121 protein-coding genes, 1 pseudogene, 3 riboswitches and 1 other annotated feature (2 of these 126 only partly in view) are annotated in these 114,546 nt (G+C 48.2%); of the genes and pseudogenes, 26 read left to right on the top strand and 96 right to left on the bottom strand.

Translation table 11 applies throughout. From position 1 onward, the window contains the following. On the bottom strand, positions 1-94 hold the start of the coding sequence (locus tag KNQ14_RS02760; RefSeq protein WP_035396501.1) for a YtxH domain-containing protein. It extends 443 nt beyond the left edge of the window; the window shows 94 of its 537 coding nt (coding positions 1-94); it begins with the start codon at positions 92-94; its stop codon lies off the left edge, out of view. Beyond that, on the bottom strand, positions 91-660 hold the full coding sequence (locus KNQ14_RS02755) for a DUF948 domain-containing protein (protein WP_055968785.1): 570 nt from the start codon (positions 658-660) through the stop codon (positions 91-93). Before KNQ14_RS02755 ends, KNQ14_RS02760 begins: the two co-directional genes overlap by 4 nt. Positions 661-799: 139 nt before the next feature. Here KNQ14_RS02755 and KNQ14_RS02750 point away from each other — a divergent pair, with 139 nt between their 5' ends. Next, positions 800-1,912, top strand: coding sequence for an aminopeptidase (locus tag KNQ14_RS02750; protein WP_029342360.1), 1,113 nt, complete (start codon positions 800-802; stop codon positions 1,910-1,912). A 53-nt stretch (positions 1,913-1,965) separates the two neighbouring features. Here KNQ14_RS02750 and KNQ14_RS02745 read toward each other — a convergent pair whose 3' ends face one another. From KNQ14_RS02745 to KNQ14_RS02715, 7 genes are all read right to left on the bottom strand, one after another. Continuing rightward, positions 1,966-2,406 (bottom strand): Dps family protein, encoded by a 441-nt coding sequence (locus tag KNQ14_RS02745; RefSeq protein WP_023469073.1) that lies wholly within the window; start codon positions 2,404-2,406, stop codon positions 1,966-1,968. Positions 2,407-2,498: 92 nt separating this feature from the next. After that, a complete protein-coding gene (locus tag KNQ14_RS02740) occupies positions 2,499-3,014 on the bottom strand; it encodes a DUF2179 domain-containing protein (RefSeq protein WP_023469074.1) in 516 nt (171 codons plus the stop codon). Between the two features lie 172 nt (positions 3,015-3,186). Further along, positions 3,187-4,482 (bottom strand): UDP-N-acetylmuramate--L-alanine ligase, encoded by a 1,296-nt coding sequence (murC, locus tag KNQ14_RS02735; protein ID WP_023469075.1) that lies wholly within the window; start codon positions 4,480-4,482, stop codon positions 3,187-3,189. A gap of 78 nt (positions 4,483-4,560) precedes the next feature. Then, on the bottom strand, positions 4,561-5,298 hold the full coding sequence (locus KNQ14_RS02730; protein ID WP_214859569.1) for a hypothetical protein: 738 nt from the start codon (positions 5,296-5,298) through the stop codon (positions 4,561-4,563). Positions 5,299-5,335: 37 nt separating this feature from the next. Continuing rightward, positions 5,336-5,944 carry a YtpR family tRNA-binding protein gene (ytpR, locus tag KNQ14_RS02725; RefSeq protein WP_058264712.1) on the bottom strand — a complete coding sequence of 203 codons (609 nt, stop codon included), beginning with the start codon at positions 5,942-5,944 and terminating at the stop codon, positions 5,336-5,338. Positions 5,945-5,997: 53 nt separating this feature from the next. Continuing rightward, a complete protein-coding gene (locus KNQ14_RS02720) occupies positions 5,998-6,795 on the bottom strand; it encodes a DUF1444 domain-containing protein (RefSeq protein WP_214859568.1) in 798 nt (265 codons plus the stop codon). Positions 6,796-6,848: 53 nt separating this feature from the next. Further along, positions 6,849-7,157 (bottom strand): thioredoxin family protein, encoded by a 309-nt coding sequence (locus KNQ14_RS02715; RefSeq protein ID WP_023469079.1) that lies wholly within the window; start codon positions 7,155-7,157, stop codon positions 6,849-6,851. Between the two features lie 126 nt (positions 7,158-7,283). On the opposite strand from KNQ14_RS02715, the gene KNQ14_RS02710 reads away from it, so the two are divergent. Continuing rightward, complete coding sequence (locus KNQ14_RS02710; protein ID WP_023469080.1) at positions 7,284-7,574, top strand: hypothetical protein; 291 nt, start codon at positions 7,284-7,286, stop codon at positions 7,572-7,574. A gap of 83 nt (positions 7,575-7,657) precedes the next feature. On the opposite strand, the gene KNQ14_RS02705 is transcribed toward KNQ14_RS02710, so the two are convergent. Together KNQ14_RS02705 and KNQ14_RS02700 are read right to left on the bottom strand one after the other, a co-directional pair. After that, entirely contained in the window at positions 7,658-8,671 is a 1,014-nt protein-coding gene (locus KNQ14_RS02705; protein WP_023469081.1) for a PTS sugar transporter subunit IIC, read from the bottom strand. A gap of 157 nt (positions 8,672-8,828) precedes the next feature. Next, on the bottom strand, positions 8,829-9,899 hold the full coding sequence (locus KNQ14_RS02700; protein WP_035396484.1) for a M42 family metallopeptidase: 1,071 nt from the start codon (positions 9,897-9,899) through the stop codon (positions 8,829-8,831). Positions 9,900-10,018: 119 nt separating this feature from the next. On the opposite strand from KNQ14_RS02700, the gene KNQ14_RS02695 reads away from it, so the two are divergent. Beyond that, a complete protein-coding gene (locus tag KNQ14_RS02695) occupies positions 10,019-10,321 on the top strand; it encodes a PepSY domain-containing protein (protein WP_012371126.1) in 303 nt (100 codons plus the stop codon). Between the two features lie 68 nt (positions 10,322-10,389). Further along, the gene (locus KNQ14_RS02690) at positions 10,390-10,746 is read left to right on the top strand and encodes a DUF1304 domain-containing protein (RefSeq protein ID WP_214859567.1); all 357 of its coding nucleotides are present in this window, start codon (positions 10,390-10,392) and stop codon (positions 10,744-10,746) included. Positions 10,747-10,787: 41 nt separating this feature from the next. On the opposite strand, the gene KNQ14_RS02685 is transcribed toward KNQ14_RS02690, so the two are convergent. Both KNQ14_RS02685 and trmB read right to left on the bottom strand, forming a co-directional pair. Beyond that, complete coding sequence (locus KNQ14_RS02685; protein WP_058703918.1) at positions 10,788-11,303, bottom strand: hypothetical protein; 516 nt, start codon at positions 11,301-11,303, stop codon at positions 10,788-10,790. A 116-nt stretch (positions 11,304-11,419) separates the two neighbouring features. Continuing rightward, a complete protein-coding gene (gene trmB / locus KNQ14_RS02680; protein ID WP_023469086.1) occupies positions 11,420-12,061 on the bottom strand; it encodes a tRNA (guanosine(46)-N7)-methyltransferase TrmB in 642 nt (213 codons plus the stop codon). A 176-nt stretch (positions 12,062-12,237) separates the two neighbouring features. Here trmB and cydS point away from each other — a divergent pair, with 176 nt between their 5' ends. From cydS to budA, 3 genes are all read left to right on the top strand, one after another. Next, on the top strand, positions 12,238-12,339 hold the full coding sequence (gene cydS / locus KNQ14_RS16950; RefSeq protein ID WP_023469087.1) for a cytochrome bd oxidase small subunit CydS family protein: 102 nt from the start codon (positions 12,238-12,240) through the stop codon (positions 12,337-12,339). Positions 12,340-12,502: 163 nt separating this feature from the next. After that, on the top strand, positions 12,503-14,194 hold the full coding sequence (gene alsS, locus KNQ14_RS02675; RefSeq protein WP_214859566.1) for an acetolactate synthase AlsS: 1,692 nt from the start codon (positions 12,503-12,505) through the stop codon (positions 14,192-14,194). Positions 14,195-14,205: 11 nt separating this feature from the next. Beyond that, positions 14,206-14,919, top strand: coding sequence for an acetolactate decarboxylase (gene budA / locus KNQ14_RS02670; protein WP_023469089.1), 714 nt, complete (start codon positions 14,206-14,208; stop codon positions 14,917-14,919). A 40-nt stretch (positions 14,920-14,959) separates the two neighbouring features. On the opposite strand, the gene KNQ14_RS02665 is transcribed toward budA, so the two are convergent. The 6 genes from KNQ14_RS02665 to pepV form a co-directional block, all read right to left on the bottom strand. Then, on the bottom strand, positions 14,960-15,760 hold the full coding sequence (locus tag KNQ14_RS02665) for a phosphotransferase family protein (protein WP_023469090.1): 801 nt from the start codon (positions 15,758-15,760) through the stop codon (positions 14,960-14,962). 51 nt (positions 15,761-15,811) lie between these two features. After that, positions 15,812-17,953, bottom strand: a complete 2,142-nt coding sequence (gene pulA, locus KNQ14_RS02660; protein WP_214859565.1) for a type I pullulanase — start codon at positions 17,951-17,953, stop codon at positions 15,812-15,814. A 34-nt stretch (positions 17,954-17,987) separates the two neighbouring features. After that, positions 17,988-18,794 (bottom strand): hypothetical protein, encoded by an 807-nt coding sequence (locus KNQ14_RS02655; protein WP_251138262.1) that lies wholly within the window; start codon positions 18,792-18,794, stop codon positions 17,988-17,990. A 70-nt stretch (positions 18,795-18,864) separates the two neighbouring features. Then, positions 18,865-19,383, bottom strand: a complete 519-nt coding sequence (gene thpR / locus KNQ14_RS02650; RefSeq protein ID WP_035396473.1) for an RNA 2',3'-cyclic phosphodiesterase — start codon at positions 19,381-19,383, stop codon at positions 18,865-18,867. Positions 19,384-19,391: 8 nt separating this feature from the next. Then, a complete protein-coding gene (locus tag KNQ14_RS02645) occupies positions 19,392-20,540 on the bottom strand; it encodes an MFS transporter (protein WP_023469093.1) in 1,149 nt (382 codons plus the stop codon). A gap of 59 nt (positions 20,541-20,599) precedes the next feature. Further along, on the bottom strand, positions 20,600-21,997 hold the full coding sequence (pepV, locus tag KNQ14_RS02640) for a dipeptidase PepV (protein ID WP_214859564.1): 1,398 nt from the start codon (positions 21,995-21,997) through the stop codon (positions 20,600-20,602). A gap of 321 nt (positions 21,998-22,318) precedes the next feature. Here pepV and KNQ14_RS02635 point away from each other — a divergent pair, with 321 nt between their 5' ends. Together KNQ14_RS02635 and KNQ14_RS02630 are read left to right on the top strand one after the other, a co-directional pair. Continuing rightward, the gene (locus KNQ14_RS02635) at positions 22,319-22,537 is read left to right on the top strand and encodes a DeoR family transcriptional regulator (protein ID WP_023469095.1); all 219 of its coding nucleotides are present in this window, start codon (positions 22,319-22,321) and stop codon (positions 22,535-22,537) included. A 108-nt stretch (positions 22,538-22,645) separates the two neighbouring features. Next, positions 22,646-23,278, top strand: a complete 633-nt coding sequence (locus tag KNQ14_RS02630) for an SDR family oxidoreductase (RefSeq protein WP_023469096.1) — start codon at positions 22,646-22,648, stop codon at positions 23,276-23,278. Between the two features lie 60 nt (positions 23,279-23,338). Here KNQ14_RS02630 and KNQ14_RS02625 read toward each other — a convergent pair whose 3' ends face one another. Together KNQ14_RS02625 and KNQ14_RS02620 are read right to left on the bottom strand one after the other, a co-directional pair. Beyond that, entirely contained in the window at positions 23,339-24,058 is a 720-nt protein-coding gene (locus KNQ14_RS02625; RefSeq protein WP_023469097.1) for a pseudouridine synthase, read from the bottom strand. Beyond that, complete coding sequence (locus tag KNQ14_RS02620; protein WP_058264703.1) at positions 24,045-25,709, bottom strand: putative polysaccharide biosynthesis protein; 1,665 nt, start codon at positions 25,707-25,709, stop codon at positions 24,045-24,047. Before KNQ14_RS02620 ends, KNQ14_RS02625 begins: the two co-directional genes overlap by 14 nt. A gap of 192 nt (positions 25,710-25,901) precedes the next feature. Here KNQ14_RS02620 and KNQ14_RS02615 point away from each other — a divergent pair, with 192 nt between their 5' ends. After that, a complete protein-coding gene (locus tag KNQ14_RS02615; protein ID WP_214859563.1) occupies positions 25,902-27,173 on the top strand; it encodes a BaiN/RdsA family NAD(P)/FAD-dependent oxidoreductase in 1,272 nt (423 codons plus the stop codon). Between the two features lie 61 nt (positions 27,174-27,234). On the opposite strand, the gene KNQ14_RS02610 is transcribed toward KNQ14_RS02615, so the two are convergent. The 5 genes from KNQ14_RS02610 to KNQ14_RS02590 form a co-directional block, all read right to left on the bottom strand. Next, positions 27,235-28,212 carry a hypothetical protein gene (locus tag KNQ14_RS02610; protein WP_023469100.1) on the bottom strand — a complete coding sequence of 326 codons (978 nt, stop codon included), beginning with the start codon at positions 28,210-28,212 and terminating at the stop codon, positions 27,235-27,237. Between the two features lie 131 nt (positions 28,213-28,343). Further along, a complete protein-coding gene (gene leuS / locus KNQ14_RS02605; RefSeq protein ID WP_029342384.1) occupies positions 28,344-30,749 on the bottom strand; it encodes a leucine--tRNA ligase in 2,406 nt (801 codons plus the stop codon). A gap of 47 nt (positions 30,750-30,796) precedes the next feature. Then, positions 30,797-31,019: a binding site (T-box leader), on the bottom strand. Positions 31,020-31,057: 38 nt separating this feature from the next. Beyond that, the gene (locus tag KNQ14_RS02600) at positions 31,058-31,702 is read right to left on the bottom strand and encodes an HAD family hydrolase (RefSeq protein ID WP_035396464.1); all 645 of its coding nucleotides are present in this window, start codon (positions 31,700-31,702) and stop codon (positions 31,058-31,060) included. Between the two features lie 94 nt (positions 31,703-31,796). Continuing rightward, the gene (locus tag KNQ14_RS02595) at positions 31,797-32,831 is read right to left on the bottom strand and encodes a GNAT family N-acetyltransferase (RefSeq protein WP_214859561.1); all 1,035 of its coding nucleotides are present in this window, start codon (positions 32,829-32,831) and stop codon (positions 31,797-31,799) included. Positions 32,832-33,013: 182 nt separating this feature from the next. Further along, complete coding sequence (locus KNQ14_RS02590) at positions 33,014-34,192, bottom strand: MDR family MFS transporter (RefSeq protein ID WP_023469104.1); 1,179 nt, start codon at positions 34,190-34,192, stop codon at positions 33,014-33,016. A 153-nt stretch (positions 34,193-34,345) separates the two neighbouring features. Between KNQ14_RS02590 and mnmM the strand changes: the two genes are divergently transcribed. After that, positions 34,346-34,945 carry a tRNA 5-(aminomethyl)-2-thiouridylate-methyltransferase MnmM gene (gene mnmM / locus KNQ14_RS02585; RefSeq protein ID WP_371743335.1) on the top strand — a complete coding sequence of 200 codons (600 nt, stop codon included), beginning with the start codon at positions 34,346-34,348 and terminating at the stop codon, positions 34,943-34,945. A 50-nt stretch (positions 34,946-34,995) separates the two neighbouring features. On the opposite strand, the gene KNQ14_RS02580 is transcribed toward mnmM, so the two are convergent. The 3 genes from KNQ14_RS02580 to metK all read right to left on the bottom strand — a co-directional run bounded on the left by KNQ14_RS02580 (position 34,996) and on the right by metK (position 37,613). Continuing rightward, positions 34,996-35,700, bottom strand: coding sequence for a serine aminopeptidase domain-containing protein (locus tag KNQ14_RS02580; protein ID WP_035396459.1), 705 nt, complete (start codon positions 35,698-35,700; stop codon positions 34,996-34,998). A 78-nt stretch (positions 35,701-35,778) separates the two neighbouring features. Continuing rightward, positions 35,779-36,267, bottom strand: a complete 489-nt coding sequence (locus KNQ14_RS02575; RefSeq protein ID WP_214859553.1) for a GNAT family N-acetyltransferase — start codon at positions 36,265-36,267, stop codon at positions 35,779-35,781. 137 nt (positions 36,268-36,404) lie between these two features. Next, positions 36,405-37,613: a methionine adenosyltransferase gene (gene metK / locus KNQ14_RS02570; protein ID WP_023469108.1), complete on the bottom strand. Its 1,209-nt coding sequence runs from the start codon at positions 37,611-37,613 to the stop codon at positions 36,405-36,407. Between the two features lie 128 nt (positions 37,614-37,741). Further along, positions 37,742-37,868: riboswitch (SAM riboswitch) on the bottom strand. A gap of 234 nt (positions 37,869-38,102) precedes the next feature. On the opposite strand from metK, the gene pckA reads away from it, so the two are divergent. Then, entirely contained in the window at positions 38,103-39,671 is a 1,569-nt protein-coding gene (pckA, locus tag KNQ14_RS02565) for a phosphoenolpyruvate carboxykinase (ATP) (RefSeq protein ID WP_023469109.1), read from the top strand. 231 nt (positions 39,672-39,902) lie between these two features. Here pckA and KNQ14_RS02560 read toward each other — a convergent pair whose 3' ends face one another. The 9 genes from KNQ14_RS02560 to KNQ14_RS02520 form a co-directional block, all read right to left on the bottom strand. Then, the gene (locus tag KNQ14_RS02560; RefSeq protein WP_214859551.1) at positions 39,903-41,156 is read right to left on the bottom strand and encodes an EAL and HDOD domain-containing protein; all 1,254 of its coding nucleotides are present in this window, start codon (positions 41,154-41,156) and stop codon (positions 39,903-39,905) included. 167 nt (positions 41,157-41,323) lie between these two features. Continuing rightward, entirely contained in the window at positions 41,324-42,088 is a 765-nt protein-coding gene (locus tag KNQ14_RS02555; RefSeq protein ID WP_214859550.1) for an alpha/beta hydrolase family protein, read from the bottom strand. After that, entirely contained in the window at positions 42,060-42,533 is a 474-nt protein-coding gene (ytkD, locus tag KNQ14_RS02550) for an RNA deprotection pyrophosphohydrolase (RefSeq protein WP_023469112.1), read from the bottom strand. The genes KNQ14_RS02555 and ytkD overlap by 29 nt, the downstream gene beginning before the upstream one ends. Before the next feature lie 171 nt (positions 42,534-42,704). Continuing rightward, positions 42,705-44,054: a glucose-6-phosphate isomerase gene (locus tag KNQ14_RS02545; RefSeq protein WP_214859549.1), complete on the bottom strand. Its 1,350-nt coding sequence runs from the start codon at positions 44,052-44,054 to the stop codon at positions 42,705-42,707. 113 nt (positions 44,055-44,167) lie between these two features. After that, a complete protein-coding gene (locus tag KNQ14_RS02540; protein WP_214859548.1) occupies positions 44,168-45,334 on the bottom strand; it encodes an iron-containing alcohol dehydrogenase in 1,167 nt (388 codons plus the stop codon). 136 nt (positions 45,335-45,470) lie between these two features. After that, on the bottom strand, positions 45,471-45,863 hold the full coding sequence (yugI, locus tag KNQ14_RS02535) for a S1 domain-containing post-transcriptional regulator GSP13 (RefSeq protein WP_012371159.1): 393 nt from the start codon (positions 45,861-45,863) through the stop codon (positions 45,471-45,473). A 434-nt stretch (positions 45,864-46,297) separates the two neighbouring features. After that, a complete protein-coding gene (locus tag KNQ14_RS02530) occupies positions 46,298-47,341 on the bottom strand; it encodes a ribonucleotide-diphosphate reductase subunit beta (RefSeq protein WP_023469115.1) in 1,044 nt (347 codons plus the stop codon). Beyond that, positions 47,310-47,798, bottom strand: a complete 489-nt coding sequence (locus KNQ14_RS02525; RefSeq protein ID WP_214859547.1) for a flavodoxin domain-containing protein — start codon at positions 47,796-47,798, stop codon at positions 47,310-47,312. Before KNQ14_RS02525 ends, KNQ14_RS02530 begins: the two co-directional genes overlap by 32 nt. Before the next feature lie 18 nt (positions 47,799-47,816). Further along, entirely contained in the window at positions 47,817-50,084 is a 2,268-nt protein-coding gene (locus KNQ14_RS02520; protein WP_214859545.1) for a ribonucleoside-diphosphate reductase subunit alpha, read from the bottom strand. Between the two features lie 456 nt (positions 50,085-50,540). Here KNQ14_RS02520 and KNQ14_RS02515 point away from each other — a divergent pair, with 456 nt between their 5' ends. Genes KNQ14_RS02515 through KNQ14_RS02500 form a run of 4 tightly spaced genes read left to right on the top strand, consistent with a single transcriptional unit; the run spans position 50,541 to position 53,321 of the window. Continuing rightward, positions 50,541-50,780, top strand: a complete 240-nt coding sequence (locus KNQ14_RS02515) for a NifU N-terminal domain-containing protein (protein WP_023469118.1) — start codon at positions 50,541-50,543, stop codon at positions 50,778-50,780. 57 nt (positions 50,781-50,837) lie between these two features. Then, positions 50,838-51,632, top strand: coding sequence for a glycosyltransferase family 2 protein (locus tag KNQ14_RS02510; protein ID WP_214859543.1), 795 nt, complete (start codon positions 50,838-50,840; stop codon positions 51,630-51,632). A 4-nt stretch (positions 51,633-51,636) separates the two neighbouring features. Next, the gene (locus tag KNQ14_RS02505) at positions 51,637-52,134 is read left to right on the top strand and encodes an Lrp/AsnC family transcriptional regulator (protein WP_035406085.1); all 498 of its coding nucleotides are present in this window, start codon (positions 51,637-51,639) and stop codon (positions 52,132-52,134) included. Beyond that, positions 52,131-53,321, top strand: coding sequence for an aminotransferase (locus KNQ14_RS02500; protein ID WP_214859541.1), 1,191 nt, complete (start codon positions 52,131-52,133; stop codon positions 53,319-53,321). The genes KNQ14_RS02505 and KNQ14_RS02500 overlap by 4 nt, the downstream gene beginning before the upstream one ends. Positions 53,322-53,363: 42 nt before the next feature. On the opposite strand, the gene KNQ14_RS02495 is transcribed toward KNQ14_RS02500, so the two are convergent. Further along, the gene (locus tag KNQ14_RS02495; protein ID WP_251138261.1) at positions 53,364-54,251 is read right to left on the bottom strand and encodes a MazG nucleotide pyrophosphohydrolase domain-containing protein; all 888 of its coding nucleotides are present in this window, start codon (positions 54,249-54,251) and stop codon (positions 53,364-53,366) included. Next, positions 54,217-54,402 carry a hypothetical protein gene (locus KNQ14_RS02490; RefSeq protein ID WP_064299469.1) on the bottom strand — a complete coding sequence of 62 codons (186 nt, stop codon included), beginning with the start codon at positions 54,400-54,402 and terminating at the stop codon, positions 54,217-54,219. The genes KNQ14_RS02495 and KNQ14_RS02490 overlap by 35 nt, the downstream gene beginning before the upstream one ends. A gap of 93 nt (positions 54,403-54,495) precedes the next feature. Between KNQ14_RS02490 and ytvI the strand changes: the two genes are divergently transcribed. Further along, the gene (gene ytvI / locus KNQ14_RS02485; RefSeq protein WP_087681281.1) at positions 54,496-55,620 is read left to right on the top strand and encodes a sporulation integral membrane protein YtvI; all 1,125 of its coding nucleotides are present in this window, start codon (positions 54,496-54,498) and stop codon (positions 55,618-55,620) included. On the opposite strand, the gene KNQ14_RS02480 is transcribed toward ytvI, so the two are convergent. Genes KNQ14_RS02480 through KNQ14_RS02470 form a run of 3 tightly spaced genes read right to left on the bottom strand, consistent with a single transcriptional unit; the run spans position 55,600 to position 57,828 of the window. Next, on the bottom strand, positions 55,600-56,268 hold the full coding sequence (locus KNQ14_RS02480) for a DUF429 domain-containing protein (RefSeq protein ID WP_214859532.1): 669 nt from the start codon (positions 56,266-56,268) through the stop codon (positions 55,600-55,602). The genes ytvI and KNQ14_RS02480 overlap by 21 nt on opposite strands. Next, positions 56,249-56,419, bottom strand: a complete 171-nt coding sequence (locus tag KNQ14_RS02475; protein ID WP_214859530.1) for a hypothetical protein — start codon at positions 56,417-56,419, stop codon at positions 56,249-56,251. Before KNQ14_RS02475 ends, KNQ14_RS02480 begins: the two co-directional genes overlap by 20 nt. Continuing rightward, positions 56,416-57,828, bottom strand: coding sequence for a leucyl aminopeptidase (locus KNQ14_RS02470; protein WP_214859528.1), 1,413 nt, complete (start codon positions 57,826-57,828; stop codon positions 56,416-56,418). The genes KNQ14_RS02475 and KNQ14_RS02470 overlap by 4 nt, the downstream gene beginning before the upstream one ends. 353 nt (positions 57,829-58,181) lie before the next feature. On the opposite strand from KNQ14_RS02470, the gene ptsP reads away from it, so the two are divergent. Next, entirely contained in the window at positions 58,182-59,906 is a 1,725-nt protein-coding gene (gene ptsP, locus KNQ14_RS02465; protein ID WP_214859526.1) for a phosphoenolpyruvate--protein phosphotransferase, read from the top strand. 109 nt (positions 59,907-60,015) lie between these two features. Here the strand turns inward: ptsP and KNQ14_RS02460 are convergent, their stop codons facing one another. From KNQ14_RS02460 to KNQ14_RS02435, 6 genes are all read right to left on the bottom strand, one after another. Then, entirely contained in the window at positions 60,016-61,533 is a 1,518-nt protein-coding gene (locus KNQ14_RS02460; protein ID WP_214859525.1) for an MDR family MFS transporter, read from the bottom strand. Positions 61,534-61,686: 153 nt separating this feature from the next. Then, a complete protein-coding gene (ptsG, locus tag KNQ14_RS02455; protein WP_214859522.1) occupies positions 61,687-63,795 on the bottom strand; it encodes a glucose-specific PTS transporter subunit IIBC in 2,109 nt (702 codons plus the stop codon). Between the two features lie 129 nt (positions 63,796-63,924). Next, positions 63,925-65,448 (bottom strand): glucose-specific PTS transporter subunit IIBC, encoded by a 1,524-nt coding sequence (gene ptsG / locus KNQ14_RS02450; protein ID WP_087681287.1) that lies wholly within the window; start codon positions 65,446-65,448, stop codon positions 63,925-63,927. Between the two features lie 217 nt (positions 65,449-65,665). Further along, positions 65,666-66,523, bottom strand: coding sequence for a glucose PTS transporter transcription antiterminator GlcT (gene glcT / locus KNQ14_RS02445; RefSeq protein WP_087681288.1), 858 nt, complete (start codon positions 66,521-66,523; stop codon positions 65,666-65,668). 101 nt (positions 66,524-66,624) lie between these two features. Further along, positions 66,625-66,942 carry a YuiB family protein gene (locus tag KNQ14_RS02440; RefSeq protein ID WP_023469133.1) on the bottom strand — a complete coding sequence of 106 codons (318 nt, stop codon included), beginning with the start codon at positions 66,940-66,942 and terminating at the stop codon, positions 66,625-66,627. Positions 66,943-67,023: 81 nt separating this feature from the next. Further along, a complete protein-coding gene (locus tag KNQ14_RS02435) occupies positions 67,024-68,235 on the bottom strand; it encodes an NAD(P)/FAD-dependent oxidoreductase (RefSeq protein ID WP_023469134.1) in 1,212 nt (403 codons plus the stop codon). 243 nt (positions 68,236-68,478) lie between these two features. Between KNQ14_RS02435 and KNQ14_RS02430 the strand changes: the two genes are divergently transcribed. Continuing rightward, the gene (locus KNQ14_RS02430; RefSeq protein ID WP_023469135.1) at positions 68,479-69,477 is read left to right on the top strand and encodes an NAD(P)/FAD-dependent oxidoreductase; all 999 of its coding nucleotides are present in this window, start codon (positions 68,479-68,481) and stop codon (positions 69,475-69,477) included. A gap of 242 nt (positions 69,478-69,719) precedes the next feature. Here the strand turns inward: KNQ14_RS02430 and KNQ14_RS02425 are convergent, their stop codons facing one another. The 4 genes from KNQ14_RS02425 to KNQ14_RS02410 form a co-directional block, all read right to left on the bottom strand. Further along, positions 69,720-70,211 carry a GNAT family N-acetyltransferase gene (locus tag KNQ14_RS02425; RefSeq protein ID WP_214859520.1) on the bottom strand — a complete coding sequence of 164 codons (492 nt, stop codon included), beginning with the start codon at positions 70,209-70,211 and terminating at the stop codon, positions 69,720-69,722. Then, on the bottom strand, positions 70,208-70,711 hold the full coding sequence (locus KNQ14_RS02420) for a GNAT family N-acetyltransferase (RefSeq protein ID WP_075643068.1): 504 nt from the start codon (positions 70,709-70,711) through the stop codon (positions 70,208-70,210). Before KNQ14_RS02420 ends, KNQ14_RS02425 begins: the two co-directional genes overlap by 4 nt. Further along, positions 70,708-71,574, bottom strand: a complete 867-nt coding sequence (locus KNQ14_RS02415) for an NAD-dependent epimerase/dehydratase family protein (RefSeq protein ID WP_214859518.1) — start codon at positions 71,572-71,574, stop codon at positions 70,708-70,710. The genes KNQ14_RS02420 and KNQ14_RS02415 overlap by 4 nt, the downstream gene beginning before the upstream one ends. 117 nt (positions 71,575-71,691) lie before the next feature. Next, positions 71,692-72,042 (bottom strand): HesB/IscA family protein, encoded by a 351-nt coding sequence (locus KNQ14_RS02410; RefSeq protein WP_029342414.1) that lies wholly within the window; start codon positions 72,040-72,042, stop codon positions 71,692-71,694. Positions 72,043-72,153: 111 nt separating this feature from the next. Next, positions 72,154-72,295: riboswitch (FMN riboswitch) on the top strand. Between the two features lie 155 nt (positions 72,296-72,450). Here KNQ14_RS02410 and KNQ14_RS02405 point away from each other — a divergent pair. Continuing rightward, positions 72,451-73,017, top strand: coding sequence for an ECF transporter S component (locus KNQ14_RS02405; protein ID WP_029342415.1), 567 nt, complete (start codon positions 72,451-72,453; stop codon positions 73,015-73,017). Between the two features lie 76 nt (positions 73,018-73,093). Here the strand turns inward: KNQ14_RS02405 and KNQ14_RS02400 are convergent, their stop codons facing one another. Further along, entirely contained in the window at positions 73,094-73,327 is a 234-nt protein-coding gene (locus KNQ14_RS02400; protein WP_023469141.1) for a YuzB family protein, read from the bottom strand. 92 nt (positions 73,328-73,419) lie between these two features. On the opposite strand from KNQ14_RS02400, the gene KNQ14_RS02395 reads away from it, so the two are divergent. Further along, complete coding sequence (locus tag KNQ14_RS02395; protein ID WP_023469142.1) at positions 73,420-74,472, top strand: NAD(P)/FAD-dependent oxidoreductase; 1,053 nt, start codon at positions 73,420-73,422, stop codon at positions 74,470-74,472. Between the two features lie 41 nt (positions 74,473-74,513). Here KNQ14_RS02395 and KNQ14_RS02390 read toward each other — a convergent pair whose 3' ends face one another. After that, complete coding sequence (locus KNQ14_RS02390) at positions 74,514-74,810, bottom strand: DUF1462 family protein (protein WP_056062835.1); 297 nt, start codon at positions 74,808-74,810, stop codon at positions 74,514-74,516. Positions 74,811-74,919: 109 nt separating this feature from the next. Here KNQ14_RS02390 and KNQ14_RS02385 point away from each other — a divergent pair, with 109 nt between their 5' ends. Beyond that, positions 74,920-75,147, top strand: coding sequence for a NifU family protein (locus KNQ14_RS02385; protein ID WP_012371190.1), 228 nt, complete (start codon positions 74,920-74,922; stop codon positions 75,145-75,147). Positions 75,148-75,189: 42 nt separating this feature from the next. Here the strand turns inward: KNQ14_RS02385 and KNQ14_RS02380 are convergent, their stop codons facing one another. Both KNQ14_RS02380 and KNQ14_RS02375 read right to left on the bottom strand, forming a co-directional pair. After that, positions 75,190-75,954, bottom strand: a complete 765-nt coding sequence (locus tag KNQ14_RS02380; RefSeq protein WP_023469144.1) for a TIGR01457 family HAD-type hydrolase — start codon at positions 75,952-75,954, stop codon at positions 75,190-75,192. A gap of 6 nt (positions 75,955-75,960) precedes the next feature. Beyond that, a complete protein-coding gene (locus KNQ14_RS02375) occupies positions 75,961-76,404 on the bottom strand; it encodes a DUF86 domain-containing protein (protein ID WP_023469145.1) in 444 nt (147 codons plus the stop codon). Between the two features lie 151 nt (positions 76,405-76,555). Here KNQ14_RS02375 and glpX point away from each other — a divergent pair, with 151 nt between their 5' ends. Together glpX and KNQ14_RS02365 are read left to right on the top strand one after the other, a co-directional pair. Further along, positions 76,556-77,536 (top strand): class II fructose-bisphosphatase, encoded by a 981-nt coding sequence (gene glpX / locus KNQ14_RS02370; protein WP_029342420.1) that lies wholly within the window; start codon positions 76,556-76,558, stop codon positions 77,534-77,536. 35 nt (positions 77,537-77,571) lie between these two features. Then, a complete protein-coding gene (locus tag KNQ14_RS02365; RefSeq protein ID WP_034786088.1) occupies positions 77,572-77,847 on the top strand; it encodes a DUF3055 domain-containing protein in 276 nt (91 codons plus the stop codon). Positions 77,848-77,880: 33 nt separating this feature from the next. On the opposite strand, the gene KNQ14_RS02360 is transcribed toward KNQ14_RS02365, so the two are convergent. The 26 genes from KNQ14_RS02360 to KNQ14_RS02235 all read right to left on the bottom strand — a co-directional run bounded on the left by KNQ14_RS02360 (position 77,881) and on the right by KNQ14_RS02235 (position 103,031). Beyond that, on the bottom strand, positions 77,881-78,327 hold the full coding sequence (locus KNQ14_RS02360) for a general stress protein (RefSeq protein ID WP_029342422.1): 447 nt from the start codon (positions 78,325-78,327) through the stop codon (positions 77,881-77,883). 85 nt (positions 78,328-78,412) lie between these two features. Then, entirely contained in the window at positions 78,413-78,790 is a 378-nt protein-coding gene (locus KNQ14_RS02355; protein ID WP_023469149.1) for a YutD family protein, read from the bottom strand. Positions 78,791-78,884: 94 nt separating this feature from the next. Further along, on the bottom strand, positions 78,885-79,784 hold the full coding sequence (lipA, locus tag KNQ14_RS02350) for a lipoyl synthase (RefSeq protein ID WP_023469150.1): 900 nt from the start codon (positions 79,782-79,784) through the stop codon (positions 78,885-78,887). 62 nt (positions 79,785-79,846) lie between these two features. Beyond that, entirely contained in the window at positions 79,847-81,148 is a 1,302-nt protein-coding gene (locus KNQ14_RS02345) for a bifunctional metallophosphatase/5'-nucleotidase (protein WP_214859516.1), read from the bottom strand. Positions 81,149-81,169: 21 nt separating this feature from the next. Continuing rightward, entirely contained in the window at positions 81,170-82,012 is an 843-nt protein-coding gene (locus tag KNQ14_RS02340) for a DUF72 domain-containing protein (protein WP_214859514.1), read from the bottom strand. A 77-nt stretch (positions 82,013-82,089) separates the two neighbouring features. After that, positions 82,090-82,644 (bottom strand): dihydrofolate reductase family protein, encoded by a 555-nt coding sequence (locus tag KNQ14_RS02335; RefSeq protein ID WP_214859512.1) that lies wholly within the window; start codon positions 82,642-82,644, stop codon positions 82,090-82,092. Between the two features lie 84 nt (positions 82,645-82,728). Continuing rightward, positions 82,729-84,126, bottom strand: coding sequence for a Fe-S cluster assembly protein SufB (gene sufB / locus KNQ14_RS02330; RefSeq protein WP_023469154.1), 1,398 nt, complete (start codon positions 84,124-84,126; stop codon positions 82,729-82,731). Positions 84,127-84,162: 36 nt separating this feature from the next. After that, positions 84,163-84,597 (bottom strand): Fe-S cluster assembly sulfur transfer protein SufU, encoded by a 435-nt coding sequence (sufU, locus tag KNQ14_RS02325; protein WP_023469155.1) that lies wholly within the window; start codon positions 84,595-84,597, stop codon positions 84,163-84,165. Continuing rightward, the gene (locus KNQ14_RS02320) at positions 84,587-85,810 is read right to left on the bottom strand and encodes a cysteine desulfurase (protein ID WP_214859510.1); all 1,224 of its coding nucleotides are present in this window, start codon (positions 85,808-85,810) and stop codon (positions 84,587-84,589) included. The genes sufU and KNQ14_RS02320 overlap by 11 nt, the downstream gene beginning before the upstream one ends. Position 85,811: 1 nt before the next feature. After that, positions 85,812-87,089 carry a Fe-S cluster assembly protein SufD gene (gene sufD / locus KNQ14_RS02315; RefSeq protein ID WP_214859508.1) on the bottom strand — a complete coding sequence of 426 codons (1,278 nt, stop codon included), beginning with the start codon at positions 87,087-87,089 and terminating at the stop codon, positions 85,812-85,814. A gap of 18 nt (positions 87,090-87,107) precedes the next feature. Then, the gene (sufC, locus tag KNQ14_RS02310; RefSeq protein WP_023469158.1) at positions 87,108-87,893 is read right to left on the bottom strand and encodes a Fe-S cluster assembly ATPase SufC; all 786 of its coding nucleotides are present in this window, start codon (positions 87,891-87,893) and stop codon (positions 87,108-87,110) included. Positions 87,894-88,026: 133 nt separating this feature from the next. Then, positions 88,027-89,277: an MDR family MFS transporter gene (locus KNQ14_RS02305; RefSeq protein ID WP_214859505.1), complete on the bottom strand. Its 1,251-nt coding sequence runs from the start codon at positions 89,275-89,277 to the stop codon at positions 88,027-88,029. Positions 89,278-89,356: 79 nt separating this feature from the next. Beyond that, on the bottom strand, positions 89,357-90,190 hold the full coding sequence (locus tag KNQ14_RS02300; protein WP_214859501.1) for a MetQ/NlpA family ABC transporter substrate-binding protein: 834 nt from the start codon (positions 90,188-90,190) through the stop codon (positions 89,357-89,359). A gap of 32 nt (positions 90,191-90,222) precedes the next feature. Next, entirely contained in the window at positions 90,223-90,888 is a 666-nt protein-coding gene (locus tag KNQ14_RS02295; RefSeq protein WP_064299452.1) for a methionine ABC transporter permease, read from the bottom strand. Further along, positions 90,885-91,907: a methionine ABC transporter ATP-binding protein gene (locus KNQ14_RS02290; RefSeq protein ID WP_214859500.1), complete on the bottom strand. Its 1,023-nt coding sequence runs from the start codon at positions 91,905-91,907 to the stop codon at positions 90,885-90,887. The genes KNQ14_RS02295 and KNQ14_RS02290 overlap by 4 nt, the downstream gene beginning before the upstream one ends. Positions 91,908-91,985: 78 nt before the next feature. Then, positions 91,986-92,090, bottom strand: a riboswitch (SAM riboswitch). Between the two features lie 57 nt (positions 92,091-92,147). Further along, complete coding sequence (locus KNQ14_RS02285) at positions 92,148-93,314, bottom strand: bifunctional cystathionine gamma-lyase/homocysteine desulfhydrase (RefSeq protein ID WP_214859498.1); 1,167 nt, start codon at positions 93,312-93,314, stop codon at positions 92,148-92,150. Continuing rightward, positions 93,307-94,230, bottom strand: coding sequence for a PLP-dependent cysteine synthase family protein (locus KNQ14_RS02280; RefSeq protein ID WP_023469164.1), 924 nt, complete (start codon positions 94,228-94,230; stop codon positions 93,307-93,309). The genes KNQ14_RS02285 and KNQ14_RS02280 overlap by 8 nt, the downstream gene beginning before the upstream one ends. Beyond that, positions 94,227-94,691, bottom strand: a complete 465-nt coding sequence (locus tag KNQ14_RS02275) for an S-ribosylhomocysteine lyase (protein ID WP_023469165.1) — start codon at positions 94,689-94,691, stop codon at positions 94,227-94,229. The genes KNQ14_RS02280 and KNQ14_RS02275 overlap by 4 nt, the downstream gene beginning before the upstream one ends. Positions 94,692-94,694: 3 nt before the next feature. Next, the gene (locus tag KNQ14_RS02270; protein WP_023469166.1) at positions 94,695-95,333 is read right to left on the bottom strand and encodes a class I SAM-dependent methyltransferase; all 639 of its coding nucleotides are present in this window, start codon (positions 95,331-95,333) and stop codon (positions 94,695-94,697) included. A gap of 538 nt (positions 95,334-95,871) precedes the next feature. Further along, a complete protein-coding gene (locus tag KNQ14_RS02265; RefSeq protein ID WP_023469167.1) occupies positions 95,872-96,153 on the bottom strand; it encodes a thioredoxin family protein in 282 nt (93 codons plus the stop codon). 98 nt (positions 96,154-96,251) lie between these two features. Next, positions 96,252-96,635, bottom strand: coding sequence for a glycine cleavage system protein GcvH (gene gcvH / locus KNQ14_RS02260; RefSeq protein ID WP_029342437.1), 384 nt, complete (start codon positions 96,633-96,635; stop codon positions 96,252-96,254). Between the two features lie 64 nt (positions 96,636-96,699). Beyond that, a complete protein-coding gene (locus KNQ14_RS02255; protein WP_023469169.1) occupies positions 96,700-97,062 on the bottom strand; it encodes an arsenate reductase family protein in 363 nt (120 codons plus the stop codon). 34 nt (positions 97,063-97,096) lie between these two features. Continuing rightward, positions 97,097-97,549: a DinB family protein gene (locus KNQ14_RS02250; protein WP_149427758.1), complete on the bottom strand. Its 453-nt coding sequence runs from the start codon at positions 97,547-97,549 to the stop codon at positions 97,097-97,099. 75 nt (positions 97,550-97,624) lie between these two features. Next, positions 97,625-99,409: an acyl-CoA dehydrogenase family protein gene (locus KNQ14_RS02245; protein ID WP_035396370.1), complete on the bottom strand. Its 1,785-nt coding sequence runs from the start codon at positions 99,407-99,409 to the stop codon at positions 97,625-97,627. Further along, positions 99,406-100,596 (bottom strand): acetyl-CoA C-acetyltransferase, encoded by a 1,191-nt coding sequence (locus KNQ14_RS02240; protein ID WP_214859497.1) that lies wholly within the window; start codon positions 100,594-100,596, stop codon positions 99,406-99,408. The genes KNQ14_RS02245 and KNQ14_RS02240 overlap by 4 nt, the downstream gene beginning before the upstream one ends. 17 nt (positions 100,597-100,613) lie before the next feature. Further along, positions 100,614-103,031 carry a 3-hydroxyacyl-CoA dehydrogenase/enoyl-CoA hydratase family protein gene (locus KNQ14_RS02235; RefSeq protein ID WP_214859496.1) on the bottom strand — a complete coding sequence of 806 codons (2,418 nt, stop codon included), beginning with the start codon at positions 103,029-103,031 and terminating at the stop codon, positions 100,614-100,616. Between the two features lie 183 nt (positions 103,032-103,214). On the opposite strand from KNQ14_RS02235, the gene KNQ14_RS02230 reads away from it, so the two are divergent. Together KNQ14_RS02230 and KNQ14_RS02225 are read left to right on the top strand one after the other, a co-directional pair. Further along, positions 103,215-103,862, top strand: coding sequence for a class I SAM-dependent methyltransferase (locus KNQ14_RS02230; protein WP_214859495.1), 648 nt, complete (start codon positions 103,215-103,217; stop codon positions 103,860-103,862). A 1-nt stretch (position 103,863) separates the two neighbouring features. Continuing rightward, positions 103,864-104,121: a hypothetical protein gene (locus tag KNQ14_RS02225; RefSeq protein ID WP_214859494.1), complete on the top strand. Its 258-nt coding sequence runs from the start codon at positions 103,864-103,866 to the stop codon at positions 104,119-104,121. A 425-nt stretch (positions 104,122-104,546) separates the two neighbouring features. Here the strand turns inward: KNQ14_RS02225 and KNQ14_RS02220 are convergent, their stop codons facing one another. From KNQ14_RS02220 to KNQ14_RS02155, 13 genes and pseudogenes are all read right to left on the bottom strand, one after another. Next, positions 104,547-105,365, bottom strand: coding sequence for a DUF2785 domain-containing protein (locus KNQ14_RS02220; RefSeq protein WP_214859492.1), 819 nt, complete (start codon positions 105,363-105,365; stop codon positions 104,547-104,549). A 59-nt stretch (positions 105,366-105,424) separates the two neighbouring features. Next, positions 105,425-106,342 (bottom strand): proline dehydrogenase family protein, encoded by a 918-nt coding sequence (locus tag KNQ14_RS02215; protein ID WP_023469178.1) that lies wholly within the window; start codon positions 106,340-106,342, stop codon positions 105,425-105,427. Between the two features lie 84 nt (positions 106,343-106,426). Next, complete coding sequence (locus KNQ14_RS02210; protein ID WP_214859490.1) at positions 106,427-107,101, bottom strand: TVP38/TMEM64 family protein; 675 nt, start codon at positions 107,099-107,101, stop codon at positions 106,427-106,429. Next, complete coding sequence (gene trhA / locus KNQ14_RS02205) at positions 107,098-107,757, bottom strand: PAQR family membrane homeostasis protein TrhA (RefSeq protein ID WP_035396436.1); 660 nt, start codon at positions 107,755-107,757, stop codon at positions 107,098-107,100. Before trhA ends, KNQ14_RS02210 begins: the two co-directional genes overlap by 4 nt. A gap of 218 nt (positions 107,758-107,975) precedes the next feature. Beyond that, a pseudogene (gene hisIE / locus KNQ14_RS16690) lies at positions 107,976-108,591 on the bottom strand (bifunctional phosphoribosyl-AMP cyclohydrolase/phosphoribosyl-ATP diphosphatase HisIE). Beyond that, on the bottom strand, positions 108,588-109,337 hold the full coding sequence (gene hisF / locus KNQ14_RS02190; RefSeq protein ID WP_023469183.1) for an imidazole glycerol phosphate synthase subunit HisF: 750 nt from the start codon (positions 109,335-109,337) through the stop codon (positions 108,588-108,590). Before hisF ends, hisIE begins: the two are co-directional and overlap by 4 nt. Then, the gene (gene hisA / locus KNQ14_RS02185; RefSeq protein ID WP_035396350.1) at positions 109,331-110,035 is read right to left on the bottom strand and encodes a 1-(5-phosphoribosyl)-5-[(5-phosphoribosylamino)methylideneamino]imidazole-4-carboxamide isomerase; all 705 of its coding nucleotides are present in this window, start codon (positions 110,033-110,035) and stop codon (positions 109,331-109,333) included. Before hisA ends, hisF begins: the two co-directional genes overlap by 7 nt. Then, positions 110,008-110,595 carry an imidazole glycerol phosphate synthase subunit HisH gene (gene hisH, locus KNQ14_RS02180; protein WP_214859488.1) on the bottom strand — a complete coding sequence of 196 codons (588 nt, stop codon included), beginning with the start codon at positions 110,593-110,595 and terminating at the stop codon, positions 110,008-110,010. The genes hisA and hisH overlap by 28 nt, the downstream gene beginning before the upstream one ends. Continuing rightward, positions 110,592-111,173 (bottom strand): imidazoleglycerol-phosphate dehydratase HisB, encoded by a 582-nt coding sequence (gene hisB, locus KNQ14_RS02175; RefSeq protein ID WP_035396348.1) that lies wholly within the window; start codon positions 111,171-111,173, stop codon positions 110,592-110,594. The genes hisH and hisB overlap by 4 nt, the downstream gene beginning before the upstream one ends. Then, a complete protein-coding gene (locus tag KNQ14_RS02170) occupies positions 111,146-112,117 on the bottom strand; it encodes a pyridoxal phosphate-dependent aminotransferase (protein WP_214859487.1) in 972 nt (323 codons plus the stop codon). The genes hisB and KNQ14_RS02170 overlap by 28 nt, the downstream gene beginning before the upstream one ends. Beyond that, positions 112,117-113,334, bottom strand: a complete 1,218-nt coding sequence (gene hisD / locus KNQ14_RS02165) for a histidinol dehydrogenase (protein WP_214859486.1) — start codon at positions 113,332-113,334, stop codon at positions 112,117-112,119. Before hisD ends, KNQ14_RS02170 begins: the two co-directional genes overlap by 1 nt. Next, positions 113,331-113,942, bottom strand: a complete 612-nt coding sequence (gene hisG, locus KNQ14_RS02160) for an ATP phosphoribosyltransferase (protein WP_023469189.1) — start codon at positions 113,940-113,942, stop codon at positions 113,331-113,333. The genes hisD and hisG overlap by 4 nt, the downstream gene beginning before the upstream one ends. Then, positions 113,943-114,546: the 3' portion of an ATP phosphoribosyltransferase regulatory subunit gene (locus tag KNQ14_RS02155; RefSeq protein ID WP_214859485.1), read on the bottom strand. The gene runs 218 nt beyond the window's last position; 604 of the gene's 822 nt are visible here — the last part of the coding sequence; its start codon lies beyond the right edge, outside the window — the gene reads right to left on this strand; its stop codon occupies positions 113,943-113,945. It lies immediately after the preceding gene.

Below are 114,546 nucleotides of genomic sequence, written 5' to 3'. Positions count from 1 at the left end.
CCGCAGCACCAATCAATCCACCAACGATGATTCCGGCAAGGAAGCCTCCTCCTTTAGAAGAATCTTGTGCTTGATATGGATGTTGTTTCGTCATGATTTACGATCTCCCTTCAACTCATCTGGAATGCTTTCAACGTCCGGTACTGACACGACTTCCGGTGTGACCGGCGCCTCTGCCTTTTTCCGGAATCGACGACGTGGCTTTTTCTCGACCGTCGTCGTTGCCGTCGAATGATTTTGAACCGTAGTCTCTGCCGGTTTATTTTTCTTAAATAACTCTACAGCGACCGAACCCCAACGGACTGCTTGCGCAATCTGTTCTTTATTCGTATCCGCCGCACCAGCGACCGTATCGGATACTGTCCGGACAGAATCTGTCACTTTGTTTAAAGACGTACCGAGTTCTTCGATCGAGTTTGCGACAGGTGCAAGCAATTCTGTTTTTTCTTCAATCGTATCGACCAGACGATTCGTCTTATGTAACAACGCTGTCGTCTCCATCATGATACCGTCTAATTGACGTTCAAGTCCTGCTGTCGTGTTGGCTACATTGTTGAGCGTCTTACTCGCAGCACCTAATACACGGGCAAGGAAAATGACGAGCACTACGAATGCGATCGCAGCGACTAATCCGGCGACTCCGCCTAATGTGATTTCCATGGTTCTTGCCTCCAATTTTTTTGCATAGTCTTTTGTTGATAGTTCGACATGTAGCAAGTCGTTCCTGCTACTCCAAATGGTTTATTTCCGTTACAATGATAAATGAAACCTACATAATCCATTTCGAGGGGGAAATTTCATGCGTGACCCACGTCTTACTCAACTGGCAACGAATCTCATTAACTATTCGGTTGCCCTTGAACCTGGTGAAAAAGTATTGATTGAAAACTTCGGCATCGAACGCGAACTGGTCGAGGCACTTGTTGAAGCTGCCTACGCGGCTGGCGGTCATCCGTTCGTCTTACTTAAGGATAATCGTATCCTACGAAAATTATACCGAAATGCTTCAGAAGAGCAACTCCAATTGATGGCAGACATCGAACGCAAGCAAATGCAAGCGATGGACGCATACATCGGACTACGTGCTGGTGATAACATCAATGAATTGTCAGATGTGCCGGCTGAACAGATGAAACTTTACGGTCAAACGATTGGTAAGATGCACACACAAGATCGTGTCAAAGGAACGAAATGGGTCGTCCTTCGTTTCCCAACCGCATCGATGGCGCAACTTGCCAATCAATCAACAGAAGCATTCGAAGACTTCTACTTCGATGTTTGTACACTTGATTATGAAAAAATGGGTCAAGCGATGGAACCACTCGTTGACTTGATGAACCGGACGGATCGTGTTCGTCTCGTCGGACCAGGAACGGATCTAACGTTTTCGATCAAAGATATCCCAGCCATCAAATGCGCTGGAAATGCCAACATTCCAGACGGTGAAGTCTTTACGGCACCGGTCAAGGATTCGGTCAACGGTGTGATCTCGTACAATACACCGTCTCCATATCAAGGGTTCACGTTTGAAAACGTCAAACTGACGTTCAAAGACGGTAAAATCGTCGAAGCGACGGCGAACGATACGGATCGGATCAACCAAGTCTTCGATACAGATGCTGGTTCTCGTTTCGTCGGCGAATTCGCGATCGGCGTCAATCCTTTCATTCAGCATCCAATGAAGGATATTCTATTCGATGAAAAAATCGATGGCAGCTTCCACTTCACACCAGGTCAAGCTTACGAAGAAGCCTACAACGGTAATGACTCATCCGTTCACTGGGATCTCGTCAACATCCAACGTCCCGATTACGGTGGTGGAGAAATCTGGTTCGACGACGTATTGATCCGTAAAGACGGTCGTTTCGTTCTTCCAGAACTCGAAGTCCTCAATCCTGAAAACCTGAAATAAGAAAAAGCGGATGGCTCGTCCTACATAGGACGGGGTCATCCGTTTTCTATATCTTATTTTTTCAATGTCGCACGGAGCATCCAAATTTGTTTTTCGATTTCCTTCGCTTGACCAAGTAAATCATCTTCAACCGTCACGTCTTGTGCCTCAAGATGTTCAATCGCATCGAGCATCTCTTTTCGGACTTGTTGGAAGTCTTTGATGACGGAATCAATCATCTCATCTGCCGATAACCCTGATTTCGCTTCTTCAAGCGTCGTTTGCTCTAAATACTCTTTCAGTGTCGCAGAAGGTGTTCCGTTATTCATCAGGAGACGTTCTGCAACAACATCATATTGTTCAGACACCCATGTATAAAGTTCTTCAAGCTTCTCGTGAAGCGTTAAGAAGTCTGGTCCTTTAATGTACCAATGATAATTGTGGAGTTTGACGAACAGTACCCCATAGTTTGCTACCTGTTGATTCAAAGCTGATTTTGCATGATTACTAATCATCTGATATTCCCCTTTCCTGATTTCAAATGACGTTCTATTTCATCTTTATCCTTAAATAACAAAGAATAAACATCATTCTCAGGAAAAGTGCTCTATCGAGGACGCTTTAATCCTTTCAACATATACCCACCTTTGAAGTCGACGGAATCGAATGCGACGAGGAATGCTTTCGGTTCGTATTCTTCGACGAGATTACGAAGCACTTTCATACGTGTTCGAGCCGCGAGCACATCTAACCGGTAACGAACACCGTCTCGTCCTTGACCTTGATAATGTGTCACACCGAAACCATTATCGCGAATGACTTGAATCAGTTCCGCTGGAAATTCTTGCGTATGCACTTGAATCATATTGTAACCGATGGCGAGTTTTCGCTCGACATATCCACCGACGAGTATTCCTAGACCAAATCCAAGCGCATAAACGACCATGCCGAGTGTCGTTAAGTCTTGGAATACGATTCCTAGTGCAAAAATGTAAATCAATGTTTCGACTGTGCCAAATAATCCGGCAATGACAGTCCGCCCTTTGACGAGCATGATCGTCCGTAATGTCAAAACAGGAACGTAAATCAACTGGAGCAATAAGATGAGTAAAATCTGTCCCATGGTGTCTTTCCTTTCTGTTAATAACTTCAACACATACACACTATTTCAAACTTTATTTCAAGATGCAATCCTATTTTAGATTTTCCTCATCGGTTTTTTGAAATTACTATCATAATTCAAAAATACGACAAAAAAAGCGCCACTCGGGTCGAGTGACACTTTTGATTCTCGTTTATTTCACACTTTGATACTGATGCTGATACGTTTGGATGTCGCCCGCTCCCATGAACAGAAGCACAGCATTTTCATGCTGACGTAGAACAGAAACGTTGTCGCGCGTCAGAATAGAAGCTTGCGGGATTTTCTCCTGCAGATCTTCGACGCGAACTTGCCCTTCCTGCTCACGTGCCGATCCAAAGATTTCGCATAGATATGTCGCATCTGCTTCACGTAAAGAAGTCGCGAAATCATCCATGAATGATTTCAAGCGTGTGTACGTATGCGGTTGGAAAATCGCAATGACTTCACGGTCCGGATATTTTTTCCGTGCCGACTCAATCGTCGCGCTGATTTCCTTTGGATGGTGCGCGTAGTCATCTACTAGGATTTGTGTGCCGAATTCCGACTCACTGAAGCGACGTTTTACACCACCAAATGTGGCTAAACGTTCAGCAACGTCGTCTTTGCTCAATCCTTCGTACTGACAGATCGCAATGACAGAGAGTGCATTCAAGACATGATGACGACCGAATCCTGGAATGAGGAACGTGCCGTAGAAATCATCACGTAAATAGACATCAAATGATGTACCATCTGGCGTTGACGTCGCGTTTTCCGCGCGGAAATCATTGTTTTCTCCAAATCCATAATAGAGAACAGGTACATTCGCTTGAATGTTTTGAAGATGCTCGTCATCTCCACAAGCAACGATCGCTTGCTTAACCTGCATCGCCATTTCTTGGAATGCCGAAACGACGTCATCGATTCCTGTGAAATAATCCGAATGATCGAAGTCGATATTCGTCATGATAGCGTAGTCCGGCTTGTAATATAAGAAGTGACGTTTGTATTCACATGCCTCGAAGACGAATGCTTTCGCATCCTCTACTCCTGCCCCTGTCCCGTCTCCGATCAAGAAAGCTGTCGGCGTGATACCGCTCAAGACGTGTGAAAGCAAACCTGTCGTCGACGTTTTTCCGTGTGAGCCTGTAATGGCGACCGAACGATATTCATTTGCTAGATGTCCTAAGAAATCGTAATAATGATGGATGGTTAAACCAAGTTCATTTGCCCGTGCGATTTCTGGGTGATCATCTCCAAAAGCATTCCCTTGGATGATGACATAATCTTCTTTGATGTTATCCGCATTGAACGGGAAAAATGGAATTCCCTTAGCCCGTAACGCGTCTTCAGTAAAAATGTGCTTTTCGATGTCTGAACCTTGCACCTCATGATTCATCTCATGTAGTACTTGGGCGAGCGCACTCATCCCTGTTCCTTTGATTCCAACAAAATGATACTTTGTCATATAAAAGCCCTCCAATTCACGTTCCGGTCCGTACCATCGGGCTCGGGTACAAAACCTGTACCATTATAGCAAACCGATTTATTTTTTACCATGTAAATTATTTTGTTCTCGACGTGCGCGATACATCGCCATCAAGTCTTTCGTCGTCATGACGACGTTAACAGGCGGTCCGACCGGTTTTTTCACTTCCGACTGAACAGGTTTATCGACCTCAGTAACAGATGGATCTTGATCTACTTCAATAGCAGATGTATCAAAAGTCGGTGCGAAGCTCTCCACTTGTTGCTCAGCTTCTTTTTCATCAGCAGACTCTTCACTTGATGTCTCTGTCGGAACAACTGATTGTTCCACCGTCTCACTGTTGGAAGATGTTTCAGTTTCGTCCGTTTCTTCTACTTCGGTTACGGTCGGCTCTTCTTCTCTCACGAACTCTTCACTTGTGTGAGGTTCCGGTACGAGTAATTCGACGTCCGTCACTGGTACAAGACCAGCATCTGCTTCCGCTTCGTCTAATACGACTTCTGGCGCGATTAGTTCTTGATCCGTCAAAGCAACCTCATCAGTATTTCCCTCTTCGACTGTTTCCGAAACCTGCTCACTCGTTTCCGTTTCTTCCGCAGCTTTTACGGTTTCCGATGCAGATTGCTTCGGACGTTGGAATCCATAAATCGGTGAAGGCACATCCGTTAAAACGAAGCGATCTTCACGCTCCTCTTTTTTCGGACGTTCCACAGGCTTTGTCTCACGTTCCCCTGCAAGCTCTCGACGAATCCGGGCAGCCTGCTCTTTTAGTGACTGTTCATAACGATTACTCATACGTTCACCCCTCCATCTTGTTAAAAAATCGGTCGAATCATCGACCGATTGAGAATGCTTCCCCTACTGCTTTTGTATCATCGAGTACAAGAATCCCTTTTTCTTGTGGTGCATCGACAAGTCCGAGCTCACGCGCTGAGCAGAGCATACCGCTTGATGGTACGCCGCGTAACGCCGAAGGACGGATGATTAACCCAGACGGCATGACCGCTCCCGGTTTAGCAACGACTACTTTTTGACCCGCCGCTACATTCGGTGCTCCACAAACGATTTGTAAAGTTCCGTTATCTACTTCTACCTGACAGACCGATAATTTATCAGCATCCGGATGCTTCTCGCAAGAAGCAACGAACCCAACAACGAATTTCGGAGAATAATCCACTTGTTCGAGTGACAATTCGATATCTCGACTCGCCAGTTCCTTTTGGATGCGTGTTGCCAATTCTTCCGTCAATTCAACCGGTCCTTGTGTCTCGATCGTAAACGTAGTCGAAGCATCAAACAGGTTGTAACCGACGACACGATCACCATGCTTGATAGTTGCTACGTCTCCTTCACGAGTCGCTGTCACTTCCGCACGTGGTGCGTCTTCCAAAATGATCATTAAGACGTCACCGACGCCCTCTTTATTATAAAACACATTCATTCAATCCATGACTCCCTTCCGTCTTTCTCACAATGCCTATTGTATCAGATTCTTCACTCTTTCGGCTGCTTGTTTTTCGCAAGGACGAAGACCGGTTCCAGATTGCCATCTTCATATAAGAATGGTAATGCTGTGACCGGTACCCGACCGTTCGAGAAGAAGTCAAACATCAGTTGCTGTAAGACATCATATCCGGCGTCATTACGAATATCCGCGAAAATCAGCACATCCTGATGCGGAATCCCGACAGCGAATTCTCCTTCGATTTGCGCCGCATAATCTGCTAATAACGTCTTGTTCAAAACACGACTCGCCTCATATCCGTCGCCGAGACTCAAGAAATAAAAGATATTCCCCGCGACTTCATCTTGTTTAAATGGCGCTTCAAGCGATTTCACATTAAAACGCGCTGCTTCTGATAACTGTTCAGCTGTCCATTCAGCAGACGCCAGTAACTCCTCATCAATCAAACGATACGTCGCTCCTAGATCAAGCGCGTACATGATTTTCGTCTCACCTGTATGTGGTGTACTGACGAGCTTCTTTCCTTCTTTTGTCGTATCGGCAAACGATTTAGCGCGAATGACAGGAAAGATTTTTTGCTCTTGTCCAACGAGTGAGATTTGATCCGTTTGTCCGAGTACAGCACGGATATATTCGATCGTCTCTTCGACTGCGATGACACCTCTTCGTTTTGCTTTTGCGACAAGCGGATTCAATCCGACATCAACGCCTGATTTATCGTTCTTTCGCTCAATTCGTAATACAGACTTTTCACGATCGAAATATGTCGTGTACCCTTCTTCTTCAAATGTTTGTGTCATCATTCTTCGGATTTGTTGTAGTTCCATTCGAATTCATCCTTTCTATCATTAAAAAAAGCGAGTCAGCGCTCGCTTTTTTCTTAAACCGTCTCTAAAAATGCTGTCACCTGTTCTGGTGTCTTCCGCTCTTTCCCGACATAACGCCCTGTCTCTTCACCATCGCGGAATGCAACAAAACTCGGAATTCCGAAGATGTCCATTTCCTGGGCAATTTCAATATGATCATCTCGATCGACATAGTAAAACTCGAAGCCGTTAAATGTTTGCTCGATTTCCGGCATGAACGGATCTAAGAAGCGGCAATCCGGACACCAGTTTGCTGAGAATAAAAAGACGGCATTTCCTTGTTTTGCTGTATCGAATTCTTGTTTGGATTGTAATGTTTTCATGATGATTTCCTCCTTTGATTTCCCTAGAAGTCATTGCCCTCATCATAGCATATTCAATTGTGACTGTGCGTTTTCGTGCTTGGTTTGCTATACTGCAACTAGAAAACACCTGGAAAGGACTTCACTATGGCAGATCAACCAATCAAACATCCGTTCGAACGCTTCGTCGGCTTCGTTGGCATGACGAGTTGTTTACGTTACGGCTATTCCTTCATTGATTCCGAACGAAGCTTACCCGAAATCTTTTTGTATTTGGTCGTCGGTTTTGCGATCATCATTTTACTCGAAGCACTCGGAAAACGACTCGCTCGAAAATTGCCCGTCGTACGCATGCGGTATTTGACTCCACTTTACCTCATTTACCTCTATGTTTTCTTTACGAGTTTTTATTCAAGTTCATTCGGATTCTCTTTATGAAAAAAGCTGATTCAAAAAGTCATATGCTTGTTCGTCCACCATCCGGTCAAACAGGCGTATCCTTTAGAATCAGCTTTTTGTATTTAATATTCGATTTTTAAATCGCCATCTTGAATCCGACCGAGACGTCGTAATAGGCGATAAATGAAATAACTGATGATGCCAGGCGCAAGGAAACAGAGGACAGCGACTGCTAGATAATACTCCATTTCGAACCCCATCGTTTTTAATAACATCAACGGACCAACGAATCCGCTCGTGCCCATACCAGAACCTTCCGGATTGCTCTCAAGCATCAACAGAACAGTCGCAAATGGCGCTAGGATTGCGCCGGCTACAGTCGGCGGTAGAAGAATCCAAGGATTTCGAATGATATTCCCTACTTGTAACATCGACGTACCAATCCCTTGGGCAACCACGCCACCGATTCCGTTATCACGGTAACTGATGACGCCAAACCCAATCATCTGTGCCGCACAACCGATCGTCGCCGCCCCTGCAGCAAGTCCATCCAAACCAAGCATGATTCCAAGCGCGGCACTCGAAATCGGCGCCGTCAATGCAAGACCCATGACGGTAGCAACAAAAATTCCCATGAATAATGGTTCGCGTTCCGTTCCCCAACGAATCAACTCACCCAGATCCGTCATCCCTTTCCCAATCCACTTTCCCGCGTAACGTCCGGCAACGAATCCGGCTAGTAACGTAACGAACGGCGTCAATAAAATATCGAGTCGTGTCGTCTTTGAAACGAGTTTTCCGACCTCTGTCGCAAGAAGCGTTGCAATGTAACTCCCTGCTGGTCCTCCTGCTTCATATCCGAACGCACCAACGGCAACTGCTGCGAACAAAATCAGCGGTGGTGCCTCAAGTGCAAACGCTACAGCCACACCGATTGCTGGTCCAGTCAGTGCGATCGCCTGCTCTCCTAACTGAATGAGGAACTTCGCCTCTACACCACGCCCCACCAGTCCTTCACCAATCGTCCGGATGATGAGACCCATGATCAACGAACTAAACAAGCCAAGTGCCATATAACTTAATACGGTGATGAAATATACTTTAGGGCTAAGTGAAATCCCTTTTTGTTTGAACATCTTGTCACGTCCTTTTCTTAACATCGCGTATCATTATATCAAATCTCCTTTCTATCCGACTACATTGTTTTTTCAACTGACAAGACAGTCCGTACTTACATCGTTCTTATTAAACAAAAACAGACAGCGGATTCACATCCACTGTCTGTCATGTCATTCACTTAACTTGCAGCGTCGCGAGCGTCGTCGTATCGAGATTCGTGACGAGTTTCCGAAGCAATTCCTTCGCCGCATCATAATCATCTGTATGCATGATCGATGCATGCGTATGGATGTAGCGTGCTGGTAAACCAACGACTGTCGTTGGAATCCCATTATTCGAACGATGGATGACACCACCATCGGTTCCACCTGCACCGACATAATATTGGTACGGAATCTTGTTCGATTCTGCCGTATCAAGGACGTAATCTGTCATCTCTTTTGAGAGAATCATGACACTGTCTTTAATTCGAAGCAATGGGCCTTGTCCGAGTTGACCGAATTCCGTTTTGTCTCCTGATGCATCATTGGCAGGAGAAGCGTCGACGACGAACGCGACGTCGGGATCGATGAGTGCTGTCGCTGTTTGCGCTCCGCGCAATCCAACTTCTTCTTGAACCGTTGCACCCGAGAACAAAATGTTCGGATGATCCGCCGCTGTCGTCTCTTCCAGTAATTCAATCGCCATTCCGACACCATAGCGATTATCCCATGCTTTCGCCATGATCTTCTTTGGATTCGCCATCGGTGTGAACGGGAAGAATGGTACGGCAGGAATACCCGGACGTACTCCAAACGATTCTGCCTCTTCTTTTGAGTCTGCACCGATATCGATGAACATGTCTTTGATCGCCATCGGCTTATTGCGTACTTCTTCTGTCAACAAGTGTGGTGGAATCGATGCGATGACACCAGGGATGACACCGTTATCCGTACAGATCGAGAAGCGTTGCGCAAGCAACACTTGGCTCCACCAGCCACCTAGCGGTTGAATCCGCAACATTCCGTTCTTCGTGATTTGCGTCACCATGAATGCCACTTCGTCCATGTGCCCGGCAACCATGACTTTCGGTCCTGTCGCATCGCCTGTTCGTTTTCCAAAAATCGAACCAAGTCCATCCGTAACGATCTCATCCGTGACAGGTGTGATGCGCTCACGAACGAACTGACGAACGTCGTGCTCAAACCCCGGTGCCCCATTCAATTCCGTCAGTGTTCGAAATAACTCTCTCGTTTTTTCATTCATATGTATCGCCTCCTGCTTCTCATTATACAAAAAATTGCTTCTATCACTTAACCTTTTGTTTCTCTCTGAACGAATTATTTGGTACAGTAGGAATAGAACCTGTAAGGAGGGGAATTTTAATGAAAAAACGCTATTGGATTATCGGATTGGCAGCAGCTGTCGTCGCCGCTTTCGCAGTGAAGAAAGCCGTTGATAACAAACAACTTTCTGCCGAGGAAGCGCTCGAAATCACGAAACGCACATTTTCAGCAAAAGGACGTGTCCAAGGTGCATGGATCTCTGCAACACCAGAGGCTTACGCATATGAGTCACGTGACTACCAAAGCTACAAAGGTGGCATCTCGGTCCTTGAAGGTGATGACGAAAAAACGTATCAATTCACAGTTGATGCCGAAACTGGCGCTTTACTCGAATACGCTTAATCAAAGACCGTGCTTCGATCGACGAAGTACGGTCTTTTTTCCACGTTCATCTGAAGGAGGTATGATTCATGTCGATTCTTGCTACGCTGTTCGTTATCCTCGTTGCTTTGGAACACTTTTATATTTTAGCACTTGAAATGTTCTTTCTTTCTTCCAAAGCGGCTCGTCGAACGTTCGGTTTAACGGACGAAGCTGTTGCATCACAACAAATTCGGACACTTTTTGCGAATCAAGGCTTATATAATGGATTTTTAGCAGCAGGACTCGTATTTGGTCTGATTCGTGAGGATGTGGCTGTCCAATTGTTCTTTTTAGCATGTGTCATCATCGCTGCGCTTTATGGCGCCGTGACCGCCAATCGCTCCATTTTACTCAAACAAGGCTTGCCTGCCATACTTGCTTTCATCTTCGTGTTGCTTGCATGAAGAAAGCCCCTATCCGATTGGATAGAGGCTTTTTTTCTTAATTAACGCGGGTTGTCGTTGCGTTCGTAGATTGGGTTCATGTATTCCGTCGTCGAGTATAGACGTGGAACAACGATGTATAAGATGACCGCTGGTACAGCGATGATCAACAACATCAAGAGCATCGGTAACCAGTAGACGACTTTTTGTTGAAGATTATCCGAGTTGCCGTCGATGTATTCTTTCACACCATCAACTTTTGCAGCATCGGCACTCGTCAACAATTTACCGCTATCGGCATTGAAGAAGTGGATTTCACGTTTGATTGTGATGAAGATGCCGTCACGGACTGTCTCGATGACAGCGATCCCGCCGATGACTTCTTCTCCTTTTTCATTCGTGAACGTCTTCGGATCCTCGATTTCGACCGAACCTTTTTTATAATCGTAATGCGTCGTTGGTAATTCCTCATTCAATGCTTTCGTCATTTCTGAGGTATCAACCGCAGCAAGTACCGATTGACCGATACTTAATGCGAGAAAGAGCGCCGTTACGAAGGCTAAGCTTTTCTGCCACATCCCCAAATTCCCCCTTTACCTATAAGTACAAGTTCTTCAGTCAACAACATTGTACCAATTAATAAGAAAAAAGTGTGAAAGAAATACCAGGAAAATAAGAAAACTTTTTGTCTAAATTAATTTTGGTACGTTGCTTCCATCCGATAAATCGGTTGACCCATTGATGAAAAACGCTCTTCGTACTCTGTCCGGACGTTATCTTCCGGTTCATTCGCATGTAAATCAAGCGACATCCAGTCGAAGCGCATGCCGTATGCTGACATCGTCATCAAACTCGATTCGAACAACTTCCGGTTATCTGTCTTAAAGTGGATTTGACCTTTCGCCGGTAAAATATCTTCATATGTCGAGAGGAATGTTTTATACGTCAAACGGCGTTTCGCATGACGTGTCTTTGGCCATGGATCAGAGAAGTTCAAATACACGCGGGACACTTCGCCTTTTTCAAAGTAATCACGTAGGTCTTTTGCATCGACCGTCAAGACGCGAACATTCGATTGTGGTGTTTCGACCAATTTTTGAACGATCGTCACGGCAACGCTTTCGAATAGTTCGATTGCGATGAAGTTAATATCCGGGTGTTGGTGCGCCATTCCAGTAATGAAAGCTCCCTTCCCTGATCCCACTTCGATGTAGATCGGGTTATCATTCTTGAACTCGCTAGCCCATGCCCCTTTAAGAGATGCTGGTTCTGCTATATAGATCGAGGATTGTTCCTTCATATAATCCTGCGCCCATGGTTTATGTCGTAAACGCACTATCGTTCATCCTTTCCAAACTTAAATTATCCGCAGATAAGTTTATCATGATTCGGGTAATTATATAAGAACTTCTTCGTTTCCTATCGAAGAATGTTCAGCAGTTCGTCACTTGAGAAATAGTGAGCATTCTAATACACTTAAGGTACGTAAGAACCGAAAAGGAGGGCTATACTGTGGATGATTTCTTGATTAGTTGGGCATCTCCCATCGTTCTCGTCTTGGGAATCACTGCTTTGTTCGTCTGGGCGACTTTCGGAAAAGTCGACGTCGAATAAGGGCAATCTCTGTACCTTGTGTAATCATACACAAGGTACTTTTTTTATTTTCTAAATGATTTTAGGTTGGTTTTACCATGAAACAGATGTATACTTTTTTTGAAACAGATAATTTATTACAGCTATCGAACACCAAAAAACGTTGGTAAAAAGGAGAATTGTAATGAACAAAAATAAAAACAGTGATTCAAAAGAACTAGTACAGAAGAAAACAGGTGCGGATCTCGTCGTCGATTCACTCATCGAGCAGGGTGTCGATTACATCTTCGGTATTCCCGGCGCCAAAATCGATTCCGTCTTCAATGTGTTACAGGACCGGGGACCTGAACTCATCGTTGCACGGCACGAACAAAACGCTGCCTTCATGGCTCAAGCCATCGGACGCTTGACGGACAAACCGGGTGTCGTCCTTGTAACATCTGGTCCTGGGGCATCGAATTTAGCGACTGGTCTCGTGACGGCGAACTCTGAAGGTGACCCTGTTGTCGCAATTGCCGGAGCTGTCACACGGGCCGATCGTTTAAAACGAACACATCAGTCCATGGACAATCAGGCACTCTTTACACCGATTACGAACTTTAGTGCTGAAGTGCAAGATGCCGATAACATTCCAGAAGTATTATCGAATGCTTTCCGAACAGCTGAAACGACAGCTGGAGCTGCTTTCGTCAGCATCCCGCAAGACGTCGGGTTAAGCGAAGCGAACGTCACGGCGTTCCGTGCGGTTGAAGCACCAAAGCTCGGCGTTGCACCAGAAGCATGGGTCGATGAAACGGCCCGTCTGATTCAAGAGGCAAAACTCCCTGTCTTGTTACTCGGTATGCGCGCGAGTCAACCAGACGTCGTACACGCGATTCGTTCGTTACTCAAAAACGTCTCGATTCCTGTCGTTCAGACATTCCAAGCAGCCGGCACATTATCACGTGAACTTGAATCGAATTTCTACGGACGTGTCGGATTGTTCCGTAATCAGCCAGGAGATGCGTTACTTGCAGAAGCGGATCTCGTCCTCTCGATCGGATATGACCCAATCGGTTATGACCCGAAATTCTGGAACCAACCAACGCACGACCGGACGCTTGTTCACATCGATCAAATGCGTGCTGAAATCGATCATTTCTATCGTCCAGACCGTGAACTTGTCGGTGATATGGCGAAAACGGTCGATGCGATCGCTAAACGCCTGCAACCACTCACTTTACCTGAAAGCTCTGTTCAGTTCCTTGAAGGATTACATCAACGTCTTGTTGATCGCGATGTTCCTCCAGTCGCGGATTCTCCATTGACGCACCCGCTTTATTTCATGAAGACGTTACGCGAAAAAATTGCGGATGATGTCACGGTCACAGTCGATGTCGGCTCTCACTATATCTGGATGGCACGTCATTTTCGTTCATATGAACCACGCCACCTTCTCTTTAGTAACGGGATGCAAACACTCGGCGTCGCACTTCCTTGGGCAATCGCGGCAACACTCGTACGTCCAGGAAAAAAAGCGGTCTCGATTTCAGGTGACGGCGGATTCCTCTTCTCTGCAATGGAACTTGAGACAGCTGTCCGCTTGAACTCACCACTCGTCCACTTCGTCTGGCGCGACAGCGGATTCGATATGGTCGCGTTCCAACAAGAGATGAAATACAAACGGAAATCCGGTACGTCATTTGGTGACGTTGATCTCGTCAAATATGCTGAGAGCTTTGGAGCAAAAGGACTTCGCGTCAATCATCCTTCGGAACTCGCAGCAATCATGGATGAAGCACTCGCGACAGACGGTCCCGTCATCGTCGACGTCCCGATCGATTACCGTGACAACATCGCGCTCGGAGAACAAGTTCATCTCGATCAATTGAACTAAGGAGGATTCACATGGCACATGATAAAACACTCGTCCAGATTTCAACGATGATGGCACTGCTCGACGGCGTATTCGAGAGTGAAGTCACGTATGCTTCCGTCCTTGATCAACGTGATTTCGGTATCGGAACGTTTGATCACTTAGACGGTGAGATGATTGGATTCGATGGTCAATTCTATCAACTCCGCTCAGATGGTAGTGCTCGACCGCTCCAACCTGAGACGACGACACCTTTCGCGACATTAACCCGTTTCGAGCCGGAACAAACCCTGACCGTGACGGAAGAGATGTCAAAAGCGACGTTTGAGCACTGGCTGAACGAACAACTCCCAACGATCAATAGCTTTTATGCTATCCGGATTGACGGAACATTCACGGAGGTTCAGACACGCACCGTCGCACGCCAGGAAAAACCGTTCGTTCCAATCACGGAAGCTGTCGCTTCTCAAAGCGCTCGTACGTTCGAGCACACGGAAGGAACGCTTGCCGGATACTATACACCACGATTTGGTCACGGTATCGCCGTCGCCGGATATCACCTTCATTTCATCGATGCTGCTCGCGCAGGTGGTGGTCACGTCTTTGACTACACAGTTAAGAACGTCACCGTCACATTCGAAGAAAAGCCGCAACTTGATTTACGTCTACCGACGACAGCGGCTTATCGATCGGCAGATCTCGAAAGTCATGATATTGAAAAAGAAATTAAAATCGCTGAAGGTTAAGCAAAAAAGCGTGTCGTTCCCTTTCGGAATGACACGCTTTTTAGTCGTTTGAGTATTCAAGTAGCTGTTCAAGAAAATGATAACTGTCGTCGACATCCGGATGACGCGTATCTTCATACCAGTAGAGTGATAATACTGCTTGCGCTACGACATACCAGTGCATCCGTTGTTTCAGATCACTCGTCAAAGGATGTCCATAATGTTCGAACCATTCTGGCCAAGCCGCTTCGTCGACATAACTATATAACATCATTCCAAGATCGTACGCACGGTCAGCAATAATCGCATCATCCCAATCGTTCAGATAGAGTTGACCGTCTGCTCCCGTCAACCAGTTATTGTGGTTCAAATCTGAATGACAAACGACCTGCTCATCCGTTCTTACCTGCTCCAGATTTTGTTCGAGGTAAACCATCGCATGTTCCACGAGCTCCGGATCCTCTAAATCATCCGGTTGAAAGTACAAACGACATTGTCGCAATAACTCATCAGGTTCGATCGGGCGCTGGTCAAGCTGTTGTAGCATGAACAGTAATTCCTTCGAATCATGGATTTTCCCAAGCAAACGTGCTACTTCAGGACGTTCCATCATTTCGGGCTCTAACTCGTCGCCTTCAATGAACTGTTGGGCGCTGATGACGTCCCCACTATAAATCCGTTTCGTCCATAATAACTTCGGAACGATTCCGTCTGCGGATAAAATCGCCAAAAACGGCGATGAATTTCGTTTTAAAAACAACTTCGATTGTCCGGTTGAAGCGATGTACGCTTCTCCTGTGATTCCACCTGCTGGCGTAAGGGTCCAGCCTTCACCAAGCGCATCTAAAATATCTAATTCCATTATAATCCGCTCAACTTTTTTAGTAGATTTGCCTAAGGCACAATGCTTATCTTAACACGTTGCGATCGTCGTTGACAACGGAAGGACCTGAATCCTGTCGACACCTTTCAGAAGCGGGTCGACCGAGGCCTCATCCCCTTGTACATACACATTCCAGCGCGAATGATCAAGTGAGACTTCAACGATTTCGCGCGTCGTATTGTAAACGATGAGCGTGCGTTGCCATGCATCATACGAGTGGACCGCTCCAAGTTCATAAGCAATGACACCCGGACGTAAGTCGATGAAATGAAGCAACTCGCGAATCTGATTCGCTCGGTGCAGCCGGAATCCGCCATGCATTCTACGAATCTGCAAAATCGTCCTGATGTATGTGACAAGGGACAGATGATCATCCCGCCGTTCCCAGTCCATTCGATTGATCTCGTCTGGTGCGTTATAGCTGTTTTCAACACCTTGTTTCGTGCGTAAGAATTCTTGACCTGCGTGAAGAAACGGAATCCCTTGCGCAAACAAGGCAATCGTCTGAGCTAGGCGACTCATCCGCAATAATTGCTGTTCATCTGCCTCTGGACAAGATAACTTTAATTTATCGTATAACGTATGATTGTCGTGCGCCTCGACGTAATTGATGGAATAGGTAGGTTCCGGAAAACGTCCGTACGTTTGATTGTCGATATGGACACTTCCCGCAATCCCGTTTCGGACCTCTCCTTCCTTCCAGCCATCTCCCGCAACGAAACCTCGGTCGAATTCACTGAACGTCGATCCTTTTAACGCGTCACGGAACACATCATTAAAATGGGCGATCCGCGGCATTTGCGCAGCGGAGGCACTCATCGCCTTTAATCGTTCCGGTAACGCTGTCGCGAGATCCCACCCTTCTCCATACACCAGAATCGTTGGATCAATCGCATCGAGCGCCGCACGAACATCATTCATCGTCTCAATATCATGAATCCCCATCAAATCAAATCGAAAGGCATCAATCCGGTAGACTCGAGCAAAGTACGTCAAACAGTCAACGATCAGACGGCGCATCATGAATCGCTCAGATGCGGTATCATTTCCGACACCTGTTCCGTTCGATAGTGTTCCGTCTACTTCGTAGCGGAAATAATAACCAGGGACAAGCTGTTCGAGAGAGGAGCGTTCTCGAATGAAGACGTGATTCATGACGACATCGAATGTGACACGAATGCCTGCTTCATGGAGTCGCTCTACCATTTCCGCGTATTCTCTGACGCGAACGAGCGGTTCAACCGAACTCGCATAACTCCCAGCTAGCCCGAACCAAAGCATTGGGTCGTATCCCCAGTTATATGGAGACCGCGTCCGTTCATCGGTCGTCTCAAAAAAGTGGACTGGTAGCAATTGCAGATGGGTGATCCCGAGATCAAGGAGATAATCAAGTCCCGTCGCATGACCTCGAGGAGAGCGCGTTCCTCGTTCCGTCATCCCTGTGTATTGACCCGGATAACTTGAACCAGCTGAGTGATCGATCGTGAAATCACGGATATTCGCTTCGTAGATGACAGCGTCTGACGGTTTGACGAACAGAGGACGCGCGACACGCTTCGGGAACCACTTGATCATCGTCCGTTCGACGTCAACGATGACACCGTATCGACCATTCTCCGATATCGCACTAGCGTACGGATCAACGACCTCTTGTGTGCCAAGGTATGTCGTCACTTCATACCGATACCAGCACTCTGCGATATCTTGTTCCAGTTGAAGATGATAAGCACCTTGCTCGTGTCGCTCCATTTCGTACTTTCCGAGCAACCGTTCATCTTGATCGTACACGACACACATGATCCGTTCTGCGACCGGTGACCAAACAGCAAAGTGAAATGTACCCTTTTCTTCCCAGACACCGAGCTTCCCTTCGTAACGGTACTTGCGCTCGAACGCTTCCGTCCGGACTAACCGGTCAGGAACGACGCGAATCGACCTCCCTGCTCCGAACACCTCATATCGGCATTCGAGCTCGACCGGTTCCAGAACCGTCAATTCATAAATCACCAGTTGTTCCTCACGGTGTGTTTCGACTTGCTGGATCGCAAGTGATTGTCCATCACATTCAAGCGACCAGTGGATTGACGGATTGCCTTCGACCTCGACTCGGATGCTTTGGAACGATGAGAACTCCGCCCGGATCACTGGTATCGCTACTTCTTGGTTTGTCATCTCTTTCGCAACGACAATGCCGTCGCTCCCTCCCTTACTCTTGAATGCGTGACTGTTCCTCACTTTGGATCGCCATTTGAAACGGAATCGATACGGTTTCCTTTAGGATTTTTTCACACACACGCATTTGAGCAGCTTTTGTATGAGTCGCATTCCCATTCATACGATTCAACCATTTAGGAAAATCCACTTTATTGACATACGTCGTCGTCGTTTCTTTTGGAATCTTATCAAAATAACCACTTGGAGCTAAGATGACCCGTTCGATCGGTAAATCGTAATCTCGTCCAAGAATCGTATGCAAAATGTCTTCCGTTCGTTTTAAACTGATATTCGGGTTCAAAATCTGTTTCACAGATGCTTTGAACGGTTGTTCCCGCCACAACTTATCTCGTCGAATATGATAAATACTCTCTTCACCATCGAGCCATTCCATGATATAGATCGCGGACGGACCGACGACAAATGGACTCAACTCGACTTCTCCGACTTGATAGTGAATGACCGCCCGATAAAACATCGCATATTGTTCATTTAGTAGATGCAACATCTGATAGAAGTCTAAATGACGTTTTAATGGAATCCGCCAAATGTCCTCCTCCCCTGCTCCGCCAGCGACGTTCAAGAGTTTTTGTAACTCGAGACGTTTTTTGTACCATTTATCAAACGCTCTTCGAGATAATTGTTTACCCGGAAGTTGAATGACTTCACTTTTTTTCATCACTTGCCACCACTTCTTCGGACGGGTAAGCGTCTCCCCTGGAAACAATTCTCCTGTCTCCCATTTGCGATAAACGTTCGTATAATCAAGTGCCTGGTGTTCAACAAATCGTTTCGTCATCTCTAGCGGATTTTTTTCAAATCGACTATCTAAGTCATATAGTTTCATCAAAATTGCGATGGGGATCACCTCATTCCTCTTCACCTAGATGAATCCGATAAACCGGCTCATATCGCGGTGAAACCTCTGGTCGTACTTCAAATAGAACGAGTTCACGAACAGTCCACTCTATTGATCGGATCGGACTCGTTTTCCATTCGGCCGCCTCAGCGCGCCACTTTTTCGCGATCGTGACATGCGGAACGAATGGTCTGGTCGAATTCGGATCAATCTGTTCCACTAATTGAAACAATTCTTCCGATTCCGTTCCAAATCCTACGACGCGTGGTCGTTCATCCCGACCGAACGTGATCAAACGATCGAATCGTAGCACGAACGGTTCCATCGTACGCGCGATCTGCTGTAACTGCTGTTTCCACGACTGCTGTTCTTTTTCCTCCAATGGACCGAAAAAACGAAGTGTTAGATGATACTCTTCTAACGTATAGACGTTACGAAAGTACTCAGGTAGCGATAACCGTTCAGCAAGATTCGCCAAATCTTTAGAAGGGATCGGCAAAGCAATGAAAAAGTGTCGTTCTTGTCTCATCGTCGCGCTCACTCCTTCATACGACCACTGATACCATACAGAATCGCGCCTAGGATACTACTACTTGTATATACCCAAAAGACGGTATAGATTGTACTCTCCTCGAGTACAAAACCACTCATCAGATTAAACAACGCTGTCGCGAGTCCCGTCGTCGTCGCCATATATGTACTGACGGCTGTTGCGACCATCGTCTCTGGAACGAGAGATCGCACATAATCTAAGGCGACAGGGATCAACAGACCAACGATCATTCCTTGCATCGCAGATAATACCCACAGCATGACGATTGGAAGTTCTAAAGCAATCATCGCCGTCCGCGCAGCCGACAACAAGGAAACGAATACAAGAACCGGAATCGCTCCGAATCGTAATAACAGACGCGAGGCGATGCGCATGAACGGAATTTCGCACAGAACGGCGACAAAGAATAATGTTCCGACGAGTGCCGTCGTCTCACCACGAATCGTGACGTAGCTGCCAAAGTAATAATTGTTGGCGAAGATGGGTCCGAAGATCAAACTCCCCCCTGCTAGGAACAACAGGAAGCGTCGATTCGAAAAGAGCTGTTTTAACGGTACGGGTTGCTGATGTGAAACATGGACGCTGCCCGTCTCTTCAATACCGATCAGCACAAGGAAACCGAGAACCCATGCTGCACCGGTTGCATAAAAAATCAGATTTAGTCCGCCACCCTCAGTGATTTGCCCAAGAATGAAAACAGCTAAAGCGAACCCTGCTGAGCCGAAAAGACGTAAAGCGCCGTAATCCACTTTACGCTTTCGCGTGTACTCGATCGCTAATGTATCCACGAGCGGAATATGTGCGCACTGGAACAACGCCCAAACGCAAGAAATCAATAATAAAAGTAGATAAGCAGACGTCAGTAAGTAACTGAGTGTAAAAATACCGGCAGCAAGCATCGCGACGAGCAAGAGTCGTTTCGGTTTTCCGAGTCGGTCCGCCGCGATTCCCCAAACAGGTTGTAGGAAAATGGAGAGAATCGGTCCAATCGCAACGATTGTTCCAATCTCTGAAGCCGACAGTCCGAACGCGTCGTTTGAGAAATAAAGCGCGAGATACGGAATGAGTGCTCCTTGTCCAAAGAAAATAAAGAAATATAAGGCTTGGAAATGATAGGTTTGACGATTTTTCACACGGAACTTCCTTTCAAGAAGCAATCCCCCCATCTTTACGATGCGGGGATCATCAATCATTATTTTGCGAGCTCATAAATCGCTTCTGCATAGATTGCGACAGCAAGCAATAGTTCATCAAAATCAACATATTCATCGACTTGGTGAGCAACTTCAGGACCACCCGGGAAGACTGGACCAAAAGCAACTCCCGCCGTCAATGAACGCGCATATGTGCCGCCACCAATTGCTATCAGATCAGCTGATTGGTTCGTATGGCGCTCATAGACGGCACTTAGCGTCTTGATCAATTCATGGTTTGAATCAACATGGTGCGGTGTCATGTGCGTCCGCGTCTGCAATTCAAAACCATATCCTGCCGCGGCTTCCTTGATGATTTGCAAACGTTCCGTGAAGTCTGCTGTATACGGGTAACGGATATTGATTGATGCCGTTCCTTGCTCTTCGGCGTAACGGAATACACCGCCATTGATCGTTAAGTCACCTGTCTCGTCCGAAGCAGCGACACCCATCGCTACACCGCGAGAATCCCGGAACATATGCGTCACGAGTTGAATGTAACGACGACCGTTATAATCCAAGTGAAGCGTATTGAGGAAACGTGCCAAATGTAAAGCAGCATTTTTACCATTGTCCGGCTCCATCGCATGGGCTGCGACACCATTGACATCAAGTATGAGACCTTCCGTTTCTTGCTTGACTGTTCCCGTCAAACCTTGTTCTTCAAGATAAGCATGGAAATCCGTCTCAAGCGTTCCTACTTCGACGACACGAAGAAGCGCTTGGGCATGACCTGGAACCATGTTCGGACGTTCGCCACCTTCAAAACGAACGAGATGGTAGCCTGTATCAGATGCTTGCGCTGGTTTCCCTTGAATCAATAACCCATCATAGAGTCCTTTTTCCGCATTGATGATCGGGAAGTCGGCATCTGGTGCAAAACCAAGTGTGGGCATCTCTTCATGTTTGAAGTAATGATTGACACAACGCCATTCACTCTCCTCATCCCCTCCTGCAATCAGACGGATGCGCTTCGAGAGTGGTAAGCCAAGTTCTTTGACGATTTTCAAAGCGTAATAAGCTGCCATCGTCGGTCCTTTATCATCGATTGCTCCACGTGCATACAGTTTTCCATCTACAAGCGTCGGGTTGAATGGACCGTATGTCCAGTGATCGCCACCAGCTGGTACGACGTCTAAGTGACAAAGAATACCGAGTAACTCTTCCCCTTGACCATATTCCAAATGTCCTGCATACCCATCGACATTTTTTGTCGTGAACCCATCGCGTTCCCCTGTCGCGAGCATCCAATCGAGGGCACGTTTGACTTCATGACCAAACGGCGCGCCCTCTTCGATCGTGGATTCGTCGAGTACACTCGGAATCCGTAATAATTCTTTTAAATCTTCTAATAAGTCCTCGCGACGTGCGAGTACTTCCTCTTTCCAATTCACCATCTGATTTCGCTCCTTCATTACGGGTTTTGGATTCGTTTCCTATACACCTTCCTAGTATAGCGAATATTCGTTCAGATACGAACATCCAAATTCTGTTTTCTTTTTTATTTATTTAAATGACGAACATTAATCTAAAATAAAACCTAAATCATCGACTTTACAAACCATTTGAATATATTTTTTATGAAAACGTTCGGTTAAATTACTTGCATTTTAATATCAAAACGTTATACTAAAGGCGAAACAACTGGATATTGCATTGTCTTTTGTCACCCGAAGCTTTAGAACACTATTCTATCCATTGGGGGAGTGGTTATACCAATGAAAGATTCTACAGACCGTATGTTGACCCGGATTAAATCGATCTATCTCTACATCCAAGAGAACGGAGCTACTACGACAGCAGAGTTGGTTGAAGAGTTTGGCATCACTTCAAGGACCGTCCAGCGGGATTTGAACGTGCTTGAATACAACAATCTCATTGTGAGCCCTCGACGCGGTACATGGACGTCGAGTAAGAAACAAAAGCAAGCGGGTTGATCCACTGTTTCACTATGTATATCTTTCGATGACGCGATTCTTCGCGTCTTTTTTTGTTATCTTTTTTAAAACGTGGGGTATAGCTATTGGGAGAAGGAGATGATGAGAATGAATATTTTAATCATTGGAGCAAACGGAACGACAGGACGCAAGATGGTCGAATTGATCGCTAAACAAGGAGATCACCAAGCGATCGCGGTCGTACGGGAAGAAAATCAAATCAACGATTTGATTGCACTCGGCGCATCTGAAGTCAGACTTGGGGATTTGACGAAGGATGTCAGTGGCGTCATCAGTAACGCGGACGTCGTCATCTTTGCAGCGGGTGCTGGTGGCGCATCGGACGAATTGACACGCGCCGTCGATCAGGAAGGTGCGATCAAAGTCATCGATGCAGCAAAAGCCAACGGGATCGATCGTTTCCTGATGCTCAGTTCAGTCGGTACGGAAGAGCCGAAAGGCGAACTAAAAGTGTATCTTGAATCGAAAGCAGCAGCAGACGCTCACCTCAAAGAAAGTGGACTCGACTATACAATCGTCCGTCCTGGTCCGCTCAGCTACGATGACCCAACAGGTACTGTTGAAACGAAAGAGCATTTTGATTCATACGAAGATCGTAAGGTGTCTCGTGACGATGTGGCAGCGCTGTTCGTTCACTTGATTGATCATCCGACACAATCTCGTGTATTCGAAGTACTCAGCGGTCCTTATCCGATCGCAGAAGCACTACGTAATCAATAATTAAATCCCACAATAAAAGGCGATGGAATGTACATTCATTCCACCGCCTTTTTGCTTTGCTTATTCAGGTTGCCAATCAAATAACGACAATTCCTCTTGTGTCAGTTCACGGTAGTCCCCGAGTGCAAGTGCCGAATCAAGCTCTAAACGACCAATCGAGCGCCGTTTCAAGAACGTGACCTCTTTACCTAGGGCAAGCATCATCCGTTTGACTTGATGGAACTTCCCTTCCGTGATCGTCAATTCAAGCGTTGAATCTGTTTCTGTCGTCGATAAGATGACGAGTTTTCCTGGCTTTGCCTGATAACCGTCTTCTAAGGTGACGCCTGCCGCAATTGCCTCGACGTCTTCTTGCGTCAATACACCTGTCACTTCCGCGTAATACGTTTTTTCAACGTGTTTTTTCGGAGACATCAAGGCATGATTGAACGCTCCATCGTTTGTCAGTAACAACAAACCTTCTGTATCCTTATCAAGTCGTCCGACCGGAAACGGTTTGAAATACGTCACGTCTTCAAACAACAGATCGATGACGGTCTCATCTCGTTTATCCTCCGTCGCACTAATGACACCCGGTGGTTTATTCATCATCAAGTAGATGTATTTTTGATACGTGACCGGTTCGCCGTACATCAGAACCTGTTGTGACTCGACATCGACATGTTGTTTCGGATCACGAACGATCTCACCATCGACTTGAATTGCCCCTGCCTTGAGCAAAAGTTTTACTTCTTTTCGGGAGCCTGCCCCCATGTTGGATAACAATTTATCTAGACGCATGATTTCGTCCTCGTTTCAATGAAAATTTACGCCCTAATATGACCTCTGCTAAACCACTCCAAATCGAAAGTCCAGCGAAAATCACGATTCCAACTACCGCACCGATGATCAGGATCAACAGAGATGCCCATGTCGTCTCTGGTAAGAAGGACACCATTCCCCACTTCACGAGCGCGACAACAGCCCCCATCAACGCACTAATGATTAGAATTAACGATGTCCGGCGCAAGACGGTACTGAATGGAAACTTCACTGTTTGTGTGATTCGGAAGAACATCAATCCCGTCGCAACAAGGTAACCGATGATCGTTGCATAACCGGCACCTGTCCCGTCACCTGTTAAATGAATCAACGGTGCATTCAAGAGATACTTCGCAAGTAGTCCGGCAATCGTCGCAACAATCGTGAAGTATTGCCGGTTGATTCCTTGTAGGACTGCCGCTGTGACCGAATACAAGGCGAGGAACAACGCACTTGGCGCATAACTTAAGAGATAGACCCATGCTGCCTGATCTTTCGGGAAGAGCACATGGAACGTTTCTTCACTGAGGAGAATCATCCCGACGACTGCCGGAATCGTAATAAAGAAGACGAGTTGATAAATCTGCGAGATTTGAGCCCGTACTTTCCGCATATCTCCCTGTGTGAATGACGCTGTCAACAGTGGCGTCGCAGACAGCGATAATCCAGTCGCAACAGATACTGGAATCAGAACGATTTTATGACTATCCGCAATCAGATAGGCCGTTGCATTTCCAGCAGCTTCGAGTGTATAACCGATACTTTGTAATGCTGCATTCATCGTATTCTGGTCGATGACTTGATAAAGCGGCGTCGAAACGCCTACCATGACGATTGGAATCGCATAGGCTAACAACTCTTTGTACAAATCCGTTAACGGGCGATCCGGCGAACGGACGGTTTGAGTTGCACGGAGTTCTCGTAATCCACTCGCACGTTTACGGAAATAGTAAATCAGAACGACTATACTTCCGATTGCTCCAATAAATGCGCTGAATGTTGCAATCGTCGCTGCCCATGCTACTCCAGAATCAAAGAGATAGATGGCGATGCTGACTCCTGCGAGCAAGAAAATGATTCGGACGATTTGTTCTAAGATTTGTGAAATCGCGGTCGGTCCCATCGATTGATATCCTTGGAAGTATCCACGTGTCATACTCATCGGCGGAATCAAGAGTAAAGCAAAACTGACTCCTCGAATCGTCATCGTGACGGCATCGACGTATGCCGCTGAATCGACGTCCCCACCCGGAATCGCTCGGTGGGCTAAATACGGAGCGAGGAAGAATAAGGCGAGAAAAGAAACAACGCCGGTCAAGGACATGATTTTCAAACCCGATCGATACAATCGCTCACTCGTATCGTATTCCCCAAGCGCATTATACTTGGCGACGAATTTTGAGACGGCAACGGGAATTCCCGCTGTCGCGACACCAATCATGATCGTGTAATAGTTGTAGGCATACGTATAAAACATGATACCTGTAGCACCGACCATGAACTGGAATGGAAAGAGGTAGATCAAACCTAGTGCGCGGGAAATCAGTGACGCACCGGATAGGAGCATCGTCCCACGAACGAATCCCGCATTACCGGGAGAAGTGGACTGTTTATTGTTGACTGTGGACATGGTAACATCCCTCACGCTTTCTAATTTTTAAACTCGACACTCTAATCATGACTGTCTCATTATACAAGTTCTCTCGTACACAATTGCAAATCATTATACCGCTGTCTTTCTGGAATTGAAAGAGACGGTTTGTTTACAGTCGCAACTTCTGCTAAAGTGAAACAAGCAGAATTCTATGAATGAGGTGACCATATGTACGATGTAATCGTAATCGGGGGCGGACCGAGCGGCTTGATGGCAACGCTCGCCTCCTTACAAGCTGGAGCTCGAACACTCCTGCTCGATAAAGGGAATAAATTAGGAAGGAAGCTCGCAATCTCTGGCGGCGGACGCTGTAACGTCACGAATCGAAAACCACTCGAAGAGCTTGTCCAGTCGATCCCGGGAAACGGACGTTTCTTATATAGCGCCTTCTCTCAATTCAACAATGAATCGATCATCGAACTCTTCGAAGGATTTGGCGTCGCACTTAAAGAAGAGGACAACGGTCGGATGTTCCCTGTCTCAGATAAGGCAGCGGATGTCGTTCGTGTATTGATCGATCAAATCCGTGCGCATGGTGCCGAGATTCAAACAGACGCGCAAGTCGCTACGCTCGACTTCCATCCAGACGGTGCTTTTGCAGCTGTCATATTAGAGAATGGCATGCGTCTTGAAGCGAAAAGTTGTATCGTCGCGGTCGGTGGTCAATCTGTTCCGCATACCGGTTCAACGGGTGACGGCTATCCGTGGGCTGAAAAAGCGGGTCACACGATTACGGAACTCTTCCCAACGGAAGTTCCGATTCTGTTAGGTGATACGTTCATTCACGAAAAAACATTACAAGGGCTGTCGCTGCGTGACGTCGCTCTAACGGTCCACGGTAAAAAAGATAAGGCGATCAAGACACATACAGGTGATCTACTGTTCACACACTTCGGTTTAAGTGGTCCGATTGCTTTACGGTGTAGCCAATATACGATCAAAGAACGCAAACGTTCGAAAGAAACGATCGTTCATCTATCGATTGATCTCTTCCCGGACGAATCCCTCGGTGCCTTAACGGAACGTTTCCAAGCAGCCCTTGCCGCAAATCCGAAGAAAACAGTCCGCAATGCTCTTCGTGGTTTCGTACCAGAACGGTTGCTTGAACTCCTATTCGCTCGAATCGGCTTTGGCGATGAAGTCTGTACACAAGTGAAGAAACAAGACTGGACGGACTTCCTCCAACAATTGAAACGATTCCCACTCAGAGCAACGGGAACGCTCGATTTCGATAAAGCCTTCGTCACGGGTGGCGGCGTCTCGATCAAAGAGATTGATCCAAAAACAATGATGTCAAAAAAAGCCGAACGGTTATTCTTCGCTGGTGAAATTCTTGATATTCACGGCTATACGGGTGGATACAACATTACAGCCGCGTTCGTGACGGGTCATTGCGCCGGTAGCCACGCTGCAGAAATGGCACGTGACACTGTCTCTTAATATGAACAAGACCCGATTCGTCTGTGTTAATCAGAAGAATCGGGTCTTTTCTTTTTATGCATCAGTCAATCGGTGTGAACGATCGGCTCGAAAACTTATCTGTCTCGACTAAGGCAAACAATTCATTATCCTGTACGAAAATCCCTTTTGAACCATAGACCTTTGGACTTGCCGTCTCTCCCGTGATCGTCTGATCTTTCTGATCAATCGAATAGAGATAGAGTGCTTCTGAATCAAGTGTGTAGATGCGTCCTTGTCGTTCCGCAAGACCAATTGGTCGGAAGTCTGATTCGAATACTTTCTTCGCATCACTTCGCATCCCATTCGCCGGTTCAATTTTACTTCGTTCTACGATCGATAAATACGGCGGCTTTTGCTTTTTCTTTAAAGCGCGTTTTTTCTTTTCCGACGCATCTGGATCAATCTTAATTTTATCCTCTTTCATGGCGAAACGAGTCAATTCCACACGTCCGATTGCACGGATATGATTGATCGTATAGAATTCCTTTTTCTTCGCATCATATCCAAGCCCATGGAAACTGTCTCGAATCGTCGTCCCCTGTACTTTTTCACGTTTTTCTTCGCTCCAGACACCATCTTTTCGCGTGATTGTCACGAGAATCTGATTCGATGTCAATAAAGCGACGGTCTCTCCGTCAACGAGTGTCATGCCATCGAGGCCAGAAAGAAGTAATTTCCCTTCTTCTAATTGGAAGGAGGCATTGATCCTCTCACCTGTTCCACTAATTTCAAAGAAACGATAATCGTCTGTGACGACGAGGTACGACCCGATGGAATCATCATATAACATCTGCTGGACATTCTTAATTAATGGTTCTTCCGGATTCGGAATGGCTGAAGGCGTTTTCGTCGGCACCTGTTTGACAGCTGCCTGATGCTTCGATTGCGTCTCGATTTTCGCGAACGTTTCCTGAATACGCGACATCGTCTCTGGTTTTGAGAAGACGAGCAGTACACAAAGAATCAAACCCGAAACGACGGCAAAAATCGTTGTATAGACTATATAAGATCGTTTCATTGATGGTAATCGCCTTTCTTTCTCGGTTTCTGATTCAGTGTATCAGAAGGACGTTCAAAAAAAAAGCGGACTTGCGACGGAAATGAAGAAACCCCTTCCATTCGTATCAAGTGAACGGAAGGGGTCATGACTTAGTTCGCGACGATATTGATGAGTTTTTTCGGTACGACGATGACTTTTCGAACCGTCTTGTCGCCGATCCATTCTTGTGTCTTTTCGTCGGCAAAGGCAAGTGCCTCGATTTCTTCTTTTGTCGCGTCGATGTTGATTTCGATTTTCGAGCGAACTTTTCCGTTCACTTGAATGACGAATTCCATTGTATCGCTGACGAGTTTCGATTCATCGAATGTTGGCCATGCCGCATACGTCAATGTCTCTTCAAATCCAAGTTGTTCCCAGAGTTCCTCACCAAGGTGCGGTGCAACTGGTGTTAACAATTGGATGAACCCACGAAGGAAGTGACGCGGAAGCACCGGCTGTTTGTTTGCTTCGTTGACGAAGACCATGAGTTGCGAAATTCCGGTGTTGAACTGGATGTTCGCGAAGTCTTCCGTAACCTTCTTGACCGTCTGGTGGTATGTCCGTTCGAAGTCAGCATCGACTTCTGTGACATCTTGAATGTCTGCTGTCCGTTCGAACAAGCGCCAGACACGATCGAGGAAACGACGCGCACCGTCAAGTCCGTTCTCAGACCAGGCAACTGATGCATCGAGTGGACCCATGAACATTTCATACAAGCGTAACGTATCCGCACCATGCGATTTAACGATTTCATCCGGATTGATGACGTTACCGCGTGATTTCGACATTTTCTCGTTGTTCTCTCCAAGAATCATCCCTTGGTTGTATAACTTCTGGAATGGTTCTTTTGTTGGCACGACGCCTGCATCATACAAAACTTTATGCCAGAAGCGTGCATACAATAAGTGGAGAACGGCGTGTTCCGCACCACCGATGTAAATATCGACTGGAAGCCAGTATTTTAATTTTTCTGGATCCGCGATCGCCTCTTCATTGTGCGGATCGATGAAACGAAGATAATACCAGCAGCTTCCGCCCCATTGTGGCATCGTATTCGTCTCGCGACGCCCTTTCATTCCTGTTTCAGGATCCGTATAATCCAACCAGTCTTCCGCAAGCGCAAGTGGTGATTCGCCTGTACCAGATGGCTTGATCTCCGGAATGATTGGAAGTTCGAGCGGTAATTCCTCTTGGCTAAGCGTCTTCATCGAACCATCTTCCATATGAACGACTGGGATTGGCTCACCCCAATACCGTTGACGACTGAACAACCAGTCGCGGAGACGATACGTGATTTTCTTGCGTCCGACTTGATTCGTTTCGAGTTCAGCAATCATCGTCTCGATTGCTTCTTGTTTTCCAAGACCATCAAGCATATGCGAGTTGACGTGTTCGCCCTCTCCTGTATAGGCTGCTTCATCGACGTTTCCACCCGCGACGACCTCAACGATTGGTAAGTCGAATTGTTTCGCGAATTCATGGTCGCGCTCATCGTGTCCTGGAACCGCCATGATTGCACCCGTTCCATAAGAAGCAAGGACATAATCAGCGATCCAGATCGGAAGACGATCACCTGAGATTGGATTGACGGCGAAAGCACCCGTGAAGACGCCTGTTTTTTCCTTCGCTAAATCCGTCCGTTCGAGGTCTGACTTCGTTTGGACTTGCGAAATGTACGTATCGACGGCTTCCTTGTGATCCGCTGTCGTGATGTCAGCTACGAATGGATGCTCCGGCGCAAGCACGAGGTACGTCGCACCAAAGATTGTGTCCGGACGTGTCGTAAAGACCGTGACTTGTTTTTTATGTCCATCAATCGTGAAATCGATTTCAGCACCTTCTGATTTCCCGATCCAGTTCCGTTGCATCTCTTTGACAGAATCTGGCCAATCGAGATCATCGAGATCTTCAAGAAGACGATCCGCATATTCTGTGATTTTCAAGACCCATTGGCGCATCGGGACACGCACGACCGGATGATTTCCGCGTTCCGATAATCCGTCGATGACTTCTTCATTCGCAAGAACGGTTCCAAGTGCTGGGCACCAGTTGACCGCGACTTCGTCCACGAACGCAAGTCCTTTTTCATACAACTTCGTAAAGATCCACTGTGTCCATTTGTAGTACTTCGGATCCGTCGTGTTGATTTCACGATCCCAGTCATAGGAGAATCCAAGTTCTTTCAACTGACGCTTGAACGTCTCGATGTTTTTCGCTGTGAATTCACGTGGGTCATTCCCTGTATCGAGGGCGTATTGTTCTGCTGGTAACCCGAACGCATCCCAACCCATTGGGTGCAAGACGTTGTATCCTTGCATCCGTTTCATCCGTGCGAGGATGTCCGTTGCTGTGTAGCCTTCTGGGTGACCGACGTGGAGTCCGGCACCTGACGGATACGGGAACATATCAAGGGCATAAAACCCTTCTTTTTCTGGATCTTCTGTCGTGACAAAGGCGTTGTCTTGATCCCAACGCGCCTGCCATTTTGGTTCAATTTCGCGATGATTGTACGGCATGTCTTTTCCTCCTCTAATCTAAAAAAAACCGGTCCTCCGCCCCTAGGAATAGGGACGAAAGACCGGTTTGGCTTCCGCGGTACCACCCACGTTGTCTGTCTATGACAGACCGCTTGATTCACAGATAACGGTGTGAAAGACCGGATTCGCTACTACGACTTCACGAATCGTGCTCCCTGACGAGTTCACGGTTGTTACCGACTGGTTCGCACCCTCCACCAGCTCTCTTGACGGCACCTTTCCCCTACTACTTCAGTTCCATGCATTTGACTATCTTTTCCTAGTGTAATCTGTTTCTTCCTCAAGCGTCAACGCTTCCGTAAAATTTCCTCAATTTCCGCATGCGATCGCGCAATATGATCTGCTTGTTCTAAGCGTTGCGCTGGCATCCGATCATCAAGAAGCGCAATCACTTCCATACCAGCTGCTTTTGCGCCGATCATCCCGTTTGCAGCGTCTTCAATGACGAGACAATTCTCAGGTGCGTGTCCGATTCGTGATGCCGCAAGTCGAAAAATCGCGGGATCTGGCTTCGAACGCACGACTTCTTCCCCACTGACGTAATGCGTGATTGGAAGCTCGTAATGACGGATGACGCGTTCGATTTTTTGAAGCGAACTCGAAGAAGCGATCCCGATATCGTAACCAAGAGATGTCGCTTGTTCGATGACTTGTTTGACTCCCTCTTTTAAACCACACGCCTCTGGTTTTGCATGAATTTGAAACAAGCGATGTTCTTCCTCAAGTAAAGCACTCGCTGTTTCTGGGAGCTCGTGTTGCGCGACAAGTTCTTCCCACATCTCATCTCCTGTTTTCCCCATGAATGTCGCATACTGAACCGGATCGAGCGGAATCGATAACGTTTTGAACATCTGCTGGTGGACCTCAAAGTAGCGGATTTCACTATCTAAGATGACCCCATCCATATCAAAAATAAGACCTCGTTTTTTCAAGACACATCCCCCTCAATTGATCTATCATGATTTCAGCATATCAAAAAAACGACTACACGATGTAGTCGTTTCACCTTCTTCATTTAGTTACTGTTTAACTTGTCGCCATTTGGACACTGGTTTGTCGGTAAGCCGGAAAATAATCCGAATTAGCATCTGACCCGTATCGTATACACAACTGATCGTATATGGCTGGTTGAAGAATCGATTTTCCTTGATGATACTCAAATAAACGGTACCCGGTGTAACGGCATTTACTCTCAAAGAGACTATCCCGTTCTTGATATCCACCTCCGAGATGTTGTTCGACGAGACCGCGTGCTTTCGCCTGAAGAATCGCTTCGTACTCAAGTCGTTGATTTGGGAACATCTTCGCTTCGTCCCGCTTACAACCAATCAAATGACCGTGGGCATATTCTTTTCCGAGCAATACGAAGTATCCACCAACAGGTTCTCCGTCGATTTCCGCAATCAGTAACAATGGCTCACAGAGTGGATTCGCTTCAAATAATTGCTCAAAATAACTCGCCGTAAAATAGTAATGAGCCGAAGCATTCTTCCGGTCCATCGTTTCATGATACAACGCCAAAAAAACAGATAAATCGTCTCGTGTTCCTGTTCTAACGGTTAACGGTGAAGCGAGCGATTTACGAATCATACTTCTCGTTTTCTTATGGAACGTCTGCATGATTTCTTCTAGTGAGGGGCGCAAATCAATGCTCGTCGTATGACGGATGAAAGAAGCTTCCGTCCAATCACGCATGAGTCGTTCATTGCCCGTCAACGGATTAAAGCGAATCATTTCCGAGACGATCGATTCTTGCTCCGCCCATCTTTCAAACGATAGACGTGCATGCTGCATTTCAGATGCGGTTAAGCGACCGACGATTTCCGGTCCGCCGTAGCCATACGGCGTGATGAGATCTGAATAAGGCGTATCAAAAATCCGACGCTTTAAAAAGGGATAGAACAGTGTTCCTGCATGACCTTCATAACGGAATAACACCGCTTGCTCAGACGGTCTAGCGTTAAGCGTGACGTATTGGTGACTGTAGAAGATATCAAGAGGCTGTTGCTGTACGTGTGTCGTCCAAGTTGCGGCATCTGTGATGAATTGACACCTTTCCATTCGTGCACCTCCAGTCAAAAAGAAGCAACGTTCACATGAACTTTCTTTTCAAGTTCTTGATTAGAAAGTACCCGTTTCTTTGCCGAAATATTCCATATTAATAATGATTTGTTTTATAATTAGCGCATTAATGATGTAAAAAAAGACAGCGAATCTAATGTCCGCTGTCTTACAGATGATGCTCATGATGTGATTTTAGGAATGGCACGAAGGAATACGACGCCTGCTAACAGAATCAATCCAATCAATGTCAAGAAGACCGCTGACATACCGGATAAATCGTAGATCAACCCTCCGACGGTCGGACTGATCATCCGTCCCGCTGAAGCGGCAATATTGACGTATCCCTGGAACTCTCCTTCTTTTCCGATTGGCGCGAGTCTCGCCGCCATAGCAGGAACCGCTGGCCAGATGAACATCTCACCAATCGTCAAAATGATCATCGCGACGAGGAACATCTTGAAGCCGCCTGCGAACGGAACGATCAGATAAGACAAGAGGAAGATTCCTGTACCGGTCATCAATTGTCGCTTCAAGTCATCTCCAAACCACCGAAGAATCGGTGTTAATAAAGGTTGTGCGAACACGATGAGCGCTCCGTTGATCGTCCAAAGAATCGAGTACTCGGAAATCGTGACACCGAGCGATTTCGTGTGTACGGCAAAGGTTCCTTGCCATTGCACATAAACGAACCAAAGTAAGGCATACCCAATCGAGACGAGCAACATCGTCCGTGCTGCACCGCGCGCAAGGGGTGTGCGTGTCGTTTCGATCTCGTCATGTGCCGCATGCATCCGCGCTGGTGCCTGAATCCAGGATAAACCAACGAACAAAATGATGGCAAAGGCGATGTAGAGGACAAGATTGGCGATGAAGATGTACTGAATCGAAAAGGCAGCGATTTGACCACTGACTGCTGTCCCGAGCGCTACACCGACGTTTTGTGCGACATAGATCGCATTAAAGGCACGGCGCCCGCCTTCCGGCCAGATGACACCCGTCATCGCGTAGATCGTCGGAAAAACCATCCCACCGACGAATCCAATCAATCCAAGCATCGCGACGTATCCGAGGTACGTCTGATGAAACAGCAACAAGCCGACGGAAGATAGGACAAGTCCGATGACACTGATGACAAGCGTCTTCTTGCCACCGAGACGGTCAAACGCTTTTCCACCTAAGTAGTTTCCGACGATTGCTAAGGCCGAGTTGACGAACAATGCCATCCCTGCTTTTGTCATCGACTCTCCTAAATATTCATGAATATATAATGTATTAAACGGCCATAAAAAAGAGGATCCCGTCGTATTGATGGCCATCGCAAGGACGAGGATCCAGACCGCTTTTGGTAATTTTGGCATACCTGTGGTCCTCCTATTTCATTCTCAACCTTGCCACTTTACGCAATCCGTCCCCTAACTGTCAAGCTACTTCGCTTTTCGTCAACGAATCAAAAAATGATATAATGCAGAAAGAATCTTGCACATACTGAACCATTACTAGAAAAACAGACTATAGGAACAGGAGTCTATGCCATGTCACTTGCCCGTGTATTACCTTATACGAAACAATTACTCGAGTCCGTTATCGAACCCGGAGACTGCGTCGTCGATATGACTGCCGGAAATGGACATGATACACAGTTTTTAGCAGAACGTGTCGGTCCAGAAGGAAGGGTCCTTGCGTTCGACGTCCAGGCACAAGCCATTGAGGAATCGACGCGACGTCTTGACAAAGCCGGAATGTTAGCACGCGTCGACCTTTATCATGAAAGCCACATCCATGTCGGTGCCCGTCTTTCGGACGAACAACGTCCTGTCCGCGCTGGTGTCTTCAATCTCGGATACCTGCCTGGAAGCGACAAATCAATCACGACGACCGGAGAAGAGACGCTCGAAGCACTTGATGCCCTCCTCCCGGTCCTCGCTCCCGGCGGTCTTGTCGTCCTCGTCGTCTATCACGGTCACTTGGAAGGAAAACGAGAACGTGATGCTGTCCTCGATTACGTCACAGCCCTTGATCAGCAAGATTATGCCGTTCTCCAGTATCGCTTCTTGAACCAACAAAATCATCCCCCGTTCATCATCGCGATCGAGAAAAAAGTAGGCGGATGATGGGCACAAAAAAGTGATGCCCCTTTTTTAGAGGCATCACTTTTGTTATTTCATTCTTCCACAAGCTTAAAGAACAACATTAATTTTTCTGCGAACCGTGTGTTCAACCGTTCGAAACTAAAATGCGGAAAACCGTGTAGACGTTGTAAGTAAATCTGATCGCCACCCATTTTCCGGCATACTTCAAGTGTCAACTTGACGTCTGCGAACTGATCGTCCGGTGCATAAAAACAAGCCAAGTTCACACGCGGCAGTTTTTTTCGTTCCTCGTCATGTACGACGATCTCTTCTTCGATTTCCCGGTACTGTGCATAGGTCAGTTCACCGATGCGAACGGTATCTTCCGTACTTTGACCAAACGGCAACGTACCGAGTGGCGCATCGGGCCGGAAACGATCGAACGCACTTGCGAAGACTTGTTTGACGCCTCCGAGTTGTTTCGAAGGGTGCCAATCAAACAACGGTGAAATGAATGCAAGGCTTGCGACCGGTAATTCATATTCTTGCAACAGACGATTGACGACGAGTGCGCCCATGCTGCAGGCGACGATATGAATCGGTAGCTTGCGTTTCCCGGCTTCACGTAATGCTTCTTTTAACAGTTGACCATGTTCTTCAAACGAGATGCGACGTGGTGCGTCGACGAGCAATACTTCATACTCTCGTTCGAGTACCCGAATCAAAGCTTCACTCGGACGGGCACGCAGTTGTAACGGATAGACTAATACGATGATTCCTGTTGGTTGTTCAACCACAAACTCACCTCTTCACTTCATACTTCCTTTTTACGATACCTTATTTCAAACGTACACGAAACCGTCCCAAGACGGATTTCACGAGGCGACATGGCGAAGACGAATGACAGATTCTACTTGCCCAAAGACTTCTTCCGTCATCTCACTGAGTTCTTCAAAACCGAATGAGGTCAAAAACTGACGTGCTTTATAGTTACGTGCCTCCACGTAGACTTCGAGTGGGATGGCTCCTTGTCGTTCGAGTTCACGGATCAATCGTCGTCCGATTCCGTTTTGCTGATATTTCGGCAAGACGTACAGACGAATGATCTCCCACGTTCCCTCAACATCAACAGCATGAATGAAACCGACGATTTCCTCATCGATGATTCCGACATAAAAATACTCTCCCCGTGCTTCTTCCGCCGTCCGGATCGCACGAACGACTTCTTCTTGCGGATACGCCTCCTGCACGAAATGCGCTTTCGAACGTTCGGAATAGATTTCTGCATACGTATCCAACCAAGATGTGACAGCAATGTCATGAATACGTCCTGCATCAGCTGGAATAGCTTCGCGTATTTCCATAATCGGAACCCCCCTTTGTATTCATACGAATCGACTCATGTACTTTTACCCTCTTCTAGAAAAAACATTCGTTTCCTGCAAAGTTCCCCGTAAACAAAAAAGTCCGAAAACCCGCGTAGGGTTCTCGGACTTTTTGATTATGCGAAACGTTTTGCTTGTTCTTCAAGAACTGCTGCTTTATCTGTTTGCTCCCATGGAAGCTCAACATCTGTACGACCGAAGTGACCGTATGCAGCTGTTTGACGATAAATCGGACGACGGAGATCAAGCATGTTGATGATTCCAGCCGGACGAAGATCGAAGTTTTCAGCAACCAATTCGACGAGTTGCGCTTCAGGAAGTTTTCCTGTACCGAATGTGTCAACCGCGATTGATACCGGGTGCGCGACACCGATTGCGTACGCGAGTTGAACTTCTGCTTTGTCTGCAAGACCTGCAGCAACGAGGTTCTTCGCGACGTAACGTGCTGCGTATGCAGCTGAACGGTCGACTTTTGTTGGATCTTTACCTGAGAATGCTCCACCGCCGTGGCGTGCGTATCCACCATACGTATCAACGATGATCTTACGACCAGTCAATCCAGCATCTCCTTGTGGTCCGCCAATGACGAAACGGCCAGTTGGGTTGATGAAGAATTTCGTTGCTGCGTCGATGTATTCAGCCGGGATGACCGGTGTGATGACGTGTTCTTTCAAGTCAGCTTGGATTTGCTCAAGCGTGACTTCTTCTGCGTGTTGTGTCGAGATAACGATCGTATCGACACGAACCGGCTCGTTGTTCTCGTTGTATTCGACCGTGACTTGTGTTTTTCCGTCCGGACGAAGGTAGTCGAGTTGACCGTTTTTACGCACTTCTGCCAAACGGCGTGCGAGACGGTGTGAGAGCGAGATTGGAAGTGGCATGAGTTCTGGCGTTTCTTTCGTTGCGTAACCGAACATGAGACCTTGGTCTCCTGCACCGATTGCATCGATTTCTGCATCAGACATGCTACCTTCACGTGCTTCAAGCGCTTGGTCGACACCAAGAGCGATGTCTGCTGATTGCTCATCGATTGATGTCAATACAGCACATGTGTCCGCGTCGAAACCGTATTTCGCGCGTGTATAACCGATCTCACGAATCGTTTCACGGACGACTTTTGGAATGTCGACGTAAGTCGATGTCGTGATCTCACCTGCAACGAGAACGAGACCTGTTGTAACAGAAGTTTCTGCCGCAACACGCGCGTTTGGATCCGCTGCGAGGATTGCATCAAGAATTGAATCCGAAATTTGGTCACAGATTTTATCTGGATGACCTTCAGTGACTGACTCCGACGTGAATAGTCGGCGATTAAGGTTTGTCATGTATGACCCTCCCAAAAAAGAATTTGACGGTGTACTCATTTCCCCTAGTTGAGTGGGACGGTAAAATGAAAAAAACCTTTCCAAGTCCAAAAAATGGTCAGGGAAAGGTTGTGCGTTCTTCCTTTACCCTCTTATCGTTCGAAGTGTTTACTTCGCTTCAGGAGAGCACCTTTTCCCTCATTAATATGTGAATTAATGTAGGACGGTTGCCGGGTTTCTTCGGGCCTTGTTCCCTCCACCTGCTCAGAATAAGAGTATCCGTTACGAATTACATGATATAAAGTTGTAACTACTCTGTCAAGCAAGGTTTCAAATTCTAGTCGAAACTTTTTGAAAGAGATGTTAAACTGTTAATGCTGAAAGCGTTTCCAGATAAATAGAAATCAGCACTAGAAAATGATTGCTCTCCCTTTAGTATGTCATATATAATAAATGTGTCATACTAAATGCAGTGAGCCAAAACCAACGTAGGGGAAAGGTGGGGTCAGGATGCCGATGACGGTCCTGAATATCGAAGAACTACTCAAGAAAGAGCATGTGTTCAAACAACTATCTGTTGCTGAACTTGTCGAACATGCGATTCGAAACGAAGAAGGTGTCCTTGCTGAGAACGGCGCATTATCTGTAGAAACGGGGAAATTTACAGGTCGTTCACCAAAAGATAAGTTCATCGTCCGTGATTCTTCCTGCGAGTCTCACATTGATTGGGGTCATGTCAACCAACCAATGGATGGAGACAAATTTGAACAATTGTTGCAAAAGGTTCTTCGTTACATGAACGAAGCTGACCATCTCTATTACACAGAAGCTGCTGCTGGAGCAGATACGCACTTCACCCTTCCGGTCCGTGTGCTCACACAATATGCTTGGCATAACCTGTTTGCCAAACAACTCTTTTTACGCGAGTATCCTGAAGTGGCTGCCTTCGAACCGTTCACGGTCGTCTACGCGCCACATTTCAAAGCAGATCCTGCCGTTGACGGAACGAACTCCGAGACGTTCATCGCGATGTCGTTCGAACACCGAATCGTCTTGATCGGTGGAACGGAATACGCTGGAGAAATCAAAAAGTCGATCTTTTCCGTCATGAACTACCTCTTGCCACAAGAAAACGTCCTTTCGATGCACTGCTCGGCAAACGTCGGACACGAAGGCGACGTCGCCTTGTTTTTCGGTCTATCTGGTACTGGTAAGACCACCCTTTCAGCCGATGATAGCCGTCAATTGATCGGTGACGATGAGCATGGTTGGTCGCACGATGGTGTCTTCAACATCGAAGGGGGATGTTATGCGAAGACGGTCAATCTATCGCGTGAAAAAGAACCACAAATCTTTGACGCGATCCGTTTCGGAACCGTCCTTGAGAACGTCGTACTCGACGAAGCCCGTCATCCTGATTACGATGATACATCGTTGACGGAAAATACGCGTGCTGCTTATCCGATTACGGCAATCGATAACATCGCTGTTCCGTCACGCGCTGGTCATCCGAAGACGATTGTCTTCTTGACAGCTGATGCGTACGGTGTCTTGCCTCCGATCAGCAAATTGACGAAAGAACAAGCGATGTATCACTTCCTATCAGGATATACATCAAAACTCGCTGGGACAGAACGTGGGGTCACGGAACCGGAAGCAACGTTCTCGACATGCTTTGGTTCACCATTCCTTCCACTGATGCCTGAAAAATATGCGACGATGCTCGGCGAATTGATCGATCGTCATGGTGTTACCGTTTATCTCGTCAACACGGGCTGGACAGGCGGTGCTTACGGAACAGGTAGCCGCATGAAGCTATCCTATACACGGACGATGGTCAACGCTGCCGTTAACGGCACACTTGCAACGATTCCAACAGAAGAACACCCGATCTTTGGACTTCATATGCCGCTTGAAGTTCCTGGTGTTCCAAGTGAGTTACTCAACCCGGTACGCGTCTGGTCGAATCCGGACGAATACGACACACAAGCGCGTTCGCTTGCTGAGAAATTCCAGAACAATTTCCTCCGTTTCGAGAGTGCGACGGATGCGATCAAGTCAGCTGGTCCACGCCTATAAAGTAGCGTTTTCTGACTTTCATCAAAAAGAGAGACACTGAATTTACATCATTTCACTAAAAAATCTGAGTCCGATCTTCACGGACTCAGATTTTTTAGTTACTCCTTAATCCTTAGAAATTCTTCCTATTAGGCGATTCGAGACGAATAAAAACGTGTAATCCTACTCAGTTAAGAGAATGATTACACGTCGTCTTATGTCTAGAAAAAAAGTCTTCAAACTCTTTTTTAGTTATATGATCGAGTCTGACTCTTCTTGAATATGTTTTTCTCGCTGCATGAGCCACTCTTGACTTTCCGTCAGTAAGGCATATGCTCGCGGAAGTGATACATTTAAACGCTGACTCAGCAGTTCAAACTGATCAAAATCACCTCGATCTGCACTAATCGCAAGCACTAAACAATCCCGAAACGGATGATCCTTTCCTTGTAGAACAATCTTCAGAGAATCTTCGAGTGGCAATTGATCGATGATATCGTCAATATCAACAGATAATAACGCATCGATGTGCGATAACAAGCCAATCATGTAAGCACTCTCCGGTTGTAGTGTTCGTGTTTCGGTAGCAAAGAGTTCACAGAGCTTCGCACAGTGTAAAGAGGACCGTAATAACTCATTTGACCACTCATAAGGACTAGCAAGCTTCATCTCACGTAAAACAATCAACGAAATCCAACTTTTGAGTTGCGAAAAGCCAAGCAGTGAAATCGCTTGACGAACGGAACTGACGGTATTGCGTAAACCCATTCCTGGAGAATTGATCAGCTGTAACACTTGAATACTAATATAGGGATTCGCTTCAATCTCATCAACGACCTCATCGTACTTTTCATCCGTATCAAGCCATTTCAGCATTTTTAACAAAACCGGTAGTTGCGGTGGGACCGCCTTTCCTTTCATCAACATCGGTTTAGCATAAAAATATCCCTGAAACCAGTCATATCCCATGTCAAGACAACGTGTATGATCTTCGTGCGTTTCGACACGCTCGGCAAGCATTCGGATATGAGGATAATTGCGACGGACAATATGGAGGATAGCACTTTGCTCACGAGGGGAAATCGCCTCGATGTCGATTTTAATTAAATCGATCAACTCAAACAATTCCGCTCCATGCTGTCGAAGTAAATCCGTCACAAAATCATCGAGTGCTAACGTAAAGCCCGCGTCTTTCCAACTATGTAGAACAGACAGCATCTCTGTATCGATTTCAACTGTTTCTAGAATTTCAATGACGAATTGGCTTGGATCCAAATAATGAATCAAGTCACTTTTCAACAGCTCTGCCGTGAAATTAACAAATAGCTTCTTGCCTTCTGCTACATGATCTACTCCCATATGAACAAGTGTATTCGTCAAAACATCCATCGTCGCTAAATCACCATCAAACACACTGATTTGTTCAATCGAACGATACAATAGTTCAAATGCATCAATCGAACCTACTCGATTAACGATGGGTTGACGTGCTAATAAGATATCCATCGTTCTCATGCCCCCTCTATTCTTCTCAGATGTCATCTATTATATCAAAGTTTACTTTTTAGGAGATTATTGTTTTTTACAACATATCAATGTTCTTATTTTTTAATTCTATGCCATTTTCCGTAACACAAAAAAACAGCACGACATCGGTCGTACTGCTTGAACTATCATCTTTCATCTGAATTCCATACACCAGTCTCAAACCAATTCAACACATTCCGCGTCACACGCAACTTGTCATGAATCGGAAATTGATGCGCGTAGGCGTAAGTCTGAAGCGTCGTTTTTTCGGAATGACGTGCGGCATAAGCCGTCGCGTGGCGTAAACGAACGTTCTCATCATACGCACCGTGAATCAATAACACTTCACCTTGAGGTTCGACATGGAGCGGCGAGCGAACCGCGTATTCATCAGGAACCGTATCTGGTGTACCTCCCGTGTATCGCCGCAGCATCTTTTGCATCGTCTTCTGCTCTTCATACGTCCACGTCAACTCCGTCACCCCTGCCCAGGAAACCGTTCGAGCGACTGGACGGTGATGCGCAAGGAGCAGTGCCATCTGTCCACCACGTGAAAATCCAAATGCGTGAACATGCGAGACACGTTGCTGTAACCAGTCAAAGGCGCTGCAGGCGTCTTCGATATCGTGATGTCCAAAGTCTTCTTTTCCCGTGCCGCCTAGATTCCCTCGATAGAAAGGTGCCATGACAAAAAAGCCTGCCTGTGCGAACGCGAGCAATCGAGTCGGTCGGACCATTCCGATCGAACGCGTTCCACCACGCAAGTAGAGAATTCCCTGACCGTTCGCGACTTGCGGGAGTACGATATAGGCACCGACCCGTTCTCCGTCCGCTGTGGTATAAAACATCCGAAACGTCCGAAACGGACCTTGCCGCGGAAGTTCAAACCAATCGGCGTTCGCTAAGTACACGGAGCGTCTCCGGAAGGACACGGTCCTTCATCATGAAACTGTATTGTCGATTCGTATCGAGACGTTCAGGGAGTTCCTCGAATAGAAAAGCACCGTCCGTTTCATCCACGGCAAGATGAGACGACAATGATCCGATTTGCGCGAAGTAGATGTTTTTGATGATCGTATCGCCTTTTCCGGCAACTCGATACTGCCCGACATATGAGAGGGAATCGATTTCCCCACCTGTCTCTTCCATCACTTCACGACGTGCAGCTTCTTCCGCCGTTTCCCCTGGTTCAACCTTTCCACCAGGAAATTCATAACCACGTTGCTTATGATGGGTCAGCAACCATTTTCCTTCGTACACGGCAATGACCCATACGTGTAAGGGACGATCCGAGAACGGATGGTCATCAAAACTTAACTCCACTTGATTTTGATAATAATCCAAGAATGTAATCACGTACGTGCACCTCATTTCTTCTTCTAACTTCACTTTACCTGTTTCACGGGTATTCTAAAAGTGAAAACGCTAGGATTACCTGTAAATCTGGAAAATGATAGCCTACTATCATCCGCTAAAGACAAAAAAACAGCCGATGTTCCACTAGGGAACGATCGACTGTCATTCATATTACTTCAAACGTGCTTCGAGTTCTGCTTTTTCTGCTTCGAATCCTGGTTTCCCAAGAAGAGCGAACATGTTTTTCTTGTACGCTTCGACGCCGGGCTGATCAAATGGGTTCACTCCGAGGAGGTAACCACTCATCGCACAAGCTTTTTCGAAGAAGTAGAACAGGAATCCGAGGTGATACGGTGTCATCTCTGGAAGTTCGACTGTCAAGTTCGGTACTTGTCCGTCCGTGTGCGCAAGCAACGTACCTTCTGCTGCTTTATCGTTGACGAATTGAATCGACTTCCCTGCAAGGAAGTTCAATCCATCGAGATCCTGAGCATCTTCTTCGATCGTCAATGCATGACGTGCTTGACCGACTTTGATGACTGTCTCGAACAGGTCACGACGACCTTCTTGGACGTATTGTCCCATCGAGTGGAGATCCGTCGAGAAGTCGACTGCTGCTGGGAAGATCCCTTTGAAGTCTTTTCCTTCTGACTCGCCGTATAATTGTTTCCACCACTCTGACACATAATGAAGTGCTGGTTCGTAGTTGACGAGAAGCTCGATCGTCTTCCCTTTCGCATAGAGCGCATTTCGAACGACCGCGTATTGATACGCTTCGTTGTCAGCTAGGTTTTCGCTCGCGTAGCGCTCTTGCGCGTCACGGGCACCTTGCATCAACTCTTCGATTGAAATACCAGCTGCTGCGATCGGTAATAGACCAACCGGTGTCAACACAGAGAAACGACCGCCGACATCATCCGGAATGACGAATGTCTCGTATCCTTCAGAGTCTGCGAGTGTTTTTAATGCACCACGCGCTTTATCCGTCGTTGCATAAATCCGGTGTTTGGCTTCTGCTTTACCGTATTTCTCTTCCATGAACGATTTCAAGAGACGGAACGAAATTGCTGGTTCTGTCGTCGTACCCGATTTCGAGATGATATTGACCGATACATCTTTTCCGTCGAGGACTTCGAATAAATCGTGCAGATACGTCGATGAGATATTATGACCTGCATAGATGATTTGTGGTGCTTTGCGATCTTCTCTTGATAACAAGTTATGGAATGAGTGTCCGAGCATCTCGATCGCAGCGCGCGCTCCGAGATACGAACCGCCGATTCCGACGACTAACAACACATCAGAATCCGACTTGATTTTTTCTGCAGACGCTTGAATGCGTGCAAACTCCGCTTGATCGTAGTTCGTCGGAAGATCCACCCATCCTAAGAAATCACTTCCTGCGCCTGTTCCTGCATGAATCGCATGGTGAAGCGTCTTTACCGTTTCCGCCATATGATCTACTTCATGTTGACCTACGAATTGTAGGGCTTTCGAATAATCAAAACGTACTGTTGACATGCCATCGTCCTCCTTATTCATTCGCAACAAAATGCGACCTTCCTTTTCATTAAAACGCAAGAAGGAAGGTCGTTCAAGTCTTTTGTGAAATGAGTAGCAAATGTTACAGATTGTTATAGGGCAGCTGTCACGATTTGACGAACGTCTTCGTTTCCAAGTGATTTGAAGTTTCCGAAGTCGCCGCGTGTCATTGCTGACTTGACGATTGCGTCAACTGTATCTTCTTTGATGTCGTAATCAGCGAGACGATTCGGTGCACCGAGTGATGTCCAGAAAGCACTGATTGCGTCGATTGTCGCGTGTGCTGCTTCCATCTCTGATTTACCTTCCGTATCAACGTTAAAGACGTTCTCACCGAGTGTGACGAAACGATGTGCGTTTGATTCGTCGAGTACGTGGCGCATCCAGTTCGGGAAGAGGATCGCAAGTCCACCTGCGTGCGGAATATCGTGAACAGCTGAAACCGCGTGTTCGATGTTGTGTGATGCCCAGTCGCCGCGTGCGCCCATTTGAAGGACACCGTTGAGCGCCATCGTACCAGCGAAGAGAATCGTGGCACGAAGTTCAACGTTCTCGAGATCGTTGACGAGTTTTGGTGCTGCTTCGACGACTGCTTTCATGACACCTTCTGTCATCCGTTCTTGGACCGGTGCATGCGCAGGGTGGAAGTATTGCTCGAGGCAGTGGCTCATCATATCGACGATACCGTAGATTGTTTGATCTTTTGGCACACTGACTGTGTACTTCGGATCAAGGATTGAGAATGTTGGGAACGTAAGCGGGCTACCCCAACCGTACTTCTCTTGTGTCTTCCAGTTCGTGATGACGGATCCTGAGTTCATCTCAGAACCTGTTGCTGCAAGCGTCAAGACTGTTCCGAATGGGATGACTGTCTCTGGTGTTGCTTTGCCGATGACGAGATCCCATGCTTCGCCTTCATAAGGAATACCAGCAGCGATCAATTTCGTGCAGTCGATGACAGAACCGCCACCAAGTGCAAGCAATGCGTCAACGCCTGCTTCACGTGCGATTTTGATACCGCGCTCTGCTGTCTCGATGCGCGGGTTCGGTTCGACACCGTCGCATTCGACGTACTCGATACCTGCCGCGTTGAGTTCACGTGTGACATCATCATAGACGCCGTTCCGTTTAATACTGCCGCCACCGAAGACGAGCATGACTTTCTTTGCACCGAGTGCTTCGAGTTGTGGTTTCAGTTGGCTGACTTGACCGTCACCAAAAATAAGTCTTGTTGGATTGCGATATTCAAAGTTTTCCATCTGTGCTGCCTCCTCAATAAGTAATGAACACCTTTCATTATCCACACATTCCCCTTTCGCATCTAATTTAATGCTTATTCTATGTAAAAATCGCATAAAAAAAGAGAACCGACCGATGTCGATTCTCTCATGTGGCTTATTTTTGGAAGTTTGATTTTTCAATCCATTCTTCCAATTTACCTTTAAGAACGTTGAATCCAGGTGCTTCTTCTTGTTTGAAAGCAGGACCTGCATCGCGACGTCCAGCGTTTTTGCGTGGACCTTTCGCGCGTGCTTCACGTTTTGGAGCTTCCTGAGTTGCTTTGATCGAAAGCTTCATTTTTTTGTTAGCTTCGTCGATGTCGAGAACTTTAACAGTTACTTCATCGCCAACTTTTACGTAATCGTTGATGTCTTTTACGTAATCGTGTGAGATTTCTGAGATGTGGACGAGACCTTGTGTTTGCTCGTCAAGTGCTACGAAAGCACCGAAGTTTTGAATACCAGTTACTTTACCAGTAACGACTTGGTCTTTTTCAAAGTTTGCCATAATGTATACACTCCCTAACTAAATTCATCAACTTATAATAACACACTTTTCTTGTATCGTAAAAAATATTTTTGGAATTTGTTTATTTTTTATTTCACAAGGGAACATTTTAGTAGCAAGACTTCAAGTATTCCCCCTGATTCTGCCGAACTTTCCGAGTTCGGCCCTTTTTTTGTTCTTTTGCTCAATTGACCTAAGTGACAAAGAAAAGTAATGCTTGAAACGAGAAAGACGAAAAACAGATAAGACTATAAAAAAACGGACAGTCTCGGTCTGCTCGCTTTCCGCGGACAAGCCCTCATGCCGCTTTAGATGCGTCGCATCTTCCAGGGTCATGATGACTTGTTTTTCCGCAGGAGTCGAGCAGAACCTCGCCTGTCCTAGCGTAAAGGAAATATAGAGTAGAAGCAATCATCAATTGATCTATTTATTACTCACAGATCGTCGAATCCATTCGCATCCGTTACTTTCGCATACGAACGTGATTTTTGTTCGAAGAAGTCCGATTTTGTCGCGTTCATCGAATCATCCGAATACGCACGAATCCATGGCATGACATCTTCGTCGTGCCCTTCATAAAGATCCGACAAACCGATGACGCGAAGACGTTTGTTTGCGAGATATTTAACGTAATCACGCATTTCACTGACATCAAGACCGTCTAGATCACGCAAGACATACTCACTCCACTCGATTTCAAGATCAACGGCACGTTTGAACGTGTCATAGACGAATTGTGTGAAGGAGCCATCGGCATCAATTTCCGGATGCTCCGACAAGACAGCACGTAACAATTGACTGATGAAGTACGAGTGTTGCAATTCATCCCGTTGAATGTAGCTGATCATCGTCGATGTCCCGACCATTTTTTGGTGACGCGCTAAGTTATAGAAGAAGGCAAAGCCTGAATAGAAGTTGATTCCTTCAAGAACAATCGAAGCAACGAGCGATTTCGCGAAGTTTTCTGGAGTCCGGTCATTTTGGAAATCTTCGTATAAATCAAGAATGAATGCATTACGCTTCATGACCATGTCATCGTCTTTCGCGATATCAAAAATCCGGTTTTGTTCAGCCAATGGAACTAAGCTGGATAAGACGTAGCTGTACGATTGATTATGAACGACTTCCTGTTGCGCAACGATCGCAAGAATCGCGTGAACGGACGAATCCGATGTGAACATTGCCGATTCCAAGATATAGCGTGTCTGAACCGAGTCAAGGATCGAGAGTAGCCCGATGATTCGTTTGAAGGCATCCTGTTCCCGTTCGCTTAGTTGATTCCACTGTTGCATGTCCTTCGACATTGAAATCTCATCTGGAATCCAGAAGTTCGATAATAGTTGTTTGTAGATCGAATAAAACTGTGGATAGGCAATATCGTTCCAATTGACAATGGCACTCGTTTCGCCACCGATGATTGCTGTCGCGCGATTCGGATGACGTGCATCAAGCAGTTTGATTTTTTGTAGCTGTTCCATGTGCTTCGACTCCTTCTTGCTGTAATTGAAGAATGGTCCGTTTCGTCCATTCCTTTACGAGATGTGGGCGATTGCGTGGTGACTGCTCGATTTTCAATAGTTCGCCGGCAAGCGGCACCCCGAATTTCGAGAGATGATACGCCATTTCATCAACGGCGCGACAATATTTGACGAACATCTTGTCCCCTGTTCCAAAAACCGCTGCCTGCGGAATCGCATGCGAACTCTGCTTCAGAACGGTTCTAAGACAATCGCGCATATCGTCGGGTAATTGCCCATCTCCCCACGTATACGAACCAAAATAGACGATATCATAAGGCATTAACTGATACGTCGTCACTTCGTCCGCAAACAACATCGTCGGCTCGATTCCCATCTCAGAACACGTCTTCGCGACGAGTTCTGCCACCTCCTCCGTGTTTCCACTCAATGACGCATATACGATTGCTGCCTTCATGATATCGTCCTCCTTATCTTATGATGAACACGATTCACATTCGTCGATCTCAACCGTCGTCGAACGCGTGTAGTAGATCGTCTTCATCCCGAGTTGCCATGCTTCCATGTGCATCTCGAGTAATTCTTTCGCCTTGACGTTATTTTTCACGTACAGATTGAAACTGATCGCTTGGTCGATGTGACGCTGACGCGAAGCATTTTGACGAATGCTCCATAGCTGGTCAATCTCAAACGCTGATTTATAGAACCAGTTCGTTTCCGGTGTTAAATCTGGAACAGTGACTGGAATCTTATAGTTTTTCTTCTCTTCCGAGTAGACTTTTTTGTAGATTGGATCAATCGATGCCGTACTACCCGCAATGATTGCCGTCGATGAGTTCGGTGCGACTGCCATCAAGTAAGCATTACGCATTCCGTACGCCGTGATGTCGGCTTGGAGACGATCCCAATCGAGTTCATCCGTCGTTTTATAGTGGCGACGTTTGATGTACTCTCCTGTTTGCCATTCTGAACCTTCGAAGAGACGGTACGCGCCCTTCTCTTTCGCAAGTTGCATCGACGCATCAATCGTCAAATAAGCGATTTTTTCGTAGAGACGGTCTGCGTATTGTACCGCTTCGACCGATTCCCAACGGATGCCTTCGAGTGCAAGCAGATGATGCCAACCGAACGTCCCAAGACCAACGGCACGGTATTTTTGATTCGTCAATTGTGCTTGCGGGACATCGATCGTATTCAAGTCGATGACGTTATCAAGCATCCGCATTTGAATCGGAATCAATCGCTCTAAGACGTCAGAACGAACTGCACGTGCAAGTGCGATCGATGACAAGTTACAGACCACGAAGTCCCCTGGTGTCTTCGTGACGATGATTTTACCGTCTTCCGTGTACTCTTCCGTCACGGTCGTCGGACTCATGTTCTGCATGATTTCCGAGCAAAGGTTTGACGAGTAGATCATCCCTGCATGTTTATTCGGGTTCGCACGGTTAACGGCGTCACGGAAGAACATGTATGGCGTACCTGTCTCGAGTTGCGAGCGCATGTAGCGTTTGACGAGATCGATTGCCGGAACTGTTTTTTTGCTGAGACGCGGTTCGTTGACACACGCTTCGTATCGTTCTGTGAAGCTGCCCCCTTGTTCCGTCTCATCGAAGTAATCTTCAAGGCTGAAGCCCATAACGGTACGAATTTCATGTGGGTCAAACAAATGCCAGTCTTCTCGTGCTTCGACGGCACGCATGAAACGGTCCGGTAAGTTAACACCTGTGAACAAGTCGTGTGTCCGAAGTCGCTCATCCCCATTGTTGAGCTTCGCGTCCAGGAATTCGAGGATATCTTTGTGCCAGATATCAAGGTACACCGCGATCGATCCTTGGCGCATACCGAGCTGATCGACGCTGACTGCCGTGTTGTTCAATTGTTTCATCCACGGGATGACACCGCTTGAGACACCTTTGAATCCTTTGATGTCTGATCCGCGTGAGCGAATCTTACCCATGTAAACGCCGATTCCGCCGCCACCTTTAGAAAGTGTCGCCACGTCCGTGTTCGAGTCGTAGATGCCGCGTAGCGAATCATCGACTGTATCGATGAAACATGAAGAAAGTTGACCGTAAGACTTACCAGCGTTCGAAAGCGTCGGAGTCGCAACTGTCATGTAGAGGTTCGACAATGCCCAGTAAGCTTCTTTGACGAGTTCTAAACGACGTTCCTTCGGTTCGTTCTGCATCAGTGTCATCGCGATGACCATGAATCGTTCTTGTGGTAGCTCGTACAAGTTTTTGACGTGATCACGTGCGAGGTACCGGTCTGCCAGTGTTCGAAGACCAATGTATGTGAACAAGTGGTCGCGGGATGGATCGATCGTTGCCGACAGTTCGTTGATGTCTTCCTTCGAATACGTATCTAGTAAATGTTTCGTAAAGATGCCGATTTCTGTCAGTTTTTCAATCAACGTATACAGCGAACCATACCGTTCTTCTGCTGCATATCCGCGATTTTCACCTGCTTCAAGGTATAACCGATTTAAGTAAGTCGCTGTCGCTACGAATGTCCAGTTCGGCTCTTCTGCCTTTAACATATCGAGTGCGTGCATCGTTAACAGTTCATAGACTTGATCGGCTTGTAGGGATTTTCCTTCAAGCGCTCGGATGGCACGTTCAGTATAGCGGTCGATATCAAGCTCCGGATACGTTTCCGTTGCTTGTCTAATCACGACATATACGTCTTCTATTGTCATTGCACCTTTAAAGATGCGTGCTGTATTCAGTGGAGATGCCACTATGAACCACTCCCATTCTCTATCGTTAAACAGGTTCGCATTAGACGATGAAATACGCTAAACTAAAAAAAGACGTCCTACATATAGAAGGAACTCTACAACTCTCACTCTATATATAGACGTTTTTAGCGTTTTTAAACCTGTTAATCTACAAGATATAGGTTATCACTGAAATTCAAAAAAATAACCCCTTGCTTTGAAATTCAGGTCAAACAATTTGAAAAAGGCATCATGACGCCTTTTGAGATATATTGAGATAGCGAGTAAAATGCATTATAAGGTCAAGTGAACCGTTAAAACAAAGATGGTCCATTTCTCCTACTAGAAGAAAAATATTCTCTTCGAATTTTCTGATATACTGAACGTATCGATCTTCCGTCTATCAGGAAGAAGGATTCCATCCATCTATCACGAAAAGACGGCATATACGTATGTACGTTGAAAGGAGCTTACCTCATGCAAGTCGATTACACACCAAATCCGAATTCCGTCAAAATCACGCTCGAAGAACAGCGCTTCGGTGCTAAAAGTACGAGTGTCAAAAAAGAAGATACACCTGAAGATGCGTTGCTCGCATCATTGATTGCCCTTGATGGCATCGACAATCTGTTCGCGTACGGCGACTTCGTGACGGTTACGAAAGAACCAGAAGCAGAATGGAACGAACTGCTACCACGCATTGAAGCAAACATGTAAAAAAACAAGAAGACACCTGTTCCTGGACAGGTGTCTTTGTTCAAGGAGCGATCACTGATGCCAACCGTATCCATCATCATTCCGACGTACAATCGTCCTCGTGAATTAGCAGAAGCGCTAGAAGCATTGACGCGTCAACACTATCAAGACTTCGAAGTCATCGTCATAAACAATAATGGAGACGATGTCTCAGCAGTGACGGCTGCGTATCAGGACCGTCTTCAACTGACCTATGTCGCGTTACCTGAAAACCATCATGTTCGTGCTCGAAATCATGGTATCACGCTCGCTTCCGGTCGGTATATCTTACTTCATGACGACGACGACCTCTTATTACCGAGTCACCTCGAAGAAGCGGTCGGCGATCTCGAAGCTGGTGCTGATCTCACCTATACGGACGCGGAGCTCTTTACGTATCGCTGGGAAGGCGATCACCGGATCGCACTTGATTCTGAGCCGTTCGCATATCCGTACGATTCGGAGACGATTCGAGAAGACTCGACATATATTCCGTCCGGGTCGCTCTACCGTAAATCGCTCCACGATCAACTTGGTCTGTTTGACGAAGACGTCTTCAATTACTGGGACTGGGACTGGATTTTACGCGTCGGCAAGGATCATTTAATACTGCACCCGGCGCGCGCGACCGTATTATACGCTTTCAATCCGTCGGGTAATCATGAATCCGCCCGTCAGGATGCAGCGCGACGCGTCTTTTTTGAACGCCTCGTTGAAAAACACCAACTTCCGACAACTGAAATGAAGAACTTCCATATCGTCCAGGCTGAGCGACGCGAACGATTGCGCCAGACCCGTCGTACCTTCAACGGTCAATTGACAGAAAGTGAGTGATCCCATGTACACCGAAAAACAACTCGAATTATTAGCATTATTAACACAAAATGGTCCGATGGACGTGAACTTGCTCGCGCAAATGCTTGACTGGGAAGCGTCAGAAGTAGCCGCTTCGATCGAGACATTCAAACGCGACGGTGTCCTACTCGGTTACACCGCTGTCATCGACTGGCAAAAGATTCATGCCCATCATGGCGTGACGGCTTTCATCGATGTCAAAGTCACACCGAAACGTGGACGCGGTTTTGACGAGGTAGCGGAGCGGATCCATCGTTTCCCGGAAGTGACGTCCCTCTATTTGATGTCAGGCGCATATGACTTACAAGTCGTCCTTGATGGCAAATCGCTACAAGAAGTCTCTCAATTCGTCTCGGAAAAATTATCGACGCTCGACTCCGTCATCTCGACGACGACCCATTTCCGCTTGAAGACCTACAAGCACGATGGTGTCCTCTTCAGTCAGGATGATGACGACAAACGATTGAAGGTGTCTCCATGAAGTCTCTATCTGAACGTGTCGAACAGCTAGCCCCATCCGGAATCCGTCGTTTCTTTGATTTAGCAGGATCGATGGAAGATGTCATCTCCCTTGGTGTCGGTGAACCTGATTTCGTCACGCCATGGAATGTTCGAGAAGCGAGCTTCGCAGCACTCGAACAAGGCTATACAGCGTATAGTGCCAACGCCGGTTTACTCGAGTTACGTCAGGAAATCGCGCTCTACATGCAAGAAAAGTTCGCCATCTCCTATTCGACGACGGAAGAAATCATCGTCACGACTGGAGCCTCAGAAGGACTTGATCTCGCCTTTCGTAGTTTGATCAATCCAGGAGATGAAGTCATCGTTGTTGAACCGGCATTCGTCTCGTATGCCCCTTTAATTGAACTTGCTGGAGGCATTCCCGTCGCTGCTGCGTGTCACGCAGAAGATGGTTTTGCGATTCAACCGGAAACGATCGAACAGTTGCTGACAGATAAGACGAAAGCAATCATTTTCTGTTTCCCATCGAATCCGACAGGCTCAACGATGTCGCGCGATCAATTAGCGGACCTAGCGTTACTCGTCCAAAAGCATGATCTATATGTCATCAGTGACGAAATCTACGCCGAACTGTCCTACGAAACGGAAGCGATCTGCTTTGCGACCCTTCCCGGAATGCGGGAGCGGACGATCATCATCAACGGCTTCTCGAAAGCCTTCGCGATGACAGGCTGGCGGCTTGGCTTCACTTGTGCCCCACCAGTAATCACGCAATCGATGCTGAAGGTCCATCAATACGGGATGATGTGTGCTCCGACGCTCGTTCAGTTTGCAGGAATCGAAGCACTTCGTTCTCGTCATAAGACAGTTCCTGATATGGTGACGAGTTATCGTCAACGCCGGAACTACTTCGTTAAGGCGTTAAACGCTGCGGGTCTTCCGACACACTTACCAGGTGGCGCCTTCTATGCCTTTCCGTACATCGGTCACACCGGACTGACGAGTGAACAGTTTGCTGAGCAACTGCTACTCGCTGAGCGCGTCGCCGTCGTTCCAGGATCCGTTTTCGGAGCAAGCGGTGAAGGTTATGTCCGCGCAAGTTACGCGAGTTCGATGGAACAACTCCAAGAAGCGATCGCTCGGATTCAGCGCTTCATGAAAAAATGGCAGACTCAAGATGAGGCAGCATCGTCTCATTCACATTAAAAAAATGATCCGCCTTGCTCCGAAGAGTAGGCGGATCATTTTTTAGTCTACATAAAGAACGAGGAACATCCGATGATCGTCTTCTGCGTGATACGGCGAAATCGGACCGAGTTGTGGCGCAAAGACTTCCAACCGATACGGTGAATCCTTGAAGTCAAGCGGTGTCCGCTCTTTGATCAAGCGTCCCATTTCGTCCGCTAGTTCTTTCACTTCAACCAAACTACGTGAACGTTCCATCGGTGCTTCGAAGACGAATGCCTCGATTCCCTCAATCGACGCACATCGGAGGAAACGCCGGAGTGACGGCAATGCTGCTTCCATGTTGTCCTCGATCGTTTGACTCTCCTCGTACACAGGGGCTCCCCAGAGGCGCGCCTCACTTCCTGTCGCACTCCGGAAATGATCAATCGTCTCTTCCGTGATGGGATCACGCGTCAACGCGAAGCGTGTTTTATCCCGCTTCAGATTCTTTTCATTCGTCCGGTCGATTTCTGTCAGCAAATCCAGTTGAAGTGGTCGTGCTAATCGAAACAGTTCGCGTTGCAGACGTGCTAAGGAATGACCAATCGGAACAATCGTATCTTTCGCTTTCGGCGGTTTATCGCCTTCGTACCCGTTCATGACACGTGCGATTTGTCCGGCCTCATGCACGAGTCGATAAAACGAACCGTCCTGATCATCGTTTGCTGTCCCGAGTGTCTCGTGCTGTGCTGCAAGATCCGTCACGTATTGATTCGCAAGACAGGTTGAGATCATCAAGACATCGACAAGCTCAAAGCGAAGGGCTTCTAAATCATTTTGTTCCAGTGCTTCACCGACTTCGCCGACCTCTTCCGTCAGGCGTGCGAGACCCGATAGCGGTCGAAAATAACCGCCGAGTGAGCGGATTGTCGCATCAACCTTTTGTTGCAGTGTCTTCATCTGTTCCATCTGTCTGACCCTCCACGATTGCTTGGCGTACGTGCATTTCTGTCTCTTGTTTGACGCGTTGCGTAAACGCCTGATTTTTCTTCCATTCCCGGATTCCGACAGATGTCGCAGCAATCAACGCAGCAATTAGTCCGATTTCTCTTTTACGCATCGAGATCTCCTCCTTTTGAATGACTCGTAATCTACCTAAACATGATATGATGATATCAATAAATTCTACATAATCCAGTAAGAGGTGTTGCTTGTGTCGACTGAACGTCTTTGGCAAATGGCCCGGTTCCTGACGGTGATCTTCGCCTTCTTAATTGGTGGATGGTTACTCATCCGCCTTTCGTCCATCTTATATCCATTCGTCTTTGCGTTTCTGCTTGCCCTTTTCAGCCGACCGCTCGTCGATTTCTTCCAAAAGCGGTTACGGATCAATCGTGGATGGGGTGCGTTGCTATCGATCATTTTAATCAGTGGCTTATTAGTTGGTTCACTCGCCTTGATCATCATGCAGTTGATTCGCGGTCTTGTGTTCGTCGCCAATCAATTACCGGCGCAAATCCAAGAGTTGAGCCTGTATTTTCAAAAACTATACAATGAAAAACTGGCACCGATTTGGAACGATGCTTCGGAAGCCTTACGCTCACTGGAACCATCGCAACAAAATACGGTTCAAAACAGTATCCAATCCCTCGGTAGTTCACTTGCGAGTGCGATTGGTGAAGGATCAAAAAGTATCGCCATGATGCTACAGACGGTCCTTGCGACGTTGCCATCGATTGCATTGATTTTCGTCATCGTCCTACTCGCTTGGTTCTTCATCGCAAAAGATTGGCACCAATACGAGATGCGATTGAAACGTTATGAGATGCTTCCTTGGTTCGCTCGTTTCGAGTCGGTCTTCTTGAGTTTACGCTCCGCCCTGTTCGGCTACATCAAAGCACAGTTCACCTTGATTACGATCACGTTCTTCATCGTCTTAATCGGTTTGTTCGTCATTGGTGTCGAGCATCCGTTCGCAGTCGCGTTTATCGCTGCCTTTTTCGATATCTTGCCGTATCTTGGTACTGGTTCCGTCTTCTTGCCTTGGATTGCTTACTCCTTGATTACCGGAGATACGACACTTGCGATTGGTCTCGGGATTCTATACGCGCTCGTCATTCTCCAGCGCAACATCATGGAACCGAAAATCGTCGGCGACAACATCGGGATTCAACCTATCACGGCATTGATCGCACTGTTCGTCGGGATCAAATTCTTTGGTGTCTTCGGACTGATTCTCGGACCATTGATCGCTGTTATCTTAAAAGCACTCTACAACGCCCAGATTTTCCATTATATTTGGGACTTCGTCAAAGGATCACCCACACCATTTCGGTGAGGGTGATTTTTTGGGTACAGCTGCATATAACGGATATCCTTCCGCGTCCACCGGTCGACTCGCCGGTAAGTAATCACACGGAAAACGGGCGCCCGTCGCAAGCAGACAAGCGTCGAGCCAATCATCGATCGCAACATGCGACTGACGCTGTTCCCATAACGGTGGACAATCAAAACGCTTTAGTAATTCGATTCGTTCCTCAATGCCTTCGGTCGTCTTCTTTGAAAAACGTGCCGGATGACCGGCGAGTCGCGCGAAACAGACTTCCGGATGGGCTTCAATCATCTCCGTTCGATATACACTGCGAACTTCTCTGATTTTCGGTAATAGATACCACGCTTGTTTTGAAAGTCCGATCCCCGCATGTTGTTTCGCTAAATCATTTGCTTCCATATAGCTAGAAGCTGTCAGTGCACTGAGAAACGGGGCATTAAAGACACTGCTCGTTCGCCCAGGGCGTAATTCCTGTCGCAAAAGTTGATCCGTTTCGCGTCGTCCTTCCGTTAAACCAATCGGCATATCGACCCAAATCCGGTCAGCTCTAGGAATATTTGCAAGTGTCGGTTCGACCGATCCCGTATAACGACCGTTTTCGTACATAACGACGACCCAGCCTGCCTTTGCTGCATCAATTCCGATGACGATCATTCGTCTTCTCCCGGAAAGAACGCAGTAGTGATAAGACGGTGAAGATACCGATGAACGTCGCGAGACCGAGCGATAGACGGTCGCGCGCATCCATATACCAGACGACGGAAAGAATCGTCAACAAGACACCGAGTAAATTCCAGCGTCTCATTTTTCTTGCTCGACGAACCGGTACAGACTACGTACCATGACGCCTGTCGCTCCTTTTGGACCAATCTCAGACGCTTGATTCTGTTCCGATGTTCCCGCGATATCGAGGTGCAACCAAGGTGTGTCACCGACGAATTCCCCGACGAACGCACCACCGAAGATCATATGTCCCATGCGTCCCGGTGAGTTGTTCAAGTCTGCGACTTCCGAACGGCGGACTTGTTTAATGAACGCATCGACATACGGCATTTGCCAGACCATCTCATTCGTCTCTTTCGTCACCTGTTCAAAGCGTTCGTAAAGTGACGCATCGTTCGTCAACGCACCTGTGATTTCTGTTCCAAGCGCAACAAGGACACCGCCTGTCAAAGTCGCGAGGTCGATGATCGCTTTTGGCTGATACTCTTTGACGTACGTGACCGCATCAGCAAGGACAAGCCGTCCTTCCGCATCCGTGTTCAAGACTTCAATCGTTTTTCCTGCCATCGACGTAATGACGTCATCCGGCTTAAAGGCGTCCCCGGAAATCATGTTGTCGGTTGCTGGAATGACACCGATGACGTGAACATCTGGCTTCAGTTGACCGAGTGCTTCGAATAGCCCGAGAACGGCTGCCGCTCCCCCCATGTCGCCTTTCATTCCGACGATCCCGTCTTTCGGTTTGATGGAATAACCACCTGTATCGAACGTGACGCCCTTCCCGACGACCGCGATCGGTGCTTCTGCTGATCCTTTATATTCAAGGACGATCAATTTCGGTGGAATGACGGATCCTTGGTTGACGGCAAGCAAGGCGCCCATCCCGAGTGCTTCCATCTCTTCCTTATCGATGATTCGGAGATCATGTCCGTGACGCTCCGCGATGAAACGTGCTTCGTCCGCAAGCGCTGGCGCCGTCAAAAGATTCCCGGGCATCGTTACGAGACGACGCGCTAAGTTCGTCGCTTCGCCTAAGGCTGTTCCACGAAGGACGGCTTCGTCTTCAGAAGGTAAGACCGTCAGATGTAACGTGTACGCTTTCGAAGGCGACGTCTTATAATGTTTGACCTCATATGTAGCGAGGGTGAATGTCTCAGCAATCAGCTCGACTGGTTGCCCTGGGAATGTCGTCGCATCAACTGTGACATGTTCTAAGCGACGTGCTTTAACGTGTTGTGCTGCTTTTCCGAGCAAGCGACGTAAATCGTCTTGCGAGAGTTGGTCGACTTTTCCGAGTCCAACGAACAGTACACGTGCGACGTCGCCCGCTAATGTCGGCAATAGACGCAATTCTCCGCGTTTCGTTGAAATATCACCTTGACGGACCCACGCTTCTAATTTGTCACCATATAATGCTTGTAACCGTTCATCGAGCGGTTGATTTCCAGAAATCCCGACAACAAGTACGTCTACGGATTGATTCGTTTGCATATAAAACTCCCCCTTTGACTAGTATCTATTAGTATGAAGTGTTTTCAGTCATTTTCCAACTGATAGCCTCTCGACTGACCGCAAACGCTTTCAATACTTCTGTTCGACAATTTGTCGAAATGCTCGGTTTCAAACAATTGTTGCTCGTTTCACAATATGATAGGATTATACAGGTGAAATGTTGAGACACTTCAAGAAACGATGTGTTTACTGTTCCTAGAAATGTCTACGTTTTCATTCGAGGGAGAGTGCGCAGAAGGCTCGTTAAGAGAGAGGCGTTTATGGGTATCTATAGATAGCTAAGAAACGAAGTCGTCGCGTTAAAAAAACTTACTGAAAAGAGGGTAATGCACATGGCACAACATATCAAGGGAATTGGCGCTTCTGCAGGGATCGCGATTGCAAAAGCATTCGTGATGGAAACACCGGTCTTTGAGATTCCATCGCACAAAATCGAGGATGCAGCTGCGGAAAAAGAACGTTTCCAAGCAGCAATCGCAAAATCGAAGACAGAACTCGAAGTCATTCGTGAAAATACCTTACAAGAATTAGGTCCAGATAAAGCGGAGATCTTCTCGGCTCACCTTCTCATCTTAGAAGATCCGGAAATCGTCAGTCAGGTGAACGCAAAAATCGAGGACGAGCAAGTAAATGCTGCAAAAGCACTCGATGAAGTCGCAAACATGATGGTCATGATTTTCGAATCAATGGATAACGAATACATGCGCGAACGTGCAGCAGACGTTCGTGACGTCACGAAACGGACGATGGCTCACCTTCTCGGTATCACGTTCGTCACTCCAGCTCAAATTAACGAAGAAGTCATCATCATCGCTGAAGACTTGACTCCTTCAGATACAGCTCAATTGAACCGCAAATATGCTAAAGGTTTCGCAACGAACATTGGTGGCCGGACATCGCACTCTGCCATCATGTCACGTTCACTCGAAATTCCAGCAGTCGTCGGAACAAAAGTCGTCTTGACGGACGTGAAACACGGCGATCTTCTCATCCTTGACGGTGCAGAAGGTGACGTCATCGTCAACCCAAGCGAAGAGCAGGTGGCTGAGTATGAAGCAAAACGTGCAGCATACATCGCACAAAAAGAAGAGTGGAAAAAGCTCAAGAACGAAAAAACAATGACGGCTGACGGTCATCACGTCGAGCTCGCTGCAAACATCGGTACACCAAACGATGTCAAAGGTGTTTTGGATAACGGTGCAGAAGCAGTCGGTCTCTACCGTACGGAATTCCTCTACATGGATGCAGAGACGTTCCCAACGGAAGATGAGCAGTTCACAGCTTACAAAACAGTTCTCGAATCAATGGGCGATAAAAAAGTCGTCATCCGGACTCTTGATATCGGTGGCGATAAAGAATTGTCGTACCTTGATCTCCCACACGAGATGAACCCGTTCCTCGGTTACCGTGCAATCCGTCTCTGTCTCGATCAAACAGACTTGTTCCGTACGCAATTACGCGCACTTCTTCGTGCGAGTGCATACGGTAAACTTGCTGTCATGTTCCCGATGATCGCAACGATCGAAGAATTCCGTGCTGCAAAAGCACTTCTCCTTGAAGAAAAAGCAAACCTCCAAGCTGAAGGCGTTACGGTATCAGAAGACATCGAAGTCGGTATGATGGTCGAAATCCCAGCAACAGCGGTCATGGCTCGTCAGTTCGCAAAAGAAGTCGATTTCTTCTCAGTCGGAACGAACGATTTGATTCAATACACGATGGCAGCAGACCGGATGAACGAAAAAGTATCATACCTGTACCAACCGTTCAACCCAGCGATCTTAAACCTCTTGAACAACGTCATCACAGAAGCACACAAAGCAGGCAAATGGGTCGGCATGTGTGGTGAGATGGCAGGAGAAGAATTGGCACTTCCAATCCTTCTTGGTCTTGGTCTTGATGAGTTCTCAATGTCAGCATCATCTGTCCTTCGCGCACGTAGCTTGATGACACGCCTCAACAAATCAGAGTGTGAAGCAATCGTTGAGCAAGTACTCGATATGGATACGGCAGAAGAAGTCGTCGACTTCCTCAGCACGACTTTCGACATCAAAAAATAAGTGTTGTCAGACGAATCTGGAGCAATCCAGGTTCGTCTTTTTTTGTCTAATTCAACAAAAAAACAACGCCCCTTTCTAATTAAGAAAGAAGACGTTGTTGAAACGGTGATTATTGAGCTTGTTTCTTCTTTTCTGGAGTAGCTTGTTCCGACAGAATCGGACGCTCGTTCCCCATCAAGAAGATAAAGATGACACCGAGTACTGCTGGAATCAGCGCCCAGAAATAGACGGTTGAGATCGATTCTGCAAGCGACGTCTTGATTGCTGTCGCAACTTCGGGTGGCATCTTCGCAAACGCATCAGCCGTTGGGAACTGTCCACCTGACGGCGCTCCACCTTGCGGCAACCGATCCGTTACAGCTGACGTGAACGTCCGTGATTGAATGATTCCGAGAACCGTGACACCAAGCGTCATCCCGATTGTCCGGAATGTCGAGCCCATCGAGGTCGCTGCGCCCCGACGTTGCATCTCGATCCCATTGATACTTGCTAGATTCAATAGAGAGAAACTAAAGCCAACACCGAAGCCAAGAATGATCATATAAATCGTTACCGCTGTCCGCGATGTCTCAAGCGTCATCGTACTAAGGAGATAGACACCGAGTAGGAAGAAGACCGCTGAGACGATCATGACGTTCCGGAATCCAAACTTGTTCGGCAACTGTCCACCAAGTTGCGCCGAGATGACTGAAGCGATCAACATCGGCATCAGGATCAGACCGGAGTTCGTCGCACTGCCACCAAAGACACCTTGCACGAAAATTGGAATAAACACACTCGCCGAAATGAAGACGAATCCATAAAAGAACGCAACGCCTTGTGTTGCCGCAAATAAGCGACGGCGGAACAGGCTGAACGTAATGACAGGGTCCGCTGCGCGTCGTTCAGCAAATGCGAAGGCAACGAACGCGACGAGTGCTGCTCCGAACAGACCAAGAATTTGTGGCGAAGACCACGCATATTCTTTTCCACCCATTTCAAGTGCGAGTAAGAATAACACCAATCCGGCGACAAGGGTGAAGGCACCGACATAGTCGATTTTCTGTGTCCGGTGCACCGGTGATTCCTGATAGAAGACCGTCACGAGACCAAGGGCAATCAAACCAAGTGGAATATTAATGTAGAACACCCAGCGCCAGTCGAGGGAATCCGTTAATAACGCCCCAAGCAATGGTCCGAAGATACTCGAGATACCGAAAACTGCTCCGAACAATCCACTGATTTTCCCTCGTTTTTCCGGTGGGAAGATATCAAAGATGATTGTAAAGGCAATCGGCATCAACGCCCCACCACCGAGCCCTTGCAAGGCACGATAGGTAGACAATTCAATGATCGAGTCTGCCATTCCACATAAGATACTCCCCACCATAAAAAGGAGCATCCCAAAGAGGAAGAAGCGTTTTCTTCCATACATGTCACTCAGTTTACCGAAGATCGGCATCCCAGCAACGGTTGCGATCATGTAAGCTGACGTGACCCATGCATACTGATCAAACCCATTCAGTTCACTGACAATCGTCGGCATCGCTGTCGCAACGATCGTGTTATCCATCGCCGCGACTAAAATCCCAATCAATAATCCGATGACGACAGGTGTCGTATTCGTTTTTGTTGTAGTCGAAGACATCGACGCACCTCATTTCTCAAAAAATTAGCTAACTCTTATAATAGCTAACTCATTGTATCATCATATGTGCAAAATCTCATTATCAAATGTGCTTTACGATCGTTTCACACAAAAAAAGACGGATCGCTCAGAGCGATCCGTCGCTTTTCTTCTTTACTCTACACGATACGAAATCGCTTCTCCGGCTTCGACCATCCGTCCGACATCAACGTCGACTTTTCGATCGCCGCTGTTCGTGACGATGATTGGTGTCAGTAATGATGGTACGAGTGGTCGTACTTGTTCAAGATCGACATTGAGGAGTGGCGTCCCCGGTTCGACACGATCGCCGGCTTTCGCCAACGCCTCGAACCCTTTTCCTTCGAGTGACACCGTATCAATACCGATGTGAATCAAGATTTCATCTCCATTATCTGCAAGAATACCAATCGCGTGTTTCGTTGGGAAGAACGTCGTGATCTCACCAGAAACCGGAGAGACGACATATCCTTCCGTTGGTTCGATTGCATATCCGTCACCCATCATGCGACCGGAGAAGACTTGGTCCGGTACATCATCGAGAGAACGAATGATACCGCTTAGTGGTGCGACATATCCATCTTCAGGCACGTAAGCCCCGCCACGATCCCCAGCGAGTGGACCGGTATCTGCTGTAGTTCCAGAAGTCCGTGCTTCGTCTCCCGTTGGAACTTGTGGAATTGGATCTGCTTCTGGTGTCTCTTTTGGTTTATAGTTTGGATTTTTCATGATGTCTGCCATCTCAGTCTTGATCCCGTCGGATTTCGGTCCAAAGATCGCCTGGACGTTATCTCCGACTTCAAGAACACCAGCAGCACCTAGTTCTTTCAAGCGCTCTTTGTTGACGCCTGATTTATCATTGACCGTAATCCGAAGTCGTGTGATACAAGCATCTAAATGTTTAATGTTTGATGGACCACCGAATGCTTGTAGAATTTCATACGGTAGATCGCCTGCTTGTGCCGTTGAGGTAGCGGCACCTTCTTTAATCGCTTCGCGTCCCGGAATCTTTAGATCAAACTTCGTAATGACGAAACGGAATCCGAAGTAATAGATGACGGCGAAGACAAGACCGACTGGAATGACGAGCCACCATGAGGTTCGGTTCGGTAGAATCCCGAATAACGTGTAGTCAATCAATCCACCGGAGAACGTCATCCCGATCTTGACGTTCAGTAAATCCATGATCATGAATGAAAGACCAGCAAAGACAGCGTGAACGGCAAACAAGAGTGGTGCAACGAAGACGAAGGAGAACTCGACTGGCTCCGTGATACCAGTCAGGAAAGAAGTCAACGCAGCTGAGAAATAAAGACCTTCGACGGCTTTACGACGATCTTTTGCGACCGTGTGGTACATCGCAAGACAGGCTGCTGGCAGACCGAACATCATGAATGGATATTTCCCGGTCATATATGTCCCTGCCGTAAATGGTACACCGTCCTTCAACTGTGCGAAGAAGATCCGCTGATCCCCATTGATGATCGTTCCGGCTTTATCCGTATATTCCCCGAACTGGAACCAGAAACTTGAGTACCAGATATGGTGAAGACCAAACGGAATCAATGAACGTTCAACGAGTCCAAAGATGAACGCAGACAACGGTTCGTTCGCTTCGATGATTGTTTTTGAGAACGTATTGATACCTGTTCCAATCGGTGGCCAAATGTACGATAAGGCAAACCCGGCGACAAGACTAAACAAGGCAGTTGCAATCGGAACAAAACGTTTCCCTGCGAAGAATCCGAGGAAATCAGGCAGTTTGATTTTAAAGAATTTATTATAACTGTACGCTGCTATCAAACCGGCAATGATCCCTCCGAATACCCCCATTTGCAAGGTCGGTATCCCGAGGACCGTCGCATACGACAAGTCACTCGCTTTCTGTGCTTCCGTGATTTTTTCTGGTGTGATCTGTAAGAATGAACTGATGACCTTGTTCATGATCAAGAAACCGACGATCGCTGCTAGACCGGCAACCCCTTCCCCATTCGCAAGACCAATCGCGACCCCGACGGCAAACAGTAACCCGAGGTTCGCAAAGATGATATCACCCGCATCTTGCATGACCCGCCAGATGACGACTAGCGAATCGTTCTCGAGGAACGGTAAATATTGCGTCAAGTTCGGGTTTTGAAACGCTGTCCCGAACGCGAGCAATAGCCCCGCTGCCGGCAAAATCGCTACCGGTAACATCAGGGCCTTACCGATCCGCTGTAAGACACCAAACACGTTTTTCCACATGCGTATATTCCCTCCTTTTTTTAAACAAACTACTTAGTTCATACCCTAAAATATTCTAGCGCAAAACGATTCTAAAAGATTTTTCCAAAAAAAATGAGCCCTTCCGCAGAAGGACTCATTTCTTAAACATTAGACTGTTTTTTCTTGTTTACGTGATGCGATGACGGCTTGGATTTCAGACTTGATGTTGTCTGACTTCGGTCCGTAGATTGCTTGAACGTTGTTACCAACTTCAAGGACACCAGCAGCACCTAATTTTTTCAACTCATCTTTGTTGACTTTCGATTTGTCGAGAACTTCGACACGAAGACGTGTGATACATGCATCCAAGTGTTTGATGTTCGACTCTGAACCGAGTGCGTCAAGGATACCTTCAGCGAGTTCAGAACCTTGAACAGATGATGTTTCTTGCGCTTCATCTTCACGACCTGGTGTTTTCAAGTTGAACTGACGGATCGCGAAACGGAATCCGAAGTAGTAGATGACAGAAAGTGCAAGACCGACGACGATGACGAGCCACCACTGCGTGCGTCCTGGAAGAACACCGAAGAGAAGGAAGTCAATCAAACCACCAGAGAATGTCATACCGATCTTAACGTTCAACAATTGCATCGTCATGAACGAGAGACCTGCGAAGACAGCGTGAACTGCGAACAAGATTGGAGCTACGAACAAGAATGCGAATTCGATTGGCTCTGTGATACCTGTCAAGAATGCTGTAAGTGCTGCTGATCCAAGAAGACCACCAACGACTGCACGACGCTCAGGGCGAGCTTCGTGGTACATTGCGAGTGCTGCTGCTGGAAGACCGAACATCATGAACGGGAATTTACCAGTCATGAACGTACCAGCTGTTAATGTTGCGTTGTCTTTCAATTGTGCGAAGAAGATCGCTTGGTCACCATGAACGACTGTTCCTGCTGCATTCTTGTACGAACCGAATTCGAACCAGAATGGCGCATAGAAGATATGGTGAAGACCGAATGGAATCAACGAACGCTCGATGAGACCAAAGACGAATGCTGCGAGTGTTGGGTTTTTCTCCATCATAAAGTGCGAGAACGAGTTCAAGCCATCTTGCGCGAACGGCCAGACGAATACGAGAACAAGACCTGCAACCAATGAAACAACTGCTGTGACGATTGGAACGAAACGTTTACCAGCAAAGAATCCAAGGAACTGTGGCAATTCGAGATTATGGTACTTCCCGTACGCCCAAGCTGCGATCAGACCGATGATGATACCACCGAATACCCCAGTTTGAAGTGTTGGGATACCGAGTACGTTTGCATATCCTTGACCGTTAGCCACCATTTCTGGTGTAACGCCGAGCCAAACGCTCATTGTTTTGTTCATGATCAAGAATCCGACGATTGCCGCAAGTCCGGCTGCGCCGTCCCCTGCAAGACCAATCGCGACACCGACCGCGAATAAGAGTGCTAAGTTACCAAAGATGATGTCCCCGGCTGCTTCCATCAATTTTGCAACTTTGATGATTGCATCATTTTTCAAGAACTCGAGTTTTGACGTCAAGTTCGGATTTTGCATCGCGTTACCGAATCCGAGTAGGATACCGGCAGCTGGCAAAATCGCTACAGGAAGCATCAACGCTTTACCGACACGTTGAAGAACAGCAAAAATCTGTTTGAACATGTGTGTTTCCTCCTTTTCCTGTTAAGAGCGAAGTATGATGAATAATGCCAATGATTGAGACGAAAAAAGTCAGACATCTGACCGTTTTTTTACAGAAAAAAATCAGGCACGAGCGGATTGTAGACAATAGACTTATCCCGTTGCATAACGGAAATAAAGCTTCTTGCCCGACATCCCACTCATGCCTGATCGTATCAGTAACACGTAGTCCGTGCGGTCATTTACCTGAATTGTACTGCACTAAGCGTTGCAGATGCATCGTAAGATACGTCGCCTCACCGCGCGGTACCGCTTTCTTCAACTGACGTTCCATGATGGACATCAGCTCCCAAGCAGTATCATAGCATAGCGGATATTCTTCACGCAATAGCTTTTCTACTTTTTCTGGAGCCTCTAGATACTCCCCATTGGAAACCCTTTCAATCGCTGAACGAAGATGCCGAATCAGACGCTTGTAATCAAGCGATTTTCGATCGATTTTAATCTCCAGTCGCTGTTCGATATGACTAGCAATTAAACCGACGAGCTGATGATGGCGGTTGACTTCAAGTACGTCTTTGAAGTTCGTCGCCGAATGAATATGAAGTGCGATGAATCCTGTCTCCGCTGGAGGTAGGTAAAAATTCATCTCAGCACTGATGAACTCGACGATTTCTTCTGCAAGGGCGTACTCTTCCGGATACAAGGCTTCCGTTTCAGCAAGAAACGGATTCGTGACTTCCATTCCTTGTTCGAGTCGCTTGAACGTAAACGTCAAATGATCCGTCAATCCGATATGGATATGTTCGTCGACCTTTTTTCCGAAGCGTGTCTCGATCATCGAGACGATCTCGTTCATCAACGCGATGAAATTTTCATCGAGATGACCGACGAGCGCCTTATATTGATCCTGTTCTTCTTTATCCTTCAACGTGTAGACTTTTTCCAACTTGTCGAGATCTGTCAGTTGATCGCCTGGCTTCCGACCGAAGCCAATCCCTTTCGCGAGGATAATGACTTCCTGATTCGCACCAGTCGAACAAATGACGACATTATTATTCAATACCTTGATAACGTGGTACATTTGTTTATCCATTCGCTCTCAACCCAATCTGCTCTTACACATTTATTTAAAGACATTGTTTTCATTATAACGGTTTTTCAGACACGAAAAAAGCCTACTTACTCAAGTAGACTTTAAAACATTTGGTAACCGCTCTTACGCAAGAAGCGAATCGATAGACCGGCGATGATGATTCCGGCAAGACCAGCCGCGAACATCGTGATATCCGCTGTCTGTAGACCAGCAATCCGGTCCCCGAGATTCGGAATTGCTTCACGAGCATTCGTGAAGTATTCGAGCGTCGATTGGTTGTCGATCATCATGATGATGATGACCGGATAGAGTACGAGCATCACCCATGTACTCCGCAACAACATGTTTAAGATGAATCCGATACTAAAGAACATGACGAGATAAAGCACACTCCCGATCACGGCTTGAATGATATGCATACTGTTCCCCCTTTGAATCTCTTCTAGTATAACCGACAAAAAAGGCAAATGCACGAGTGTACATTTGCCTAAAACGTGAACTTAGAACTTCCCTTTTTTGATCGCAAGACCAAGTTTTTTCAGTTCGAAGAAGTGTTTGTTGTCGATGACTTTTTTCATGAACGATGCATTACGACCGTAAATCTTCTTACCGAAGACCATGCCGATACCGTCTTTATGACCAAGTGAAGCGACCGTTCCTTTGTTCTCGTACGTGAACGTCGATGTTTGACGACCCGCGATGAGTGCTGCGATGTTCTCAGCGACTTTGTGTGCTTGTTGTGTCGCGATTTGTGCAGTCGGTGGGTACGGACGGTTCGAACTTGGATCCATGACTGCTGAACAGTCACCAATCATGAAGACGTTGTCGTGTCCAGGAACACGAAGATCTTCTTCGACGACGACACGGTTACGCATCGCTTCGAAGCCAGATGCTGCAACGACAGGGTTACCGCTGACGCCACCTGTCCAAATGATCGTGCTTGCTTCAATCGTCTCAGTCGTATCGCCTTGAAGCGGACCGAACGTGACGCTTCCTGGGCCACATTCCTTGATGCCGTTACCGAGTTTGAACTCGACGCCTTGGCGCTCAAGCCATTTGTGTGCGTAGTTGACGAGATCAGCATCGAATCCTGGAAGGACTGTTGGCGCTGCCTCGATGTTGACGACACGAACGAGTTCGCGTGGGATGTCATATTGTTTGCACAGTTCTGGAATACGGTTGACGAGCTCACCCATGAACTCGATTCCTGTGAATCCAGCACCACCAACAACGATCGTCAAGAGTGAACGATCTTGTGATCCTGTTGTTTTGTACTGTGCGAATGAGTAATCGATATGTTCCTTGATTTTACGGACGCTGTTCAACGAGCTGATTGTCAGCGCGTGTTCCTTCAATCCTTTGATACCGAATGTTTCAGGAACGCCACCGAGAGCAACGACGACGTAATCGTAAGGAACTGTTCCGCCATCTTGTAAGAGAACCGTTTTAGCAGCCGTGTCGACTTTCTCAACGATACCTTTGACAAGTTTGACGCGTGACGGGTTGATGACATCATTGATGTAGATGCGCGCTTGCTCCGCAGACATCGTACCTGCAGCTGGTTCATGCAACCAAGTTGTTTGGTAATGATAGTCGTGTTTGTTAATCAACGTGATGTTCGCTTGATCGACGCCGAGTTTCTTTTGAAGGTTGACTGCTGTGATCAATCCACCGTAGCCCGCTCCAAGAATAACAATGTTAGGTGTGTTCATGTTCTGATACTCCTTACGAATCGTAGTTTTGTTGTGATTTTCTTCACATTCAATTACAGACGAATGCTCAAAAATTTTGTTCAAATAATGTTCACATGTCTATAAGCCTATTGAAACACTTTTCAGGAATGATTGCAAAAGAAAAATGTAATTTCCCTTAAAAAAATGTGAGATGTTCCGTACTTGCACCTTCACCCCCTACTTCCTATATAATGGACCTATCCAACGCTAGGAGGGAATCAGATGCACCAACCATATGATGTCACGATCATCGGCGGCGGTCCGGTCGGACTGTTCACCGCGTTTTATTCAGGAATGCGCCAGATGAAGACGAAGGTCATCGAGAGTCTACCTCAATTAGGTGGTCAACTCGCTACGCTTTATCCTGAAAAATATATATACGATATTGCCGGTTTTCCGAAAGTAAAAGCACAGGAACTGGTCGATCGGTTGCTTGAACAAGCAAATGAATTCGATCCGACATACGTGCTCGGTGAGACCGTCATCGCTTACGAACGGATGGATGACGGAATCATCCGCCTCGTCACGAATAAAGGCGAGCATTATACAAAGACCGTCATCTTGACGGCAGGAAACGGCTCGTTCGCTGCGCGTCCACTCGGAGTAGCGGATGCAGAACGCTTCGAAGAAACAAACTTACACTATTTCGTCAACGACATGGAACGTTTCAAGGATCGCCAAGTCGTCTTACTGGGTGGCGGTGACTCAGCAGTTGACTGGTCATTGATGCTTGAGCCGATCGCAAAATCCGTCACGCTCGTCCACCGTCGTGACAAGTTCCGTGCCCATGAACATTCGGTCGAACTGTTACACGATTCGTCCGTCAACGTCATGACGCCGTATACACTTGAATCGGTCACAGGTGAGACGCACATCGAGACGCTGACGTTCAAACATGCTGAAAGTGGTGAAGTCGTCGTCGTCGCTGCGGACGATGTCGTCTGTAACTTCGGCTTCGTCTCGTCACTCGGACCGCTCAAAGAATGGGAAGTCGAATTCGAACGCAATTCGATTCGTGTCAATTCGAAGATGGAGACTGCGATTCCGGGCGTCTTCGCTTGTGGTGATATCGCGACTTACGAAGGACGCGTTAAACTGATCGCAACGGGCTTCGGTGAAGCACCGATCGCCGTTAACCAAGCGAAACTTCTCGTTGATCCATCTGCTCGTCACCCGCAACACTCGACGAGTCTGTTCGAAAAAGTAACGAATCATTCTTGAGATAACTGAATGGCTGTAAACAAATAAGAGGTCGAATTCCGGATGACATACCGGAGTCCGACCTCTTATTTTCATGGAATCACATCGAGGACGTGACCAAACATCTTCGACTCCCACAGGAAAAGGAAGCACGATGCGTGCTTCCGTCAGGGATAGGGAAGACCCGACAGATCACATGGAATGGGAACTGGCGCGGCTTACATCCCGCCTAAGGAAAGCGAAGATGTTGAAAACGTCCGATTTCATACGGATGATCTTTTAACAGGTATCCGGTAAACCCGTTGCACGAGTTCCACCCCACCTCGCTCAATCATCGATTCTTCGAAGACCTGACCACCGAATCGCTCGTAAAACTGGCACGCTGGATTATCTCGCAAGACAGAAACCTGCATCGTCTCATATTCCGCTAAGTCCTCAGCGATGCGTTGAAACAACGCTTTTCCGAGTCCTTGTCCTTGTAACGCTTGCAAGACGTAAATCGCATACAGCTCCCCTTCACGCGTATCACTTCGACTGGGTCCACCTTGCGCAAAGCCAACGACTTCTTCTCCTGACACGGCAACATACACGCGCTGATTGACTAATGTCTGTTCCCATTGTTGCGTCCGTTTCACATGCGACAACTGTGCTAAATACAGATCTGGAATGATACCTTGATACGTCTCGCGCCAGGCATCAATATGAACGCGGGCGATAGCTGACGCATCTTCTAGACGTGCTTCACGGATTCTCATAACGGGATGATGAAGCGACGTGTCTCGCGTCCATTACGAACAGTCGGCTCAATTTCTCGTCCGCCGTTCGCTAAGATGACACGGCGAGATGCTAGATTATCAACGCCACACGTCAACAGCACTTGATCGAGTCCACGTTGCCGTGCTTCTTCTAGCGCTAAACGGAGCCCAGTCGTCGCATATCCTTTCTGACGCTCGGATGGTCGGATGCCGTATCCGATGTGTCCACCGTACAACTTCAAGTTCTCCGTCAAGTCATGCCGGAAGTTCAGCGCACCGACGATTCGTTGCCCGTCGACCATCCAGTACGTCGAATGGGTGACAAGACCCGGTCTGACTGTTGTCTCCATTTCCTTCAGTTCCGCAAAATAAGCGCCCAGTGGTTCATATGTGTCTCCGACTGCTTCCGGCACGATCGTTTCGCCCGACTCTCGCCAGTCTTCTAAAAAGGCGCGATACTCTGTCTCCCACGCAAGAGTTGGTTTCATCAACTGCATCATTGGTGATTGCGCACCTCCTCTTCAATCAAACGATCGAGCCAGTCATCGACATGTTGGAACAGATAGCCGGCTTGTTTGGCAGCTGTCGTATCCATATAGAAATCGCGTTCTGGCGCAAGAGGCGATTCATCCTCTCCTTTTGCGACGAGTTGACTTGTCGTCCCCGCAACGCGGTCGATTTTATCCACTAGGTCTTGAATGGATAAGACACCGTCACTTGCAGCGTTGATCGGTCCCGTCAGTTCGGAGCGACCACACCACTCCAGAAAGGCAGCGGCTTCGTAACTTGAGATATACCCCATCTTCGCGTATGTGTTTTCGGCAACAATCGAACGCCCGTCAAGCGCCCGCTTGATATGAAAGACGAGTCGCTCCGTGTAGTCATCTGGTCCGAGAACGACCGGGAAACGGACCGCAACGACTGGGAACGTCGCCCGTTGGAAGAAATAACTCTCCGCTTGGCGTTTCCCTTCACCATATCCATGTTCCTTCTCGAGATCATATTTCCCGGGAAACGGGTTATAGGCACGCTCGGTGATATTCGCACCACCGCCTTCATAGACAGACATCGTCGACGTCAACACGTAACGCCCGACTTTTCCTTCAAACGCGTCGATCGCGAGCTTTGCTTGATACGGTGTGAAACAGATATTGTCATAGATAACATCCCAGTGCTGTTGGCTTAAGTCCTTCATCGTACTACTTGACGTCCGGTCCCCTTTGAAAAATGTCAAGCCCTTCGCAACCGGTGGCGTATGCTCGCCGCGTGTGACGATTGTCACGTCATCCCCCGAATCGGCTAACCGAATCGCAAGCCGGCGTCCGAAGTAGCGTGTTCCCCCGAAGATCAATACTTTTCTCATCCTGAAGCCCTCCCTGTTCGTAGTAGCATTCACTCTCTTAATATTTCGAGTCAACGGAACAGGTCTCCTGTATGCGGACAATAAAAAAATCGTGGACGATGTCCACGATTGGATTCATTAACAGCCACCCGGTGTCCCGGCATTCGTTGCCGTCCGGAACGATGTCCCGCAACCGCATGTTGCGATGGCATTCGGATTCGTGATCGTGAATCCGCCGCCGAGCATCGACTGCTTATAATCGATTTCCAGTCCTTTGACGACCGGGTAATCTTTTTCGTCCACGATGACGGTCACGCCGTGCTGTTCGAAAACGAGATCCGTTTCTTTCTGTTGGTCGAATCCCATTCCGTACGACAGACCACTACATCCACCACCTTGGACGAGCATCCGAAGATTCCGTTCATCTGCTGGTGCCTGCGCCATCATGTCTTGGACTTGTAGCGCTGCTGCCTCCGTTAAATGGATCATGTCATCACCTTCCTTTTCTTTAGTATACGCAACTTCTGAGCGAATCGAAACCTAGTTGCTTGAAACTATCTTGAATTCGTTGTATAAATGGTATGTACAACAAAATAATCGTTCCATCTTCAGGGCAGGGTGAAATTCCCGACCGGCGGTAAACAACTATTATGAGTTGAAGCCCGCGAGCGAATAGGGCGCTATTTGCTGATTCTGTGTAATTCAGGAGCCGACAGTATAGTCTGGATGGGAGAAGATGGCGGCATGAGTTTGAATTTGATCGATTTTTGCAACAATCGATTAGGTTTATTTAATGCGGACTTCTCCCCTGTTGATTTCATCAATAGGGGTTTCTTTATGGACGCAGTCATGCCAATACTTCATCGAGAGGAACGAGCAAAAGGAGACAATACTCGTATGAAACGCACACAAAAAATGGTCACTCTGTCAATGTTAGGTTCAATCTCGTTTGTTCTTATGCTTATCAATTTCCCACTACCGTTCTTACCGAACTATCTGAAAATCGACTTCAGTGATGTTCCTGCTCTCGTCGCAGCGATCATGTTCTCACCGGTCGCAGGTGTCATCGTCGAAGCATTGAAGAACGTGTTATATTACATTTTCCGCGGAAGTGGTGTTCCAGTCGGAGAATTCGCAAACTTCGCTGCTGGTGTCGCATTCGTGCTTCCTGTCAGCTGGTTCTATCACAAAAAGAAATCAACACAAGGTCTCGCAACTGGTCTCGTCGCTGGTACGATCACGATGGCACTCGGTCTTGCGATTCTCAACTATATCTTGATCCTTCCAGCGTATGCATGGTTCCTCGGTATGGACTACATGGCGGATCCAGCTGTCAAATGGACAGCGATCACAGCCGGTATCTTACCGTTTAACGTCATCAAGGCGTTGTTCATCTCGGCACTCTTCATTCCGTTGTTCTTGAAACTACGACCATGGATGATGCGCCGTCAACAATCTGCCTGATCCGAAAAGCTGCGCCCGCTGACGGACACGAATCCCCTCGTTCAGACGAACGAGGGGATTTTTTGGCTGTCCGTGCTCACAGCTCATTCTCTTCGATTTTTAGGTAAATTTTTTCAAGCAACTCTTCCGGCGTCTCGCCTACGACCGTCTCACCATCAACGAGACAAAAATGATCAAGCGAACAAATACCGCAATAGCCGAGGCAACCGTATTCGACGACGTCGACGTTCGGATCACGTTCGAGTTGCTCCATGACGACCTGTGTACCAGCCGCTAAGTTACTGATACAAAATTCAATAATCGGATTCACTTTTTTTCCTCCTTCAAGCAGGAAACGACCTGCCTCATGTCGTATTATACAAGGTCAGACTGATTTAGGGGAACTAAGGGGGATTTTACGTTATGAAGCAATTGGTCGTACTCGGCGGAGGATATGGTGGAATGCGGATTTGTGAGCGATTCAAGGACGAGGAAGTTGCCGTCACGCTCGTCGACCGTCTACCGTACCACGCACTCAAAACGGAATATTACGCACTCGCAGCAGGTACATTATCAGATCGGGATGTCCGGATTGAATTTCCGGAGGGGAAACATCTTACTTATAAATATGGACATGTCATTAAAATCTCACCAGAGACGAATACGGTCCACCTGCAAGACGGATCAGAATTATTCTATGATGACTTGATCATCGCCCTCGGTTGCGAGGATAAATACCACAACATTCCGGGTGCTCAAGAGTTTACATACAGCATCCAGACACTTGAAGAATCGCGCAAGACACAGCAAGCGATCTGTGGTCTGTCACCGGGGTCCGTCGTCTCGATCGTCGGTGCTGGACTATCCGGTGTCGAACTCGCTAGTGAACTGCATGAGAGCCGAAAGGATTTAACGATTCGTCTGTTCGACCGCGGTCCATCCGTCTTGTCATTCTTATCCGACAAAGTCTCATCTTACGTCCAGGAATGGTTCGAGGAGCATGACGTGGAAGTCATCAACAATTCGAACGTCACGCTCGTCACGGCGGACGACGTCCGAAACGGCGACGATACGTACCCGTCGGACTTGACGATTTGGACGGCAGGTACGCAGCCGGTCAAGGTCGTTCGTGATCTCGGCTTTGCTGCAGATAGCGGTGGTCGGATCAAATTGACGGCACATCATCACGTACCGGAATACGATAACGTCTTCGTCATCGGCGATTGTGCCAGCTTGCCGTATGCGCCAAGCGGTCAACTCGCAGAACATCAGGCAGAACAAGTCGTCGACGTCTTGCAAGCGAAGTGGCAAGGGAAAAAATTGCCGAAACTGCCAGAAATCAAACTGCGCGGAATGCTCGGATCGCTCGGGAAATCAGATGGTTTCGGGATCGTCATGGGCAAGCAAGCGCTGACGGGGAAAGTCCCACGTCTCTTGAAGTCCGGTGTCTTATGGAAACACAAAAAGATTAAATGAGCAAAAGAGGTGTCCCGATCTTTGGGATACCTCTTTGTCGTTCACCCCGTCTGACTTAACTTCGCATCAATCGCTGCCGTAATCGTCTTCAGTTTGACGTACCCCTCGTCAATCATCTCATCATCGAGCACGATCAATGGATAAAAATAGACATCCTCTTTTAAGGCTTCCGTCCATTGATCCGATGTTGCTGTCTCGAAATCGACATAGCGAAGCGTCATCGCTTGCTCATATTTCCGTCCGAGGACGGCTTGTAGCCAACTGAACGTCTCTTCCGAGCTAGGTGCCCCGACACAACTCGGACAAGTGACCGCTGTTCCATAAACCGTGATTTCCATCTTGAAGTCCCCCTTTTCAATGCTCTCCTCTTTAGTATACAAGTTTTCCAGATTGAGAACATTTTTCAACCCTGTTACAATGAAACTATACGAAAGGATGTGTTTACGCATGGAAATGTTTGATCAAGTGAATGAAGTTCTTGAAAAATTGCGTCCGTTCCTTCTTCGTGATGGAGGAGACGTTGAACTCGTAGATGTAGAAGACGGAATCGTAAAACTCCGTTTGATGGGAGCTTGTGGTAGCTGCCCAAGTTCAACGATCACATTGAAGGCCGGTATCGAACGTGCCCTTCTTGAAGAAGTCGCTGGCGTCGTTGAAGTCGAACAAGTCTTCTAATACATGAAATCCCGAACGAATTCTCGTTCGGGATTTTTTGATTCATAGAATCCATTCTGCTAACGTATCGACCATGTATGTCGGTTGACGATCCTGACCTTGAATGAAGACGGGTGTATGGACGCCAGAATTGACGTGCATCGTCCGGATGCCTCCATTGATTCCGAATAGAATATCCGTATGGTAGTTATCCCCGACCATGATGACGTCTTCTTTTGACAGACCAATCATCTCCGTTGCGATATCGACCATGACCGGTTCCGGTTTACCGATGAAGAACGGTTCCTTCTCCGTCGTCACGCGCAGGACGGACGTCAAGGCACCGTTTCCTGGTAAGAATCCACGTTCTGTCGGAATGGCAATGTCTCCGTTCGTCGAGATGAAGCGAGCACCAGCACGAATCGCGAGGGCACCGACAGCGAGTTTTTCATACGTGATCTGACGGTCGAGACCGATGACGACGTAATCTGCCGCTTCGGTTGCGACGACGTCTAACCCTTCCCGTTCAAGCGCATCAATCAGTCCTGTCTCACCGATCGCATAGACGCGCGCTTTCGGTGATAGATCAGCGATATAACGACCGGTCGCCATCGCACTCGTCAAGACGTGTTTCGCATCGGAATGAACACCCATCCCGCGTAATTTCTCCGCCACGGCTTCTGCCGTCATCGACGCATTATTCGTCACGAACAAATACGGAATCCCTTCTGCTTGCAGACGATTGACGAAATCGACCGCTTCTTTTACCGGTTCCGTTCCGTTATACATCGTTCCATCTAAATCAAATAAATAGCCTTTTGCCTTCATCCTGACTCACTCCTCGTTTGGTAAAAATGCAGACACCGGTCCGAGTTCTGTCTCGATATACCGGCGAATCGCTTCCGGGAAACGACGTAGCTCTGCTTCCTCTGTCTCAAGTACCGCCCGAATCTCCGCCATACTCGACTGTGTGAATGACCGGACGATCAACGTACGTAACGCAACGAGCTTCTTCAGACTCGTCGCGAGCGGTCCATCGATGACCTTCTCATCTTCTAAAATGAGGATGATATCTTCATAACTTCCCGGATCCCGCATGATGAATCCATCAATCATACTGTTTCCGATGTCGATGACACTTTCGATGACTAAAAAACCGATCCGTTCCATAGCCAGTGCCGTCGTCACCGGATCCCCCGTAACTTCCTTACTTTGTCGAAGTGCCGTCTCATAACAAACGACCGTCTCTTCGATTTTTTGACGATTGACGAAATACATCTTCATTCCCCCTCACATCCTCCATTTTATCGTTATCCGGCAATCCTGAAAAGCAGAAAGGTCATTTGCATCACATTCCCCAATGTGTTATCCTCAATTTAGATTTTTGCTGAAAATAGTATGTCACATTGGTGACGTGGAGGTTATATACATGGAACGGGAACTCGCACTGGAAATCGTACGCGCCACGGAAGCAGCAGCACTAGCTTCTGCTCAATGGATTGGTCGCGGTAAGAAAAATGAAGCGGATGATGCAGCAACGACTGCGATGCGCGAAGTCTTGAACACGGTCAACATGAACGGAACGGTCGTCATCGGTGAAGGCGAACTCGACGAAGCACCGATGCTCTTCATCGGCGAACGTGTTGGAACAGCAAACGGTCCAATCGTTGACATCGCCGTCGACCCGCTCGAAGGTACGAATATCGTCGCCAAAGGTCTCGGTAATGCGATGGTCGTCATCGCTGTCGCCGATCAAGGTGCCCTGCTCCACGCACCGGATATGTATATGGATAAATTAACAGTTGGACCGAACTTGAAGGGGCACGTCTCGCTCGACGATCCACTTGAAGTCATCATTGAAAAAGCAGCTCAATACAACAATAAACGGATTGAGGACGTCACGGTCATCATGCAGGACCGCCCGCGTCACGATCACTTCCGCGAAGCCGCGATGCGAATGGGCGCACGGGTTCGTCTGTTCGAAGACGGCGATGTCTCAGCTGGAATCGCACCACTCTCTCCTGCGACAGGAATCGATATCTTCATCGGTACAGGCGGTGCTCCTGAAGGTGTCATCACGGCTGCTGCCGTTAAAGCGATGGGCGGCGACATGCAAGCACGCTTACACCCGATGAACGAAGAAGAAACTGCTCGTGTCATCCGGATGGGGCTTGAAGATCCGCTTCAACTTTTAACGCTTGATGACCTCATCAAAAGCGACGACTGTATCTTTGCTGCGACCGGCGTCACGACGGGTGAAATGCTCGATGGCGTTAAGTTCTTGACGGATGATATCGTTGAGACGACATCCCTTGTCATGCGTTCAAAGACACGGACGATTCGAAAAGTCATCGCCGAGCATAGCTTATCGCGTAAACCATACTTGCAAAAAGTCCCCCAAACCCTTTAATCTGAAACAGATGTTAGGGAAATGAGGGAAGCTGAATGATGGAAGAACGTGATTTTTTATATGATGATGTCGAACAAACGAAGACACGCTTCGTCAGTTGGATTGGAGAAGCCAGTCGGTTTGATCTCGCCATCACCCACTCGGAGCATTTTTACGGTAAGATTCTCGTCTTGAATCTCTTATCGAATCGCTTTGCGATCATCGGTGCGGACGATTTTGATGAACCGGGCTACATCGCGACGGCGTTTGACGTCGAAGACGATGCGGCAACGGAACTCGAGATGTATCTGCGCGCTTATATCGGTCTATGAAAAAAGCCTTCGTCCGCGGACGAAGGCTTTTTCTTATAAGAGACGATCGTTTCGTTCATTTAGTGTGTTCGGTCCGCTGAAGACGTTCGTATTGTCTGACTCGTCATGGGCACGGCGTTCTGAATGCTGATCCGCTTCATCACCGACGAGTAATACGAATTGACCACTTTCGACCGCATGATTCGCACGATCGACGTCTTCCTTCGTCAAGCCACTTCCGTGGATGGCGTCGCCATGAGAAGCTGTGTCATCTTTTTTGAAGATGCTCTTGATTTCCTGCCAGAGATTACGATGATCTTCCTGTGACAGACGCGTAGATGTCTGTTGGTTGTTCAAATCCGCTAGTTCCTCGATTTGTTCGAGATCGTATTTGTCGTGTGCTAAGACTTTTAAATCAGTCGAGACGACACCGGCAACACGGAGATCGTGCACGGCACTAACAACTTCTGGTACGGATGAGTAAATTCCAACGATTCGCATGGATGGTTCCCCCTATAGGTACATGATACTTATAGTAATAGCCGAATTCCGTCCACTAGAAACGTTTTTCTGTATGACAGTTTGATTACTCGCTTTCCGTCTTCTCTGGTGCAGGTGCGAACTTCCGTTTCAACTTCAACGTATTGGATGAAGAACCGTCGAAGCGAGGTGGTGCTTCTTCTCCTTCTACCAATCCGATCTTCTTGACGATGAAGTAGGCACATCCGAAGTTACAGTATTCGTAGAGATAATCCGCCACATGCGAAATTTTCGTATCGAATGTCGCTTTCTCGTGTTGATCCTCATAGAAGCCACGTAGCCGTAATTGACCGTGCCCCCAGTCCCCCACGATATAATCATATTTCTCTAGGACATCGCTAAAACGACCGATGAAGGCTTCCTCATTAAAACCTTCCCGCTTCTCTTCGACGACCTCATAACGTTCCCGATTGACTTGTATCATTATTCCCACCTCCTGCTGTTCTTATCATAGCATATTCCATTTCGCCTGGCAGACGAAAAACCGTCCGAGCAACTGCTCGAACGGTTTTTGATCGTTAGTCGATCGGAAGTGCTGTTTTATTCTTTTTCGCTGCGTTGACTTGCTCATCCGCGTGATACGACGAACGAACGAGTGGACCTGCCTCACAGTGCGAGAATCCTTTGCTGAGCGCGATCTGCTTCAGTTCAGCGAACTCTTGTGGTGTATAGTATTTGATGACGTCGAGGTGTTTTTTCGTCGGTTGGAGATACTGACCGATTGTCATGATGTCGACGTTATTTGCGCGAAGATCATCCATCGTTTCAAGAATCTCTTCCCATGTCTCACCAAGACCAAGCATCAAGCTCGACTTCGTTGGAATTTCAGGTGCGAGTTCCTTCGAACGACGAAGGAATTCAAGCGTCCGGTCGTAAGTTGCTTTCGCACGAACGGTCGGCGTCAGACGGCGGACCGTCTCGATGTTGTGGTTCATGATGTCTGGTTGTGCATCGATCAGCGTTTTCAATGCCTCAAAGTTCCCACCCATATCTGAAGGCAAGACTTCGATTGACGTCTCTGGATTCATCCGACGGACTTCACGAACCGTTTCAGCGTAAACGCCTGCTCCGAAATCATTCAGATCGTCGCGTGCGACCGCCGTGATGACCGCGTGCTTCAGGTTCATCAATCGAACGGATTCCGCGACACGTTTTGGTTCTTCGAGATCGAGTTCGTTCGGACGTCCTGTCGTCACGGCGCAAAAACGGCACGCACGTGTGCAGATACTTCCGAGAATCATGAACGTCGCCGTCCGGCGAACCGCCCAACACTCGTGGATATTCGGACACTTTGCTTCCTCACAGACAGTATGTAGCTTTTTCTCGCGCATCATACTTTTTAATTCTGTGTAGGTTTCATTCGTATTCAGCTTGATTTTCAACCATTCCGGTTTACGTTGGATTTCTCCGCGTCCCATGGTTTCGCTTCCCCCTTCATCCCCAAAAAGTCAATTCATGTCTGCTTTAGTATAACAAACAATCAGGGTTTGCGAACATGCAATTCATTATATTCCGACTTCTCCGATAAGCGTTTGAACAACAAATCCCGTAACAATTCCGGCATGAAGTATTCTTTTGGCATTTCTTTGATCGCTGGAAAGAGTGGACCGAACGTGAACATATCCGGCAAGACGACCGTATAGTTTTGCGTTGGCTCAAGCGGTTGATGTGCCGCCAAACCAGCATAATGCATCCGCCCCATCAACTTACCACGGAAACCGAGACCACGAACCTTTAATTGTTCGAACTGATCTGTTTTGACTTCGTCGAGGAAAGTTTGTAATTCCCCTCCGGTCATCGTCACTTTACAAGGATTGATCGGGTGCGGGCAGAGTCGATGTAAATCAAAGGCAGAAACAGAACCTGGTGGAAGTGACCCAAGCAGAATGCCTGCTGGGACACAAGCGATATCCGCATCACACCAATCACGCATCGTCTCGACGAGTAACTGCGAAAACGGCGACTCACTGAACCAGTCATTGGCTAGACCCGATGTCTCGCCAATCGGCTCCTTCATCTGTTGTTCCGCCAGATACTGCTCCCGGTCAAGTAATTTTGCCGTCGCTTCATCCTCGGCGTAATCATGCAAGGAGTGAAGGACCGCTTCCTTCTCGCCAGTATCCGTATTCATGTAGATCTCACCTGCATATTGCCCATGTTTTCCCGCTTGTGTGATCAAGACACCGTTCTTAACGACACCGTCATCAAGGACATGATGCGTATGCGCACCGATGATCAAATCGAGCTCCGGAAAACGCATCGCGAGTTCTTCGTCTTGATAGAAACCGAGGTGACTTAAGCAAATCAAGACGTCGACTTCCTGGCGCAAACGCTCGATTTCACGCGCCGCGACTTCAAACGGTTCTTCGATCGTCCAACCAAGTAAACCGTATAGTTCAATATACGGTGCCGTCAGACCAAAGACGCCGACTTTTCCGGTCGGTAATTCGTGAATGACTCCTTGCTTGGCAAACGGTGCTTCTAAATTCGAGACGAGGACCGGAAAGTCCGCTTCCGTGTAGAGGTTCGCTAACCAGTCGTGCGGAAACGTGATGCCTTCATTGTTCCCGATCGTCACGGCAGTCGGCATCAACGCATTCAGTAGATGCGTATTGATTTTTCCTTTTGTTGCTTCCGTCGCTGGATCGACACGGTCAGCATGATCGCCGAGATCAAAAACGAGCGAATCATACGTCCGGTGTTCCTTGACGAAGGACATGTAGCGAGGCCACATGTCGAAGTGTGAATGCAGATCATTATAGTGAATGATGTGTAACTTCATGCAGAAGCCCCCCTTGATGATTTAAAACAATGAGATTTGTCGCGGCGCGAGTTCATAGTCGAGATCGAGAATCTCGATTAATCGTTTCGCATTCGGGGCAGCATCTCCTGCTGAGTTGTTATTGAAGAAGACATAGACATCCTTTGCTTCCGCTGCCACGTTTCGGACGTGGTTTGCGAGTTCCTGTAACTCGTCTTCTGAGTAACGATAGAGACAGCGGACTTTTCGCCAATCGTCGCTGCTTTGACCCGGTTTCTTTAACCAACCCGCTTTATTTCGTCCATGGAGGCGGATGAATGCCGTCTCCTGCGTCACGACCGGTACGAATGGTACGGAACCATCTTCCGTCTGCGGTTCGTCACAAATCGTATGAATGAACTGATGTTCCTTCAAAAAACGGAGCGTCCGCTCACGATAAACATCTGAATACCACGATGGATTCCGGAACTCGATCGCGACCGGCAGTCCAGCAAGTGATTTTCGGATCGTTTGCAAATATTCCAAGTGCATTTTGCTGACATCGAACCAGGGCGGCAACTGCACGAGGATTGCCGCAATCTTTCCACTCTTTCGCATCGGTTCGATCGACGCGATATATTGTTCAAAAATCGGTCCGAGCGGATCTTTGTTGTCCCGGTCGTGCCCACTCATCGCCCGGTGGACCTTGACGATGAAGCGAAACCCGTCCGGCGTCTCGGATACCCATTTCTCATAGTTTCGTTCCGGTTGAATCGCATAGAATGTCGAGTCGACTTCGACCGCTGGAAAATGACCGGCATAAGCAGCCAGTTTCTCTTTACGATCTTGCGGGGTCAAGTAGAGACTATCATGATCTCCCCAGCCCGTGACACCGATATATATCATGCTCTCTTCCCCCTTGTGTGTTCTATTCTACCTATTCATCATAGCATAGCAGAATCCGGGATTTCTTCTTCGATGCTTCAATTTAAACGTTCATATTCAAGTATGATACATCCCGATTCGAAGCATTGTGTTTTGATCATTTTTAAGTGTTGCGGTTGATCGAACACCGGAAACATCCGTTTTCCACCGCCGAGCAGAACGGGATAAATCACGACATGATAACGGTCGACGAGTCCAAGTCGTATCGCTTCAGCAGCAAGCGTCGCCCCACCAATCGCGATCTGTTTTCCAGGCAAGGCTTTTAGTGCTTGAAGTTCCTCGGTAAGTGACTTGGTCGCTAGACGTGTCTTTCCTTCGACAGCGTCGAGCGTCCGCGAGAAGACGACCTTCTCAAGCGATTGCCAGGTTTTCGCATACTCAACGACAATCGGCTCGTCTTCCTGATCCGCTGTCTCCCAGTATTGCATCATCTCGTACAAACGACGTCCATAGACATGGGTATCGAACGCTTTCTCATAGTCATTGAAATACTGATGTAATTCTGCGTCCGGTGAAGCGAAATCGATCCTACCTGACGCATCTTCGATATAACCGTCAAGCGAGACTTGAAAGGAATAGACGATGTCACGCATAGTAATCCCTCCTTTTTCACTCTTTACCCGAATACCCATTTCATGAAAAAACTCTCCCATCCGTAGATGAGAGAGTAAGACGAATTATCCGATTGAACCTTCCATCTCGAACTTGATGAGACGGTTCATTTCGACCGCATATTCCATTGGAAGTTCTTTTGTGAATGGCTCGATGAAGCCCATGACGATCATTTCCGTTGCTTCCTCTTGTGAGATCCCGCGGCTCATGAGGTAGAACAATTGCTCTTCCGAGACCTTCGAGACTTTCGCTTCGTGCTCGAGCGAAATGTTATCGTTGAGGATTTCGTTGTACGGAATCGTATCCGACGTCGATTGGTTATCCATGATGAGCGTATCACATTCGATGTTCGAACGTGCACCTGTCGCTTTCCGTCCGAAGTGAACGATACCGCGGTACGTGACTTTACCACCGTGTTTTGAAATCGACTTCGAGACGATCGTCGACGACGTGTTTGGTGCTAAGTGAATCATTTTCGCACCTGCATCTTGGTGTTGACCTTTACCAGCGATTGCGATTGACAATGTCATACCACGTGAACCTTCACCTTTGAGGATGACGGCTGGGTATTTCATCGTCAGTTTTGAACCGATGTTACCATCGACCCATTCCATCGTTGCGCCAGCTTCACAGATTGCACGCTTCGTAACGAGGTTGTAGACGTTGTTCGCCCAGTTTTGGATCGTTGTGTAACGGCAGTAAGCGTTTTTGTTGATGAAGATCTCAACGACCGCTGAGTGAAGCGAGTTCGTTGTGTAGACCGGTGCTGTACATCCTTCGACGTAGTGAACCGATGCTTCGTCATCAACGATGATCAACGTCCGCTCGAATTGACCCATGTTTTCCGAGTTGATGCGGAAGTAGGCTTGAAGCGGCGTGTCGACTTTAACACCTTTTGGTACGTAGATGAACGATCCACCTGACCAGACCGCTGTGTTCAAAGCTGCGAACTTGTTGTCTGTTGGCGGGATCAATTTTCCGAAGTATTCACGGAAGATATCTTCGTTCTCTTTTAAGGCTGTATCTGTATCTTTGAAGACGACACCGATTTCTTCGAGGTCTTCTTTCATGTTGTGGTAGACAACCTCTGACTCGTACTGAGCCGAGACACCTGCCAAGTATTTTTGCTCTGCTTCTGGGATACCGAGCTTGTCAAACGTACGTTTGATTTCTTCCGGTACTTCATCCCACGATTTCTCTGCACGTTCAGACGGCTTGACGTAATACGTGATGTCGTCGAAGTTCAATTCTGAGAGATCGCCACCCCACGCTGGCATTGCTTGTTCGTTGAAGATCTTGAGTGATTTCAAACGGAAATCAAGCATCCATTGTGGTTCTTCCTTCATTTTCGAGATCGTTTCGACGACTTCAGTCGTCAAGCCGCGTCCAGAACGGAAGATCGAGATATCGCGATCGTGGAAACCATATTTATAATCGCCAATTTCCGGCATGTTCTTTGCCATGTTCATTTCCTCCTCTTACTTGCTTGTGACCGAAGTTTACTTCCCTTCTTCTACGCCGCGTTCGAGCGCCTTCCAGGCAAGTGTCGCACATTTGATCCGTGCCGGGAATTTCGTAACACCCGAGAGTGCCTCGACGTCCCCGAGGTCGAACGATTCGTCGTCATAGTCTTTTCCTTGGACCATGTCCGAAAAGATATCCGCGAGTCGTAAGGCTTCTTCGATAGTCTTACCTTTGACGAGTTGCGTCATCATTGAAGCAGACGCCATGCTGATCGAGCAGCCCTCCCCGTCAAATTTCGCATCACGGACGACATCGTCTTCAATCGCGAGCTGGAGACGAATCGTATCGCCGCACGTCGGATTGTTCATGTCGATCGTGACGCCCCCCTCGATCGCACCGCGATTTCGGGGAGTTTTATAGTGATCCATGATCACTTGACGATACAAGTGATCGAGATTGTTAAAATCCATGACTGAAATACTCCTTCGTTTGGCGAAGTCCTGTCACGAGTGCGTCAACCTCTTCTTTCGTGTTGTAGAGATAGAAGCTAGCGCGAGCCGTCGAGCTCGCTCCGAGCCAACGCATCAAGGGCTGTGCACAGTGATGACCGGCGCGAACCGCGATTCCCTGCATATCAAGGACGGTTGCGACGTCATGTGCATGGACATCACCGAGATTGAACGTGACGAGTCCAACGCGTTCTTCCGGACCGTAAATCGTGAGTCCGTCGATGTCACGCATTTGTGCCATCGCGTACTGCGCGAGTTCACGTTCGTGTGCTTCGACGTTCTCTAAACCAATCTCTTCTAAGAAATCAATCGCTGCTGATAAACCAACGGCACCAGCGATGATTGGTGTACCCGCTTCGAAACGATATGGAGACGGTTTGAACGTCGACTCTTCAAGACCAACGTAATCAATCATCTCACCACCGAATTCGACCGGTTCCATCGCATTGAGTAATGCCTTTTTCCCGTAAAGGACACCAACGCCTGTCGGACCACACATCTTGTGTGCGGAAAAAGCGAGGAAGTCACAGTCGAGATCCGTGACATTGATCCGTTGGTGCGGTGCACTTTGCGCAGCATCGACGACCATGACTGCACCGCGAGCGTGCGCAAGACGAGCGACTTCTTTGATCGGATTGATTGTACCGAGAACGTTCGAGACATGTGCCATCGCGACGATCTTCGTCCGGTCAGACAGTTGTGCTTCGACTGCTTCGACCGTCACGCGACCATCCGCTGTCAAATCAACGTATTTCAACTTCGCTTTTTTGCGTTTAGCGACTTGTTGCCACGGAATGAGATTCGCATGGTGTTCGAGGTACGTGACGACGATTTCGTCGCCTTCTTCGACATGCTTCATGCCGTAGCTTGACGCGACGATGTTGATCGCCGTCGTCGTGCCGCGGGTAAAGATAATTTCTTCATGGTGTTGCGCCTGGATGAAACGACGAACGTTCTCACGCGCACCTTCGTACGCATCCGTCGCTCGTGTTCCGAGCGTATGGACGCCACGGTGCACATTCGAATGAATCGTCTTATAGTAGTCGTCAATCGCATTGATGACGACGAGCGGCTTCTGCGAAGAGGCCGCACTATCGAGATAGACGAGTTTCCGGTCGTTGACCTGTTGGTCGAGGATCGGAAACTGATTGCGGATGGATGCATCGATTCCCATATTAGTTTACTTTCCCTTCGATGACTTGAACGAGACGTTCTTTCACCGAGTCAATCGCAAGTTCCGAGACGACTGGCTGGAGGAATCCGTGAACGACGAGGCGTTCTGCTTCCTTCCGTGAAAGGCCACGGCTCATCAAGTAGTAGAGTTGTAGTTCATCGACACGACCGACAGATGCCGCGTGTCCTGCCATGACGTCATCCTCATCGATCAAGAGGATCGGGTTCGCATCACCACGTGCCTTTTCAGACAACATGAGGACACGTTCCGTTTGAACGCCGTTTGATTTCGAAGCGCCGTGATGGATCATCGACGTTCCGTTGAAGATCGATGTTGCTGCGTCTTTTTGGACACCGTGGATCAAGATGAAACCTTCTGATCCTTTACCGAAGTGGTCCGTCCGGACGTTGAAGTTTTGTTTTTGCTCTCCACGACCGACCGTAACGGCTTTCGTATCTGAGAACGAATCGTTTCCGACGAGGTGTGTTTTTGTTTCTGTAACCGTGTGACCGTCATTCATGTGACCGAGTGCCCATTCAAGCTTCGCGCCTTGTTTGACGACACCACGACGGTTCATATACGTGATGGCACCTTTCGATAGCGTGTCGACACCACCGAAGAGGACTTTTGCGTTGTCTTCAACGAAGACTTCTGTGACGACGTTGACGTTATGCGCTTCTTCACCGTAAGAGACGAAGTTCTCGATATACGTCAGTTCGCTGTCCGCATCTGCGACGATGATCGCGTGATGGTAAAGCGCTGCGCCTGATTGCTCAAGCGTGTAGATCGCTTGCATCGGTACAGAAAGCTTGACGCCTTTTGGTACATAAAGGAACGTACCGCCGTTACGAAGTGCTGCGTTTAATGCCGCAAGACGATCTTCGTTGACTTGAACACCTTCCGTCATGAAGTACTTCTCGACGAGTTCCGGGTGTTGTTTTAATGCGTCTTCGAGCGTCGTGAAGATGACGCCGTTCGCCGCTTCACTGTTTTGCGCGTGGACGAGTTGTCCGTTACGCGTGACGAGCATATGATCACGGTTTTCGCCGATCAATGCTTCGATATCTGAAGAAAGACCAGTGACGGTTTCGAGTTCCGTCGTACCTTCTGTGAAGTTCCAGCCTTCGATCTTGATTTTTTCTACTTTTGGCAATGCGAGCGTTGGGGCAAGATCAAGCGCGTCTTGACGCTTTGCGACCATCCAAGATGGTTCCCCTAAGCGAGTCGCACGTTCTGCCACTGCCTCGCGATTTACTGCAAGATTCAGTTCTACAGTCATCATGCTTCCTCCCTCGTCTTACGCTTTTGTTTCGATTTCGACGTCTTCGATGCCGAGTTCTTTTTTAACCCAGTCATAACCTTCTGCTTCGAGACGGTGTGCGAGTTCTTTACCACCAGACATGACGATTTTTCCGCCCATCATGATGTGGATGAAGTCTGGCTCGATATAGTTCAAGAGACGTTGGTAGTGCGTGATGATCAAGCAGCCGAATTCAGGTGAACGCATTTCGTTGACACCTTTTGCGACGACTTTCAATGCATCGATATCAAGACCTGAATCGATTTCATCAAGAATCGCGATCGCTGGTTTAAGCATCATCATCTGAAGAATTTCGTTACGTTTCTTTTCTCCACCAGAGAAACCTTCGTTGAGGTAACGGTGTGCCATTTCTGAAGGCATCTCGAGAAGACCCATTTGTGAATCAAGCTCACGGATGAACTTCATGAGTGAGATTTCATCGCCTTCTTCACGACGCGAGTTGATCGCTGAACGAAGGAAGTCGGAGTTCGTGACACCACTGATTTCGCTTGGGTACTGCATTGCGAGGAACATTCCCGCTTGTGCGCGCTCATCGACTTCCATGTCGAGGACGTCTTCGCCGTCGAGTGTGACTGAACCAGATGTCACTTCGTACGATGGGTGACCCATCAATGCTGATGCGAGTGTTGATTTACCTGTCCCGTTTGGTCCCATGACCGCGTGGATTTCCCCGCCTTTGATTTCCAAGTTGACGCCTTTCAAGATTTCCTTGCCGTCGATCGCGACGTGTAGATCTTCAATCTTCAAGTGTGAAGCCTTCATGTTAGAATCCCTCCATCTATTCATTTCGTGACTGACGATTCAGAACACGAGCGTTACTAATTTAGTATCATTCTAATCTTAAAGAAACATCGCGTATTATTCAAGCGTCATCGCTCGTTGATTTTTCTCAAAATCATGCGTTTTGTTGAGAATCATTCGAAAGTTTCACCGGTTCCTCGAGTTCCTCGATCGTCGAAGCCCGATGAATCCGTTGTGACAGTAAGAGCAGTGGTATTCCGAATAATGTCAAGCCCGCTAATATCCCGAAAATCGGTAACGGACGGTCCGCTCCATATAAACTTAACAAATGTCCTCCGGCGATCGGACCGATGGATTGTCCGATCGACGTTAAGCCCATCGCCCCGAAATAACTGCCCCGTAATTCTGGCTTCGCGAACCGATCAGTCAAGATATCAGTCATCGTGAACATCATGACTTCCCCGCACGTGAAGATGAACATCGCGACGATCATCAACCAGATCGCGTTCGCATTTCCCATGATGAACAATCCGATCGCAACTGTCGCAATCCCGGTCGTGATCGAAACGAGCGGTGACGTCTTGACACCAAACTTCATGATCGGATATTGAACGATCAAGACGGTGATCGCATTGATCGTGATTAAGATCGCATAGAGTGTCTTCCCGCCTTCAAGGAGTGACGTTTCCGTCAAGAACTGTGGCAAGGTCGAGTTGAACTGGCTGTAGCCGAAGACGCCGAAGATGATACCGGCGAGTGCCAGCGTAAAGGCGATATCCGTCCGCAACAGACGAACCGTTGCTCCGAACGATACCTTTTTCCCACCATGCGTCTCGGTGATCGGGTGACGTTTGAATAAGATACCGATCATCACCCCGTACACGATATAGACGAACGCCGTGATGTAAAACGTCGCGGACGTGTTCCCCGCACTCAGCAGCAAAGCGATTCCCGGTCCAATCGCTGCTGCGATGTTGATCATCGCGTAACGGATATTGAAGACGAACAACCGGTTCGCTTCGTCCGTCGTATCACTGATCAAGGCACGGGCGGACGGTTCAAAAATCGAGCGACAGACCCCGTTCAAGGCACTAAGCGTAAAAAATGCCCAGAACGTCTCGACTTGCGCAAGTGCGATGAAGACGATCGCGAATCCGATCGTTCCGGCAAACATCATCGCCCGCCGTCCATACCGGTCCGACAATGTACCACCGATGAAGCTCATGACAAGACTGGCGATCGCTGAGATACTGAGGACCCAGCCGACATCGACCGGATCGAATTTCAAAACGGTCGTCATGTAGATGGCGAAGAACGGCATCGTGATGAACGTTCCGAGACGCGAGAAAAACGTCCCGAACAAGACCCCGAGTGTCAACGGATGCAGTTGACGTATGCGTTGCATATGATTCCCCCTAACCCCTGTTTCAGGCAAATGAAAAGCATCCTTCCATTATATAGGAAGGATGCCGGTTTCGGTGAACTTATTTGCTGACTGGAACGACCGCACCTTTGTACTTGTCGAGAATCCAATCTTGGTTTTTCTTCTCGTGCAGAACGTCAAGAAGTGCTGTGACACGCTTGACTTTCTCATCGCCGTCACGTGTGACGATGATGTTGACGTATGGTGAAGACTCATCTTCTGAAGCGATCGCGTCTTTCAGTGGGTTCAGACCGTTATCGATCGCATAGTTCGTGTTGATGAGGACGGCGTCGCCTTCATTATTTTTGTAAGCTTGCGGAAGCAGTGATGCTTCGATGTTCGTCTTGAACTTGAGTTTCTTCGGGTTCTCTGCGATATCACCGAGTTGTGCATCTGTCGTTTTACCGTCTTTAAGCTTGATCAATCCTTCATTTTGAAGGAACGTCAAGACACGACCGCGTTCCGCGACGTTTGAGCTCGTTAAGATCGTTGCACCGTTTGGTAACTTATCGAGTGACTTGTATTTCTTCGAGTAGATACCGAGTGGTTCAACGTGGACGCCACCTGCGTTCGCGAACTTATATGATTTGTTTTCTTTCTCTTGTTGCTCAAGATACGGTACGTGCTGGAAGTAGTTCGCATCGATTTCTTTCGCTGCGAGCGCTTTGTTCGGAAGTACGTAATCTTGGAACTTCTTGATTTCAAGCTTGTAACCTTTTGCTTCGTATTCTTTTTTAACGTGCTCAAGAATCTCAGCGTGCGGTACGTTTGATGCACCAACGACGAGTGTTTTGTCGTCGCTACCTGATCCTGATGATTTTTCGCCACATGCAGCAAGGCTGATTGCTAAGACGGATACAGCAGCAGTGCCTACGAATTTTTTCCAAACTTTCATGAATGATTCCTCCAATATGAATAAAATTTGAATTAACGTTTATCGATCGCACGGATCAGCAAATCACCAATGATTTGGATGACGAAGACGATCGCTAAAATTAAGAGTGTCGCAATGACGATGACATCGTTTTGAGAACGCTGGAATCCTTCGATGAAGGCCATGTCCCCAAGTCCACCTCCGCCGACTACTCCGGCCATTGCCGTATAACCGACAAGTGAGACGAGTGTGACCGTGATACCAGAAACGATGGCAGGCAACGCTTCCGGGATTAAGACTTTATAGATGATTTGGAACTTCGTCGCGCCCATCGATTCAGCTGCCTCGATGACACCTTTATCGACTTCACGTAACGCGAGTTCAACCATCCGACCGTAAAATGGTGCAGCACCGAAAATCAGTGCCGGTAATGCTGCCGTTGGTCCGAGGAACGAACCGACGATCGCTGTCGTAAATGGAATCAATAAGATCAGTAAGATGATGAACGGAATCGAACGGAAGACGTTGACGATTAAGCTCAACACTGAATAAAACGCCCGATTCTTGAACAATAATTCTTCGTTTGTCGCATACAATAGTAAACCAATGATCAAACCGAGGACGAATGTCGAAACCCCAGCGATTGCCGTCATATAAACGGTACTGCCTGTCGCTTCCCACACCATGTCCCAGTCTAGGTTGTCAAAGAATGAAATCATCGGTGATCCACCTCCACTTCAACATCACTGGCTTGAAGCTTCGTGATGACCGCTTGTGTTGCTGCTGTTTCCCCGATCAACTGAATGAACAGTGTACCGAGTGCCCCTTCCTGCGATTGACCGACGTTTCCACCGATGATATTGAACAGGACCGGTGAATCCTTCATGACTTCCGCGAGGATCGGGCTTTCCGCTGTCGATCCGACGAACGTCAACTGAACGATTTTTCCGGTTGGGTACCGTTCGCGTAGTTTCGCGAACGTCAACTCGTTTTCCGACGGCGACGTCAATTGTTTGACGAATTCCTTCGTCATCGCTTGCTTCGGATGACGGAAGACCTCTGCGACCGGTCCTTGCTCGACGATTTTACCGGCTTCCATGACGGCGACCCGGTGACAGATTTTTTGAATGACGTGCATCTCGTGTGTGATCAAGACGATCGTCAGTTTCAGTTTTTCATTGATGTCGACGAGTAACTCAAGGATTGAGTCCGTCGTCTTCGGATCGAGTGCACTCGTTGCCTCGTCACATAAGAGAACGTCCGGGTTCGATGCCAGTGCCCGAGCGATACCGACACGTTGCTTTTGACCACCGGATAATTGCGACGGATAGGCTTTTTCACGTCCGTCTAAACCAACGAGTTGGATCAATTCCGCGACCCGTTCCTTGCGACGTGCCTTCGGGAAGCCACCGAGCTCGAGTGGGAACATGATGTTCTCTTCAACCGTCCGTGACCACAGTAAGTTGAAGTGTTGGAAGACCATCGAGACATTCTTGCGGACGCCTCGTAATTCCTTAGGTTTGAGTGATGTCATTTCAACACCATCAATTTGGATCGAACCACTCGTTGGTGCCTCAAGCATATTCAGCAATCGGATCAAGGTCGATTTCCCTGCTCCGGAATAACCGATTATTCCAAAAATTTCACCGCGCTCGATTGTCAGATCGACATTCGCGACGGCTTCGACCGCTCCGCGCTTTGAGCGATAAATCTTTCCTACGTCTTGTAAACGAATCACAACTGTCCCTCCTAAAATAAAAAAAGTGCGCGCGTTTTAGAGCAAACGCGCGCACTTTTCAGTACACAAAACCATTTGCTCTCATCTCCCAGACTTTTGTCTGCTGGAATTAGCACCACTTCGGATTAGATCCGCGGTTGCCGGGTTTCATCGGGCCAGTCCCTCCACCACTCTCGATAAGAGTTTCGGTATTAAGTTTGTAGAATATATTCTGAATATTAGCAGGGGTTATTTTTGTTGTCAAACAGTTTTTTCAGAAACTTTTTCGAGGAACGTGAAAGCACGTGTTAAGTCTTCTTTCAAATCTTCCGCATCCTCAAGTCCAACTGAAATCCGAACGAGACCGTCCGTGATGCCGAGTTCTGCCCGACGTTCTGCTGGGATTGACGCGTGTGTCATCCGTGCCGGCACCGAAATCAGACTCTCGACGGCACCAAGACTCTCAGCAAGTGTGAAGAAGTGTGTCGCCTCGACGAGTTTTTCTGCGTTCGCTGCTGAACCGACATCAAAGCTGATCATCCCACCAAATCCAGTCGCTTGTTTCGCTTGGATGTCGTGACCAGGGTGCGATGCCAGTCCTGGGTAGAAGATGTTCGAGACGATGTCTTGCGTTTGTAGGAACGCAACAAGATCATGGGCTGTCTCTTCGATCGCATCCATCCGGATACCGAGTGTACGAAGACCACGGACGAGCAAGAAGCTGTCTTGCGGTCCAAGCACGCCGCCTGTCGAGTTTTGAATGAAGTGAAGCTCTTCACCAAGCGCATCATCTTTGACGACGACAAGTCCAGCGACGACGTCCGAGTGTCCGCCGATGTATTTTGTTGCACTGTGCAAGACGATATCTGCACCGAGTGCGAGTGGTTGTTGATGATATGGAGTCGCGAACGTGTTGTCAACGACGAGTTTAAGATCGTGACGTTTGGCAATCGTTGCGATGGCTGCGATGTCCGTTACTTTCAACAACGGGTTCGTCGGTGTTTCGACGTAGACGATCTTCGTGTTGTCTTGGATCGCTGCTTCCGTCGCCGCAAGGTCCGTCGTATCGACGAATGTCACTTCGATGTTGAACTTCGGTAAGACGCGTTGCATCAAGCGGAACGTACCACCGTAGACGTCATCTGTCATGACGATGTGATCGCCAGACTCAAGCAAGTGGAAGACGGCATGGATCGCTGCCATCCCAGAACCGAACGCAAAACCACGTGCGCCACCTTCGAGATCCGCAATCAATCGTTCGATGCTCGTCCGTGTCGGGTTCGCTGTCCGTGAATATTCGTATCCGTCCTTGAGTTGACCGATTTTATCCTGCTTGTATGTGCTTGTTTGATAGATCGGAGGTGTGACGGCTCCTGTTGCCCGGTCGACACCTGTTCCTCCATGAATCAATGCTGTCTTCTTACGCATGAGTTTCGTCCACCTTTTCAAAGATTTGTTGGCTTAAGTAGCGTTCGGCACTGTCTGCGAAGACGGTGACGATCGTACTGCCGGGGTGACGCTTCGCGATATCAAGCGCAGCAACGAGCGCTGCACCTGCTGAACTACCAACGAGTAATCCTTCGCGAGCAGCGAGTGTATGAACCGCGTCAAATGCATCGCGGTCAGAAATCGTATGAATCTCGTCGACGAGTTCACGCGGAACGAGACTTGGCCATTTCGCTGTACCGATACCTTCTGTCTTATGCGGACCGGCTGGACCACCATTTAAGACGGAGCCTTCCGGTTCGACGATTGCTGCTTTTGTACCGAGACGTTGTTTTAAGAAGTCCGCTGTTCCGGCGAACGTACCACCTGAACCACAACCGGCAACGAACCAGTCGATGTGCGGCAAGTCCGCAATCAGCTCAGGACCGAGTGTCCGCTGATACGTGACTGGGTTCTCTTCGTTTTCGAATTGTAACGGAACGTAACTGTTCGGAATTTCCTGACCGAGTTCTTTTGCCCGATCGATGGCCCCTTGCATATCAAGTTCAGTCGGCGTGTTGACGACGGTTGCGCCGAGTGCCCGCATCAACGTCTGTTTTTCCTGACTGAATTTTTCCGGAACGACACAGATGACTTGAAGATCATATTTTTTAGCGGCAAGCGCCAAGCCGATGCCGGTATTCCCGGCTGTCGGCTCGATAATCGTACCGCCTGGTGTCACGTGTCCGTTTTCGATTGCTGCATCAACGAGTTGAATGCCAAGGCGGTCTTTGACGCTGCCCCCAGGGTTCATCCATTCGAGCTTCGCCAAAATGCGCGTACCAGCAGGCAAATCGAATGAAGTGATCTCGTAGAGTGGTGTGTTTCCGACGAGGTCGCGGACGTTGTTCGCGATCATCCGAAGACGATGTCCCATTCATCACGACCGGCAAGCATTTTCTCGGCATAGTGCTTCGCTCCTTTGAGGTCATGTGCGCTCGCAAATCCACATTGGACTTCGTTTTGCGCTGGAATCTCTTCTGCTGCGAGGACGTCTTTCAACGTCTTCTCAACGAGTTCGCTCATTTTTTCGACCGAGTCGAAGTTCATCATCGCCATGTAGAAACCTGTTTGGCATCCCATCGGCGAGACATCGATGACATCATCCGAGTAGTTACGGATGTTTTCAGCAAGTAAGTGCTCAAGTGTGTGCATCGCACGCATCGGCATTTGCTCAACGTTTGGTTGCGTGAAACGGATATCGTATTTGACGACTTGGTCGACTTTACCTTCTTTATAACCCGCGACGCGGATATAAGGTGCTTTGACTTTCGTATGATCCAGGTTAAAGCTTTCGACGTTCATTTTTTGAAGTGCCATGATTTATTCCCCCATTTTCTCGGCTTCTACGAGCCAGACGAAGTGATTGTATTGTATAAATTTAACAGTGAATCCTCGTGCTGTAAACAATTCTTCCATAACTGGAATCAACGGGTAGAACTCGCGTTCGAGATCTTCCGCTAACGCATCAAACCCTTGAGCACGTGCTTCACGAATCGTTTGCAGGCGTGCCTCTTCTGAAACGAACATCGTATCCGCGTAGACGATTTTTCCGTCTGCCGGTAAATGTGATGCCATCAGTTCGATTGCTTCTCCCTTTTCCTCATCTGTTAGATGATGAAACGCATACGTCGAAACAAAACTGCGTGCTTCCTTCGCCTCGAACGAGAGGAAGTGACCATCCTGTACATCAAGCGACGGAATCTTTTCCGTCAGGATTGCCCGCATCTCCGGACTTGGTTCAACGGCGAGTACGGCGTCGTGACGTGCCAGAAGACGTTGTGTCAGGTTCCCTGTGCCTGCTCCGAATTCAATGACCGGCGACTGCGCTTTATCCGCTACTGTATCCAAAATCTCATCGTATCGACGAAAAACCTCTTTATATTCCGGATCGTGTCCGGTTACTGTCTCGTCATACGTTGATGCCCATTCTGTGAAAACATCCATAAAACGTACTGTCATGCCTTGTCGTCCTCCATCTCACCAGTTAATTCCGAGTAATCGGATATGAATTAAAGTAATTTTCCTTATTCGCATTGTAGCAAGGAGATTCTATCCTGGCAAGCGACCGGCTCGAAAAACTTCCAGAAAACAAAAAAAGGCGTTGCCGGCGAACCGACAACACGAATAATGTGGTTAGAAATGCTACGAAGGAAAACCCAGCTCCATTCGGAATTGTTCGCTCTTCCGCGTGGAGGACGGCGCCTGTTCGACATGATTGCCAGCTTACGTTCACTTCCTGATCGGTCCTTTCGATCCACCACCCGTTCATTGCACCGCTTCGTCTTTGGGGGACGACTTAAGGGGAAACAATACACCGGCTTAGGATGGGAGAAAGGGTTCAGGACTTGAATCGTATTGAACGATCATCTCTGCTAGACTTCCTATAATGCATTTCTAGAAGTTGTTATGAATATACCATTCATATTTCTGCGTTGTCAACGGATTATTGTAAATATTCCGACAATTTAACAAAAAGAAAAATCCAGTTGGACTTTTCTTACCGTTCTTGACAGAAAGCAAAGACGTTTTGAACGGACTGGAAAGCATAAAGGCGCTCTACGACTTGATTTTCTTCAATTCGCAACAACGCAGGAACACTCATGACACGGGCTTCTTCTAAGAAATCCGGAATGAAATTCCCGTTCGCCTTCTGAATCGATTGACCTGATTCCGTCGCTTCGACGATATCGAGCATACGCTCCGCGATGGCGCATGTCCCGCACATCGGTGCATAGACATACAATAGCCCGTTTTCCGGGACGGTCGTGACCTCTTGCATGACGGTCGCTCCTTTCTTCGTGGTATCTGTCGTCAGTATACAAAAAAAAGAGAGCGGACGAAACGCAAGCGCCTCGTTCACTCTCTTTTCGTTAAGTATTACTCGTTGATCATCGATTTGTACGCCGCAGCGTCCATCAATGCCTCGACTTGTGAAGCATCTTCGATTTCGATGTCAACCATCCAAGCACCTTCGAATGGTGACTCGTTGACGAGTTCTGGGGAATCCGAAAGGTTTTCGTTGATGGCAACGACTTTACCAGAGATCGGTGCGTATAACTCCGAGACTGTCTTGACCGACTCGACTGAACCGAATGGCTCGTTTGCTGAGATCGTATCTCCGACTTCAGGCAATTCGACGAAGACGATATCCCCGAGTTCGTGTTGCGCGAAATCCGTGATTCCGATGCGCGCCTTGTTTCCTGATACTTCGACCCATTCATGTTCTTCCGAATAGCGTAAGTTGTCTTTTACTTGACTCATTTCCGATTCCCCCTGTGGACTAATTTGGACTAACGTGTTCAGTATACCAAAATCGACTCTGAACTTAATACCATTTTCCTTGATACATTTCTTCCTTGAAGCCGATCGTGACGTCTTTCCCGTCTGTGACGATCGGACGCTTCAACAACATGCCGTCACTTGCGAGTAACTTGTATTGCTCGTCTTCTGATAACTCTGGAAGTTTGTCCTTGATCCCTTGCGAACGGTATGATTGACCACTCGTGTTGAAGAATTTCTTCAGTGGCTCTCCACTCTTTTGATGAAGTTCCTGAATCGTCGTTGCAGATGGTGTCTCCTCGACGATATGTTTGTAATCCACTTCGACACCGTGCTGTTCGAGTGCTTTTTTTGCTTTGACGCACGTACTACATTTCGGATAGCCGTACATCGTGACTGTTTTTGTCATGTTCCTCACCTCACCTTCAAGAGTAGCAGATGGATCACTTCTGCTTCAAGCGTGCGAGCGCCCCGTCAATCTGATCTTGGTGATGCGCGTCATGGGCAACGAACGACTCGACGAATGTAAGTGGTCGGAAATCCTCATAGGTTGCTTCAAACTGCTCGTCAGACAAACGATCGAGGTGATTGACGATGTCACGCCGGACGCTGATCGCTTTTTTCAACAAAGCAAGCGGATCGATATGATGCGCATATTCGACCGCCAGTCGATTGAACTGATCAAAATCCGTCTCGACGAGCGTCAACGGTTCATCCGGTAACTTCGAGATGGCATGATCGTAATAAAACCGGTCCCATAAATACAGATGACTGACGCACTCAAGGACGGTCCACTTATTAAGCGCAAGCGGCAGATCCCATTCTTCCGGCGACAAACGTTCAAGGGATTGATAGTATGCAATCGCAAATTGCAGTTCAACCAATTCTTGGCGCATCTCGTTTTCCTCCTCCAACCAAAAACTTCGCCTTTACAGAGATTTTCCCTGCAAAGGCGAAGCGGTAAACCTGACTTAGACCGTATATTTGTTTGACTCGATGAGACGTTTTGCGATGTCGCGTTTCGTACCGATGACGTTGATTGGCTGGTAACGGCTGAATTTTTTCAGCGCCGAGAGCAACATCCGGAGTTCGTCGCCGCTTGCTGCCGCGTAGAGTGTCTCTTTCGCGTCACGCTCGACAGCTTCGAACGCTTGTTGTGCGAAGACTTCCGTGTAACGGACTTTCAGTTCGCTCTTCTCGATTCCTTTGTCGGCAATCGCTTTGTCCGTCCGGACGATTGCTGACTCCAGCGCATAGATCGCACTCATGATGTCGGCTGTATTCGCTAAAATCTCTTGCTCGCCTTGGAGTTTGTCCTGGTATTTCTGGACCGCTGTTCCGGCAGTCAACAAGAAGATCTTCTTCATCATCGCGAGTAAGTGGCGTTCGCGATCAAGTGGTGCTGTTCCGATTTCTGTCGGCATGAAGCTCATCACTTCTTGTTGCAGACGCTGTGCTTCCGCAAGCAACGGCAACTCGCCTTTCATCGCTTTCTTCAGCAACGTTCCTGGAACGAGAAGACGGTTGATCTCGTTCGTTCCTTCGAAGATCCGGTTGATCCGTGAATCACGGTACATGTTCTCGACTTCATATTCTGCCATGAAGCCGTAACCACCGTGAATTTGAACCGCTTCATCGATGACGTAATCAAATGTTTCCGAAGCGAAGACTTTATTCATCGAGCATTCGATTGCGTACTCCGCGATCGCATCAGCGATTTTCTTACCGTCCTTGCTCTCTTCTTCTGACAACTGATCGAGGCTGTCTTGGAACAGACCACCTGTCCGGTAGACTGAACTTTCCATCGCATACGTCTGTGCTGCCATCGTCGCGAGTTTTTCTTGAATCAATGGGAACGAGCTGATCGGTGTCTTGAACTGTTTCCGTTCATTCGAGTACTGGACTGCAAGATCAATCGCTCGTTTTGACGAACCGACAGCACCGACAGCCAGTTTATAACGACCGACGTTCAAGATGTTGAAGGCGATGACGTGACCGCGTCCGATCTCACCAAGGACGTTATCGACTGGTACTTCTGCATCTTGTAAGATCAACGTCCGTGTCGATGATCCTTTGATTCCCATCTTCTGTTCCTCGACGCCTGTCGAGACGCCTGGATACGATCCTTCGACGAGGAAGGCTGTGAACTTGTCACCGTCGATTTTTGCGTAGACGACGAACAAGCTTGCAAAACCAGCGTTCGTGATCCATTGTTTTTCACCGTTCAAGATGTAGTGCGTACCGGCTTCGTTCAAGACAGCCGTCGTTTTAGCACCAAGAGCATCCGAACCAGAGCCTGGTTCCGTCAACGCGTACGAAGCGATCCACTCCCCTGAAGCGAGTTTCGGCAAGTATTTCTGCTTTTGCTCTTCGTTACCGAAGAAGACGATCGGCAACGAACCGATTCCGACGTGTGCGCCGTAGCTGAGGGCGAATGAACGACCGCGTGCGAACTTCTCCGTGATGATCGAAGACGAAATCTTATCCATCTGATAGCCGCCGTATGCTTCCGGAACGTCTGCGCCGAGTAGACCAAGCTCGCCTGCTTCGCGGAGTAGACCGACTGATAATTCGAACTCGTGTTTTTCAATCCGGTCAAGGACAGGAACGACACGATCTTCGACGAACTTCGCTGTCATATCACCAACCATTTTGTGTTCTTCTGAGAAATCCTCTGGTGTGAAGAGACGTTCTGGTGCTAACTCATCTAATACAAAACTGCCACCTTTGATTAATTCGTTTGTCGTTTGGCTCATTGTCCTGTTCCTCCTTCAACTAGTTCGAATACACCTGCTGCGCCCATTCCGCCACCGATACACATCGAGACGACACCATACTGGACATTCCGGCGTTTCATTTCATGCAAGAGCGTCAATGTGAGTTTTGTTCCTGTACAACCGAGTGGGTGACCGAGGGCGATCGCTCCACCGTTTACGTTGACGATGTCTTCTTTTAATCCAAGCTCGCGGATGACACCGAGTGACTGCGAAGCGAACGCTTCGTTCAACTCGATCAATCCGACGTCTTCAAGCGTGATGCCTGCGAGGTCCAGTGCCTTCGGAATCGCGACGACTGGTCCGATCCCCATCACTTCCGGACGAACACCACCGACCGCGAACGATTTGAACTTACCGAGAATCGGTAACCCTTGGCGTTCTGCTTCTTCTCGTTCCATGACGAGGACAGCAGCCGCACCGTCTGACGTCTGCGAAGAGTTCCCTGCTGTGACGCTGCCGCCGAGGCGGAACGCTGGGCGAAGTTTCGCGAGACCTTCCGGTGACGAATCCGGGCGAACACCTTCATCGTGTTCGACGACGAATGTCTTCTCTTCGATTTTCAATTCATCATTGACGAATTGTTCCGTCACCGTTACCGGAACGATTTCGTCAGCAAACTTACCAGCCGCGATTGCTGCTGCCGCTTTTTGGTGACTCTTCAACGCAAACGCATCTTGATCTTCCCGTGAGACATTGTAGGTCGCAGCGACTTGCTCCGCTGTGTGCCCCATGCTCATGTAATATTCCGGTGCCGTGTCGACGATTGACGGATTAGGTCGGACGACGTGACCTGGCATCGGGACTTGACTCATTGATTCGAGTCCACCAGCGACGACCGCAGTTGCTTGCCCCGTCATGATTTTCATCGCTGCGTCAGCGATCGATTGTAGTCCACTTGAGCAATACCGGTTGATCGTGATCGCCGGTACCTCGTGTGATAATCCACCGAGGACCGAAGCGTAACGGGCGATGTTCATGCCTTGTTCCGCTTCCGGCAAGGCACATCCGAGAATGACGTCATCGACCGCTCCCGTGTAACCGGACCGTTTCAACGTTTCCTGGATGGCGATGCCTGCTAATTCATCCGAGCGCATCGATTTGAATGCGCCCTTTTTTGCTTTTCCGACCGGTGTTCGTGCACCGGCGACGATTACTGCTTCCTTCATCCGAATCCCCCCAGTCCTCAGTTACGAAGCGGCTTGCCTTTGACGAGCATGTGCTGCATCCGTTGTTGTGTCTTCATCTCACCGATCAGGCTCAAGAATGCTTCCCGTTCGATGTCGAGCATATATTGTTCATCGACGTGGCTACCGAAGGCGACGTTTCCGCCGGCGATGACGTGTGCGAGTTTACTTGCGATTTTCAAATCGTGTTCCGAGATATAACCGCCGTAGAACATTTCGCGTGTTGCGAGTTCAAGCGTCGCTTTCCCCGCACGACCGACGACTGGAATCTTCGCTTTCGCTGGTGCCGTGTAGCCGGTCCGGTCCAGTTCAAGGACGAGTTGTTTCGCATCATACGTCAAGTGATCCCGGTTCATCAAGATCTGATCAACAGAGCGGACATATCCGAGTTCGCGTGCTTCAAAGGCTGATTTTGAGACTTTTGCCATTGCGACGTTTTCGAACGTCTTTTGTGCTGCTTTCTCGATATTAACGAGTCCGTCTGGTGTGTTTTCTAACAGTCGACGATACGTATTGACGTTTCCGCCGCCTCCCGGAATTAGACCGACACCGACTTCGACGAGACCCATGTACGTTTCAAGCCCGGCTTGCAGACGAGCTGCCGGAAGCGAGATCTCCGTACCGCCACCAAGCGTCATTCCTTGCGGCGCAGCGACGATCGGACGTGATGCGTAACGAATCTTTTGAATCGATTGTTGGAACTTGTTGATGATCCAGTCGAGCTCGAACCAGTTCTCATCTTCCGCTTCCATCAGCATCATCGCTAGGTTTGCACCGACACAGAAGTTCTTGCCATCGTTCGCGATGACGAGACCACGGTGATTTTTCTCAACGAGATCGACCGACTGTTCGATCATCTGCATGATGTCGACACCGATTGCATTGCTCTTCGATGTGAACTCGAGCACCGCAACATCGTCGCCGATATCAAGCAAGCGCGCCCCGTTGTTCTCTAGTAAAACACCGTTTGACTTCCGTACATCACGGAGACGGATTTCCTTCGGATTGACCGTTGCTCCAACGTAGTCTTTCGTTGCAACGTCATAATGACGACCGGACGCATCATAGAAGCTCGTTTTTCCTGCTGCGAGCATCTCATCGACCCATGCCGGTACTGCGTAACCGTCTTGTTTCATCTTCGCGACCGTCTTCTCGACACCGAGTGCGTCCCATGTCTCGAACGGTCCCATCTTCCAACCGAAGCCCCATTTCATCGCTTCGTCGATCGCTTTGATGTCGTCTGCGATCTCACCAGTCAGCTGAGCCGAGTAGAGCAATGTTTTCGCATGGATCGGCCAGAGTAAGGCACCGACACGATCTTGCGCGAAGACGACGGCTTTCAGCTTGTTTTTTGCGCCCGGAAGTGCTTTAGCTTGTCCGATCGACGGCTCAGTAAGCGCTTTCTTTTCAACGTACTCAAATGTCTCTAAATCGAGTTCAAGGATCTGTTTTCCGACTTTCTTATAGAAGCCTTGACCCGTCTTCGCACCGAGTGCCCCTTGTTCGACAAGGCGGCGCATCTCAGCCGGAACCGCGAACGTCTCCTTCTCCTCGCCTTCTGGCAACAAGTCATAGACGTTGTTCGCGACGTGAACGAACGTGTCGATGCCGACGACGTCGAGTGTCCGGAACGTCGCTGACCCTGGGCGACCAAGCAGTGGACCCGTGACCGAATCGACCTCCCCGATCGAATAGCCACCTTTTTTCATCTCATCCATCGTCACGAGGAGACCGTATGTCCCGATTCGGTTGCCGATGAAGTTCGGTGTATCCTTCGCAATGACGACGCCTTTCCCGAGTCGTTCCTCTGCGAATTGCTTCATAAAGTCGACGACACTCGGATCCGTGTCTGACGTTGGAATCAACTCAAGTAACTTCAGATAACGTGGTGGATTAAAGAAGTGTGTCCCGAGGAAACGACGATTGAACGACTCCGAACGCCCTTCGCGCATCGCTTCGATCGAAATGCCTGATGTGTTCGAGCTGACGATCGCGTCTTCCCGAATGAATGGTTCGATCGTTTTAAACAATTGCTGTTTGACGTCGAGTCGTTCGACGACGACTTCGACGATCCAGTCTGCTTCCTTCAGACGTTCTAAGTCGTCTTCTAAGTTTCCGACCTCGATGAAGTCGATCAATTTTTTCGACGCGAGTGGTGCTGGATTTTGTTTCAAGAGTTTTTCGCGGTTATCGCGCGCGATGCGGGAACGGACGCGCGGATCACTCAACGTCAAGCCCTGCTTCTCTTCTTGTGCCGTAAGTTCTTTTGGTACGATATCAAGCATCAATGTCCGTATGCCAGCATTCGCAAGATGTGCCGCGATGCCTGCACCCATCACCCCTGAACCGATGATGACGGCGAATTGGATGTGTTTCGTCAACTGGATTGTGGTCGGCTGACCGATTTGACTCGCCATGATATACCCCCTGAGTTTAAATTGAATGAACAACCATTCATTATACTGACAAAAAAAGAAGCCGAACGACTTTCGTGTGCTTCTTCTACATCTTCATCATAAATGAATAATGATTCAGTAGCAATAAAAAATCAGTCAATGGACAAATTTTCCTGTTAGACTGATAAAAAGGAGTGGATAGAAATGAGTCAAACCGAGCATGTATGGAATCAAAAAGCCGCTGACTGGGCGGATCGCGCTGACGATATGTGGACGAACGGCAGTCGGAAAACCGTTTTGCCGTTCTTACGAAAAACGATCACCGGTGGTCGTTTGCTTGATCTCGGTTGCGGTGATGGGGCAGCCTGTCGCTTACTGACACCGGACTTTCAGACAGTCGGACTCGATGTCTCAGACGAGATGATCCGAATCGCCCGTGAGAAGTCACCCGAGCAGACGTTCATCGTTGGAACGGGTGAAGCATTGCCGTTCGCCGATCATGCGTTTGACGTCGTCCTTGCCGTTAACTCACTCGAATGGTCGACACGTCCCGTAAAGGTTTTAGAAGAAATCGAACGCGTCGCCCCACTTGTCGTCATCAGTCTACTTGGTCCGACAGCTGCTCCGCGGCAACTTGCTTATCGTCGTCTGTATGGTGAGGAAGTCGCGATGGGGAATACGATGATGCCGTGGGAACTGTTGCAATTAGCAAAAGAACGGGGCTGGACGTTGCTTGATGAAGCGGTCATCCAAAAGGAAGGCGCCGTCATGACGGGGCATCGGTTACTTGATCAAGCACATGCTTTCTCGTGTTTGTTTGCTTTTCAGACGACAGCTGTGAGGGAGAGATAGGATGTCATATACAACTTTTTATACGTTCATATTAGTAGCGTTAGGTATCAATCTGTTGTTTTATATCGATTCACTTGATGTTTTAGAGCGGTGGCAATATTTCTTATTGTACATGGTCTTTCTAATGGGTATACCTGAACTCGGAAGACGCATTTTTCGGAGCTATCAAGAAAAACGATTCCATCCGCAGACCTCTATCTTTCTTGTCATTCTAGTATTTGCAGGCATGCTGTTTTTAGGAAATGTCATTTTGCCGTAATGATCGATGAAACTCCATCATCAAAAACTCACTGTCTTCTCACCCGCTTTCCTCAGGCGAGACACAAGCCAGTCTTCCTCATCCCTCGAATGACGAATCCGGGTCTTGTTTGTCTCTGACAGCGCGAGATGAAACGTCGCACTTTTTCCTGTAGGAGTCGGGTGAAGACATGTGAGGAGGACGCACTCATTTATTATCCAAAGAACTCAAAAGCGATCGATTCCATTGACGGAAATCGATCGCTTTTGAGTTTAGTTCATTCAGGACGAACCGGGCATCTTCGACTCCTACAGGAAAAGGAAGCATGAACCATGCTTCCGTCAGGGAAGAGGAAGACCCGGCAAATCACATGGAATGTGAGATGCCGCGGCTTACTTCCCGCCTGAGGAAAGCGAAGATGATAGGGACGTCCGGTATACTATGCTTTATCCTCCGTGCGTTCGCTGATGTACCTGTCGCAACCACTCTTCAATTAAGACAAGATCCGATTGTTCTTCCCATTTCAGTCGGAAATAGAGTGTCTGTAGCATCTGTTTGACGTTACGATACGTCGTCCACTCCGCATCTCCCCATGTCACGTCACTCTCAAGCCACTCCTTAATATTACGTTCGATTCGTTGTAATAGGACGTCTTCCGACAGTCCATGACGACAAGCTTGCAACCACGCCGTCACCATCCGGTCCGCTTCTTCATCGACATAGAGATAATCGGATCGGATCAACTGACGAATCATCGCATCAATCGCTCCGAGCTCCTCCTGCGGACGACTCGCTGGGTGCGTAAACCAAACCGCATAGACATCTGCGATATGTGCCATGCTGTGTGCCCACCCCATTCCGTCAATGAATCCACGGACATCCTTTTCTTGCTCCAAATAGGTTTGTAAGTAAGTGGACAGCCGATCCAACTGACTTTGCGTCAATAAGTGTCGGGTTTTGTCCATCACTAACAATTCAGCGAGTGCTAATGCTGAAAATGATCGCGTCAGAACAGCTGTTGTGTCCGCTGTTCCCATTCTATACATCAATCCATGCCCGCTTAAAATAACATCGAAAATTCGATTGGTGTCTTCTATCGTAAAGGATTCTGATGCGATGTAGGTCGCTAATTGCGGATAGATCAATCCATCCCGTAACTCAGAATCCGTCGAACCGATATGTAGAAGTAACTCATCGAGTAATGCAGGCGTTACACTCGCGTCTTGTTGTAGCAGTTCCTTTAATTCTTGTTCTGTGCATGCCATTCTGTCCTCTCCTCTCTGAATCAAAAAAAGACGATGCAACGTTGCATCGCCTTCTCTTCTTATCCTTTGACCATTCCTTTGAGAACGAAGGCAACGTTTGCCGGTCGTTCTGCTAAGCGGCGCATGAAGTAACCGTACCAGTCACGTCCATAAGGAACGTAGACACGGACTTTATAGCCTTGTTTGACGAGTTCGAGTTGACGCTCGACCCGGATACCAAATAACATCTGGAATTCGAACTGGTCTTTTTCGATCCCATTTTCTTTAGCGTGACGGATGACTTGCTCGATCATCGCATCGTCATGTGTTGCGACGGCAGCATAGTTTCCGAGTGATAATTGTAACTTCACGAGCTTGATGTAGTTATGGTCGACGTCTTCCTTCTCTGGGAACGCAACCGTTGCCGGTTCTTTGTATGCCCCTTTGACGATCCGGAGATTCGTCTCGAAGCGTCCGACGCGTTTGATATCATCTTCCGACCGGTAGAGGTACGACTGGATGACCGTCCCGATGTTATCGAAAGATTGGCGCAATTCTTCAAACAATTGAATCGTCTTTTCACAACGTGGCTCATCTTCCATATCAATCGTGACGAAGACACCGAGTTCTTTCGCCCGTGTTAAGATCCGTTCCATGTTCGAGCGAATCAAGTCGTCCGAGATATCGAGTCCGAGTGATGTCAGTTTCAACGAGAGTTGCGAGTCTAATTTTTCTTCCGCAATCATCTCAACCGCACGAATACATTCTTGTGTCATCATCTCTGCTTCTGCCACCGTCGAAATGAACTCCCCTAAATGGTCCATCGTGACGCATAACCCTTTTGCGTTTAATTCCTGGATCGCCCGTTTCGATGCTTCCAATGAATCCCCTGCCACGAAGCGACTTGCTCCGAATTTAAGCCCGTATCGCTTGGCGAGACCGTTCAATGTCTTGTTTTGCGATAAGAAGATAAAACCATCCCGTAGTACTTTTTCCATCACTCATGATTCCCCCTAAATAAATGCTAGGCTGTTTTACCGTGTCGGTTCACATCTCTGCCTTTATATTATGCCATAAAGCGCTTACATGCGCTCTTTCTTTTGTTTATTTTTGAGAATCTGATGGGCGACGATACCAACAGCGAAAAACAAGACATATAGACCAATCGCCACAAAGAACTGCCACGAGAACGGATCACGAAGGCTTGAGCCGATATTGTTGTAAACGAATGCACCGGGAATGATCCCGATATAGTTCGCGATGGCGAACTGTTTAAAGCGGATTTTCGATAGACCTGACGCGTAGCTGATCGCGTCAAATGGAAACAGTGGAATCAATCGGACTATCAAGACGACGAGAAAACCGTTTGTCGCGATGCGGTCGTCGAGCACGTTCAGCTTCCCTTTCCCGATCATTTTCTCGACGCCACGGCGACCGAGCAATCGGGCGATCCAAAAGCTGAGCAAACCGCCGGTACCGGCACCAATGACGTCGAGCAATGTCCCGAGCCATGGACCGTACGTATAACCGCCAAAAATGGTCAACAGGCTTGCTGGGAAAAAGACGAGTGGTCGAATCGTGTAAGCGAGTACGTAAAGCAACATCCCGGTCAGACCTTGATCCCGTACCCAATCCGATAATGCCTGAATGTCGAATTGCTCCAGCATTCCAGACATCCGGAAGTACAGGAGCAATCCAAGTCCAAACATAAAATACAGCGTGAGCGGGAGCCAGTCCCGGAGCCGTAATTTCTTCATGACATCGTCGCCGGAGCAACGTAATAGAAAATCGAGAGGAAGATCAGGACACTGCCCGCAAGGACGAACAGATGCCAAATCGCGTGGTTATACGGCAAGCGTGCCCAGACGTAGAAGATGACGCCGAGAGAGTACGCAAGTCCACCACCGAGGAGCAGTAAGAATCCTTGTAACCCGAGTGCTTCATAGATCGGCTTGATCGCAAACAGACAACACCAGCCGAGAATCAGATAAGACGCATTCGAGATCCAGACATATTTACCGGTCGAATAAAGCTTCCAGATGATGCCGAGCGTTCCGACACCCCAGACGATTCCGAGCAATGTCCAGCCGAGCGGACCACGGAGTGTGATCAAGGCGAACGGTGTATAACTACCAGCAATCAAGAGATAGATGCCAGCATGATCTAAAATTTGTAGAACCTTGTTTGCTTTCGTATGCATCAGCGAATGCATCAAGGTCGAGAACAGATAAAGGAGAATCATCGTTGCCCCGAAGATACTGACAGCAGTGACGTTCCAAGCGCTGCCGGATTTCGTCGCCTGCAGGATCAACATCACGAGCGCGACGATACTGAAAATGACACCCAATCCGTGTGTAATGGCACTGGCGATTTCCTCTTTCAAGGAATCACCTTTTGCGAGTAGCTCTTCGATCGTTTCTTTCGATTGTTGCTTGATCGTTTGCTTAAGTTCTTTTTTGGTAACCAACCGAACACCTACTTTCTAATGACACAAGACTAACACTTTGATTATACGCTCTGAAGCGACAGCGTGCCTATCGAAAGATTCTGTCGATTTGATGACAACCGTCATCTGTTTGTCTTTTCCCGCTTATACAAAAATCCACACCGCCTAGGCGATGTGGATGTCGTTTACCATTGTTCAATATCCGGGCGATCCTTGAACGTCGATTTTGTACCGTGACGTTCGTTCAGGACCGCTTCGACTTCTTTGAAGGAGACACCGCGGTCAGCAAGCAAGACCGTTAAGTGGTACAACAAGTCTGCTGTCTCTTCGGCTAACGTATCGTTACCGGCGAGGACGACTTCAAATGCCTCTTCACCGAACTTCTTCGCAATCTTCTCGTATCCGGAAGCAATCAAATAGTTCGTATAGGATTCTGCTTCCTTTGCCTCAATCTTCGCTTTGACGGTCTGTTCCAGTTCGTATAACATCGGGCACCTCCACTTCCGTATAGAAACAACTGCGATTTCCGGTATGGCATGTCGGACCGTTCGCTTTGACCGCGATCAAGAGACTATCCTGATCACAATCAATCCACATCCGTTTGAGTTCAAGCGTGTTCCCGCTCGTCTCCCCTTTCGTCCAGAGACGATTCTTCGTCCGCGAGAAGAAGGTGACGAGACCGGTCGCAAGCGTCTTATCATAAGCGGCTTGGTCCATGAAGCCGACCATCAAGACATCGTTCGTCTGCTCGTCGACGACGACGGCAGCGACGAGTCCTTTTGAAAAATTCAATGTCGTCATCGGACTTCGACTCCCCGTTCTTTGAGGTAGGCTTTCGTTTCCGGCATCGTGTATGTCGCTTCATGGAAGATCGAAGCAGCAAGGGCCGCGTCAGCGCCTGCTTCCAACCCTTCCGCTAAGTGATCGAGCGTTCCGACCCCACCGGAAGCGATGATCGGCACGTTGACGACTTCACGTAGACGACGGATCAAGGCGAGATCATACCCGTCTTTTGTTCCGTCAGCGTCCATTGACGTGACGAGTAACTCCCCGGCACCGAGCGCAACAGCTTCCTGTGCCCACTCGATTGCGTCACGTCCGACGGGTTGTGTTCCACCGTGTGAGAAGACACCCCATGAGTCACCGGTCTGTTTCGCATCGATTGCGACGACCGTCGCTTGGACACCGAACAGGCGGCTGACTTCTTGAATCAGTTGTGGATTTTGAAGCGCTGATGAGTTGAGTGAGACTTTGTCAGCACCGGCACGAATCAAGCGTTTCGCGTCTTCGATCGTCTTGATTCCGCCACCGACCGTAAACGGCATGTAGATGACTTCTGCGACGCGTTCGACGATATCAAGCATTGTCTCGCGCCCTTCTTGCGTTGCTGAGATATCGAGCAGGACGAGTTCATCTGCCCCTTGTTCGTAATAATACTTTGCGACGGCAACCGGGTCACCGAGATCACGTAGATTCTGGAATTTGACCCCTTTGACGACACGTCCTTCCTTGACGTCAAGACAGGGAATGATTCGTTTCATCAGCATACGCGCAACACCTCTTTTAAGGCAAGTGATCCGTCGAGTAAAGCCCGACCGACGACCGCTCCGTCCATTCCGATTTCTTTGAGGCGCGCGACGTCATCGACTGTCGTCACACCACCGGAAGCAATCAATTCGACCCCTTCCCGTTTTAAACGATCGAGTCCATCAACGTCCGGTCCCATCATCATTCCGTCACGCGAAATGTCTGTATAAAGGAACGTCTTGATGCCTTTGCCGATCAGGTGTGTCATTGCCTCTTCAAGCGTCCAACCGCTCGCTTCGAGCCAGCCGCGTGTTTGAACGATGCCTTCTTTGGCATCCAACGCAACGGCTAGTTTATCACCAGCGAGAGCAATCATCTGCTCGAGTAACGCTTCGTCTTCTAGGGCGACCGTGCCGACGAGAATCCGGTCGATTCCGGCACCGACGTATGCTTCGACGGTTTCGATGTTACGGACACCACCACCAGCTTCGACGAACAAACCGGTCTCCTTTTTGATGTCGGCGATCAAGCTCAAGTGCAACGGTTCGCCGGCCTTCGCACCATCAAGATCGATCAAGTGGATCGCTGTCGCCCCATCTTCCTTGAAGCGCTTCGCAATCGTCAACGCATCACCGAAGAATGTCTGTTGGTCAAAATCTCCTTGCTTCAGGCGTACGGCCTGTCCGCTCATTAAATCGATTGCTGGGTAGAGTTGCATGTCGTCTCTCTCCATTCCTTCAGTAGTTTCAGTCCGACTTCGCCACTCTTCTCCGGGTGGAACTGCATCCCGGTGACTTGTCCTTTTTGAACGATCGCTGGAACAAGACGTCCGTATTCAACCGCGTCGACAATCCATTCTGGGTCACAAACAGCGCCGTACGAGTGGACGAAATAGACCGCTTCGCCGTGGTTCGTCAGCTGGTGCCAACCCATGTGCGGCAAGCGGACGTCGCTCGGTAGTTTTTCGATCGTTCCCGGTAAGATCCCGAGACCTTCCGTCAGTCCATCTTCGTCACTTGATTCAAAGAGCAGTTGCATCCCGAGACAAATTCCGAGGAACGGTTTCTTTTCGGCTTGTTCTTTTAAGAAGTCGACCAGTCCCGTTTCCTTTAGGCGCTCCATTGCCGGGGCATAGGCACCGACACCCGGTAATACAAGTGCTTCTGCTTGCTCCAGTAGTTCAGCATCATTCGTGACGATGACTGCCTCACCCAACTGTTTTAATACCCGCTCAATGTTTGCGATATTCCCGACGCCATAATCGACGATTGCTATCATTGATCAATCAACCCTTTCGTAGACGGTACGCCTTCGCTCGTCACGGCAACGGCCTGACGAACAGCCCGACCGAGTGCTTTGAACAACCCTTCGATCATGTGGTGCGTGTTCGAACCATACAAGACTTCGGCATGAATCGTCATCCGGGCACTGCGCGATAAGCCTTGGAAGAACTCTTCTGCGAGTTCCGTATCAAAGTCACCGAGCTTCGGATTCTTGAAGCTAGCACGGAAGACCGTGAACGGACGACCGCTGAAGTCGAGGACGACTGACGCGAGTGTCTCGTCCATCGGCACACGGGATTCACCGTAGCGTTCAATCCCGGCTTTATCGCCGAGCGCTTCCGTCAACGCTGCCCCGAGGACGATCGCGGTATCTTCGACCGTGTGGTGGGCATCGATCCACGTATCACCTTTGGCAGTTACTTTCAGACCGATCCGGGCCTGGAAGGCAAATAACGTCAACATATGATCAAAGAAGCCGACCCCCGTCTTAATCTCAACCGGACCTCCTGCGAGATCGACCTCGACCTTGATGTCTGACTCTGCACTTACTCGTTCGCTTGCGCCACGCCGCATCGTAATTCCTCCTCTACACACGTTTCTAATACTTGCATTGCTTCTGGTGATCCACAACTGACACGGAATGCTTGGTTAAACAAACGAATCCGTAATCCGGCGTCAGCACAACGTTGCGTAAAGCGTTCGGCTTCCGGATACTCGACGTAGACGAAGTTCGCTGCACTTGGATACGTCTTGCCGATTGGGGCGAGAATCCGTTCAATCGCCTCGCGGCTCGCATACGTTTCCTCTAAGACCCGATCGAGTTCCGGTTCTGCCATGATGGCGATGCCGACAGCTGCTGATAGACCAGAGACGTTGTATGGTGATTTAATCTGTTCGATTTCTTCAATGATTTGTTCGCTCGCGATGACAAAACCAAGTCGAAGCGATGCGAGTCCGAACGCTTTTGAGAGCGTCCGTAAGATGATCGCTTTCGGATATTCCTCGAGTAAGTGAAGCATCGACTGTTCGAGCGCGAAGTCGATGTACGCCTCATCGATGACGACGTATTTGCCACTGTCGAGCAAACGACGGATGTCCGCTTCCTTCCGGAGGACACCAGACGGATTGTGTGGGTGACTCAAGAAGATGATCTCACCGGGTGCTGCGATCAATCCGTCGACGTCAAGCGCCATCTCGTCAAGTAGCGGTACTCGTTCGAACGGTGCCCGTGCCCGGTCAGCGTAGAACTGATACATGACGAAGTCAGGTTCCGAGGCGATGACCGGCATGCCGGGTCCGCCGTAGCGGGCACATAAGTAGCCGATCAACTCGTCCGAGCCGTTCCCGGCGACGAGTTGCGTCGGACGGACACCGGCATACGTCGCATACGATGCCTTGACTTGATCGATGATCTCGACTGGATATTCGTTTAATGGGAACGTCGCGATCAATTCTTGGATCGCTTCGATCCCGACTGGACTGTGGGTCGTGAATCGTTCGTTTTGGTGTAATCGCATTAGTCTTCCCTCACTTCGATAGCTTGTGCGTGTGCTTCGAGTCCTTCAACCCGGGCAACGGTCTTCGCTGCGTTCGCGAGACGTTGTACGCCTGCGCGTGTGGCTTCGAGCATCGTCTGGTGACGCAGGAATGTCCGCGCTGATAATCCAGACGCAAAACGAGCTGTACCGGATGTTGGTAAGACGTGGTTCGTTCCGGCGACGTAATCACCGAGCGTTTCTGGTGTCTCATGACCGAGGAAAATCATCCCGGCGTGACGGATCGATTTGACGACCTCTTGCGGATTGGAAACGGCAAGTTCCAAGTGTTCCGCTGCCAGACGATTCGCTTCTTCGATCGCTGTTTCGAGTGGAGCGACGAAGACACCACCGTTTTCCATTGCACGGCGGGCAATCTCTTGACGCGGCAATTGCTGTAAGCGCCGTTCGATTTCCGTGTCCACCGCTTGTTTCATCTCTTCCGTTGGCACGAAGGCGATCGCGACAGCGTCACGGTCGTGTTCAGCTTGGGCAAGTAAGTCCGCTGCGATCCGGTCCGGATGCGCTGTGTCGTCCGCGATGACGACAACTTCCGATGGACCGGCAACCGAATCGATGCCAACGATCCCGTAGACTTGGCGTTTTGCTTCGGCGACGAAGCGGTTCCCGGGTCCGACAATCAAATCGACGGCTTGGATGCTTTCTGTTCCGAAAGTCAGCGCGGCGACAGCTTGTGCTCCACCGATCGTATAGATTTCTGTCACACCAGCAATCCGTGCCGCAACGAGCACCTCGTCACTTAAATTCGTCATCGGTGTCACCATAACGACCCGTTCTACTCCTGCGACTTTCGCTGGAATGGCGTTCATCAAGACGGTCGACGGATAACTGGCTGCACCACCTGGAACGTATATTCCGACCGAATCGACGGGAACGAACCGTTGACGTCGTGTCACGTCTGCTTCGACGAGTTCGATGTCAGACGGAAGTTCTTGTTCGTGCCATTCGACGAGTCGTGTCGCCATCAACTTCAACGAGTCGATCAAGTTGGCGTCTGCCTGTTCGAAGGCTTGCGTGATCCGTGTTTCACTGAGACGAAAATCCTCAAGATCAACCTGATCGAATTGGTTCGTGTAATCGCGGACAGCAGCGTCGCCGTCTGTTGCGACGCGTTCGAGGATCGCGCGGACCGCGAGCTCCGTGTCGCGATCGATGCTGAAAGGTTTTGTCGGTGTCATGATCGTGTCACTCCTTCTGTCAATTGCTCGAGCAAGCGGATGACTTCGACCCGCTTCCGTTTTAACGTCCATTCGCTCGTAAAGAATCGAGCACTGATATCGATGATTTTCTCGTATTCGTTTAGTCCGTTCGCCCGTAACGTCTCACCCGTCTCGACGATATCGACGATTGCGTCAGCGAGACCGAGTAACGGTGCCAACTCGACCGAACCGTTCAACGGTACGATGTCGACGTCGACACCGAGTTCGCTGAAGTAGCGTTTGGCGATGACCGGATACTTCGTCGCAATCCGGACGCGGCGTCCGCCTTCGAATTGCAAAGGTTCCTTCGCACAAACCGACATCCGGCAGACGCCGAACGGCAATTCTGCCAGTTCCGATAGTTCTTGATCCGATTCGAGTAAGATGTCACTGCCGGTGATCGCAACGTCAAGAACCCCTTGAGCGACGTACGGGATCAAGTCCGATCCTTTCATGAAGACGAATTCGTGCTCGCCCCGTTTGACGATCAGTTCACGTTCAATGGCTCCCCATGTCTCGACGCCAGCTTCTTTTAGATAACGTTCTGTCGCTTTCGACAGCCGTCCTTTCGTAATTCCGATTCGCATTTAGAGCACCTCCGCCAACCGTTCGACCGAGAATCCGATGCCGAACGCCTGTTGTTCTTGTCCGAATTGTTCATAAAGCCGGTCGTAGCGTCCACCGACGAGGACGGGTTCCGTTACACCTTCGATGAAACCGTGGATCGTGATCCCGTCGTAGTACGTCTGTAAACCCATTTGACCGAAGTCGAGATCGGCATTGACGGCTTCCGCGAGATCAAGCACGGCGTTGAGTCTTGTCTCGTCGACGTACGGTAGGATCGTCTCTGCCCCTTCACGTCCGAATAATAAAGGAAGTTTTGCAAGCAAGGCATCATCGAGTTGACCCGCGATTCGCTTCAGTTCGATGACGTTACGTAAACGGAGCATCTGCGTCACTTGGTCGCGTAAGTGGTGATCACCGATGCGCGTCTCGATCAAATGCTCGATCAAACCGGCATCGCCGATCGAGAGTGTGACTTCTTTTCCTGTCAGTTCTTCGACGAGTCGGACCGCAAGTTGAATTGCTTCGACTTCCGCGATTTGTCCTCGTTCCTCGAATCCGACCTGGAACTTCTCTTCCGGTTGAAAGACGGAGCCACTGTAGAAGACACGTTTATATTGTTCGCGA

Origin of the sequence: Exiguobacterium sp. s161 (assembly GCF_018619045.1) — a bacterium.
In the GTDB taxonomy this organism is placed as follows: Bacteria; Bacillota; Bacilli; order Exiguobacteriales; family Exiguobacteriaceae; genus Exiguobacterium_A; species Exiguobacterium_A indicum.
This window is presented reverse-complemented; position numbering and strand designations above follow the sequence as displayed.

Coding starts and splice junctions, on each gene's coding strand:
- KNQ14_RS02755 (WP_055968785.1), bottom strand. CDS start 660: ATGGAAATCACATTAGGCGGAGTCGCCGGATTAGTCGCTGCGATCGCA.
- KNQ14_RS02750 (WP_029342360.1), top strand. CDS start 800: ATGCGTGACCCACGTCTTACTCAACTGGCAACGAATCTCATTAACTAT.
- KNQ14_RS02745 (WP_023469073.1), bottom strand. CDS start 2,406: ATGATTAGTAATCATGCAAAATCAGCTTTGAATCAACAGGTAGCAAAC.
- KNQ14_RS02740 (WP_023469074.1), bottom strand. CDS start 3,014: ATGGGACAGATTTTACTCATCTTATTGCTCCAGTTGATTTACGTTCCT.
- murC (WP_023469075.1), bottom strand. CDS start 4,482: ATGACAAAGTATCATTTTGTTGGAATCAAAGGAACAGGGATGAGTGCG.
- KNQ14_RS02730 (WP_214859569.1), bottom strand. CDS start 5,298: ATGAGTAATCGTTATGAACAGTCACTAAAAGAGCAGGCTGCCCGGATT.
- ytpR (WP_058264712.1), bottom strand. CDS start 5,944: ATGAATGTGTTTTATAATAAAGAGGGCGTCGGTGACGTCTTAATGATC.
- KNQ14_RS02720 (WP_214859568.1), bottom strand. CDS start 6,795: ATGGAACTACAACAAATCCGAAGAATGATGACACAAACATTTGAAGAA.
- KNQ14_RS02715 (WP_023469079.1), bottom strand. CDS start 7,157: ATGAAAACATTACAATCCAAACAAGAATTCGATACAGCAAAACAAGGA.
- KNQ14_RS02710 (WP_023469080.1), top strand. CDS start 7,284: ATGGCAGATCAACCAATCAAACATCCGTTCGAACGCTTCGTCGGCTTC.
- KNQ14_RS02705 (WP_023469081.1), bottom strand. CDS start 8,671: ATGTTCAAACAAAAAGGGATTTCACTTAGCCCTAAAGTATATTTCATC.
- KNQ14_RS02700 (WP_035396484.1), bottom strand. CDS start 9,899: ATGAATGAAAAAACGAGAGAGTTATTTCGAACACTGACGGAATTGAAT.
- KNQ14_RS02695 (WP_012371126.1), top strand. CDS start 10,019: ATGAAAAAACGCTATTGGATTATCGGATTGGCAGCAGCTGTCGTCGCC.
- KNQ14_RS02690 (WP_214859567.1), top strand. CDS start 10,390: ATGTCGATTCTTGCTACGCTGTTCGTTATCCTCGTTGCTTTGGAACAC.
- KNQ14_RS02685 (WP_058703918.1), bottom strand. CDS start 11,303: ATGTGGCAGAAAAGCTTAGCCTTCGTAACGGCGCTCTTTCTCGCATTA.
- alsS (WP_214859566.1), top strand. CDS start 12,503: ATGAACAAAAATAAAAACAGTGATTCAAAAGAACTAGTACAGAAGAAA.
- budA (WP_023469089.1), top strand. CDS start 14,206: ATGGCACATGATAAAACACTCGTCCAGATTTCAACGATGATGGCACTG.
- KNQ14_RS02665 (WP_023469090.1), bottom strand. CDS start 15,760: ATGGAATTAGATATTTTAGATGCGCTTGGTGAAGGCTGGACCCTTACG.
- pulA (WP_214859565.1), bottom strand. CDS start 17,953: ATGACAAACCAAGAAGTAGCGATACCAGTGATCCGGGCGGAGTTCTCA.
- KNQ14_RS02655 (WP_251138262.1), bottom strand. CDS start 18,794: ATGACGAAACGATTTGTTGAACACCAGGCACTTGATTATACGAACGTT.
- thpR (WP_035396473.1), bottom strand. CDS start 19,383: ATGAGACAAGAACGACACTTTTTCATTGCTTTGCCGATCCCTTCTAAA.
- pepV (WP_214859564.1), bottom strand. CDS start 21,997: ATGGTGAATTGGAAAGAGGAAGTACTCGCACGTCGCGAGGACTTATTA.
- KNQ14_RS02635 (WP_023469095.1), top strand. CDS start 22,319: ATGAAAGATTCTACAGACCGTATGTTGACCCGGATTAAATCGATCTAT.
- KNQ14_RS02630 (WP_023469096.1), top strand. CDS start 22,646: ATGAATATTTTAATCATTGGAGCAAACGGAACGACAGGACGCAAGATG.
- KNQ14_RS02625 (WP_023469097.1), bottom strand. CDS start 24,058: ATGCGTCTAGATAAATTGTTATCCAACATGGGGGCAGGCTCCCGAAAA.
- KNQ14_RS02620 (WP_058264703.1), bottom strand. CDS start 25,709: ATGTCCACAGTCAACAATAAACAGTCCACTTCTCCCGGTAATGCGGGA.
- KNQ14_RS02615 (WP_214859563.1), top strand. CDS start 25,902: ATGTACGATGTAATCGTAATCGGGGGCGGACCGAGCGGCTTGATGGCA.
- KNQ14_RS02610 (WP_023469100.1), bottom strand. CDS start 28,212: ATGAAACGATCTTATATAGTCTATACAACGATTTTTGCCGTCGTTTCG.
- leuS (WP_029342384.1), bottom strand. CDS start 30,749: ATGCCGTACAATCATCGCGAAATTGAACCAAAATGGCAGGCGCGTTGG.
- KNQ14_RS02595 (WP_214859561.1), bottom strand. CDS start 32,831: ATGGAAAGGTGTCAATTCATCACAGATGCCGCAACTTGGACGACACAC.
- KNQ14_RS02590 (WP_023469104.1), bottom strand. CDS start 34,192: ATGCCAAAATTACCAAAAGCGGTCTGGATCCTCGTCCTTGCGATGGCC.
- KNQ14_RS02575 (WP_214859553.1), bottom strand. CDS start 36,267: ATGGAAATACGCGAAGCTATTCCAGCTGATGCAGGACGTATTCATGAC.
- metK (WP_023469108.1), bottom strand. CDS start 37,613: ATGACAAACCTTAATCGCCGACTATTCACGTCGGAGTCAGTCACTGAA.
- pckA (WP_023469109.1), top strand. CDS start 38,103: ATGCCGATGACGGTCCTGAATATCGAAGAACTACTCAAGAAAGAGCAT.
- KNQ14_RS02560 (WP_214859551.1), bottom strand. CDS start 41,156: ATGGATATCTTATTAGCACGTCAACCCATCGTTAATCGAGTAGGTTCG.
- KNQ14_RS02545 (WP_214859549.1), bottom strand. CDS start 44,054: ATGTCAACAGTACGTTTTGATTATTCGAAAGCCCTACAATTCGTAGGT.
- KNQ14_RS02540 (WP_214859548.1), bottom strand. CDS start 45,334: ATGGAAAACTTTGAATATCGCAATCCAACAAGACTTATTTTTGGTGAC.
- yugI (WP_012371159.1), bottom strand. CDS start 45,863: ATGGCAAACTTTGAAAAAGACCAAGTCGTTACTGGTAAAGTAACTGGT.
- KNQ14_RS02530 (WP_023469115.1), bottom strand. CDS start 47,341: ATGGAACAGCTACAAAAAATCAAACTGCTTGATGCACGTCATCCGAAT.
- KNQ14_RS02525 (WP_214859547.1), bottom strand. CDS start 47,798: ATGAAGGCAGCAATCGTATATGCGTCATTGAGTGGAAACACGGAGGAG.
- KNQ14_RS02515 (WP_023469118.1), top strand. CDS start 50,541: ATGCAAGTCGATTACACACCAAATCCGAATTCCGTCAAAATCACGCTC.
- KNQ14_RS02510 (WP_214859543.1), top strand. CDS start 50,838: ATGCCAACCGTATCCATCATCATTCCGACGTACAATCGTCCTCGTGAA.
- KNQ14_RS02505 (WP_035406085.1), top strand. CDS start 51,637: ATGTACACCGAAAAACAACTCGAATTATTAGCATTATTAACACAAAAT.
- KNQ14_RS02500 (WP_214859541.1), top strand. CDS start 52,131: ATGAAGTCTCTATCTGAACGTGTCGAACAGCTAGCCCCATCCGGAATC.
- KNQ14_RS02495 (WP_251138261.1), bottom strand. CDS start 54,251: ATGGAACAGATGAAGACACTGCAACAAAAGGTTGATGCGACAATCCGC.
- KNQ14_RS02490 (WP_064299469.1), bottom strand. CDS start 54,402: ATGCGTAAAAGAGAAATCGGACTAATTGCTGCGTTGATTGCTGCGACA.
- KNQ14_RS02480 (WP_214859532.1), bottom strand. CDS start 56,268: ATGATCGTCATCGGAATTGATGCAGCAAAGGCAGGCTGGGTCGTCGTT.
- KNQ14_RS02475 (WP_214859530.1), bottom strand. CDS start 56,419: ATGAGACGCTGGAATTTACTCGGTGTCTTGTTGACGATTCTTTCCGTC.
- KNQ14_RS02470 (WP_214859528.1), bottom strand. CDS start 57,828: ATGCAAACGAATCAATCCGTAGACGTACTTGTTGTCGGGATTTCTGGA.
- ptsP (WP_214859526.1), top strand. CDS start 58,182: ATGGCACAACATATCAAGGGAATTGGCGCTTCTGCAGGGATCGCGATT.
- KNQ14_RS02460 (WP_214859525.1), bottom strand. CDS start 61,533: ATGTCTTCGACTACAACAAAAACGAATACGACACCTGTCGTCATCGGA.
- ptsG (WP_214859522.1), bottom strand. CDS start 63,795: ATGTGGAAAAACGTGTTTGGTGTCTTACAGCGGATCGGTAAGGCCCTG.
- ptsG (WP_087681287.1), bottom strand. CDS start 65,448: ATGTTCAAACAGATTTTTGCTGTTCTTCAACGTGTCGGTAAAGCGTTG.
- glcT (WP_087681288.1), bottom strand. CDS start 66,523: ATGGATAAACAAATGTACCACGTTATCAAGGTATTGAATAATAATGTC.
- KNQ14_RS02440 (WP_023469133.1), bottom strand. CDS start 66,942: ATGCATATCATTCAAGCCGTGATCGGGAGTGTGCTTTATCTCGTCATG.
- KNQ14_RS02435 (WP_023469134.1), bottom strand. CDS start 68,235: ATGAACACACCTAACATTGTTATTCTTGGAGCGGGCTACGGTGGATTG.
- KNQ14_RS02430 (WP_023469135.1), top strand. CDS start 68,479: ATGCACCAACCATATGATGTCACGATCATCGGCGGCGGTCCGGTCGGA.
- KNQ14_RS02425 (WP_214859520.1), bottom strand. CDS start 70,211: ATGAGAATCCGTGAAGCACGTCTAGAAGATGCGTCAGCTATCGCCCGC.
- KNQ14_RS02420 (WP_075643068.1), bottom strand. CDS start 70,711: ATGATGCAGTTGATGAAACCAACTCTTGCGTGGGAGACAGAGTATCGC.
- KNQ14_RS02415 (WP_214859518.1), bottom strand. CDS start 71,574: ATGAGAAAAGTATTGATCTTCGGGGGAACACGCTACTTCGGACGCCGG.
- KNQ14_RS02410 (WP_029342414.1), bottom strand. CDS start 72,042: ATGATCCATTTAACGGAGGCAGCAGCGCTACAAGTCCAAGACATGATG.
- KNQ14_RS02405 (WP_029342415.1), top strand. CDS start 72,451: ATGAAACGCACACAAAAAATGGTCACTCTGTCAATGTTAGGTTCAATC.
- KNQ14_RS02395 (WP_023469142.1), top strand. CDS start 73,420: ATGAAGCAATTGGTCGTACTCGGCGGAGGATATGGTGGAATGCGGATT.
- KNQ14_RS02390 (WP_056062835.1), bottom strand. CDS start 74,810: ATGGAAATCACGGTTTATGGAACAGCGGTCACTTGTCCGAGTTGTGTC.
- KNQ14_RS02385 (WP_012371190.1), top strand. CDS start 74,920: ATGGAAATGTTTGATCAAGTGAATGAAGTTCTTGAAAAATTGCGTCCG.
- KNQ14_RS02380 (WP_023469144.1), bottom strand. CDS start 75,954: ATGAAGGCAAAAGGCTATTTATTTGATTTAGATGGAACGATGTATAAC.
- KNQ14_RS02375 (WP_023469145.1), bottom strand. CDS start 76,404: ATGTATTTCGTCAATCGTCAAAAAATCGAAGAGACGGTCGTTTGTTAT.
- glpX (WP_029342420.1), top strand. CDS start 76,556: ATGGAACGGGAACTCGCACTGGAAATCGTACGCGCCACGGAAGCAGCA.
- KNQ14_RS02365 (WP_034786088.1), top strand. CDS start 77,572: ATGATGGAAGAACGTGATTTTTTATATGATGATGTCGAACAAACGAAG.
- KNQ14_RS02360 (WP_029342422.1), bottom strand. CDS start 78,327: ATGCGAATCGTTGGAATTTACTCATCCGTACCAGAAGTTGTTAGTGCC.
- KNQ14_RS02355 (WP_023469149.1), bottom strand. CDS start 78,790: ATGATACAAGTCAATCGGGAACGTTATGAGGTCGTCGAAGAGAAGCGG.
- lipA (WP_023469150.1), bottom strand. CDS start 79,784: ATGGGACGCGGAGAAATCCAACGTAAACCGGAATGGTTGAAAATCAAG.
- KNQ14_RS02345 (WP_214859516.1), bottom strand. CDS start 81,148: ATGAAGTTACACATCATTCACTATAATGATCTGCATTCACACTTCGAC.
- KNQ14_RS02340 (WP_214859514.1), bottom strand. CDS start 82,012: ATGATATATATCGGTGTCACGGGCTGGGGAGATCATGATAGTCTCTAC.
- KNQ14_RS02335 (WP_214859512.1), bottom strand. CDS start 82,644: ATGCGTGACATCGTCTATTCCTTTCAAGTCTCGCTTGACGGTTATATC.
- sufB (WP_023469154.1), bottom strand. CDS start 84,126: ATGGCAAAGAACATGCCGGAAATTGGCGATTATAAATATGGTTTCCAC.
- sufU (WP_023469155.1), bottom strand. CDS start 84,597: ATGGATTTTAACAATCTCGATCACTTGTATCGTCAAGTGATCATGGAT.
- KNQ14_RS02320 (WP_214859510.1), bottom strand. CDS start 85,810: ATGGGAATCGATGCATCCATCCGCAATCAGTTTCCGATCCTCGACCAA.
- sufD (WP_214859508.1), bottom strand. CDS start 87,089: ATGACTGTAGAACTGAATCTTGCAGTAAATCGCGAGGCAGTGGCAGAA.
- sufC (WP_023469158.1), bottom strand. CDS start 87,893: ATGAAGGCTTCACACTTGAAGATTGAAGATCTACACGTCGCGATCGAC.
- KNQ14_RS02305 (WP_214859505.1), bottom strand. CDS start 89,277: ATGCAACGCATACGTCAACTGCATCCGTTGACACTCGGGGTCTTGTTC.
- KNQ14_RS02300 (WP_214859501.1), bottom strand. CDS start 90,190: ATGAAAGTTTGGAAAAAATTCGTAGGCACTGCTGCTGTATCCGTCTTA.
- KNQ14_RS02295 (WP_064299452.1), bottom strand. CDS start 90,888: ATGATTTCATTCTTTGACAACCTAGACTGGGACATGGTGTGGGAAGCG.
- KNQ14_RS02285 (WP_214859498.1), bottom strand. CDS start 93,314: ATGCGTAAGAAGACAGCATTGATTCATGGAGGAACAGGTGTCGACCGG.
- KNQ14_RS02280 (WP_023469164.1), bottom strand. CDS start 94,230: ATGATCGCGAACAACGTCCGCGACCTCGTCGGAAACACACCACTCTAC.
- KNQ14_RS02275 (WP_023469165.1), bottom strand. CDS start 94,691: ATGGCACTTCAAAAAATGAACGTCGAAAGCTTTAACCTGGATCATACG.
- KNQ14_RS02270 (WP_023469166.1), bottom strand. CDS start 95,333: ATGACAGTACGTTTTATGGATGTTTTCACAGAATGGGCATCAACGTAT.
- KNQ14_RS02265 (WP_023469167.1), bottom strand. CDS start 96,153: ATGCAAGAGGTCACGACCGTCCCGGAAAACGGGCTATTGTATGTCTAT.
- gcvH (WP_029342437.1), bottom strand. CDS start 96,635: ATGAGTCAAGTAAAAGACAACTTACGCTATTCGGAAGAACATGAATGG.
- KNQ14_RS02255 (WP_023469169.1), bottom strand. CDS start 97,062: ATGACAAAAACAGTCACGATGTACGGCTATCCGAAATGTAGTACGTGC.
- KNQ14_RS02250 (WP_149427758.1), bottom strand. CDS start 97,549: ATGCGCCAAGAATTGGTTGAACTGCAATTTGCGATTGCATACTATCAA.
- KNQ14_RS02245 (WP_035396370.1), bottom strand. CDS start 99,409: ATGAGCCAAACGACAAACGAATTAATCAAAGGTGGCAGTTTTGTATTA.
- KNQ14_RS02240 (WP_214859497.1), bottom strand. CDS start 100,596: ATGAAGGAAGCAGTAATCGTCGCCGGTGCACGAACACCGGTCGGAAAA.
- KNQ14_RS02235 (WP_214859496.1), bottom strand. CDS start 103,031: ATGGCGAGTCAAATCGGTCAGCCGACCACAATCCAGTTGACGAAACAC.
- KNQ14_RS02230 (WP_214859495.1), top strand. CDS start 103,215: ATGAGTCAAACCGAGCATGTATGGAATCAAAAAGCCGCTGACTGGGCG.
- KNQ14_RS02225 (WP_214859494.1), top strand. CDS start 103,864: ATGTCATATACAACTTTTTATACGTTCATATTAGTAGCGTTAGGTATC.
- KNQ14_RS02220 (WP_214859492.1), bottom strand. CDS start 105,365: ATGGCATGCACAGAACAAGAATTAAAGGAACTGCTACAACAAGACGCG.
- KNQ14_RS02215 (WP_023469178.1), bottom strand. CDS start 106,342: ATGGAAAAAGTACTACGGGATGGTTTTATCTTCTTATCGCAAAACAAG.
- KNQ14_RS02210 (WP_214859490.1), bottom strand. CDS start 107,101: ATGAAGAAATTACGGCTCCGGGACTGGCTCCCGCTCACGCTGTATTTT.
- hisF (WP_023469183.1), bottom strand. CDS start 109,337: ATGCTGATGAAACGAATCATTCCCTGTCTTGACGTCAAGGAAGGACGT.
- hisA (WP_035396350.1), bottom strand. CDS start 110,035: ATGCAACTCTACCCAGCAATCGATTTAATGAGCGGACAGGCCGTACGC.
- hisH (WP_214859488.1), bottom strand. CDS start 110,595: ATGATAGCAATCGTCGATTATGGCGTCGGGAATATCGCAAACATTGAG.
- hisB (WP_035396348.1), bottom strand. CDS start 111,173: ATGCGGCGTGGCGCAAGCGAACGAGTAAGTGCAGAGTCAGACATCAAG.
- KNQ14_RS02170 (WP_214859487.1), bottom strand. CDS start 112,117: ATGCGATTACACCAAAACGAACGATTCACGACCCACAGTCCAGTCGGG.
- hisD (WP_214859486.1), bottom strand. CDS start 113,334: ATGACACCGACAAAACCTTTCAGCATCGATCGCGACACGGAGCTCGCG.
- hisG (WP_023469189.1), bottom strand. CDS start 113,942: ATGCGAATCGGAATTACGAAAGGACGGCTGTCGAAAGCGACAGAACGT.